Origin of the sequence: Amycolatopsis jiangsuensis (genome assembly GCF_014204865.1) — a bacterium.
GTDB classification, from domain to species: domain Bacteria; phylum Actinomycetota; class Actinomycetes; order Mycobacteriales; family Pseudonocardiaceae; genus Amycolatopsis; species Amycolatopsis jiangsuensis.
Genome location: NZ_JACHMG010000001.1, coordinates 2458993 through 2574335, shown reverse-complemented (window position 1 = coordinate 2574335; position 115343 = coordinate 2458993). Strand labels below are relative to the sequence as shown.

Sequence of the window (115343 nt, the reverse complement as noted above, 5' to 3'; positions counted from 1 at the left end):
TGCCACACCCGTTCGGTGACGAACGGGGTGATCGGCGCGAGTAGCAGGGTCAGCGTGCGGACCGCTTCGTGCAGGGTCGCCAGCGCGGCCGGGTCACCGCGCCAGAACCGGCGGCGGCTGCGCCGGACGTACCAGTTGGACAGGTCGTCGACGAAACCGGCCAGCAGCTTCCCGGCCTCCTGCAGGTCGAACGCCTCCATCGCGGCGTCCGTCCGGCGCACCAGGTCGTGCAGTTCCGACAGCAGCCAGCGGTCCAGCACCGGCCGCTCCCGCGGCGCCGGGTCCGCGGCCGAGGGCATCCAGCCGGCGGTACGGCCGTAGAGCGCCTGGAAGGCCACGGTGTTCCAGTACGTCATCAGGGTTTTGCGGACCGCTTCCTGCAGCGTGGTGTCCCCGACCCGCCGGTTCGCCCACGGCGAGCCCACCGCGGCCATGAACCATCGCACCGCGTCCGCGCCGTGGCGCTCCAGCAGCGGCAGCGGTTCGAGGATGTTGCCGAGGTGCTTGGACATCTTCCGGCCGTCCTCGGCCACGATGTGCCCGAGACAGACCACGTTCTCGTAGGCGGAGCGGTCGAAGACCAGCGTGCCCACCGACATCAGCGTGTAGAACCAGCCGCGCGTCTGGTCGATCGCCTCGCAGATGAACTGCGCGGGGTAGCTGCTCTCGAACAGTTCCTTGTTCCGGTGCGGATAGCCGAACTGCGCGAACGGCATCGAGCCCGAGTCGTACCAGGCGTCGATCACCTCCGGCACCCGGCGGGCCGTTTTCCCGCAGTGACAGGGGAACACGATCTCGTCCAGGTACGGCCGGTGTGGGTCCACATCGGACACGTCACGGCCGGCCAGCTCACTCAGCTCGGCCAACGAGCCCACGCAGGTGAGGTGGTCGTCCGGGCAGCGCCAGATCGGCAGCGGCGTGCCCCAGTACCGCGACCGCGACAGCGCCCAGTCGACGTTGTTGGTCAGCCAGTCGCCGTACCGGCCGTGTTTGATCGTCTCCGGATGCCAGGTCGTGCGCTCGTTCTCTCGCAGCAGCTTGTCGCGGACCGCGGTGGTGCGCACGTACCAGGAAGGCTGCGCGTAGTAGATCAGCGCGGTGTGGCACCGCCAGCAGTGCGGATAGCTGTGCTCGTACGGCTGCTCCCGCAGCAGCAGGCCGCGTTCGCGCAAATCGGTGACGAGCGGGGCGTCGGCCTCCTTGAAGAACATCCCGCCGACCAGCGGCACCCGCGGTTCGAAGGTGCCGTCCGGGCGGACCGGGTTGACCATCGGCAGGCCGTAGGCGCGGCAGCTGGCGAGGTCGTCCGCTCCGAAGGCAGGGGACTGGTGCACGAGGCCGGTGCCGCTCTGGGTGGTGACGTAGCCGGCGAGGATCACGAAATGCGCGTTCGGCACGTCGACCAGCTCGAACGGGCGGCGGTAGGTCCAGCGCTCCAGCTCCGTGCCGCGGAACGACTCGCCGGTGCGCGTCCAGCCCTCGCCCAGCGCCGTCCCGACGAGCTCGTCCGCGACGACCAGCCGCTCGGTCCCGTCGGTGGCCACGACGTAGGTGACGTCCGGGTGCACGGCCACCGCGGTGTTGGAGACGAGCGTCCACGGGGTGGTCGTCCAGACCAGCAGCGCGGCGGTACCGGCGAGCGGCCCCGAGGTCAGCGGGAACCGTACATAGACCGAGGGATCCACGTCGGTTTCGTAGCCTTGGGCCAGTTCGTGGTCCGAAAGCGCGGTCTGGTCCCGCGGGCACCACGGCGCGACGCGGAAGTCTTCGACCAGCAGGCCCTGGTCGAAGATCTGCTTCAGCGACCACCACACCGACTCGATGTACTCCGGGTCCATGGTGCGGTACGCGTCGTCCAGGTCGACCCAGTAACCCATGCGCTCGGTCAGCTCGGCGAACGCGTCGGTGTGCCGGGTGACCGATTCGCGGCACCGCGCGGCGAACTCGGCGATGCCGTACTTCTCGATGTCCGGCTTCCCGGCGAGCCCGAGCTCCTTCTCCACGGCGAGTTCGACCGGCAGGCCGTGGCAGTCCCAGCCGGCCTTGCGGGCCACGTGGTAGCCCTTCATCGTCCGGTGCCGCGGGAAGACGTCCTTGAACACCCGGCTCTCGATGTGGTGCGTGCCCGGCATGCCGTTGGCCGTGGGCGGGCCCTCGTAGAAAATCCAGCCGGGCCGGCCCGCGGTCTGCTCCAGGCTGCGCGCGAACACGTCGTGCGTTCGCCAGAAATCGAGGACCTCGTGGTCTACCGCAGGCAGGTCCACCTGCGCGGGCACCGGCTTGTACATGCGCCCACGATACGGGGGCGGCTCAGCTCTCCTCGCGCGCGGCCAGCCGGGAGTGCTTGCGCCCGTAGAAGAAGTAGATGAGCAGGCCGAGCACCAGCCAGGCGGCGAACCGGATCCAGGTGAGCACGTCCAGGTTCAGCATCAGGTAGAAGCAGGCCAGCGCGGCGATGATCGGCAGCACCGGGGAGAACGGCACGGTGAACGGGCGCTTCAGGTCCGGCCGCCGCTTGCGCAGCACCGGGACCGCCACCGCGACGATGATCATCGCGGACAGCGCGCCGATGCTCACCATGTCCGACAGCGCGTCGATCGGCACGAAGGCGGCGAGCACGGCGATCAGCACGGCGCCGCCGATGGTCATCCGGTGCGGGGTGCCCCAGCGCGGATGCGTGGTGCCGATCGCCTTGGGCAGCAGGCCGTCGCGGCCCATCGCGAAGCCGATCCGGCCGATGGTGACCAGTTCGACCATCATCACCGAGGTCAGCCCGGTGACCGCGCCGAGGGAGATCAGCGCGCCCACCCAGTGCTGGCCGACGCTGTCGAACGCGGCCGCGAGCGGGGCACCGGCGTCGATGTCGGTGAACGGGACCATGCCGGTCAGCACGATCGAAACCGCGACGTAGAGCACCGTGCACAGGGCAAGCGCACCGAGGATGCCCACGCGCAGGTCCTTGCGCGGGTTGATGGTTTCCTCGCCGAGGTTCGCGAGTGCCTCGAACCCGGTGTAGGAGAAGAAGACCACGGCCGCCGCGGCGACCACGCCCGCGAAGCCGTACACCGACTGCTGCATGCCCAGCGCTGCCTGCACCACCGGCTGTTCCAGCACCGCGGTGCCGCCCGAGGGCGGCTGCGAGGGCGGCACGAACGGCGTCAGGTTGGCGCCCTTGATGAAGAACACGCCCACCACGACGATCAGCACGCACACCGCGACCTTCACGATCACCAGCAGGTTCGTCAGCCAGGACGAGTACTTGATGCCCAGGACCGCGACCACGGTGAGCACCGCGATGATGAGCACCGCGCCGAGGTTGACCTTCGCGTCCTCGCCGAACCACTCGGGCGACAGCCCGAGCAGATTGGCCAGGTATCCGGACCAGCCGCGGGAGACCACCGCGGCGCCGAGCGCGAACTCCAGCAGCAGGTCCCAGCCGATGATCCAGGCGAAGACCTCGCCGAGCGTGGCGAAGGCGTAGGTGTAGGCGCTGCCGGCGGTGGGCACGCTGGAGGCCAGCTCCGCGTAGCAGATCGCGGCGAGCGCGGCGACCACGGCGCCGATCACGAAGGACAGCGTGACCGCCGGTCCGGCGTGACTCTTGGCCTCGACCCCGGCGAGGGTGAAGATGCCGGTGCCGATGATGATGCCGACGCCGAAGCCGATCAGATCGCGTCCCTTGAGCCGCCGCTTCAGCTCGCCGGATTCCTGCCGCTGCAGCACCTCGTCCACGTTCACCGTTCTGCGCACGCCCATGGGGGAACGGTAGAAGGTCGCCGGTCCGGGCGCAGATCGGGCGCGGCTCAGTCCGGTGCCAGGCCGTGCTCCTGGGCCAGGATCGCCGCCTGCACGCGGGAGCGCAGGCCGAGCTTGGTCAGCACCCGGGACACGTGGGTCTTGACCGTGGCCTCGCCGATGTGCAGCCGGCTGGCGATCTGCGCGTTCGACAGGCCGGCCCCGAGGCAGCTCAGCACCTCGTGTTCCCGGCCGGTCAGCTCGCCGAGCCCGGCCGGCGCGCTCGCCTGCCGGTCGGTGGACTGCGCGAACGCGGTGATCAGCTTGCGCGTCACCTGCGGTGCCAGCACGCCCTCACCCGCGGCGACCAGCTTGACCGCCTCGATCAGCCGCGGCGCCTCCACCGACTTGAGCAGGAAGCCCGCCGCTCCCGCCCGCAGCGCCGCGTGCACGTACTCGTCGAGGTCGAAGGTGGTGAGCACGAGGACTTCGGCCAGCCCCTCGGCGATGAGCTCGCGGGTGGCGGTGATGCCGTCGGTACCCGGCATCCGCACGTCCATCAGCACCACGTCCGGTTTCAGCGTCCGCGCCTGCCGGATCGCGGCGGCGCCCTCGGCCGCCTCGCCCACCACCTCGATGCCCTCGGCGTTGCCCAGGATCAGCATCAGCCCGGCCCGGATCGCCCCGTGGTCGTCGGCCACCAGCACCTTGACTGTCACGTCCGTCCCTCCACCAGCGGCAGCTCGGCCCGGACCAGCCAGCCCGGGCCGGACGGGCCCGCACTCAGCGTCCCGCCCACGGCGTTCGCCCGCTCCCGCATGGACAGCAGCCCGGTCCCGGTCCCGTCGGCGGCCCCGCCGGGCTGCCCGGCGGCCGGGCGCAGTTCGTTGCCGATCTCGACGGTGAGTATGCCGCCGGCACATCCCAGGTGCACCGTGACCCGGCCGCCGGGCGCGTGCTTGACCGCGTTGGTGAGGGCTTCCTGGGCGATCCGGTAGGCGGTGAGGTCGACCGCCGTGGGCAGGCCGGCGTCCTCGTCCACTGTGGAGTCCACCGTGACCTCCATTCCGGTGGCACGGGCGGATTCCACCAGCCGCCACAGCTCGGCCAGCCGGGCCGGCGCGGTCGTGTCGTAGTCCTCGCCGGTCGTCGACCGCAACAGGCCGATCATCGCGCGCATCTCCTCCAGCGCGTGCACGCTGTTCTCCCGCACCGCGCCCAGCACCGTCCGCGTCATCTTGGGGTCCTCGGCCATCGACAGCGCGGCTTCGGACTGGATCGCGATGGCCGACAGGTGCCCGGCGATCACGTCGTGCAGATCGCGGGCCATGCGGGCCCGTTCGTCGGCCACCGCGGCGCGCCGGTCGAGCTCGGCGATCTTCCCCAGCTGCGTCGCGTTGGCGCGCTCGCTCGCGGCGATGTCGCGGTGCTGGCGCACGTTCGTCGCCCACCACACCGGTACCACGAGGAACAGCAGGATCGCCAGCGCACCGACCACTGAGGTCCGCGCGTCCGGCGGCACGGTCAGCGCGGCGACCAGCACCGCGAGGCAGCCCGCGGCCACGACGCCGATCAGGATCCGGCCGACCCACCGCGACCCGTACAGCGTCGCGGCGTACAGCAGGTCGGTGTACACCACCGCGGCCAGCAGCGACGGGCCCAGCGCCAGGTCGGCGGCGAGTGCGACGGTCCCGAGCAGCAGGCCGCCGGGCACCCAGCGGCGTACCAGCGACAGGCCGCCGAACACCGCCAGCTCGAGGATCCGCAGCCACTGCGCTGCCTGGTCGGGCCCCGGGATCAGCTGGTAGACGCCCGCGGCGTAGAGCGCGATCCCGGCCACGACGACGAACACGGCGATGGCGCCGTCCTGCTGCCGCGGGGACAGCTCCCAGGGCCGTGGCAGCGCCGGCGGGCGGATCGGTCGCAGCGGCACGAGCCCATCGAAACACAGCCGGTGAGCGGGTGCATCCGCCTAACTGATGACCCGCGATCATGCCGTTTGCCGATTCGCCCCCGCTCGGCGGACGCGAGGGTGGAAGCATGAACGACATCGGGAAGTACCTCGCGGACAATCCCGCGACCCTGCTCATCGCCGGTGGTGAAGTGGCCTTCTGGATCTTCATCGTGAGCGGGCTGGTCGCGCGCTACGCGCTGAAGAAGCGGCGGCTCAGCACTGTGCTGCTGGCCGCGGTGCCGGTGGTCGACCTCGTGGTGCTCATCGCCGCGGTGGCCGACCTCGCCCGTGGTGCCACGCCGAACCTGACCCACGGGCTCGCCGCGGTGTACCTCGGCTTCTCCGTGGTGTTCGGTCCGAGCATGGTGAGTTGGGCCGACGTCCGGTTCGCCCGCTGGTTCGCCGGCGGCCCGGCACCCGCGCCGAAGCTCCAGGGCCGCGCGAAGCTGCGGCAGGAGTGGCGTGACTGGGGCAAATGTCTGCTGTCCTGCGCGATCGCCGCCGCGCTGCTGCTCGTCGCGATCTTCCTGATCGACCGTCCCGGCCAGGTCCAGCCGCTGTGGGACTGGCTGCCGCGGCTGGGTGTGGTGACCGGCGTCTGGCTGGTCGTGGGGCCGGTCTGGCAGGAGCTGTTCGGGAGCCGCTCGAAGCCCGGCGCGGACCAGGGAGCGGCGCGGTGAGCGGGACCGCCCGGCGCCGTCCGGCGTGCGGATCGGGAAGTGGCGCGGTGCTCGAGCTGACCGGCGGCCGTGCGGCGCGCGGTGGCCGCGAGGGGGCGCGGTGCTCGAGCTGATCGGCGTGCTGCTCGTGGTCCAGGGCGGTGGCGGGCTGATCAACCGGCTGGCCGGGTCCGCCGGTCCGGGCTGGTTCGTGCAGCTGCGTCTGCTGCCCCCGTCCCTGCACCTCGCGGCGAGCGTGGTGGTGCTCGTGGCGGGGGTGGCGTTGCTGTTCGCGGTACAGGCGGCGAAACGCCGCCGCGGGTCCTCCTGACCCGGCGGGGCCGGTGGGTTTCCGGCGTCAGGAAGGGTCGGATCCGCGCAGCGCCGCCCACCAGAACCCGAACGCGGCGACCAGCACGGTGACCACGAGCCAGCCGGTGAGTCCGCTGCCGTCGACCAGCGCCCAGAACACCCCGACGACCGGGGCGACGGCCAGCGCCGGGAGATCCGCGCGGAACTGACGGCGCAGCGGCACCGGCCGGGACGCGGCCTCGGCGCGTTCCGCGTCCGGCTCGGCCGGGTTGTCGGTCCGCCGGCCACGCGGCTCACTCGGGCGGGCGGCGCCGGCCGGATACAGCACCTCGCCGTCCACGCGGAGTGCCACGTGCCGATCCTGGCGCAGGTCGCCCAGCACTTCGACCTTCGCCGGTGAGGGCAGGCCGATCAGGCTGGGGGAGAAGTACACCGGGATCCACCGCCGGGGTGCGTGGTCGGTCTCCACCCAGGAACGGGTGAGCAGACCGCGCTGCACCTTGACCCGGCGCACCGGCACCGCGGGCCGTGCGGTGGCCCGGGCCGGGCGGAGGAACCGGGTCACCAGCAGGAAACCGGTCACCACCAAGACGGCCAGCGCCGCGACCACGGTGACCGTCGCGTACGTGGAGGCCCGTTCCGCGGTCACCAGCGGGGTGGCCCCGGGAATCACCGCACGCGCCGGATTCGCCGGGTCGTAGCGCACCGGCACCCGGGCGCCGTCCGCCGGGGGAGAGCTGTCGAGTTCGACGGTGGCGGTGACGTCCGCCCTTCCCGGGACCGCGAACCGCACGGTGGCCGAGCCGTCGCTGTAGCCGGTCACGGTGGCCGTGGTCTGCGGTCCGAACCCCTGCAGCGCGGCACGCGCCTGGCCGAACTCGACCAGCTGCAGTGCGAACACCGCGGCGCACGCCAGCAGCACGATCCCGCTCGTGACGAGGATGTGGCGTACCGGCCGCAGCCGCAGGAAATCTCGCACGGAAGACCACCTTAGGTGTCTGAAAAGGAAGGAGCGGCGCGGGCCCGGCCCGCGCCGCTCCTCCGTTCAGCTGCGAACGGTTACTTCAGGAACCCCATCTTGACGTAGTCGTACGGGGTGTTCGCGTAACCCGGGGAACCGAAGTTGCCCAGGGTCTTGCGCACCGCGAAGGCGCCCGGCGACTGGTAGATCGGCAGCTGGTGGCCCAGCGCCCAGATCTCCTTGTCCGCGGCGTTGATGTCCGCGGCCCGCTTCGTGTCGTCCAGCTCCTGCGCGGCGGTGTCGAGCAGCTGGTTGAGCTTGTCGCTGCCGATGTGCCCGTAGTTCTGGTTGATGTTGTTCGGGTCCAGGTAGTAGATGCCCTTGCTGCCGCCGATCGGGAACGAGTTGGACAGCCAGCGGAACAGCGTCACGTCGAAGTTGCCCACGTTGACGTAGTTCTTGAAGAACTCCGTGCTCGGCACCGACTGGATGTCCAGACCCACACCGATCGCCTTGAGCTGGGACAGCAGGATCTGGCTGGTCTGCTGGCTGATCGGGGTATCGGACGGAATCACCAGGCGGATCTTCAGCTGCTTGCCGTCCTTGGCGCGGATCTCGCCGGACTGCTTCCAGCCCAGCTTGTCCAGCGCGGCCTTGGCCGCGTTCGCGTCGAACTTGTACGGGCCGGAGTTGTCCTCGTAGGTCTTGGAGCCCTTGAGGTACAGGTGGTTGCCCAGCGGCGTGGTGTCCTTCTGCATCTGGCCGAGGATCGACTTGGAGATGGTGACCGTGTCGATGCCCTTCATGATCGCCAGCCGCAGGTCCTTGTCGGCGAGGATGGACGATTTGGACCCGTTGAACGTCAGGTGGCTGTAGTCCGGGTTGTTGGACTGGCGGACCACCGCGTTCGAGTCGGCCTGCGCCCGCTTGAACAGGTTGATGTCGTTGTTCAGGTTGTAGAAGTCGATCTGGCCGTTCGCGAACGCGTCCGGCAGCGCCGTGCGGTCGACCACCTTGTAGGTGACGGTGTCCAGCTTCGGCTTCGCGCCCCACCAGGCCGGGTCACGTTCGACGACGACCTGCTTCGCGGTCTGGTCGACGCTCTTGATCTTGAACGGGCCCGCGGTGATCTCCGGCTTCGCCGCCCACGCCTTGTTGAACGTGGCCGCGTCGGAGTTCAGTTCCTTCGGGTACAGCGGCGCGAACAGCGACTTCCACTCGGCGAACTTCGTGCCGAAGGTGACCTTCACGTCCCGGTCGTCGGTGCCCTTTTCGACCTTCGCGATGTCCTCGTACCCGGTGCTGCCCGAGACCAGGTAGTCCGGGTCCTTGCCGTTGAGCACCTTGGCCTGCGCGGCGAAGTCCTCCCAGGTGATCGCCCGCCCGTTGCTCCATTTGGCCTTCGGGTTGATCTTGTACTCGATCACCTGCGGGTCCTGGCTGACGATCTCGGCCGAGGTCAGGTAGTCCTTGTTCATCGCGACCGAGGCGTCGGCGTTCTGCGTGAAGATGTACGGCATGATCGCGCCGTCCATGTACGCGCCGTCGGCCACCGTGCCGTCGACCTGGTTGTAGTTCCAGTTGTCCGGCAGCTGGTCGACCGGCCACTGGAGGTTGCCGCCGTCCTTGAGCTTGTCCAGCGGCTGCTCGTTGATGTCGGCGACCTTGACGCCCTGGGTGCCGGCGTCCTGCAGTCCGCTGTCGCCGCTGCTGCCCCCACCGCACGCGGTGAGCAGGAGCGTCGCAGCGGCAACGGGAGCCACGAGTGCGGCCATTCTCCGTCGCATGGTGCGTACCTTTCTTTCCTTGTGTGCCAACGGATGTGTGGCTACACGACTTCGCGGGTCTTGGCGTAGTGGCAGGCGACGTCGTGGTCGGCCGCGCGGGACTCGCGCGGCGGCTCGACGTCGATGCACTGTTGTTTGTCCTTTTCGGACAGTTGACTGAACACGAAACAGCGGGTGCGGAACCGGCAGCCCGAGGGCGGGTTCGCCGGGCTGGGCAGGTCGCCGGTGAGGATGATCCGGCTGCGCTCGCGTTCCCTGGCCGGGTCCGGGACCGGGATCGCCGAAAGCAACGCCTGGGTGTAGGGGTGCTGCGGCGCCTCGAACACCGTGCGCACGTCGCCGATCTCCACGATCTTGCCCAGGTACATCACCGCCACCCGGTCGGCGATGTGGCGCACCACGGACAGATCGTGCGCGACGAACAGGTAGGACAGGCCGAGTTTGCTCTTCAGCTCGTCCAGCAGGTTGATCACGCCCGCCTGGATCGACACGTCCAGCGCGGACACCGGCTCGTCCAGCACGATCAGCTTCGGTTCCAGGGCGAGCGCGCGGGCAATGCCGATGCGCTGGCGCTGGCCGCCGGAGAACTCCGCCGGATACCGCTCGGCGTGCTCGGCCCGCAGCCCGACCAGCCCCAGCAGCTCCGGCACCCGCTGGGCGATGCGCTCCTTGCCGTAGCCGTGCACCACCATCGGCTCGGCGATCACGTCGCCGATCGGCAGCCGCGGGTCCAGCGCGGCCATCGGGTCCTGGAACACCACCTGCAGGTCCCGCCGGATCGCCTTGCGGTCCTTGCCGGCCAGCTTCGCGACATCCTTGCCCAGCACCGCCACCGAACCGGCCGACGGTGCGGCCAGCTCCAGGATCTCCATCAGCGTGGTCGACTTGCCGCAGCCGGATTCCCCGACCAGGCCCAGGGTTTCGCCCTCGACGATGTCGAAGCTGATCCCGTCGACCGCCTTGACCGCGCCGACCTTGCGCTTGAGCACCGCGCCCTTGGTGACCTCGTAGTGCTTCTGCAGACCCTGCACGTCGAGCACGGTGGTGCGCTGCGCCCGCGGGACGGACGTGGCGGCCGCTTCCTGGACCACCTCGGCGCCGTAGACCTCGGCAGCGCCGGCGTCGGGCCGCGCGAGTTCTTCGGTGCGGATACAGGCTGCGCGATGTGTGGTGTCCACGGCCGCGTCGGGATTGCCCACGGTGATCGTGAACAGCTCCGGCTCGGCCTCGCGGCAGGCGTCGATCGCCAGCGGGCAGCGCGGCGAGAACGGGCAGCCCGAGGGCAGGTCCACCAGCGACGGCGGCTGCCCCTCGATCGGCACCAGCGGCTGCTTCTCCTGCGCGTCCACACGCGGAATCGACCCCAGCAGGCCCAGGGTGTAAGGCATCCGCGGCTGCGCGTAGATCGTCTCCACCGGACCCTGCTCCACCGCGCGCCCGGCGTACATCACCATCAGCCGGTCGGCGAACCCGGCCACCACACCCAGATCGTGCGTGATGATCACGATGCCGGCGCCGGTGACCTCCTGCGCGGTCTTGAGCACCTCCAGCACCTGCGCCTGCACCGTCACGTCCAGCGCGGTGGTCGGCTCGTCGGCGATGATCAGGTCCGGATCGTTGGCGATCGCGATGGCGATCACCGCGCGCTGGCGCATCCCGCCGGAGAACTCGTGCGGGAACGCCTTCGCCCGCTGCGCGGCGTTCGGGATCCCGACCAGATCGAGCAGCTCGACGGCGCGGGAGTTCGCCTCCTGCTTGCTCATCGAGCCCTTGGCGTGCACCAGCAGCGCCTCGGCGATCTGCGCGCCCACGGTGTACACCGGGGTCAGCGCGGACAGCGGATCCTGGAAGACCATGGCGATCTTCTTGCCGCGGATCTTCGACAGGTCCGTGTCGGACTTGCCGATCAACTCGCTGTCCTGGAACCGGATCGACCCGGACACCCGCGCCTGCGGGGGCAGCAGGCCCATCACCGCCAGCGAGGACACCGACTTGCCGGAACCCGATTCGCCGACGATGCCGAGGACTTCGCCGGCCGCGACCTGATAACTCAGCCCGCGCACCGCGTGCACCCGGCCGGACTCCGACGGGAACGACACGTCGAGGTCCGACACTTCCAGAACGGTGCCGGTGGGTTTCCCGGTCTCCGCGCTCAGCTCGAGTGCTGTGCTCATGCCGCCTCCCCGGGAATAACTACGTCGGCGGTGCTCATGCTTCTGCTCCCACGGTTTCCGTCGACGGCGACTTGGTCTTCTCCAGAATGCGTTTGCGTTCCTTGCGCCGCGACCGGCTCGACGCCGGGTCGAGCGCGTCGCGCAGGCCGTCGCCGGCGAAGTTCACCGCGAGCACGGTCAGCACGAGGAAACCGGCCGGAATGTAGAACAGCCACGGGAACGTGCGCACCGAACTGGAGCCGGCGGAGATCAGCGTGCCCAGCGACACGTCCGGCGCCTGCACCCCGAAACCGAAGAAGGACAACGAGGTTTCGGTGATGATCGCGACCCCGACGTTGATCGTCGCGTCGATGATCAACAGCGAGGCCATGTTCGGCACGATGTGCTTGACGATGATCAGCCACGGCGACTGGCCCATGAACTTCGCCGCCTTCACGAACTCGCGTTCGCGCAGGGTCAGCGTCATCCCGCGCACGATCCGCGCGGTGATCATCCACTGGAACAATGCGATCAGCCCGACGAGGACCAGCCAGGTCTTGCCGCGGAAGGCCGGCGACAGGATCGAGATGATCAGGAACGGCGGCAGGATCAGCAGCAGGTCCACGATCCACATGGCGATCCGGTCGGTCCAGCCGCCGAAGTAGCCGGCGGCGGCACCGACGATCGAGGCGACCACGGTGGAGAACAACGCCGCCAGCAAGCCGATCGTGAGCGACTTCTGCAGCCCGCGCATGGTCTGGGCGAACATGTCGCCGCCGATCTGGTTCGTGCCGAACCAGTGCGTGCCGTCCGGCGGCATCAGCGTGGCGGCGGAGTCCAGATCGTCGTAGGTCCACGGCGAATACCAGGTGTAGGTGAAAGCCACCAGGTAGAACAGCAGGATCACCACGAGGCCGAGCACGGCCAGCCGGTTGCGGAAGAACCGCCGCGCGACCAGTTTGCCGCGGCCGGAGGAGGTACTGGTCTTCTCGTTGTCCGCGTCGGCGGCGGTGACGGCCGAATCCGCGAGGTCGGCCTCGTTCAGGGGAGTGGCCATCAGATCCTCACCCTCGGGTCGAGCGCGGCGTACAGCACGTCCGCCAGCCAGCCGGCCAGCAGTACGCAGATCGCGATGAACAGGGTCACGGTGGCGACGATGTTGGTGTCCTGCTTCTGGATCCCGGTCACCAGCCAGTCGCCCATGCCGTACCAGCCGAAGATCCGCTCGGTGAAGATGCCGCCGGTGATCAAGAGCCCGAAACCGAACGCGAACAACGTCGCCATCGGAATCAGCGCGGTCCGCAGGCCGTGCTTGAACAACGCCCGCCGCCGGGTCAGCCCCTTCGCCTGCGCAGTGCGCAGGAAGTCCGAACCCAGCACGTCCAGCATCGCCGAACGCTGGTAGCGGCTGTAGTAGGCGACCTGGGTCAGCACGATCGCCAGGGTCGGCACGATGATGTGCTGCAGCCGATCCAGCACCACGTCCCCGAACCCGCCGTCGACGGTGCCGCTTTCCCCCTGCACGATGAAGAACTGGTACCCGCCGAGCAGGTTGTCGTTCACCGACTGGGCGCCGGCCTTCAGGATCGTCGCGATCACGAACACCGGCGTGGACAGCACCACGAACGAGAACGTCGTGGCCAGGTAGTCGCTGATCTTGTACTGCCGGATCGCGCTCACCACGCCGACCAGCACCCCGATGATGATGCCGATCGTGATGCCCAGCACGAACAGCCGCAGGCTGACCCCCGCCCGGCGGAACAGCTCGTCGGTGATCGGCTGATCGGCGACCGTCCGGCCGAAGTTGCCTTGGAACACCCCGCCCAGCCAGGTGAAGAACCGCTGCGGGATCGGCTGGTCCAGGTACAGCTCCGCGGCCTTCGCGTCGATCGTCGACTGCGGGGCGGGCGGATTGCGGAGCTTGAGCGCGTCCAGCGGACTGAACGCCAGTGATGCCAGGGAAAACGCCGCGAAGGTCGCCACGAGGCACAGGGCCACGTAGTTGACCAGGCGGCGAAGCAGGAATCCGATCACGGGTTCCTCGATTCACCGGGGCCGGAGGATCCACTCCGCGCGACCGGACTCGGGCGCGATTGAGTTGTCGTCGAAAACACGTGCCGGTGCTGCCTTCCGAATGCCGACGCTCGTTGTTCGGCGCAGCTTAAACCCCGTGGCTCCTGCGATCTTCGTTTTCAGGCAACCAAACAGTCACGATTTCCGCAGTCGGCGTGGCAATCACCGACTTTTGGCTGTTGTGCCCGCTACCGCGTCGCGGTCGGTGTCCAGTCGAGCACCGGCGATCAGGGTTCCGGAACGGTTCCGGGTGTTCCGCTGCTCGCCCCCGGAACAGGCGGAACGGCCTGCCCGGGGGTCGCAAGGCCGGCGTGGCCGGCGAATTGCCCCGCCGCCCCGCGCTTATTGTCCGCACGGGCACCTGCCCGGTGCACTCGACAGAGGTATCCGCATCGGATCGGTTCACCCCGGAAACGGCGAAACCCCGCTGCCGCGAATGCGGCAGCGGGGTTTCGCGAATGTTTCGCGCCGGTGACTCAGTCCAGGTAGTCGCGCAGGACCTGAGACCGCGACGGGTGGCGCAGCTTCGACATCGTCTTCGACTCGATCTGCCGGATCCGCTCGCGCGTGACGCCGTAGACCTGGCCGATCTCGTCGAGGGTGCGGGGCTGGCCGTCGGTCAGGCCGAAGCGCAGCCGGACCACGCCCGCCTCGCGCTCGGACAGCGTCTGCAGCACCGACTGGAGCTGGTCCTGCAGCAGCGTGAACGACACCGCGTCCACCGCCACCACGGCTTCGCTGTCCTCGATGAAGTCACCGAGCTGCGAATCGCCCTCGTCGCCGATGGTCTGGTCCAGCGAGATCGGCTCGCGCGCGTACTGCTGGATCTCCAGGACCTTCTCCGGCGAGATGTCCATTTCCTTGGCGAGCTCCTCGGGCGTCGGCTCGCGGCCGAGGTCCTGCAGGAGTTCACGCTGTATGCGGCCGAGCTTGTTGATGACCTCCACCATGTGCACCGGGATGCGGATGGTGCGGGCCTGGTCGGCCATCGCCCGGGTGATCGCCTGGCGGATCCACCAGGTGGCGTAGGTGGAGAACTTGTAGCCCTTGGTGTAGTCGAACTTCTCCACCGCGCGGATCAGGCCCAGGTTGCCCTCCTGGATCAGGTCCAGGAACGCCATGCCGCGGCCGGTGTAGCGCTTGGCCAGCGACACCACGAGCCGCAGGTTCGCCTCCAGCAGGTGGTTCTTGGCCCGCTCCCCGTCCCGCACGATCCACTTGAGGTCGCGGCGCATCTGGGTGACGAGCTTCTCGCCCTCCTCCTCCGCGCCCCGCACGCGCTCGGCGGCGTAGAGCCCGGCCTCGATCCGCTTGGCGAGCTCCACCTCCTCCTCGGCGTTGAGCAGCGCGACCTTGCCGATCTGCTTGAGGTAGGCGCGGACCGAGTCGGCGGACGCGGTGAGCTCGGCGTCCTTGCGCGCCTGGCGCAGCGCCTCGGACTCCTCCTCGTCCCAGACGAAGTCGGGGTTGTCCGAGGAGGACTTGCCCTTGTCCGAGGTGGCACCGCGGCGGCGCGCCGCGGGCGTGCCGTCGGTAGCCTCGTCCTCCTCGTCGTCCGCGTCGTCGTCGGCCTCGGCGTTGACCGTCTCGTCGACCACGTCGACCTCGACCTCTTCGAGATCGGACAGATCCGGGCTCTCCAGCTCGGCCTCGTCGACGTCGCCGGGGCCGTCCGGCTCGCCGTCCTCGCCCTTCGGCTTGGTGGCGGCCTTCTTGGCCGGCGTCTTCTTGGCCGCGGTCTTCTTCGCGCCTGCCGACTTGGTGGCGGTCGTGCGCGGCTCGGTCTTCGCCTCGCCGGTGGCTGCCTCGTCGGCCGGCTCGCCGGCTGCGGTCGCTGTCTTCGTCCCGCTTCGGGTTGCGGTTCTTGCGGCTGCCACTTACGCCCTTTCACAGCGGTCGATCATGACGAACCGAGATGTCACACCTCGGCTGCCTCACATTCGGGGGAACACGCCTCGGCCTGCGGTTTTCCCTCCCGCAGCCGTGGGCCGTGTTCCATTGTAACGACGTCGGCCCGGTGCGTCGCGAAGCGATCACCCTCCGGCCCGCCGGCGGGGCCGGTCCCGCGCCCCGCGGCGGGCCCCCGGATCAGTGCTCGATGCCCTCCGCGGCCGCCGCCGCGGCACCGACGATGCCCGCGTTGTTCTGCAGCGACGCGACGAGCACCGGCGTCCGGATGTCGAGCAGCGGGACCCATTTCTCGGACTTCTTGCTGACCCCGCCGCCGACGATGAACAGGTCCGGCCAGATCAGGTTCTCCAGCACCGACAGGTAGCGGTGCACCCGCTTGGCCCACTGCGGGTACGACAGGCCCTCGTTGTCCTTCACCGAAGCCGCGGCGCGCTTCTCCGCGTCGTGGCCGTCGACTTCGAGGTGGCCGAATTCGGTGTTCGGCACGAGCTTGCCGTCGTGGAAGACGGCGCTGCCGATACCGGTGCCGAAGGTCAGCAGCGCGGTCACGCCGGTGCGCGCGGCCGGATCGCCGAAGCGGATCTCGGCCATGCCCGCCGCGTCCGCGTCGTTGAGCATCGCGACGTCACCGGAGCCGAGGCCGAGCCGGTCGGCGAAGAGCCCGTCGGCGTCCGTGCCGATCCACTTGTGGTCGATGTTGGCGGCGGTGTGCGCCACGCCCTTCTTCACCACCGCGGGAAGGGTGACGCCGACCGGTCCGTCCCAGCCGGCGGTGCGGACGATCTCGGCGACCACGTCCGCGACCGCGTCGGGGGTGGAGGGCTGCGGCGTGTCGATCCGGTGCCGGTCGCCGATCAGCTCCCCCCGTTCCAAATCGACCAGCGCGCCCTTGATCCCGCTGCCGCCGATGTCGATTCCGAAACCTCGGGTCGCCGTCACTGACGTGGTCCCTTCTCGCACGATTCAGAAGTCTGCTGCGGAGACTTTAACCGGATGTGGTGACATGGCGGACGTGGGAGCTGACGAGTTGTTGCTGAAGAGTGTCGCCGAGCAGGTCGCGGCCGACGCCGCGGTACTGGTCCGGTCCGCGTGGGAAGCCCTGCGCGCCGGCGGGGACCTGCGGGTGGACACGAAGTCCGCGGACACCGACGTGGTCACCGCCGCCGACCGCGAGTCCGAGGAGCTGGTGCGGGAGCGGCTGGCGCGGCTGCGTCCCGGCGAGCCGGTGCTCGGCGAGGAAGGCGGTACCGGGGTCGGTACCGGAGCGGGCGGTGCCGGCGAGGACGGTGCGGGGGAGGCGCGCGGTGGCGTCACGTGGGTGGTCGACCCGATCGACGGCACGGTGAACTTCCTGTACGGCCTGCCCGGCTTCGCGGTATCGATCGCCGCGCAGGTGGACGGGGTGTCGGTGGCCGGAGCGGTGGTCGAACCGGTCAGCGGCCGCCGCTGGACGGCCGCGCGCGGCGAGGGCGCCTGGCTCGACGGCCGGCGACTGTCGGTCTCCGCCCCGGGTCGGCTGGACCTCGCGCTCGTCGGCACCGGATTCGCGTACCTGCGCGAGCGCCGGATCCGGCAGGGACAGCTCGTGGCCGGGCTGCTCGGTGAGGTGCGGGACATCCGCCGCCGGGGCGCGGCGTCGCTGGACCTGTGCGCGGTCGGCGCGGGCTGGCTCGACGCGTACTTCGAGCACGGCCTCAACCGCTGGGACTGGGCTGCGGGCGCACTGGTGGCCGAAGAAGCCGGCGCGACGGTGCAGCTTCCGGGCTCGGCCCCGGATCTCGGCGAGGACGCGACGTTCGCCGCGACGCCGCCGATCGCCGCGCAGCTACGCGCACGGCTGGCTGCCGGAGGCGCCGCCGCCGTCTGACCCGGTGACCGTTGTTCCGTCCTGCCCGGGAAGCCCGTGAACGCCCTCTTGAGGGAATCTGATTCCGTGAAGGGGCCTCACGGACTCTGGTCCCGGGCAGGCCGCCGTGGTGCGTGGCGCGGGTGGTCAGCAGGTGACGTCGCGGGCGGCGGCGAGCAGGGTCTGGTCCACGACCGGGGCGCTCGCGTCGGCGGACTGCTCACTGCCGCCGCCTCCGGACGGGTGGGCGTGGGACCAGTCGGTCAGCTGCTTGAGCACGGTGCGGGCCTCGGCGCGGGGCTGGATGTCGGTGAACAGCTTGCCGGTGACGAGGTCGACGCTCGCGTCCTTGCGGTTGTCGAGGACCAGCTCGGCGCACGGCACCACCAGGCTCACCGTGCGGGCGGCGGCCGCGCCGTTCTCGCCGTAGCGGATCTGGCCGCGGCAGCCGGCGTCGCCGTCGGGGTAGGCCGGGTCGTTGCCCGGCTCGGCGGTGCCCGAAAAGCCCAGTTCGCGCAGTGCGGTGGTGGCGATGCCGCCCTGGCCGCGGGTGGTGCTGGCGTTGAGCACCTTCAGCGCGACCTTGTCCGGCGGAACGGGGGCGCGGTCGTCGAGGCCGTTGTGCGGGACCGTGGTGTAGGTCGTCCCGGCCGGTGGTGCGGGGGCGGGTGTGCAGCGCACCGCGTCGTCGATGTCCCCGCGGCCGACCACCGCGTTCACCCAGACGAAGACCGCGCCGAGGGCGAGCACTCCGATGACGATCAGCGCGGGCAGTGGCCGGTGCTTGCGATAGGGCCGCGCAGCCCGGTTGCCCGAGCCGTTCCCGGGCGCCCCCGAGCCGTTCCCCGACGCCACTGCCCCGTCCCTTCCCCAACGCGGAGGTCCCCGTGGCCCCGCTGTAGCCGACGGTGTACTCACCGGAACCGTCGTAGTGCGTGAGCCTAAGCGTTACACCCCGCCCACGGTGGCGCGGGGCACGTTCGTCCCGGCCCCGCACCGGAACCCGCGTCCCCGATCGGGGCGATCGCACCACGCGGGGTTTCCCGGGAGCAAGCCTGCCGGTCGGCCGGGTGACCTCGGCGACGCCGGGGCAACCCGAACGGATGATGTGCGTCTCACCTGCGCATTCCCCCTGCCGGGTGACGTGTGGGGGGCATTGCCCGACTCGGTGTGGACCGCGCCGGACGGTGAGCTACCCTTCCCGGGCTCCGGCCGCGGAAAGCGGGCCTCGCCTGCTGAGACCTCGGTCACTGCGCGCGCCGGGCACAAACCGGGGCGCTGGAACGTTGACCAGCGGCACGACCGGATCCGGGTCCGCCCGGGGCCGGGGTAGACGACAAGCTGATTCGCAGGGGTGAGGGACACCATGGCTACCGACTACGACGCTCCGCGCCGCAGCGAAGCCGACGAGCTGGCCGAAGACTCGTTGGAGGAGCTGAAGGCGCGGCGCAACGAGAACCAGTCCGGCGTCGTCGACGTCGACGAGGACGCGAACGCGGAGAACTTCGAACTGCCCGGCGCGGACCTGTCCGGGCTCTCGGGCGAGGACATGACGGTGAAGGTCGTGCCGAAGCAGGCCGACGAGTTCACCTGCTCCGTGTGCTTCCTGGTGCACCACCGCAGCAGGCTCGCCGAGGAATCCGGCGGCCGGCTGATCTGCCGCGACTGCGCCTGAGCGCCCCCGGACGGGGCGGCTCGAGGGGATCCACGGCCACCGCCGGGGAACGGGATCAGGGGAACCACAGTCGCGGCAGCGGGGGCGCACGCCGCACGAGCTGGGTAAAGAGGGCCGGCCCACCCGGGCCGGCCCTCTTCCGCGTCCGGAGGCCTCGCGGACGCGTGGTCCGGCCGGCCGGCGGAAGGGAAGCCGGTTCAGGCCTCGCCGCGGAGCAGCTTCGCCACTCGTTCGGGTTTGCGGGTGCTGAAGAGCCAGTACGGGGTCGGGTCGGCGGGGTCGGTCAGGCGGATGCGGACCGCCGGGCCCACCCAGCCGCGGTGCAGGACGAAGGCGGCCGGGTCGCCGTCGCGGCCCAGTGCGTGGCGTTTGGCGTCCCCGGTCAGCACCTCGGGCTCGCCGGCGAAGCGCAGGGGCAGGTGGGCGTCACCCACCCACAGCTCCGGTTCCGCGCCGCCGCTCACGCGGACCCGGGAACGGCCCAGCGACAGCAGCAGCGCCGCCATCACCAGCACCGCCACCGGAAGCGGGATCCACACCGGCACCGACGGGTACCCGAGGTGGATCTCGATGCCCAGCAGGACCGCCCCGAGCATCGGCAGGAGCCATCCCCACCACGGCACGTACAGCCGTTCGGAATGCCGGACGGCGCCGGGCACGGCGGTGTTCACGCGATCAGCCACGCGACCAGGGTAGTCTCGCCGCCCGTGTCCAGCGTTCAGGTACTCCTCCAGCGGCTCGACCCGGATGTCCCGCCGCCCGGCTACGCGCGGCCCGGCGACGCCGGGGCCGACCTCGTCACCACCTCGGATATCGTGCTCGGGCCCGGGGAGCGCGGGGTGGTCGGCACCGGGATCGCGATCGCGCTGCCGCCCGGGTACGCCGGGTTCGTGCATCCGCGCTCCGGCCTCGCCGCCCGTGCCGGGCTGTCGGTGGTGAACACGCCCGGCACGATCGATTCGGGGTACCGCGGTGAGATCCGGGTGTGCTTGATCAACCACGATCCGCGGGAGAAGCTCGCCCTCTCGCGCGGCGATCGGATCGCGCAGCTCGTGGTGCAGCGCGTGGAACAGGCGGAGTTCGTCGAGGTCGCCGAGCTCGGCGGCAGCGAACGCGGCGCGGGCGGCTACGGCTCGACCGGCGGGCACGCCACACTGGGGGGACAGACGCCCGGCAGCGGCGGCGACAGCGGGGAAGGAACGGAGCACTAGTGGGGATTTTCGGACGCAGGCGCGGATCCGGCGGCAAGGGCCGGGACCCGGAGGCCGAGCCGGAGGGCACCGGCGCCGCCGCCGACGCTGATGCCGCCGGCGACGCGATCGAACCCGAGGACCAGCTGTCGGAGACCTCCGACGGGCCGTTCGACGCGGCCGAGGCCGAGGACGACGGGATCCCGCGGATCGACCTCGGCTCGGTGAAGGTGCCGGTGCCGGACGGTTCGCAGGTGCAGGTCGAGATGGACCCGGACGCGGGCGGCGTGCGCGCGGTGCACATCGTGACCGAGCACGGCCAGGTCACCGTGAGCGCCTACGCCGCGCCGGGCTCGGGCGGGCTGTGGCGCGAGGTGAGCACGGAGCTCGCCGACCAGCTGCGCGCGGACGGAGCGAAGGTCAACGTCGGCCGCGGTGAGTGGGGCATGGAGCTCTCGGCCATCGTCGGGGACGTCGGGCTCCGGTTCGTCGGCGTCGACGGCCCGCGGTGGATGCTGCGCGGCGTGATCGCCGGACCGCAGTCGTCCGCCGCGCAGGCCCCGGAAGTGCTGCGAGCCATCGTGCGGCGCACTGTGGTCGACCGCGGTAGCTCGCCGATGCCGGTGCGCAGTCCGCTGCCGATCACCCTGCCGGAGGCGGTCGCCCAGCACATCGCCGAACAGCAGAACTGAGCAGCCGGACCAGCCGGCTCGCACCGGAGTCCGTGAAAGCCCCTCGCGGCTTCACGGGCACGGCGTCGTTCAGCGTGCTCGCAGGTAGGCCAGCACCGTCGCGCGGCCCAGGGACTCGCGGTCCGCGCCGAGTGCGGTCAGGGTGGTCTCCGCGCACGCGGCGTGGGGCAGCGCCTCCGCCCACGTGCGGGCGACGGCGGCCGGGTGGACCGGGTCGTCGGTGCACGCGCCGATCCCGGCCGGCACGTTCAGGCCCCGTAAAGCTGCGAGGGTGGGCGCCGCCCGGCCCGCCGCCACGCGGAGTCCGGCCTCCAGTCCGTCGCCGTGGCGCGGCCAGGCCCGGCCCAGCTCCGCGGCGAGCCACGGCGGGCTGCCCGCTTCCGCTTGCGCCAGCGCGGCGGACACGCCGTGCGCGGCCACCAGATCCGCGGTGAACGTCGCGGAGAGCGCGGCGGGTGCTGGGCCGGGTTCGCCGTACCAGGCCGGGAGAGCGGCGAGCAGGCCGGCGCAACGGCCCGGATGCGCCACCGCCCACTCCGCGGCGAGGTGCGCGCCGAAGGAGATCCCGCCGGCCAGCACCGCGCCGTACCGCGCGGAAAGCCGGTCCAGTGCGTCCAGGAAGCCCTCGGCGAGCCCTTCGCCGGGGACCGGGGCCGGGGTGTGCAGTGGCACCCCGAGCGCGGCCAGCGGACCGGCGAAGACCGACCGCACGAACACCTCGTCGGAGCCGGTCCCCGGCAGCAGCACGGCGGCCGGGACGTCGATTGCGGACGTCACGTTGCGATCTTGCCGCAAACCGGTTTCCCTTGCTGGGACCGCAGCTACGCTGGAGACGCACGGGCCGCCGAAGCCGGGGCCCCGGAGCACAGGAGCACACCATGTCCGCCAAGGACGGCGGCTACTTCAGCCGGCTGGTTCGCAAGCTGACCAGCGACGTCGAGGAGCTCGACGCCGACGAGATGTCCGAAAGGTCCGGGGCCGAAGGTGCGCAGCGGGCCTGTGACTGCCGCTCCGGCGAAGAGGTCACGGTGCTCGGCAGGTTGCGCAGTGTGGAGCTGTGCCCGACCGACGGCGCGGCGACGCTGCAGGCGGAGCTGTTCGACGGGACGCAGGGCGTGACGCTAATCTGGCTGGGCAGGCGCCGGATCCCCGGCATCGAGCCCGGGCGCACCGTCAAGGTCCGCGGCCGGATGGCCGAACGGGATGGGCACAAGGTGCTCTACAACCCGTACTACGAACTCCAGAGCCCCGTAGGGTGATCGACACTCGTGACTGAACCCGCCCCCCGCGACGACCGGGACGCGCCCGGATCCGACGAGCCCGGCGAAAGCGAAGAGCCGCAGCGGCAGCCGACGCTGCTGGAGCAGATGGGCGGGCTGTCCGGCCTGTTCTACTCGTCCCTGCCGGTGATCGTGTTCGTGCTCCTGAACGCGTTCTTCGGGCTGACCGTGGCGATCTGGGGCTCGCTCGGCAGCGCGGTGGCGATCACCGTGCTGCGGATCGTGCGCAAGGAGCCGCTGCAGCCGGCCATCTCCGGGTTCTTCGGGGTGGCGATCGCGGCCTTCATCGCGTTCCGCACCGGTTCGGCGAAGGGGTTCTTCCTCTTCGGCATCTGGTCGAGCCTGGTGTACTGCGGGGTCTTCGTGCTGTCCATCGTGGTGCGCTGGCCGCTGGCCGGCGTGGTGTGGAACGCGCTGAACGGCACCGGCAACGCCTGGCGCAAGGACAAGCCGTCGCTGCGCGGGTACGACATCGCCACGCTCGCGCTCGCGCTCGTCTTCGCCGCCCGGTTCGTGGTGCAGCGCTGGCTGTACGACAGCGACTACACCGGCTGGCTCGCCTTCGCCAAAATCGCGATGGGCTACCCGCTGTACGCGCTGGGCCTGCTCGTGGTCGTGTGGGCGGTCCGCCGTTCGGACAAGCGACTGAAGGCGGTCGCCGAAGCGGAACCGAAGCCGGAAACCGACGCCGAGGTCGAGGCACGGCTGCGCCGCAAGTACGCGGAAGCCCCCACCCCGGCCCCCGACGCCTGACCGCGCTTCACCCTGACCTCACTTCAGCAGGGTCCGTGAAGGCCTCCTCGACGGACTCCAGGTCCCTGAAGGAGGCCTTCACGGACTTCCGGCCGGCAGCCGCGAGGGGACTCAGCAGCGCCGAGGGGACTTCAGTAGCCCAGTGCGGACCGGATCTCGGGCTCCACGTCCGAGGTGGCCACGAACAGCAGCTCGTCGCCGGCCTCCAGCGGGTCCTCCGGCTGCGGCACGATGACCCGGTCGCCGCGCAGGATCGTCACCAGTGCGGCGTCGCGTGGCAGCGACAGATCGCTCACCGGGCGGCCCGCCAGCGGCGTCTCCTCGGGCAGGGTGATCTCCACCAGGCTCGCCTGGCTCTGCCGGAACGTCATGAGCCGCACCAGATCGCCGACGCTCACCGCCTCCTCGACCATCGCGGCGAGCATCCGCGGGGTCGACACGGCCACGTCCACGCCCCAGGCGTCGGTGAACAGCCATTCGTTGCCGGGGCTGTTCACCCGCGCCACCACACGGCGCACCGCGAACTCCGTCTTCGCCAGCAGCGACACCACGAGGTTGGCCTTGTCGTCGCCGGTCGCGGCGATCACCACGTCGCAGCGTTCGATGCCGGACTCCTCGAGGATGGACACCTCGCACGCGTCGCCCAGCACCCAGTCCGCCTGCGGGACGGACTCCGGCTCGAAGTGGTCGACCTCCCGCTCGATCAGCATCACCTGGTGGTTGCCGTCGATGAGCTCGGTGGCGATGGACTGCCCGACGGCGCCCGCGCCCGCGATCGCGACCCGCATCAGTCTTCCTCCTCCGGGGCGCGAGCGGCCACGCTCGTCACGTCACCGACCGTGCCCGAACGCGCCGCCACCCAGACGACGTCGTCGGCCTGCACCACGCTCTTGCCGTCGGGCAGCACACCGGTGCCGAACCGCATGATGAACGCCACCCGTGCGCCGATGGCCTGCTGCAGCGCGTTGACGCTGTGCCCGACCCAGCCCTCGTGCAGCGGCAGCTGCAGCAGCGCGACGTTGCCGGAGGGGTCCCGCCACGCCGAGGCCACGCCGTCGGGCAGCAGGGTGCGCAGGAACCGGTCGGTGGTCCACGGCACGGTGGCCACGGTCGGGATGCCGAGGCGCTCGTACACCGCGGCCCGCTTGTGGTCGTAGATCCGCGCGACCACCTGCTCGATGCCGAAGTTCTCACGGGCGACCCTGGCGGAGATGATGTTGGAGTTGTCCCCGCTGGACACCGCGGCGAAGGCGCCCGCCCGTTCGATGCCGGCCTCCACGAGCACCTGGCGGTCGAAGCCGACGCCGACCACCTGCTGGCCGTGGAAGTCGCTGCCCAGCCTGCGGAACGCCTGCTGGCTCTTGTCGATGACGGCCACCTCGTGGCCGAGCCGCTCCAGCGCCGCGGCCAGGGACGCGCCCACGCGGCCGCATCCCATGATCACCACGTGCACGTACAGCCTCCTCGCGAGGTATGGATGGCCCGTTGCCGGGTACCCTCTGACACCAGCGCCGAACCTACCTTGCCCCGCCCCGGTCAGCTCCACCGTCCTCCCCTCCACCGCACTCGGCGCTGCAGCCGTGCCCGGCTGTAGATTCGTGCAGGTGTCGAAGTTCCCGACCGTGCTGAAGCGGCTGGTCCTCGGGCGTCCGTTCCGCAGCGACCGGCTGGCCCACACCCTGTTGCCGAAGCGCATCGCGCTGCCGATCTTCGCCTCCGACGCGCTGTCCAGCGTGGCCTACGCGCCGGAGGAGATCTTCCTGACCCTGAGCTTCGCCGGCCTGTCCGCGTACGCGTTCGCGCCGTGGATCGGGGTCGCTGTCGCCCTGGTGATGCTGACGGTCGTCGCCTCCTACCGGCAGAACGTGCACGCGTACCCGAGCGGCGGCGGCGACTACGAGGTCGCCGGCACCAACCTCGGCGGCAGATTCGGCCTCACCGTGGCCAGTGCGCTGCTCGTGGACTACGTGCTGACCGTGGCGGTGTCCACCTCGTCCGGGGTGGCCAACATCGGCTCTGCCATTCCGTGGGTGGCCGAGCACAAGGTGATCACCGCGATCGTCATCGTCGCCGTGCTGAGCGCGCTGAACCTGCGCGGGGTGCGCGAATCGGGCAAAGCGTTCGCGATTCCCACCTACGGCTTCATCCTCGGCATCCTGGTGATGGTCGGCTGGGGTCTGGTCGAGGCCGCCACCGGTACCGAGATGCGGGCCGAAAGCGCGGACTTTCAGCTGCACTCCGAGGGCAGCTGGACCGGGATCGCGTTCGTCTTCCTGATCCTGCGGTCGTTCTCCTCCGGCGCGGCGGCGCTGACCGGGGTCGAGGCGATCAGCAACGGCGTCCCGGCCTTCCGCAAGCCGAAGTCGAAGAACGCGGCGACCACCCTGCTGATGATGGGCGTGCTCGCAGTCACCATGCTGGTGGGCATCATCACCCTCGCGGTGATCACCAAGGTGAACTTCGCGGACAAACCGGCCGAGCAGCTGCAAGGCGCGCCGCCGGGGTATCAGCAGAAGACGATCGTGGCGCAGATCGCGCACGCGGTGTTCGCCGACTTCCCGCCGGCGTTCTACTACATCTCCTTCTCCACCGGCATCATCCTGCTGCTGGCCGCGAACACCGCGTTCAACGGGTTCCCGGTGCTCGGCTCGATCCTCGCCCAGGACCGGTACCTGCCGCGGCAGCTGCACACCCGCGGCGACCGGCTGGCCTTCTCCAACGGCATCCTGTTCCTGGCGATCTTCGCGCTGGTGCTGATCATCGCGTTCGACGCAGAGGTCACCCGGCTGATCCAGCTCTACATCGTGGGCGTGTTCGTGTCCTTCACGATCAGCCAGGCCGGCATGGTCCGGCACTGGAACCGGTTGCTGCGCAAGGAAACCGATGGGTCTGCGCGACGGCGGATGCGGCGCTCGCAGACGGTGAACGCGATCGGGCTGACCATGACCGGCACCGTGCTGGTGATCGTGCTGATCACCAAGTTCCTGCTCGGCGCGTGGATCGCGATCGCGGCGATGGTGGCGATCTTCGTGCTGATGACCGCGATCCGCAAGCACTACGACCGGGTGGCCGAGGAGCTCAAGGAGCTCGACGAGACGCCGACCGTGCTGCCCTCGCGCAACCACGCCATCGTGCTGGTGTCCAAACTGCACCGTCCGACGCTGCGGGCGCTGGCCTACGCCAAGGCGATGCGCCCGGACGTGCTCGAGGCGGTCACGGTGAACGTGGACGACGCGGACACCCGCAGGCTGACCCAGCAATGGGAGGCGCACAAGTTCCGCGTGCCGCTCAAGGTCGTCGAATCGCCGTACCGGGAGATCACGAAACCGGTGCTGGACTACGTGAAGCGGGTGCGGGGCGACAACCCGCGCAACGTGGTCACCGTGTTCATCCCGGAATACGTGGTCGGACGCTGGTGGGAACAGGTGCTGCACAACCAGAGTGCCTTGCGGCTCAAGGGAAGGCTGCTGTTTCAGCCCGGGGTGATGGTGACCAGCGTGCCGTGGCAGCTGGAGTCCTCGCAGCGTGCCCTCGCCCGTGCGCGGCGGGCCCGCACCCGTCCCGCGGCCGGTGACGTGCGGCGTGGGGTCGGGTTCACCGGTCCCCGCCCGCCCGCTCCCGGCCCGAAATCCGCCGAATCGACCAAGGAAACCGCCGAATGACCGAGAACTGGCTGGGCCGCACCCTCGAACTGGAGATCGGCCCGGTGGCGCACGGCGGGCACTGTGTGTCCCGAGTGGACGGTCGCGTGGTGTTCGTCCGGCACGGCCTGCCCGGCGAACGCGTGCGCGCCGAGGTGACCGAGGACAAGGGCGGTGCGTTCTGCCGTGCCGACGCGGTCGAAATCCTGGCCGCCTCCGGGCACCGGGTCACGCCGCCGTGCCCGCTGGCCGCGCCGGGCGGCTGCGGCGGTTGCGACTGGCAGCACGCCGATCCGGCGTACCAGCGCGCGCTGAAGGCGGACGTGGTGGCCGAGCAGCTGCAGCGGCTGGCCGGGATCGAGCGGGAGGTGGTCGTGGAGCCGCTGGACGGCGACCCGCTCGGCTGGCGCACCCGCGTGCGGCTGGTGGCCGGCCGCGACGGCCGCGCCGGACTGCGCGCGCATCACAGCCACCGCGTGATCCCGCTGGACGACTGCCCGATCACCGTGCCCGGCGCGCTGGAGCAGCCGCTGTCGAAGCGGTGGAAGCCGGGTACCGAGCTGGAGGTCACCAGTGACGGCGAAGGCCAGGTGCACCTGCGCGAGCAGGCCACGGTGCACGGCCGTACCCGCGGCAAGCAGCTTTCCGGTGGCCTGGCCGTGCAGCACGCCGCGGACCGTGAATGGCGGCTCGACGCGCACGGTTTCTGGCAGGGGCACCCGCTCGCCGCGGACACGTTCGCGCAGCTGGTCGCGGAATGGGCTGCGGCCCCGCGTGGCGGGGTTGCCTGGGACCTGTACGCCGGGGTCGGCCTGTTCGCCTCGGTGCTGGCCGAGCAGGTCGGCCCGGAAGGCAGCGTGTACGCGGTGGAATCGGGCCGGCGCGCGGTGTCCGACGGCGAGCGCAACCTCGCCGATCTGCCGCAGGTGCGGTGGCATGCCGGACGGGTGGAGCACGCACTCGCCGACGCGCCGAAGCCGGTGGACGTGGTCGTGCTCGACCCGCCGCGCAAGGGTGCCGGCCGCGCGGTCGCCGACGCGATCGCCGCCGGCGAGCCGGACCGGATCGTCTACGTGGCCTGCGATCCCGCGGCGCTGGCGCGGGATCTCGGGTACTTCGCCGGGCACGGTTACGCGCTGACCGATCTGCGTGCGTTCGATGCGTTCCCGATGACGCATCACGTGGAGTGTGTGGCGCTGCTGCAGTAGCCCGGGGTCAGCGGGCGAGCGCGGCGGCGATCTTCGGCACGCACTCCTGCAGTCCGTAGGGCACGCTCAGCGCGGTCGGGAACGCGAGGGCGATCGCCGTCGCCATGTCGAGCGGGACGTACGCGCCGCGCTGCACCGCCGGGATCCGCTGGAACAACGGCTCCGCCTCCAGCCGTTCACGGCTGCCCTGCGTGGCGTAGGTCAGCACGAGCACGTCGGCGTCGAGCAGGTCCAGCCGTTCCGGGCTGATCTGCGAACGGCCGGGGATCGAGGTCTGCGGCAGTGAGGTCACCTTCGGCGACAGCACGAGCCCCAGCTGCGCGAGGAACAGCGCGGACGCGTCCTGCGCGCTGCTGATCGTGGTGACCGTGCCGTCGGCGACCACCGGGCCGATGGTGAACGTGCGTCCGGCGAACCCGGGGTTGGCCCGTTTCGCTTCGGCGATCCGGTTCTGCACCTCGGTGACGAGCCGTTCGGCGTCCGCGCCGTGCCCGAGCGCGGCCCCGATCCGGCGGGTGGTGACCTGCCAGGTGTCCTTGTTGTAGCCGGCCGCGGGCGAGATCGTGGGCGCGAGCGCGCTCAGCGTGGCGTAGTCGCGGGCCAGGCCCGGGCGATCGGTGCCGAGGATGAGGTCCGGACGGGCGGCGGCGATGCGCTCGAACGGGAGTTCCGCGCCGGAAAACAGTCCGGGCAGCCGGTTTCCGGCGCGGGCCTTGAGCCACGGCGAGAGCCCGCCCGGCAGGAAGGTGCTCAGGTCCGGCGTCAGCAGCGGCGTCACGCCGAGCGCGACGGCCGCGTCCGTGTCGCGGTACTGGCCTACCGAAACCACCCGCTCGGGACGGTGCGGGACGGTCGCGGTGCCCTGCGCCCCACGGACGTCGACGGGAAATCCCGGACCGGCTGTGCCCTCGGAGCCGCCGGAGTCGCCGGAGTGGCGGCTGCAGGCGGCGAGGGCGGCGGTGGCGGACAACGCGGTCGCCGCACGCAGGAAGCCCCGCCGCCCGACCCTGCCCGCGCGGGGCGGCAGCTCCGGACGAACGGCGAACCCGGCCACCTTCCCCGCTCGCCCTGCCGAGCCGGCAGCGGGAGAGGGCAGGACCCAACCGGTGGCGGAGTGTTCCCGAGCCGGGTCGGTGGGGTGCTGTGGGACCGGGTTACCGGCCCGCTGCCGGGCCGGGTCGGTGGAGTGCTGTGGGACCGGGTCACTGGCCCGCTGCCGGACCGGGCCGGCGGGACGGTGCCGGACTGGCTCGGCGGGGCGCAGCCGGACAGGCTCGGCCTCGGGGGATCTCCACGCAGGGGGCATGCGCGGATATTAGGTAAGGGTTGCCTGACTGGCAATGGCCCGGTATCCGGCCGCTGCTGGTCGGTGCTCACCGGCATCCCTCGCCGCCTCACGCCATCCCTCGCCGCTCATCGCCACCTCTCGCGATTCATCGCCACTCCTCGGTATTCATCGGCATTCATCGGCATTCATCGGCACAGCCGTGCCGGACGCCCCGCTTCATGCCGCTCCACTCCACACCGCCGCAGTGATCGTGGTCACATCTTGTCCGGACGAGAACCCGGCGACGTCCCCTCCGCGACTGTCCGGTCGGGTACGACGCGCCCGATGGCTGCCGGATCGTCGGCGAAACCGGTGGCGCGCAAGCTGATTCCCGTCACCGCCGCGGTGGCGGGGGTCCGGTCGAGGAGGGTGGGGAATGTCCCTGCGAAAAGTGGTGACGACAGCCGGTGCGGCGGTCGCGGTCCTCGGGCTCACCGCGCCGGCCGAGGCGGCGCCCACGCCGCCGACGTGGACGCCGTGCACGCAGCTCGCGCCGTCGTGGTCGAAGAACGCGGGCACGAGCGCCGAATGCACCACGGTGACCGTGCCGGTCGACTACGCCCGCCCGGACGGGCGGACGATGGAGATCGCCGTGGACCGGATCCCGGCGTCCGATCCGGCGCACCGGCGCGGGGTGCTGGTGCTGAACCCGGGTGGGCCGGGCGGCACCGGGATGGCGATGCCCGAGCAGATCCGCACCAGCCGGCTGGCCGCGTTGGCCGAGCACTACGACCTGATCGGCTTCGATCCGCGGGGTACCGGCTACAGCGCCCAGATCGGCTGCCAGGCCAGCGGTGGACCGCAGCCGCGGCCCGGACAGTCCGAAAAGGACCAGGCGCTGACCGGTATCCGCTGGAAGGCGGAGACCTTCGGCAGCTGCGTGGAGAAGGATCCGGAGTTCGCGCGCAGTCTCGGCGCGGTCACCGTCGCGCGCGACGTCGACGCGATCCGGCAGGCGCTGGGGGAGGAGAAGATCGACTACTTCGGCGTTTCCTGGGGTACCGCGCTGGGAGCGGCCTACCGGAGCCTCTTCGACGACCACGTCGGCCGGATGGCGCTCGATTCGGCGCTGCCCGCGGAGCTGGACCTCGACCGGTTCGAAGCGGCGGAGACGAAGGCGCACGACGAGAACGTGCACCGGTTCGCCGGCTGGATGGCCGAACGCGACGACGTACTGCACCTGGGCACGACCGCGGACCAGGTGTTCGCCACCGTGCTGGCCCTCCGCGACGAACTCGAAGCGCACCCGCGCCCGATCGAGGAGGGCGGGCAGCCGGCCACGCTGAACGGAACGTGGGTGAGCAACCAGGCCGGGAGCCTGTCACCGCAGTGGGGCTACGCGGCTTCGGCGCTCGCCGCCGTGCGGGCGGGCAAGAACCCGCCGCCCGACCCGCACGGCACGCAGCCGGCCGGCTTCGGCTGGGACGAAGAGCGTCCGTACGTGCTCAACCGGTTCGTGCAGCATGCGATCAACTGCGCCGACTCGACCGGAACCCGTGACCTGGAAGCGATGTGGCAGGACTTCAGCGTGCTGCGGCAGCGTTATCCGGTGTCCGCCGCGTCCGAGCCGATCTACGCCGGCAGCTGTGTGCAGTGGCCGGCACCCGGGAAGAACGTCGGCTACCGGCCGGGCCGCAGCCAACTCCAGCTCATCGCGCACCGCTACGAATCCGTGACGCCCTACCAAGGAACCTCGGAAATGCAGCGGCGCATCGGGGGTTCGGTGCTGACCGTGCAGAACGACGTGCACGCGTCGGTGGCCACGCTCGCCTGCGCGAGCGAGGTGACTCGGTTCTTCGAGACCGGGGAACCGGCCACCGGCAGCTGCGACGGTCCGCCGATTCCGGAACCGCAGCCGGTGCCGTGACCCGCCGTAAACCGCCGCGGCCCGGTACCAGCCGGTACCGGGCCGCAGTGGTGGGAAGCCTCAGCCGCGGTCCTCCTTGAGCATGTCGGCGCACTTCTCGCCGATCGCCATGGTGGTGATGCACGGGTTCACCGTGACCAGGAACGGCATCACCGATGCGTCGGCCACCCGCAGGCCCTCGACGCCGCGGACCCGCAGCCGCGCGTCGAGCACCGCGTCCGGGTCGCCGTCCGCGCCCATTCGCGCGGTGGACGCCGGGTGGTACACGGTGTTGTGCGTTTTGCGGATGTAGTCGGCTATCTCGTCGTCGGTCACGCAGTCGCGACCCGGTGCCAGCTCGACGCCGGCCCATTCGTCGAGCGCGGGCTGCTCGGCGATCGTGCGGGCCAGCTTCACACCGTGGGTCATCACGCGCATGTCGTGCTCGTCGGAGAAGTACCGCGGATCCACGCGGGGTTTGTCGCGGAAGTCCCGGGTGCGCAGCCGGACCGTGCCGCGCGACCGGCTGCGGGTGACGTTCGGGGTCAGGCAGAAGCCGTTCTCCGTGGTCGGGTAGCCGTAGCGCACGGTGTTGAGGTCGAACGGCACCGAACCGTAGTGGAACATCAGGTCCGGCCGGTCAAGGCCGTCCTCGGTGGTGGTGAAGATGCCGATCTCCCACCACTGCGTGGATTCGGTGACCATCGGCTGCAGCGCGTCCCACATGACCAGGCCCTCGGGGTGGTCCTCCAGGTTCGCGCCGACGCCGGGGGAGTCCACCAGCACGTCCACGCCGACCTCGCGCAGGTGCCCTGCCGGGCCGATCCCCGAGAGCATCAGCAGCTTCGGCGTGTCGATCGCGCCGGAGCTGACCACGACCTCGCGTCGCGCGGTGAGCCGCTCGCTGTGGATCAGGTCCGGGGCCAGCACCTCGACGCCGGTGCAGCGGCGGCCGTCGAACAGCAGCCGCTTGGCCCGCGCACCGGTGCGGACCTCCAGGTTCGGCCGCTTGCCCTCGATCGGGTGCAGGTAGGACACCGAGGCAGAGGACCGGGTGCCGTCCTCACGGGCGTTGATCTGGAACCAGTTCGCGCCGTGGGTCACGGTGGAGCCGGAGTTGAACTCGGTGGTCGGGATACCCGCCTGCTCGCACGCCGACAGCAGCGCCACGCCGGTCGGATCGTGCGGCGGCACGGACCGGATCGTCACCGGCCCGGAACGACCGTGGTGCTCGCCGGGCCCGTCATTGGTCTCCAGCCGCGTGTACAGCGGGAAGACGTCGGCCGCGGACCAGCCGGACAGGCCCATCGCGGCCCATTCGTCGAGGTCCTCCGCCGGGGCCCAGAACGCGATGCACGAGTTGTGCGAGGAACATCCGCCGAGCACCTTGGCCCGTGCGTGGCGCAGGTAGGAGTTGCCCGATTCCTGGGGCTCCACGAGGTAGTCCCAGTCGAACCCGGATTCCAGCAGCTCCATCCAGCGGGTCAGCGCCAGTACCTCCGGGGCCCCGGCGTCCGACGGACCGGCCTCCAGGAGACAGACCGTCACGTCCGGGTCCTCCGACAGCCGCGCGGCCACCACCGACCCCGCCGTGCCGCCACCGACGACCACGTAGTCGAACTCGCTCACCGGGAAACCTCCTCTTCGGACACGGGGGCGGCGTGGTCGGCCAGCACCCCGATCTTGTGCCGTTGCACGAACCAGTAGTAGGCGAAGCCGCCGGCGGCGAACACGCCGACGAACAGCACCGAGATCCACCGCAGGTACCAGTGGAACGGCGGGGACGCGTTGTAGATCTCGTTGCGCGGCCAGGCCAGGTTGATCGTCATCGCGCCGCCCCACAGGATCGCGAGCACGTTCACCGGCAGGCCCCAGCGCCCGAGCGAGAAGCGGCCGGCCGGGGCGTCCTTGCGCGGCCAGCCGCCACGCAGCCTGCGCACCAGCATCGGCACGGTCACCAGCAGGTAGGACAGGTAGATCAGGATGATCGCCAGGCTGGTCACCGCGGAGAAGATCTGCGTGGAGTTGATATTGAGCAGCAGCAGCGCGATCGCGAGCACGCCGATCACCACCGCAGGCAGCACCGGGGTGCCGGTCTTCTTGTTGACCCGCGCCAGTTTCGAGCCGCCGGGCAGCGCGTTGTCCCGCGCCATCGCGAACGCGATCCGGATCGCCGCGGTGTGCACGGCCAGCACGCACACCGTGATCGCGATGAACACCACGAACAGGAACACCCGCCCGATCGCCGGGCCGAGCGCGTCGGTGAGCACGAACTGCAGCCCCACCGTGCCCAGTTCGGGGGCGTTGAGGTCGCCGACGGCCATCAGCGCGAAGAGGATGATCAGCCCGCCCAGCACGAACGAGGCGACCAGCGCACGCAGGATCGCCTTCGGCGCGTTGCGGTGCGGGTTCACCGATTCCTCGCCGAGGGACGCCGCGGTGTCGAAGCCGTACATCACGTACGACGAGGCGATGCCCGCGATCAGGAACGCGCCGAGGTAGCCGGCCGAATGACCGGCGCCGGTGCCGTTGGTCTCGGTCACCACGCCCGGCCCGCGGACGAAGTGGAAGACCAGGAACACCACCAGCAGCACCGCGAACAACAGCTCGATGAACACCCCGGCGCTGTTGATCCGCGCCATCAGCTTGACGCCGAACGCGTTGACCAGCGTGGTGAACACGATCAGGATCCCGGCCAGCAGCACGCCGTTGGCCGCGTCACTGGTCCCGGTGCCGTCGCCGATGAACTGGAAGAACGAGGTGATCTGCGGCAGCGTGCGCTGATACGCCAGCGCGGTCGCGGAGATCGACACGATGGAGGCGAGCAGCATCATCCAGCCGGCCATCCAGGCCAGGTGCGGATTGCTGAGCTTCTTCGCCCAGTTGTAGACCGAACCGGCGACCGGGTACTGCGCGGCCAGCTCGGCGAAGCACAGCGCCACCATGAGCTGGCCGCCGAAGACCATCGGCCAGGACCACCAGTAGGCCGGCCCGCCCTCGGACAGGCCGAGGTAGGACAGCTGGAACACCCCGGTCAGCACCGAGATGTAGCTGATCCCGGCGGCGAAGGTGTGGAAGCTGCCCAGGGTCCGCTTCAGCTGGTTGGTGTAGCCGAACTCGCTCAGTTCGCGATCGCCGGTGTCGCTCAACGGCGTCCTTCCGTCCGGTGGGGATGGGGGTGGGGGAATCCGGGGTCAGCCGGCGAACCAGTGCTGGGGACCGGGGCGCAGGTTCTGGTGGATGTGCTTGACCTCGGTGTACTCGGCGAGGCCGGTGGGACCGAGCTCGCGGCCGAAGCCGGACTGCTTGTAGCCGCCCCATTCGGCCTGTGGCAGGTACGGGTGGAAGTCGTTGATCCACACCGTGCCGTGGCGCAGCCGGTTCGCCACGCGCTGGGCACGGGCCGCGTCGGAGGTGAAGATTCCGCCGGCGAGCCCGTAGTGGGTGTCGTTGGCGATGCGGACCGCGTCGTCCTCGTCGGTGAAGGTCTCCACGGTGAGCACCGGCCCGAACGACTCCTCGACGACCGCGGTGCTGCCCTGGCGCACCTCGTCGAGGATCGTGGGCAGGTAGTAGAAACCGTCGGCCAGCGCGGGGTCGTCGGGCCGCTTGCCGCCGGTGCGCAGCACCGCGCCCTCTTCCAGCGCGGTGGCCACGTACCGTTCCACCTTTTCCCGGTGCGCGGCGGAGATCAGCGGCCCGGTCTCGGCCCGCTCGTCGAACGGCCCGCCGAGGCGGATCCGTTCCGCGCGGCGCACCAGCTCGGCCACGAACTCGTCGTGCCACTCGCGCTGCACGATCAGCCGCGCGCCGGCCGAACACACCTGGCCGGAGTGCAGGAACACCGCGGTCAGCGCGTAGTCCACCGCGGTCTCGAAGTCGGCGTCGGCGAAGACCACGTTCGGGTTCTTGCCGCCCAGTTCGAGTGCGACCTTCTTGACCGTCGCGGCCGCGTTGGCGGCGATCAGCCGTCCCGTGACGAGCCCGCCGGTGAAGGACACGAGGTCCACGTCGGGATGTTCCGACAGCGGGGCACCGGCCTCCGGTCCGGCGCCCAGCACCAGGTTGCCGACGCCGCCGGGCAGCCCGGCCTCGGTCAGCAGCTTCAGGAACAGGATCGCGGTGTGCGGGGTGAGCTCGCTCGGCTTGAGCACGAACGTGTTGCCCGCGGCCAGTGCCGGCGCGATCTTCCAGACCGTCTGCAGCAGCGGGTAGTTCCACGGCGTGATGAGCCCGCACACCCCGACCGGCTCGTGCACGATCCGGCTGAACGAGTCCGGGCTGCCGGTGTCCACCACGCGGCCGGCCTCGTTGCCCGCAAGCTTGCCGAAATACCGCAGGCAGGCAGCGATGTCGGCCATGTCGTAGCGGCTCTCCACCAGCCGCTTGCCGGTGTCCAGTGACTCGGCTCTGGCGAAGATCTCGGCGTCGCGGTCGAGCAGGGCGGCCGCGCGCAGCAGCAGGTCACCGCGTTCGGCGGCCGCGGTGCCCGGCCACGGGCCGGTGTCGAACGCGCGGCGCGCGGCGGCGATCGCGGCCTCAGTGTCCTCGCGGGTCGCTTCGGCCACCTCGGCGACCAGGGTGCCGTCGGCAGGGCAGCGGATCTCGCGTCGCCCGCCCGCGCGCGCGTCCACCCATTCGCCGTCGATGTACAAGTCCGCCATGGGGTCCTCTCGGGCTCGGGGTCGGTGCGGATTATCGCGGCTACCCGGGGTGAGGCGCGACTTGGCCGATCAGGCTCACATTCGCCCGGTCGTGTCCTTGCGCGGAGGGCTGCGGCTGTGACGCGCGCCGCGGGCACCGGGGGGCCGGTGGCGGCCGTCCGTAGACTGGCCGGAACCGGCGGAGGAAACGGACAGCGGGAACGGGCGAGGTGGAGCTGACGATGCTGGACTCGGTGCACGGACCGGCGGACCTGAAGCGCATGAGCGTCGAGGACCTCGGCGAGCTGGCGGCCGAGATCAGGGACTTCCTCGTCGACAAGGTGCGCCGCTCCGGCGGGCACCTCGGGCCGAACCTGGGGGTCGTGGAGCTGACCCTGGCCCTGCACCGGGTCTTCGATTCGCCGCGCGACGCGATCGTCTGGGATGTCGGGCACCAGGCGTACGTGCACAAGATCGTCACCGGCCGGCACAGCGCGTTCGACCGGCTGCGCCAGCAGGGCGGGCCGACCGGCTACCCGAGCCGCGGCGAGAGCGAGCACGATCTGGTCGAGAACAGCCACGCGTCCACCGCGCTGTCCTATGTGGACGGGCTGGCGAAGGCGTTCGACCTGTCCGGCGGGCCGCGCCGGCACGCGATCGCGGTGGTCGGCGACGGGGCGCTCACCGGCGGGATGTGCTGGGAGGCGCTCAACAACATCGCGGCCAACCGGGACCGTCCGGTGGTGATCGTGGTCAACGACAACGGCCGGTCGTATTCGCCGACCATCGGCGGGATGGCCGACCACCTGGCCGCGCTCCGGCTGCAGCCGGGCTACGAGCGGCTGCTCGACGGCGGCCGCGAGATCCTGCGCAGCACACCGGTCGTGGGCAAGCCGATCTACGCCGCGCTGCACGCCGCGAAGGCCGGGATCAAGGACGCGCTCAGCCCGCAGGTGATGTTCTCCGACCTGGGCATGAAGTACCTCGGCCCGGTCGACGGCCACGACCTGGTGGCGCTGGAGAAGGCGTTCCAGAGCGCGCGGGCGTTCGGCGGCGCGGTGATCGTGCACGTGGTCACCGAGAAGGGCCACGGCTACGCGCCCGCGGTGAACCACCAGGCCGACCAGATGCACCAGACCGATCCGATCGATCCGGAGACCGGCCTGCCCCCGGTGAAGGGGCCGAGCTGGACCGGGGTGTTCGGCGACGAGCTGGCGAAGATCGGCGCGGACCGCGAGGACGTCGTCGCGGTCACCGCGGCGATGCTGCGCTCGACCGGGCTGGAGAAGTTCGCCGACCGGTTCCCGGACCGCTGGTTCGACGTCGGCATCGCCGAACAGCACGCGGTGACCTCCGCGGCCGGCCTGGCGATGGGCGGCTACCACCCGGTCGTCGCGGTGTACTCGACGTTCCTCAACCGCGCGTTCGACCAGGTCCTGATGGACGTGGCCCTGCACCGCCAGCCGGTCACGCTGGTGCTGGACCGCGCGGGCATCACCGGTCCGGACGGCCCGAGCCACCACGGAATCTGGGACCTTTCGCTGCTCGGGATGGTTCCCGGGATGCGGGTGGCCGCCCCACGGGACCCGGGCACGCTGCGCGAGGAGCTGCGGGAGGCGGTCGCGGTCTCCGACGGCCCGACCGCACTGCGGTTCTCCAAGGGGACCGTCGGCCCGGACGTCCCGGCCGTGGAGCGGCTGGGCACGGTCGACGTGCTGCGCCGGCCGAAGACGTCGCCGGACGTGCTGCTGGTGGCCGTGGGCGCGTTCGCGAAGCTCGCCCTGACCGCCGCGGACCGGCTGGCCGACCAGGGCATCGGGGTCACCGTGGCCGATCCGCGCTGGGTGGTGCCGGTGCCCGCGGAGCTGGTCGCGCTGGCCGAACAGCACAAGCTCGTGGTGACCGTCGAGGACAGCGGCCGGCACGGCGGTTTCGGCTCCGCACTGGCCGCGGTCCTGCGCGACGCCGAATGCGACGTGCCGCTGCGCGATCTCGCGGTGCCGCAGGCTTTCCACGAGCACGGCTCACGCAACGAGGTCCTGGACCGGGTCGGCCTGACCGCCCAGGACATCGCCCGCCGGATCACCGAATGGGCGGCCGGTCGCCTCGGCGCCGACGTCACCGCGACCGCGGGGGAGAAGCCCCGCGCCTGACCCGGTTTCGGCTCAGGCTGCTGGCTCACGCCTCCGGCTCCCGCCTCGCAGTTCGCGGGGGAAGTCCGTGAAGGCCTCCTTGGCGACATCAGTCTTGTTTACCTACTGTGGTTGTCATCGGTGGCAACGACGAGGTTAGTGCAGGTCAGGGCGGGCGGCGGCCGGTGTTGGACTCGTATGGTCGGTTGTCGAAGGTGCCGGAGACGGGTGAGCTGGAGAAGATCGACACTCAGTGGGCGGACAACCGCACGGTGATCAAACGGGTGGGAGCCTGTCTGGGTGTGGAGTTGAAGGGCGGGCTCTCGGCGTGGAAGCGGGGGGTGCGTCGGCCGGGGTGGGGAGCGGCTGTTGGAGCGGGTGGAGTCGGGTGAGTCGGACGGGATGGTGGTCTGGCATACCGATCGCCTGTTCCGGCAGCCGCGCGATCTGGAACGTTGATCGAGCTTGTTGAGCGCGGGTTCAAGGTGTATTCCGCGCATGGTGAGCGGGACTTGGCCGACCCGGACGACCGGTTCATTCTGCGGATCGAAGTGGCGCACGCGGCGCACAACCGGTCCACCTGCACCGCGACACGTGCGATCGGCTCTCCATGCCGTGGCGTGGTCATCGGCGACCACCCCGCGTCTCCCTCCGCAGGTCCACCGTGAGCGCCCGCGTGAGCGTGTAGGAGGTGAACAGGGCAGGCAGACCCAACGCGGCGACCCGCACCGGCCACGGCGCACCCGGGTAGGTCAACGCCAGCCATTGCACCCCGGTCAGGATTGCCGCCCCGGCCACCACCCGGCCGGTCAGCGACAGCAACCGGGCACCCGCACGAGCCGCATCCGCCGCACGTCGGGCCCGCCGTGCCGACGCACGCCAGATCCACACCACCACCCCGAGCGCCGCGAGCAACTGAGTCGGAGACAGGTTCATGCCCGGCCCCCGTCCCGCCGCCCAGACCACACCAGATACGCGGCGCGTCGGTCGGCCTCTGCCGGCGCACCTCACACCCCGACCGTGGCGAACCCGGCCGTACGGAACTCCAGCTCCAGACACGCGTCCCGCACACCACACCCCGCGCAGATCCGCGCGGCGACTTCACGGTCAGTGGCCTCGTCTCCGGCCCACTCCGGTTCTTCCGGCCCGGCCGTGAGCCACATGCACGCCCCGTCACGGGTGACCAGCTCAGACAGCACGCCGGTAGGCACGACCTCCATATCGTCGAGCCGATGGGCGCTCTGTTCGGCAGAGAACTCGTCCTCGTACTCGTTCATGCCTGCCCCCTCTCGCCGGGGGCGGGCAGCAGCCGCGCCACCGCATGGGCGGGCACGACCAGCCGGGAGTGACGGCGCACGGCAGGCAGCGTGCCTACCCGGATCAACCGGCACACCTCGGACTTACTGACACCGAGAATCCATGCGACTTCCTGGATCGAAAAAACGCCGGTCGAAACGGCGTGTGAATTGTGTTCAGACATGATGTGTTGTTCCTTTACTTTGGGTTCCGGCCCGCTGTTGCGAACCGATGACCCAAGTAAGCCGTGGAACAACAAAGACAACTATTCCCGCACCGGAATACCGCTATGCCGCCGCGAGAATGTCCCCGGCTCCGGCCGGGAAAACCGCGCGTGCCATATTCGGAGAAAGAATATTTTCGACGACATATTCTCGCCGATGATGTCGATCACCGTGATCCCGTTGCCGGTTCGATACCCGCGCCCGGCCCACCTGTATCGAATGGCGACCATACGACACCTACTAAGAAATCACAGAGGGGAAATATGAACGGCGCAGAAACCAGAACGAACACTATGTCGCACCTCGCGCGCGTCACGTCCGCCGGTGCTCCGGTAGAGCACTGGGTATCAGACACCGCCATGGTCGCCGGAATATTGTCGGGCTGGTTCGAGGGACTGTGTGGAACTAATTTCGCAGCAGCGGCAATGTGCTCTGAACCCGGGGGCTCCTGCTGGCCGTGCCGGAAGGTGCGTACCGCGCTGTACACCCTATCCACCATGGAACAACGCATGGCGACACCCTCGCGTGAGTAGTCCTGCGGACCGTGGTGGGTAGGTTCCCTCGGCTGTACTGGCAGGTGTGGAATCACCTGGTCAACGTCCCGTACCCTGTGACGGACTGATCACGGGGAGGGATCGCACATGGGTTTCACGACGATAGTGGACGCGCTGAGAGCGGCGGGCAGATCCGCTGGTGAGAAGGTAGGCGGCCTGCACGGCGCGGACTGTGCGGAGCCGGTGGGACGGGTGCCGGGGGCGGTGCCGGGAGGGAGCGCGGCGGCTGCTGCTGGGCGGTGCCGGGAGGCTTTGGCGGCCACGTTCACCGAGTGGTGTGCCGAAGCGCAGCGTTTCGCCGAGCACCTGGGTGTCGCTGCCGACCGGTATCAGCAGGGCGACCACGCGGCGGCCGGGGTGTTCCCGTCTGCGACGCCCGGGATGCGGGGGCCGCGCTGATGGTGTCGCTGGCCGATCTCCGGGCCTGGAATCCCGGCGAGCTGAGCGAGATCTGCTCCGTCCTGCAAGCCCGGACACAGATCCTGGTCCATGAGGGTGACGACTATGGCAAAACCCTGCCGGTCGAAGGGTGGAGCGGACCGGCTGCCGACGACGCGGCCGCGCAGCACCGATCGCTGATGCACGGGCTGGACACCATCGCGGCCGGGGCTGCGGTTCTGGGCAAGACCATTGGGCAAGCCTCCGACGCGATCACCGGTGTTCAGCACGCCCTGACCAATGCCGAAGAAGTAGCTCGCAAATACGGGTTCCAGATCACCGACAGCGGTGGTGTTGTCGATACCTTCGCAGGCAAACAGGTGCCGCCCGACCTGCACCCGGAAGACCGGGCACGGACACGTACTCAACTCGTGGACGAGGTCGCGCAGATCCTGCGCACCGCCACCGACATCGACACCGACCTAGCCTCCGTGCTGGACCGGGCGGCAGCGGGCCAATTCGGCACGGGTGACGAATCCACCGTCACCGCCGCCGCAGCGGATGGGATGAATGACCCCGGTCTGACCCTCCCGGAGCCACCACCGAACGCGACCCCGGCACAAAAAGCTGCGTGGTGGGCCACGCTCTCCGACGCGGGACGGAACATCCTCATCCGTGACCGGCCAGGCTCGATCGGTGCCATGGACGGACTACCCGCCACCGACCGCGACCGCGCGAACCGAATCGTGTTCGGCCGGGACTATCAAGACTTGCAACATCAGCGAGATGATATCCGGCATCGGCTGGACGGGATGAAACGTAGCGACCCGCAGCAGCAGGAAGAATATCAAGCTCTGGAAGAACAACTGGATACGCTGAACGGCAAGATTGCCGGAATGGATCAGGTCAAAACCCGGCTGGACCAAGCACTGCCCGGCCAGCCGCCCGCGTACCTGCTCGGTATCAACCCCGCGAACTCCGGGCAAGCCATCGTCGCCATCGGCAACCCCGACACTGCCGCCAACGTCGCCACCTACGTTCCTGGCACCACCGCCGGACTTAACGACGGCATGGCCACCGATATCGGTCGATCGGATTCGATGATGGCGATGGCGGGAAAAATGGGTTCGCCCTCGACTTCAGTGATCACTTGGGTAGGATATGAGGCGCCACAGAGTATCATTCCAGACGCCATCAGCACAAGTTATGCAGACAAGGCAGAACCCTCGCTCCGCAATTTTCAAGACGGCCTCGGGGCTGCACACCACGGGGCAATGAACAGCACGGTCATCGGTCACAGCTATGGCACTACCGTCGTCGGACAGACCGCGCGTGACCTCGGCCTACCCGCCAACAATGTCGTCATGGTCGCCAGCCCCGGCGTCGGCGTAGACCACGCCAACCAATTGCACCTCGATGGCACGCCACAAGACCAGGTTGGCCAGCACATCTACTCCACTAAGTCGCCCACCGATCCCGTTCCTATAATCAGCAATTTTGACGGCCCAGATATCGGCCTAGATCACGTTGATCCCCTTGGCCCCGACCCCACCACTGCATGGTTTGGCGGGCAGCAGTTCCAGTCCGACGCCGGTAACCCCCTCACCTCTCATAGTGACTACTGGCTTCCGCGTTCGGAATCGCTGAAATCGATGGGCAGCATTATTGCCGGACGGCAGCCATGACAAATTCTGGTCGAGTAAAGGCCTACCTGTCGAGCCTGAAGTGCGTTTTGGCGCTTCTTGTCTTGTCGCTATTTACCTTGACTTCCTGTGGAGGCGGGGAAACGATGGAATCTTCACTCTCTTTTGATCAAGCCCGAACGGCCGCATTAAATGAGGTGCATGCTGCCGTTGCGGCAGTCTTCCCTGCCGGATACAAGCTGGCGGATGACTTTGTCCCACAGCTTCCCTGCACTGATGTCAGCGACCGGCCAACTGGCCAGGTTCACGCGAGTGTCAGCTTCTGGGTAGATAGCATCGATCGCACGCGCAATAACGCCTACTTCGATGCACTTGCCCGATGGTGGACTGACAACGGGTGGAAGCTGGAAGTAGACGACCGACCTAAAGATCTTTTCATGAACGCCAGACGAGATGACTACTTGATGGGCATGCAAGCCACGCCGGAAGGTCGATTAAACATCGGAGTTGACTCCCCATGTGCATGGCCCGACGGAACGCCCGAGTCCAAGTCTTAATGCCTTGTCGAAGTGCGTGCCTTAATGGCTGCACTTCGCAGCGTCATGCACCAGTTCTACGTAGCCAACCGCGCGAACGGGAAACGCTTGTCAAGCTACCCACTGACCGCCGGTGGACACAGTCGGCCACGGCCGAGTCCTGACGATGCTCCAGAACGGCGGCGACGGCCAGGACATTATCTCCTGTGGCCCGGGCAGCGCCGACTACATCGCCGCAACCCTGGACACTGCAGTGCGTGGACCGCACGACTGACAGTCGCAACCAGCGACGATTAACCGCGAGGTCGGATGATGTGGGCATTGGTCCGGGCAACGTGCTATTCAACCGCCCGGACCAATGCCCACATCACAAGTAGGTAAACAATCAGGTAGTCGCCTTCAAGGATTCCAGTTCCCTGAAGGAGGCCTTCACGGACCGCGGTGGTCCGAAGTGGCAGCGGGGTCGGGTCCCAGTGCGAGGTCCAGCAGGTCGCCGAGCTGGTCGAGCTGGGCGATGCTCAGGTGCCGCAGGGACGTCTGCAGCACGGCGTCCACGGCGGCCTGGCCCTCGGCGCGCAGGCGGGCGCCCTTCTCGGTGAGCCGGTGCTTCACCGCCCGGCCCGGCCCCGGCACGCGCTCGATCAGCCCGTTGGCGGCCATCCTCGTGGCCAGCGAGCCGAAGGACTGGTCGGTCTGGAAGGTCAGCACCGCCAGGTCGTGCAGTGAGGCGTCCGGGTTCAGCGCGAGGTGGCGCAGCGTGTCCCACTGCACCAGGGAGAGCCCCAGTGGCGCCAGTGCCCGGTTCGCCGCGCGGTGATGGCGGTGCTGCAACCGCTTGACGGCAAGGCCGACGTCCGCTGGTCGATGGCTCATGCGCGGAAGTCTAACGGTACACAGCCATGTTGCTTAGATAAGGTTCCTTGTATAAGGTTGCTTAGGTAACCAGACGGATGGAGCACCCATGAGCACTCCCGAACCGGGCGGCCACCGGCCCGCCCGCAGCGAAACGCACACCCTCCGGTCCGCGACCGTCGGCCCGGTCGAGATGCGGGTCGAGATGCGCTTTGAGGACCACGACCGCACCCGGTCGTTCCTGCTGCTGCACGGTGGTGGCGGCGTGGCGACGATGTCCGGTTTCGCCGGGCTTCTCGCCGAGCGCACCCGCTCCCGGGTGCTGCTGCCGACGCACCCCGGCTTCGGCGGCACGCCGAAGGCCGCCGGTCTGACCGGGGTGCCCGAACTCGCCAAGGCCTACGTCGAGCTGCTGGACCAGCTCGATCTCACGGACGTCACCGTGCTCGGCAACTCCTTCGGCGGCTGGCTGGCCGCCGAGATCGCCCTGCGGCACAGTCCCCGGGTCAGCGAGGTGGTGATCGTCGACGGGATCGGCATCGCCGTCGAGGGCCATCCGATGACCGACGTCCGGGGCCTCTCGCCGGCCGAGATCCAGGCGCATTCCTGGCACGATCCGGCCAAGGCGCCCGCCCCGCCGGCCGCCGGCGGCACCGGCCCGAGCCCCGACGTACAGGCCTTGATCGGCTACGCGGGCCCGGCGATGACCGATCCGACGCTGGCCGGCCGGCTCGGCGGAATCGACCTGCCGGTCCACGTGGTCTGGGGCGAGAGCGACGGCATCGTCGGTCCCGGATACGGCAAGGCCTACGCCGCCGCGATCCCCACGTCCACGTTCACCCTGCTGCCGCGCACCGGCCACCTGCCGCAGCTGGAGTCACCCGGGGAACTGCTCGGCGTCCTGCTCGAAGCCGGTCGCTGATTCCGGCGCAGCCTCAGGCCAGGTGGGTGGCGGCGAACATCTTCAGGACCGCGGGCAGGACGACCACGGAAGGTCCGGGTGTGCGCACCGCCTCGGCCAGGTCCGCCCGCACCGTGGGCAGGGACGAGCGCCGGGCCGGTATCCCGAACGACTCCGCGAGTGCCACGAAGTCCGGCCGGGCCAGTTCGGTGCCGGTGGTCCGGCCGAACGCGCCGGTCAGGTACTCGCGGAGGATGCCGTAGCCGCCGTCGTCGATCAGCAGCCACGTCACGTCCAGGTCGTGCTGGACGGTGGTGGCCAGCTCGGCCAGCCCGTACATCGCCCCACCGTCGCCGGAGACGGCCACCGCGCGCACCCCGGCGGCTGCCGCGCCGAGTGCACCGGGCAGGCCGTAGCCGAGCCCGCCCGCGCCCTGTGCGGTGTGCATCGGCGCGCCGTCGGGATTCCATGCCGACCATGCCCAGTAGGCCGCGATGGTCATGTCCCAGAACGTCTGCGTGCCCGTCGGGAGGGCGGCGCGGACGTCCTCGATGAGCTTCCGTTCGGCCGCGAGGTCCTGGCTGTCCAATCTGGACTCGACGCGGGAGAGCAGCTGCCGCACCGCGTTCTCGGCCCGGCCGTCCGCGGTGCGCGCGGGCACGCGCAGTGCCTCGAGGAACCGCCGGACGTCGGCGTGGATCCCGAGCGCCGGGTAGTTCGACTCGAGCTTTCCCAGGTCGGCTTCGACCTGCACGATCCGCCCGCGCGGGGCGAACTCCCGGTAGTTGCTCGACAGCTCGCCCAGCCCGGAGCCGAGGACCAGCAGGACGTCCGCGTCGGCCAGTAACTGCGTCGTGTGCCAGTCCTCCATCCAGGACTGGGCGGAAAGTTCGTGCTCCCAAGGGAAAACGCCCTTGCCGCCGAAGGTGGACACGACCGGCGCGCGCAGGGTTTCCGCGAGCCCGCGCAGGGCGTCGTGCGCGCCGGCCCGCAGCGCGCCACCACCGGCGAGGATGACCGGATTCTCCGCGCCGGCCAACAGTTTCGCCGCCTCGGCGACCAGCTCCGGCAACGGTTGCGGCGGAGCCGGAGCCGCGGACACGTCGGTCAGCGGCGGCAGCTGCGCCGGTGCGAGCAGCACGTCCTGCGGGATCTCCACCCACGCCGGGCCGTACGGCGCGGTCGCCGCGCTCGTCCAGGCTTCGCGCAGCGCGGACGGGAGCTGGCTCACCGAACGGACGACGTGGGTGGACTTGACCACGTCGCGGAAGCTCGCCTGCTGGTCCGGCAGCTCGTGCAGGTAGCCGTGCCGTCCGCCGCCGAGCCCGGCGACCGGGATCTGGCTGGAGATGCCGAGAACCGGGACCGACGCCGCCCGCGACTCCTGTAGCGCGGCCAACGTGAGCAGCGCGCCCGGTCCGGTGGACACGATCATCGGCGTGACCGGGACGGGACCGTGCGGGTCCGCGGCCAGCCGCGCGCGGGCGTGTCCGTCTGCCGCGAAGGCGAGGTTGTTCTCGACGCGGGAGCTGATCACGCGCAGGCTGTCCGTCCGGCGGAGCGCTTCGAACAACCCCAGTGCGTGCTGCCCGGGCAGTCCGAACACAGTGTCGGCGCCGAGCGCGCGCAGGGTTTCGACGACCACGTCGCCACCGATGCGGGTCATGCGGGCTTCCCCAGGGTCAGCAGGCTCACCAAGTCGTAGGCGACGTGGGACGCGGCGATCGCGGTGATCTCCGCGTGGTCGTACGCCGGGGCCAGCTCGACCACGTCCGCACCGACGAGGTTGAGGTCGCGCAGTCCGCGAAGGATCTCCAGCAGTTCACGGCTCGTCATGCCGCCCGCTTCAGGCGTACCGGTACCAGGGGCGTGCGCGGGGTCGAGCACGTCGATGTCCACGGAGACGTACAGCGGGCGGTCGCCAATGCGCTGCCGCAACGCGTCCACCGTCTCGTCGATACCGCGGCGAAGCACGTCGCCAGACGTGACGATGCCGAAGCCGAGCCGGCGGTCCTCCTCGAGGTCACGCTTGCCGTACAGCGGGCCGCGCGTGCCGACGTGCGACAGTGCGCTGGTGTCGAGGATGCCTTCCTCCGACGCTCGGCGGAACGGCGTCCCGTGCGTGTACGGCTCGCCGAAGTAGGTGTCCCAGGTGTCGAGGTGCGCGTCGAAGTGCAGCAGTGCCACCGGACCGTGCTTCTTCGCCGCCGCGCGCAGCAACGGCAACGCGATGGTGTGGTCCCCGCCGACAGTCACCAGCCGGGTTCCGTGAGTGGTGAGCGCTTCGGCCTCCTGCTGCAGCTGTTCGATCGCCTCGCCGATGGCGAACGGTTTGACGGCGATGTCCCCGGCGTCCACCACCTGTCGTTCGGCGAACGGCGACACGTCCAGCTCCGGGTGGTACGGCCGCAGCAGCCGGCTCGCTTCCCGCACCGCGGCCGGGCCGAACCGCGCTCCGGGGCGATAGGACACTCCGGAGTCGAACGGCACCCCGACCACGGCGACGTCGGCGCGCGGCACCTCGTCGATCCGCGGCAGCCGGGCGAACGTCGCGAAGCCGGCGAATCGCGGTACGCGCGACGAGTCGAGCGGGCCGACCGGGGGCAGATCACTCACCTGTGCAACTCCTGTTTCGTTGAGCTTACTTCGGTCTCGGCCGAGCCACGCAGCCGTTGCGTCCACACGGAGAGGACGCTGTCCGGCGTACGCGGCGTCGCGAGACTCACCGCGACGTACACGACCAGACTCACACCGAGACCCCAATAGATCGGACTGTTGGCAGCGACCCCGTCGACAATCATGAAGGCGATCACGGATGCCGTCCCCGCCACCATCGACGCGTACGCGCCCTGGCTGGTACCGCGCTTCCAGAACAACGCTCCGAGGATGGTGACGAGCAGACCGCCGACGAGGATGTCGTACGCGATGGTGAGCGCGTTGACGACGTCGTCCACCATCATCGCGATCCCGATCGCCACGACGCCGAGCACGAGCGTCGTGACGCGGTTACGCAGCACTTCGCCGCTCTTCAGGCCCACCTTGCGCAGGAGGTCCGAAGTCGTCGTCGTGGCGCACGCGATCAGCGCACCGCTGGAGGTCGACATGAGCGCGGACAACGCGGCGGCGAGCACGAGCCCGCGGACTCCGGTGGGCAGCAGGCGTTCGGCGATGGTGGCGAACGCGTCCTGCGCACTGCCCAAATCCGGGTAGAGCACCTTCGCGGCGGTGCCGATCAGTGCACCGGCGACACCGTAGACGAGGCAGTAGACGCCGGAGATGATGCCGCCGCCGGTGGCGATCCGCGGCGTGCGCGCGGTGAACACGCGCTGCCAGATGTCCTGCCCGATCAGCAGTCCGAAGGTGTAGATCAGGAAGTAGGTCAGGATGGTCTCGCCGCCGATCGAGCTGAACTCGAAGTACGAGGCGTCGAGCTTGTCCGCCATCCCGCCGAACCCGCCCGCCGACACCACCGCCACCGGGAGCAGCACGAACAGGATGCCCACCGTCTTGACCACGAACTGGGCGATGTCGGTCAGCGTGATCGACCACATCCCGCCGAGCACCGAGTACAGCACCACGATCGATCCGCCGATCGCGATGCCGGCCCAGTTCGGGATCGCGAACAGCACCTTGAAGATCGAGGCGAACGCGAGCGTGGAGGTGACCGTGAGCATCAGCGTGTAGCCCCACATCACTACCCCGGACACCGCACTGGCGCGGCCGCCGTAGCGCAGGTCGAGCATTTCGCCGACGGTGTACACACGCAGCTTCACCAGCCGGCGCGCGAACACCGCGTGCAGCACCAGGATCCCCGCGCCGATGGCGATCACCAGCCAGGCGCCGGAAACGCCGTAGGTGTAGCCGAGCTTGACGCCGCCCACCGTGGAGGCGCCGCCCAGCACGACCGCGGACATCGTGCCGGAGTACATGAACCAGCCGAGCCGCCGTCCGGCGACCAGGTAGTCGGACTTCGTCCTCGCCAGCCGCAGGCCGATCCAGCCGACGCCGAGCATGCCTGCGATGTACAGCGCGATCACCGCGTAGTCGCCGCCCACGGGTCCTCCTCGGGTGCCGGGTCCTGCCGGACACCGTAGAGTCCCGCGGCCGGTCGGTGGCATGGGACGATCTGTCCCGGAACGAGCGCGAGGCAGGATGTGATGACCCGGAACCCCGATCCGCTGCCCGCGGGGGTGACCGTGCCGTTGCGGGCCGTGGCGAACGACCCGGAACTGGCACTCGACGTCGTGCCCGAGACGGTCCCGCCCGGTGCGCTGGACCGGCCGGTGCGGTGGGCGCACGTGAGCGAGCTGGCCGATCCCGCGCCGTACCTGCTGGGTGCGGAACTGCTGCTGACCGCAGGGGTGAACCTGCCTGCCGACGTGGGCCCCTACGTGCGGCGGCTGCGCGAGGCCGGGGTGGCCGCGCTCGGATTCGGCCTCACCCCGACCGTTTCGGACACGTTGCCGCGATCCCTGCGCGAAGCCTGTGCCCGGTACGGGCTGCCGCTGCTCGTGGTGCCGTCGGCGACGCCGTTCCTGGCGATCAACCGCGCGGTCGCGGTGGCACTGGCCGAAGCGGGCAGGCACGAGGAGCGGCGCCTGGCCGACGCGCGCGAGGCACTGACCCGCGCGGCCGGCGGCGGGCTGGGTGAGCTGGTGACCGTGCTCGCCGGAAAGCTGCACGGCTGGGTCGCGATGGTCGGAGCCGGGGACGCACTCGTCGCAGCCTGTGAAGCACCGCAGCCGTTGCCACCGCAGGTGCGGGAGCTGCTGGCCACCCTGCGTACGGGCAGCGGAATCCGTACCGCGACCACCGAGCTGTCCGACGGCACGCACGTGGCCGCGCAGCCGGTGTACCCGCAGGCGAGCGCGGCGCACCTGGTGGTGCTCGGCCGGCCCGGCCGGCTGGGTCGTGGCGACCGCTCGATCCTCGACGCCGGCGCGGCACTGCTCGGGCTCGTCGGGCGCGCCGGATCGGACACCGCCGGACTGGGCGCCGCGGCCACCGCGCTGCTGCTCGGTCGGCCCGCCGGCGCCGCGCTGGCCGAGGTGACCGGAACCGGACGGGCCCGGCTGATCGCCGGCGTCGCCTACCGGAAGGGGCCGGACGCGCTCGCCGGCCGTCCGGACTGGCTCCGCGCCCGCCTCGACACCCCGCTCGTGCAGGTGCTGCCGGGACCGCGGTTCCTGGCCGTCGCGGGCACCGTCCCCGGCGGACTCGACGAGCTTCGCGGGCACGGCTGGCTGGCGGTGGCCGGGCCGCCGGTGCCCGCGGGCGAGCTGCCTGCTTCCGCGGCCACCACCGAACTCCTGCTGGCCCGTGCCCGCGCGCTCGGCCGGGCCGTGACCGCCGATGCCGGAATCGACGGTTTCGATGAGCTGGTGCCGCCGGACACCGGCAGCGCATTCGCGGCCCGGCTGCTGGCGCCGTTGCGGGAGCTCGACGAGACACACGACCGTGCACTGCTGCCGACCTTGCGCAGCTGGCTCGCGAACCACGGCGGCTGGGACCGCACGGCCGCCGAACTCGGCGTGCACCGCAACAGCGTGCGGCACCGGATCGGCCAGATCCAGCGGACGCTCGGCGTGGACCTGGCCGACCCGGAAACGCGGATGCGGCTGTGGTTCGCGTTGCGCTGGGCCTGACCGGCGAGTGTCCACTCAGGTCTCTCAGGCGCTCTCAGGAAACTGTGGGATTGTGGTCTGGTGCGAGTTCTGGTAGTCGAAGACGAAGAGCCACTGGCCGACGCGATCGCCCGTGGGCTGCGCCGGGAGGGCATGGCGGTGGACGTCGCGCTCACCGGGGACGACGGGCACGAGAAGTCGTCGGTCACCCGGTACGACGTGATCCTGCTCGATCGCGACCTGCCCGGGATGTCCGGTGACGACCTGTGCCGCGAGGTCGTCGCCTCGGGTGAGCTGACCCGGGTGCTCATGCTGACCGCGAGCAGTTCGGTGTCCGACCGGGTCGACGGGCTGTCGCTGGGCGCGGACGACTACCTCGCCAAGCCGTTCGCCTTCCCCGAACTGGTGGCCCGCGTGCGTGCGCTGGGCAGGCGCGCCACCCCCGCCGCGCCGCCGCTGCTCACCGCGGGCGACGTCGAGCTGGACCCGGCCAAGCGCACGGTGCGCCGCTCCAGCGGGCCGATCGAGCTGACCCGCAAGGAGTTCGGCGTGCTCGAGGTGCTGCTGTCCGCCGCCGGATCCGTGGTCAGCAGCGAGGAACTGCTGGAGCGGGTCTGGGACGAGAACGCCGATCCGTTCACCACGACGGTGCGGGTGACCGTGATGACCCTGCGCAAGAAGCTCGGCGAGCCCGGCATCATCGAGACCGTGGTCGGTTCGGGCTACCGGGTGCCGGTGGACGCCGCCGAGTGAACCCGCCCGGCGCCCGGAGCCTGCGGGCCCGGGTCACCGTGCTCGCGACGGTGCTGGTCGCCGCGGCCGGGCTGCTGCTGCTGTGGCTGGCGTGGACGCTGGTCGGCGACGCGGTCGACGCGGTGCCGCACATGCCGCCGGGCACCATCGTGCGGGTCGACGGCGTCGACGTGGACGCGTCCACGCTCGCCCAGCACCTTCGCGAGCACGCGGTGAACCGGGTGCTGCTGTTCGGTTCGCTGGCGTTCTGCTTCGTGGTGGCCGCGGCGGCGATCCTGGCCTGGACGTTCACCTCGCGGGTGCTGCTGCCGCTGCGCGAGATCACCGGCACCGCCCGGCGGCTCTCGGTGGAGTCGCTGGGGGAGCGGATCGGCGAGATCCGTTCCCGCGACGAGCTGGCCGAGCTGGCCCGCACCTTCGACGACATGCTCGACCGGCTGCAGGCCGCGTTCGACGCGCAGCGGCATTTCGTCGCCAACGCCAGCCACGAGCTGCGCACCCCGCTGTCGGTGATCCGGACGGAGCTGGACGTCACGCTGTCCGACGACCAGGCGGACGTGGCCGAGTTCCGCCGGATGGCCGGCGTGGTGCGGGACGCGACGGAGCGGGCCGGTCAGCTGGTGAACTCCCTGCTGCTGCTCGCCCGGACCGACGGGGCCGGCCTCGTGATCCGCGAACCGGTGGACCTGGCGACGGTCGTGGAGCGTGCCTGGGCCGCCGTGCGCGCGGAGGCGGAGCAGCGCGGCCTGCGCGTGGCGTTCGGCACGCCGTCCGCGGGCACGATCGGCGACCCGGCCCTGCTCGAGCGCATCGCCGGCAATCTGGTGGAGAACGCGGTGCGGCACAACGTCGACGGCGGCTGGATCGAGGTCGCCACCGAAGCCGGTGCGCAGTGGTCCACCCTGCGTGTGCGGTCCTCGGGTGGCCTGCTCGATCCGGCGGCGGTCCCGGAGCTGTTCGAGCCGTTCCGCCGTGCCGGCGTGGCCCGCACCGCCCGCTCCGGCGCCGGCCTTGGCCTGTCCATCGTGCGCGCCGCCGTCCAGGCCCACGGCGGGAGCATCGCGGCGGAACCCGTGGTGGGCGGCGGACTGGCGATCACCATCCGGCTTCCGGCCGCGGTGCCGTAGCGCTGTAGCGCAATGGTGCTACAGTGGATTCCATGGGGCACACAATCGGCCAGCGTGAGCTACGCAATGACAATGCGGACGTCATGCGGCGGGTGGCCGCGGGGGAGAGCTTCACCGTGACCCGCAACGGGACGCCGGTTGCCGACCTGGTGCCTCATCAGCCGCCGCCCGCACCGCCCCGGCGGACGGCCGCCGAGGTCCAGGCGATCTTCCGGCGGCTGCCGCCGATGGACAGTGCCGCGTGGCGCCGTGAGCGCGAAGCGGAGGACGAGATATTCGGTCCGGATGACCTGGGAGAGCCCGGGGGCCGGCGGTGACCGTTTCCGCGCGGGTGCTGCTCGACACCTCGGTGGTGATCGACCTCGAGCGGCTCGACCTGACGCCGTTCGCGGACGCGGTGCCCGCGGTGAGCACGGTGACCGTTGCCGAACTCGGTTATGGCCTCGATGTCGACGATCCGATCGAGCGAGCTGCCCGGACCGAGCGCTACTACGCCGTGCTGGAGCAGTTCGAGGTGCTGCCGTTCTGCACCGGGGCGGCCAAAATGTACGGCACGATGGCCGCGGTGGTCCGGCGCTACGGCCGCGACCCGCGCCCGCGCCGGATGGATCTGCAGATCGCGGCCACCGCGGTGGCTTACGAACTGCCGTTTCTGACCCGCAACCCCAAGGACTTCGCCGGCCTGGAGCGGCTGCTGACCGTGCACGAGCTCTGACTTCCCGGCCGTGCGGTGTCACGATCGGCGGATGGGACTGCGACCCCGGCGGTGGCTCGCCCCGGTGCTGGTGCTCGCGCTCGGCGCGGGGGCCGGGCCGGCCTTCCTGGTGGTGAGCGCGATCCGGGTGCCCGCGCCGCCGGGGGACCGCACCCCGGTGCCGCTGGCCGGGCATCGGGGTGCGCCGCTGTGCAGGTGTACCTCGAGGACGACCGGGCGATGCGCCGGAGCGCGCGGGACCTGACCGGGGATCCGCAGGCCGGCGGGTGTTCGTGCAGACCGAAGCCGAGGCCTGGAAGCGGTTCAGAGAGCTGGTCAAGGACGGTCCGGACCTGGTGGAGCTCAGCCGGCCGGACCGGATTCCCGCTTCGGTCACCGTGCTTCCGATGCCACGCACGGACGTGAAGGCCTACTCCGACCAGCTGCCGCTTCCGGCCTGCCCACCCGCAGGGGAGTACTGAGGGGCGGCCTCCCCACACGGAGGAGACCGCCCCGGCAGATCAGGCCGGCGGAACCGAGGCGACGCCGGGTGCGAGGAACCGCCTGCCGGTCACCCGCTCCGACACTCCCGCCCGGTCCAGGTACGGCGTGATGCCGCCGAGCCAGAACGGCCAGCCGGCACCGAGGATCAGGCACAGGTCGATGTCCTGGGCTTCTGCGACCACACCCTCGTCCAGCATGATCCGGATCTCCTGGGCGATCGCGTCCAGCGCGCGGTCACGCACCTGCTCGGCAGTGGAGGGCCGCTCGCCCTGCGTCCACAGCTGCGCGACCTCCGGGTCGACCGACGCCGTGCCCTTCTCGTCCCAGGTCCACACCCCGCGCTTGCCCGCCTTGACGAACTTCGCCAGGTTCTCGCTCACGGTGAAACGGTCCGGGAACGAGCCGTGCAGGGTCTCGCCCACGTGCAAAGCGATCGCCGGACCGACGAGCTGCATCAGGTTCAGCGGCGACATCGGCAGCCCGAGCGGCTCCAGCGCGGAGTCGGCCACCTCGAACGGCGTGCCCTCGTCCACCGCGACCAGCACTTCGCCGAGGAAGCGCAGCAGCAGCCGGTTGACCACGAACGCGGTCGCGTCCTTCACCAGCACACTCGACTTCTTCAGCTGCTTGCCGACCGCGAAGGCGGTGGCGAGCGCGGCGTCGTCGGTCTTCTCGCCGCGTACGATCTCCAGCAGCGGCAGCACCGCGACCGGGTTGAAGAAGTGGAACCCGACGACCCGTTCCGGGTGCGCCAGCTTCGAGGCCATCGCGCTGATCGACAACGACGAGGTGTTCGTCGCCAGGATCGCCTCGGGCGACACGTGCTGCTCCAGCTCCGCGAACACCTGCTGCTTCACGCCCAGCTCTTCGAACACCGCCTCGATCACGAAGTCCGCGTCGGCGAACGCGGCCTTGTCCAGCGATCCGGTGACCAGCGCCTTGAGCCGGTTCGCGCCGTCCGGCGAGAGCCGCTTCTTCGTCAGCAGCTTGTCGATCTCGTCGTGGACGTAGGCCACGCCCTTGTCGATCCGCTCCTGGTCGACGTCGGTGAGCACCACCGGGACCTTCAGCCGGCGCACGAACAGCAGCGCCAGCTGGCTGGCCATCAGGCCCGCGCCGACGATGCCGACCTTGTTCACCGTGCGCGCCAAAGACTTGTCCGGTGCTCCGGCCGGACGCTTGGCCCGCTTGTTGACCAGGCCGAACGAGTACAGCCCGGCCCGCAGCACGTCCGACATGAGCAGCTCGGCCAGCCCGTCGGTCTCCGCCGCGTAGCCCCGGTCGAGATCGTTGTGCCGCGCCAGCTCCAGCAGCTCCACGGCCTTGGTGGCGCCGGGCGAGGCGCCGTGGGTGCGACCGTCCACGATGGACTTCGCGCGGGCGAGCGCCGCATCCCACTCCGCACCGCGGTCGATCTCGCGGCGCGGCGGTGTGACCTCGCCGTTGATCACCTTCGCGGCCCACAACAGGGACTGCTCGAGGTAGTCCGCGGACCCCAGCACCTCGTCCACGATGCCCAGCTCGGCCGCCTTCTTGACGGTGAGCATCTTGTTCTGTGCCAACGCGTTCTCGATGATCACGGTGACCGCAGCGTCCGGGCCGATCAGGTTCGGCAGCAGTTGCGTGCCGCCCCAGCCCGGGAACAGGCCCAGGAAGACCTCCGGGAACGCGATCGCCGCGGTGTTCTCCGACAGCGTGCGGTAGTGGCACGACAGCGCCAGTTCCAGGCCGCCGCCCATCACCGCGCCGTTGACGAACCCGAAGGTGGGGATCTCCGCGTCGGTGAGCCGGCGGAACACATCGTGTCCGGTCTGCGCGATTTCGCGGGCCAGCTTCGGATCCGCCACCGCCTCGACACCGGACAGGTCCGCGCCGACCGCGAAGATGAACGGTTTGCCGGTGACCGCGACCGCGGCCGGCTGCGCGGCGAACGCCTCGTCGAGCGCGGCGTTCAGCGACGCCAGGCCCTGCGGGCCGAAGGTGTTCGGCCGGGTGTGGTCGTGGCCGTTGTCCAGCGTGACCAGTGCGATCGGCTTGTCGAGGCCGGGCACCTTCACCAGCCGCGTGACCGCCTTGGTGACGACCTCGTCCGGGAACGCGGCCTTCGCCTCTTCCGCGGTGAAAGTCATGCCTTCGCCCCCTCGTAGGCCGGGTTCTCCCACAGCACGGAGCCGCCCATGCCGATCCCGATGCACATGGTGGTGAGGCCGTAGCGCACGTCCGGGCGCTCGGCGAACTGGCGGGCCAGCTGGGTCATCAGCCGCACCCCGGACGAGGCCAGCGGATGCCCGCAGGCGATCGCGCCGCCCCACTGGTTGACCCGCGGATCGTCGTCGGCGATGCCGAAGTGGTCGAGGAACGCGAGCACCTGCACCGCGAACGCCTCGTTGATCTCGAACAGGCCGATGTCGTCGATCGACAACCCGGTGCGCCGGAACAGCTTCTCCGTGGCCGGCACCGGGCCGATGCCCATCACCTCGGGCTCGACCCCGGCGAAGGAGTAGCCGACCAGCCGCATCGCGACCGGCAGCCCCAGCTCGCGCGCGGTGTCCTCGTCGGCGAGGATCGACGCGGTGGCGCCGTCGTTGAGTCCGGCCGCGTTGCCCGCGGTGATCCGGCCGTGCGGGCGGAACGGCGTCTTGAGCGACGCCAGCTGCTCGACGGTGGTGCCCGGCCGCGGCGGTTCGTCCTCGGTCGCCAGCCCCCAGCCCTGCCCGTTCGTGCCGCGGGTCGCCACCGGCACCAGATCCGGGCCGATCCTGCCGGTCTTCACCGCCTCGGCGAAGCGCTCCTGGCTGCGCGCGGCGTAGGCGTCGGTGCGCTCCTTGGTGATCTCCGGGAACCGGTCGTGCAGGTTCTCCGCGGTCTGGCCCATCACCAGCGCGGACGGATCGACCAGCTGGTCCGCGACGATCCGCGGGTTGGGGTCCACGCCCTCGCCCATCGGATGCCGTCCCATGTGCTCGACCCCGCCGGCGATGGCGATGTCGTAGGCACCGAAGCCGATACCGCTCGCGGTGGTGGTGACCGCGGTCATCGCCCCCGCGCACATCCGGTCGAGCGCGAACCCGGGCACCGACTTGGGCAGCCCGGACAGCAGCGCCGCGGTGCGCCCGATGGTCAGGCCCTGGTCGCCGATCTGCGTGGTGGCCGCGATGGCCACCTCGTCGACCCGCTCCGGCGGCAGCCCGGGATGCCGCCGCAGCAGCTCGCGGATGGTGTTGACGACGAGGTCGTCCGCGCGGGTGCCGGCGTAGATGCCCTTGTCACCCGCCTTGCCGAAGGGAGTGCGCACCCCTTCGACGAACACGACGTTCCGCACGCCCCGCGCATCCGGTGCGAGGGGCGGCGTACCTGGTGCGGCCACGAATGCTCCTGAAGTAGACAGAAATCCTGGCCGCAGCGTAGCCCTTGTTACTTACGGGTAACCAGGGGAGTGGCCCGGTCGAGTGGGACAGCGCACACTCCCGAGGGTCGCCTCGTGACTGGCAGCGCCGATGAGAACCGGCGTCGCCACGCGCAGGCGTGCTGCTCAGGAAGCGGTGCTCAGCAGTGCCTTGGTCAGCGCGTCGGTGGTCAGCTCGATCTGCCACGGCCGGGCGCCGCCGGTGCGCAGCGCCTCGGCCACCGCATCCTCCGACAGCTCGGACGGCGGCCGCCAGCAGGTGCGGCGGAGGAGGTCGGGCAGCAGCAGGTTCTCCACCGGCAGCCCGCGTTCCTCCGCGATCGCGGCGAGCGCGGTGCGGGCCGCGGACAGCCGGGCGGCCGCATCCGGGTCCTTGTCGGCCCAGCGGTTCACCGGCGGCGGGCCGTCGGAATGCTGGGCGGGCGTGGGCAGTTCACTGGCCGGCAGCGCCTTCGCCGCCTGCAGGTGCCGCAGCCAGCTCGCGCTGTACTTGCGCTGCACACGGCCGCTGAAGACCGGCAGGGCCTGCAGCTCCTCGACGGTCTTCGGATCGGCCGTCACGGCGTTGACGATCGCGCTGTCGGGCAGGATGCGGCTGGGCGCGCGGTCGCGTTTGCGGGCGAGCTCGTCGCGGGCCTGCCACAGCTCCCGCACGGCGGCGAGGCCACGCGGGCTGCGGATCTTGTGCACCCCCGAGGTCCGGCGCCACGGCTCGGCGCGCGGCGGGTGCGGCGGGGCGGTGCGGACGGCCTCGAACTCCTGGCGTGCCCAGTCCAGCTTGCCCTGCTCGGCCAGCTCGGCCTCGAGCTTCGCGCGCAGTTCGTTGAGCAGTTCGACGTCGAGGGCCGCATAGTTGAGCCAGTCGACCGGCAGCGGGCGCTTCGACCAGTCCGCGGCGCTGTGCCCCTTCTCGAGGGTGTAGCCGAGCAGCCGCTCCACGAGCGTGCCCAGCGCGACGCGTTCGTAGCCGGCCAGCCTGCCGGCCAGTTCGGTGTCGAACAGCGACCGCGGGTGCAGGTCGAGTTCGGCCAGGCACGGCAGGTCCTGGGAGGCGGCGTGCAGCACCCACTCGGTGTCGTTCAGGACCTCGCGCAGCGGGGCGAGGTGGCCTTCGAGCGCGATGGGGTCGACCAGCACCGTGCCGGAACCCGCTCGGCGCAACTGGACGAGGTAGGCCTTCGGCCAGTAGCGGTAGCCGGACGCCCGTTCGGTGTCCACCGCGACCGCGCCGGTGCCGGCCGCGAGCCGCGCGCACGCGTCGGCGAGCGCGGCGGCGTCGGTGACCACCGGCGGAGTGCCCTCGGCCGGTTCACGCAGGAGCACCGGCGGGGTGGACGCCTCGGTGGTCGGCTCTCCGGACCGGGCTCCATCCGCCTGTGCAGTTCCCATGGTTGTCGACCCTACGGGACGGGCGGGCCGCGCCTGGCCCGCCCGTCCCGCAGGGACGCGGTCCGTCCTCGTCAGCGGATCACGCCGGCACGCATCGCCAGCGCGACCATCTGGGCCCGGTCACCCGTGCCGAGCTTGCGCCCGATCCGGGAGAGGTGGGATTTGACGGTGAGCGCGGAGAGGGAAAGTTCCTCCCCGATCTCCTTGTTCGACTGCCCGTCGGCGACGAGCTGCAGTACCTCGACCTCGCGGGCGGACAGCTCGCGGGGCGTGTTGTCGGTCCCCGCGACCCGGGTCCCGGTCGCCAGGACCGGAGCCACGCTCGGATCGGCGTACACGCCGCCCTCGAGCACCCGGCGGACGCCGTCGGTGACGACGACCGGCGAGGCCGATTTGAGCAGGTACGCCTGTGCGCCCGCCTGGAACGCCGAACGCACCGCGTACGGATCGTCGGAGGATGCGAGGACCACCACTCGCGGCCAGCCGTGGCTGCGCAGCTCGGTGACGAGCTCGATTCCGCTGCCGTCCGGCAGTCCGAGATCGAGAATGGCCAGGTCACACGGGCCGGTGGCCTGTGCTCGTGCCCTCGCCTCGGCCACCGTGGCGGCCTCGTGGACGGTGCCCGCACCCATTTGTGCGAGTCGTGCTGAGATTGCCTCCCTCAACAGCGGGTGGTCATCGACCACCAACACGGAAAAAAGCTCTTCCCGCGGGTGCGGAACCATGCTCGCCGGCAAAGCACCGGCTGGCGTGGATCGGACGGCCTGAGATAAGCCGACGGTAGCCACGTCACTACCTCCCTGGAGTCGGTCGTGCCCCCCGACCGGCACCGGGACCTTCGGCCGTTCAGCCGCGCCAGCTTTAGACCGAAAGTGGTGTCGTCCCAGGCACTGTAGCCGCCCGAACGCCGTTGCGGGGGGATCGAACGGGTATCTATCCGGATCTGATCGTCACCCAGCGCGGTCGATATAACACGTTCGGACTAATGGTTGGCCAGTTGCTAACGGTTCCGCGACGGGGTGCGATGCACCTCAGTTACCGCGGTTCAAACGGGCGTGCAGCGGCCCGTGCAAGTGCCGGTGCTTTCGCGTGCGGCGGACCGCGGCGGGTGCCGGCTCCCGGAAATGCGCCCCGGCCGGGGCAAGATCATCTTTTTTCACGTTTTCGGCCGGACGGTGCCGCGCGGCGCCGCGGTCCGCTGCCGCCCGCCGGCGCCCGCCGGACCGCCCGCGAGGCGGTGACCTGGGGTTTACTGGCTGTGATCAGTGGCGCTTCACGAACGTGCGAGTCCGGCCGGCGGACGGGGTCCGTCCATCCGGGACAGACGTGAACGGCTTTCGGATCTACTCGCGGAAGGGGTCCGGAGGCCGTCCGGCGCAGCCCCGGTGCGGCCGCTCAGGCGCCGCCGCGGGCGTGCAAGGGCACTCCGGGGGCAGCCCATCCGGGTGAATTTCGGAAATCTAGGAGCTCTGGCGCTGCTCGAACAGCGCGACACCGGCCGGCGGCAGGCCAACCACACTCGCCATGACCTGGCAGAACGCGAACCCGTGCGGCCGCAGCGCACCGTCGGAGGGGGTCCAGGACGCGCGCAGCTCGAGGTCGTCGGTTCGGGTGGGGCCGCTGATGTCGCCGAACCGCGCCGACGAGGTTTCGGTGACCGTGCCGCCGAGCGCCTTCGAGGTGGCTCCGGACGCCTCGAGCGCGTCGGTGAGCCAGGACCAGCCGACCGCGGGCAGGAACGGGTCGGTGGCGAGCTCGCGGTCGAGCTCGGCCCGGACGTACATGACCAGGCGCAGCACGCCGTCCCAGCCTTCCTGGCCTTCGGGGTCGTGCAGCAGGACCAGCCGCCCGGAGGCCAGTACGTCGGCCGGTCCGGACACGTCGCAGCTCAGCGCATACGACCACGGCGCCAGCCGCTGCGGCGCCCGCATCGGCTCCAGCCGGATCTCCGGACGAGGCCGGACGGACTGCAACGCCGCGACGGCTTCGCGGAACAGCTCGGGCACAGGCGTCATCGCGGTCACGCTCCGACTTTAGGGCGGCGACGCCCCGTTGCGGTCGCAGGCGCGCCGAGCGACCACGCCTTGCCGCACCGGGACCCCGCCGGCCGGACGCGCCGACGAACCAGGCCACTCGTTCGTCGGCGTGTCGCCTTGCCCGCTCCTGGTGGATGCGCTCATTCCGGAGGCCTGGGGTTGGTGCGGTGCGCTGCGGTCAGGTGCGGAAGTGGAGCACGGTGCTGTGCCGGTGACGGCGGATCGTCCCGCGGCTCCGGCCCGCATCCGTACCCGCCCACAACCGCGTATGCCCGCCCACACCCACGGACGCCAGCTCACACCCGCACCCGCGTACACCCGCGCACGCCAGCCCGCGCACGCGCACCCGCGTACACCCGCGCGTACCGCCGAAGCAGGGGCGTCCGGCTCGCGTGGGAGCATGGGTTTCGTGCCTGAGGTTTCGTCTGTTCCCGCTCGTTCCGCGGTCGTTCCCGCTCGTCGTGCGCTTCCCGGGGCGCCTTTTCTCGTCGCCGCGCGGGGGGAGCGGCCGGGGCGGGTGCCGGTGTGGTTCATGCGCCAGGCCGGCCGTTCGCTGCCCGAGTACCGCGCGCTGCGCGAGGGCGTGCCGATGCTCGATGCCTGCTTCGACCCCGAAATGCTCGCCGAGATCACCCTCCAGCCGGTCCGCAGGCACCACGTCGACGCCGCGGTCCTGTTCAGCGACATCGTGGTCCCGCTGAAGGCGGCGGGTGTCGAGATCGACATCGTGCCCGGTACCGGGCCGGTGGTGGACCGGCCGGTGCGCGACGCGGCCGCGGTGCGTGCCCTGCCCGCGCTCGAGCCGGAGCAGGTCGCGAAGGTCGCCGAAGGTGTCGGGCTGCTCGTCGACCGGCTCGGCGAGACGCCGCTGATCGGGTTCGCCGGTGCGCCGTTCACCCTGGCCAGTTACCTCATCGAGGGCGGGCCCAGCCGCAACCACGAGCACACCAAGGCCCTCATGCACTCCGAGCCGCGGCTGTGGCACGACCTCGCCGGCAGGCTCGCCGACGTCGCCGTGACCTTCCTCCGCGCCCAGCTCGACGCGGGGGCCGACGCGATCCAGCTGTTCGACTCGTGGGCGGGCGCGCTGTCCGAGCGCGACTACCGCGAGTTCGTCCTGCCGCATTCCACGCGAGTCCTCGAGGCGGTCGCCGCCTACCGCGTGCCCCGGTTCCACTTCGGCGTCGGCACCGGCGAGCTGCTCGTCGCGATGCGCGACGCGTGTGCGGACGTCGTCGGCGTCGACTGGCGCGTACCGCTGGACGAGGCCGTGCGCCGGCTCGGCGGCGAAGCGGTCGTGCAGGGCAACCTCGATCCGGCGCTGCTGCACGCGTCCTGGCCGGTGCTGGAAGCAGAGGTGCGCCGCATCGTCGAGGAGGGCCGCGCGGCGCGCGGGCACATCTTCAACCTCGGCCACGGCGTGCTGCCCGGCGTGGACCCGGACGTACTGACTCGGGTTGTCGAGCTGGTGCACTCGCTGTGAAGCGGGTAGCCGTCGTCGGGGGTGGTATCTCCGGCGTGGCCACAGCTTACCGGTTGCGCCGGCTGCTCGGTGACGCCGTCGAGATCACGGTTTTCGAGAGCACGCCCGCAGTGGGCGGCAAGCTGCGCACGGCGGAGGTCGGCGGCGTCCGTTACGACGTCGGCGCGGAAGCCTTTCTCGCCCGGCGCCCCGAGGTCACCGCGCTGGTCGCCGAGGTCGGTCTCGAAGACCGCCTCGTGCACCCGACGAAGGCGCGCGCCAAAATTCACGCCGGCGGGTCCGTGCAAGGCCTTCCGCCGGGCACTGTCATGGGCGTGCCCGCGTCGGCCGAGGCTCTGGCAGGCGTGCTGTCCGAGGACGGCCGCCGGGCTGTGGAGCAGGAGCGTGCGCTGGGTCCGGTTCAGCTCGGCGAAGGTGACCTGCCGCTGGGTCCGTTGCTGCGAAGCCGCTTCGGCGACGAACTGGTCGACCGGCTCGTCGATCCGCTGCTGGGTGGTGTGTACGCCGGTGGAGCCGACGGTCTCGGCCTGCGTGCGACGATGCCCGGTCTCGCCGAGGCTGTCGCGCGCGGCGCTGCTTCGCTCACCGAAGCAGCCGCGTCGCTCCTGCCGAAGAACCCGAGCGCAGCGCCGGTGTTCGGCACGCTGACCGGAGGCCTGAACCTCCTCGTGCAGCGGCTGCTCGATCTGTCGGCCGCGAAGCTGCGTACGTCGGCGACAGTGCGTGCGCTCGCCCGTACGCCGTCGGGCTGGCGTCTCGACTTCGGTGCCGCCGCGGCTGCGCACGCGCCCGTCGATAGTCCGGCCGAAGTAGACGCTGTAGTGCTCGCCGTTCCCGCGCCCGGGGCGCGGAAGCTGCTCGACGGCGTGGTTCCTGTCGCGTCCACGGCGTTCGGCGAAGTCGAATTGGCGTCCATGGCGGTCGTGGCGCTCGCGTTGCCACCTGATGCCGCGCTGCCGGAAGCTTCGGGCATCCTCATCGGCGCGGGGGAGCGAGACGCAGACGGTGTGCCGTACGCGGCGAAGGCGTTCACCTTCTCTTCGAATAAGTGGGCGCACTACGGCGCGGAGAAGCCCGTCCTGGTCCGCGGCTCTGTCGGCCGCTTCGGCGAGCCCGGCGCGTTGAGCGGTGACGACGCTTCGCTCGTCGCCGCCGTACGCGACGATCTCGCGCGGCTCACCGGCGTCACCGCGGATCCGATCGACACTCTCGTCACAAGGTGGGGCGGCGGCCTCCCGCAGTACGGCACCGGGCACATCGAGCGTGTGGAGCGCATCGAGGACGCGGTGGCCGCCGTGCCGCGGCTGGCCGTCGCCGGCGCCACCCTGCACGGGGTGGGCCTGCCCGCCTGCGTGGCCACTGCGGACGCAGCGGCACGGCGGATCGCCGGGCAGCTCACAGTGTGACGGAGGCGCTTGGCGCATCCGGCGCGTGCAGTGCCAGGATGGGTGTATGGCGCGGCTGAACTACAACGAGCTGAACGACACGATCCGCTACACCACCTGGTCGGTCTTCCGGATCGAGCCGGGGCGGCTCGGCGAGGACCGCGGGGCCGCGGGGCGTGAGACCGCGGAGTACCTCGACGGGCTCGAAGCCAAGGGCGTGACCGTGCGCGGCGTGTACGACCTGTCCGCGCTGCGCGCCGACGCCGACTTCATGATCTGGTGGCACGCCGAGGAGATCGAGCAGATCCAGGCCGCCTACACCGGCTTCCGCGGGACGCCGCTGGGGCGCGCCGCGACACCGGTGTGGAGCCAGACCGCGGTGCACCGGCCCGCCGAGTTCAACAAGAGCCACGTGCCGGCGTTCATCGCCGGCGAGGAACCGCACAAGTACATCTGCGTCTACCCGTTCGTGCGGTCCTACGACTGGTACCTGCTGCCCGACGACGAACGCCGCAAGATGCTGGCCGACCACGGCAAGGAAGCCAGGGACTACCCCGACGTGCGGGCCAACACCGTGGCCTCGTTCGCCCTCGGTGACTACGAGTGGATCCTCGCCTTCGAGGCCGACGAGCTGCACCGCATCGTCGACCTGATGCGCCACCTGCGGGGCACTGAGGCGCGGCGGCACGTGCGGGTGGAGATCCCGTTCTACACCGGCACCCGGGTGCCGCCGGCCGAGCTCGTCGCGGCCCTGCCGTAACCGCCGTGCAGGACGCGTTGGCCGGGGTGTGGCGGACGCTCACCGGCGAAGAACTGCCCCCGGTTTCGCTGACCGGCGACGATTCGGTGCTGCCCGGACCGTTTCGGGTGCCCACCGCGGCCACCGCGAGTATCGCCGCGGCCACGCTCGCCGCGGGGGAGATGCTGCGGGTGCGGGGCATCGAACCGGGCACTGTCTCGGCCGACGCCCGGCACGCTGCCGCGGCGTTCGGCAGTGAGCGGCTGCTGCGGATCGACGGCCACCCGGCCCCGAGCGCGTGGGGCCCGCTCTCGGGCGACTACCGCGCGGCCGACGGCTGGATCAAGCTGCACTGCAACTATCGGCGCCACGAGGCGGCGGTTTGCTGGGCGCTCGGTGTGCCCGCGGTGCGGGAAGCCGTGGCGAAGACCGTCGCCGGGAAAACCGTCGCCGAAGTCGAGTCCGCGGTGGTGACCGCGGGCGGAGCGGCCGCGCTGATGCGTTCCCGTGCGGACTGGCTCGCGCATCCGCAGGGCCAGGCCGTCGCGGAGCTGCCGCTGGTGCGGCTGGACCGGATCGGGGACGCGCCGCCGCGCACGCTGTTCGATTCCGGCCGGCCGCTCGGTGGGGTACGCGTACTGGAGCTGACCCACGTGCTCGCCGGCCCGGTCGCCGGCCGGGTGCTGGCCGCGCACGGGGCCAACGTGCTGCACGTCGGTGCCGCGCACCTGCCGCGGATCCCCGTGCTCACCATGGACACCGGCCAGGGCAAGCGGTCCGCCTTCGTCGCGCTCGACACCGAAGGCGGCCGGGCGAGGCTGAAGAAGCTCATCGCCCGCGCGGACGTGCTGGTGCAGTCCTTCCGGCCGGGTGCGCTCGCGCGCCTCGGATTCGGCCCCGAGCAGCTGGCGGAGCTGCGGCCCGGGCTGGTCGTCGCCGACCTGTCCGCGTACGGCTGGACCGGCCCGTGGGCCCGTCGCCGCGGGTTCGACAGCCTGGTGCAGATGTCGTCCGGCATCGCCGAGGAGAACGCGGCCGACGCTCCGGCGCCGTTGCCCGTCCAAGCCCTCGACCACGCGACCGGCTGGCTGACCGCGGCCGCGGTGATGACCGCGCTGCGCCGCACCGTGACCGAGGGCGGAACCTGGCGGGCACGGCTTTCGCTGGCCGGTACGGGTGCTTGGCTGGACTCCCTGGGCCGCAGTGCCGCCACGTCGTCCGAAGCGGACTTCGCGGACCTGCTGGAGGACGCAGATCTGCTGGAGGACGTCGACAGCGACTTCGGCCGGATGACCAGGGTGCGGATGGCCGGTGAACTGCCCGGCGCCCCACCGCGCTGGGATCACGCCACGCACCGGCCGGGCGCGGACACCGCGGTGTGGTCTCCGGTCGGCGCAGCACCCGGCCGCGAGGTGGCTCCGGCAACGCAGCCCGGCTGAGCAGCCGGAGCATGACGGCAGCGCGTTCCGGCTGGGCGGTGGCTCGTGGCGGCAGCGCACTGCGGTTGGGTAGTGGGGCCGCGACTGCAGCGCAGCCCGGCTGAGCGGCCGGCCAAACCGCGTCCGCTGCGCTGCCCCTGCCCGACGCGACGTTCGCCGGGCCGGGGCCGCCGCGCCGTGGGTCAACTGTGCCGCGTGTCAGCAGCGCCGTGGGTCAGCAGCGCCGTGGGTCAGCCGTCGGACTCCGGTGCGAGTTTCAGCGAGATCGAGTTGATGCAGTAGCGCTGGTCGGTCGGGGTGGCGTAGCCCTCACCTTCGAAGACGTGCCCGAGGTGGCTGTGGCACGAAGCGCACAGCACCTCGATCCGCCGCATGCCCAGGGCGCGGTCCTCGCGCAGCAGCACCGCGTCCGAGTCCGCCGGGTCGTAGAACGACGGCCAGCCGCAGTGGCTCTCGAACTTGGTGTCACTGCGGAACAGTTCCGCGCCGCAGGCCCGGCAGGAGTAGACGCCGGTGGTCTTCGTGTCGGTGTACTCGCCGGTGAACGGCCGTTCGGTTCCGGCCTGGCGGAGGACCGCGTACTCCTCCGGATTCAGCTGCTCGCGCCATTCCTGCTCGGACTTCACCACGCGCGGAGTGGTGCCGACCACGGGTTTCATACCTTTCACGCCTTCCACGTTACCTCGACAGGAACGCGATGGTGTGGGTCGCGATGTCCCAGGCGGTGACCAGCAGCCCGAGCACGAGAAGCACCACGAACAGCACCGAGACCCAGTACCGCAGCCCGCCGGTGCGGGTGCTCGACTCGGCGAAGTCGGCCACCTGGTCGAGACAGGCCTCGACGGTGAACGTCGGCCCGGTCCGCTCCATCCGGTCGAGGTGGGCGGCGAACGCGCGGACCTCCGGATCCGCCGGGTCGAGCCCGATCAGATCGTCGTGGAAGCGCGGGTTCCAGCCCGGCGGCACAGCAGCGCTCTCGGCCATGGCTCCACGGTAAGCCCTGCCGGCGGGTTAGCCCACCGGGTTGCGTGCGGTGTCTCACCGGGCGGGCCGATCGTCACTGGTTCGACGTGCCGCCGGAGTCGAGCCTGGTGTCGCTGTCGATCAGCATCTGGCCGCCGGAGGAGATGACGCGGTAGCCGCGGCGCGTTCCGTCGATCGTCAGGTTCATGGTGATCGAGCCGTCCGCGTTGGCGCCGCCGCTGTCGGCTCGTGCGTCCTCGTACTTGCCGATCGGGTGCGCGGCCCAGTACTGCTGGAACGCGGCCTGGTCGCCGTACACCCCCTGCGCCGCGGGGGTGAGACGCGACCAGTTCGCTCCCGGATCGGCGAAGAAACCGTCGGTGATGAAGGTGCCCGCCGCGCTGTAGTCGGAGATCTTGCCGTCCGGTGGGGTCTGGCCCAGCGGACCGGTCGGGACGTCGGGACTGCTGCTCGGCGCGTTTCCGCTCGGCTGCCCTGCGCTCGACGGCGGGGGCTGCGCGACCTGGTCGGAGCCGGACTGGCCGGAGCCGCTGCTGTTGGTCAGTACCAGGAACACGATCACCGCCACCACGACGACCGCCGCGGCGCCGCCGGCGAGCAGCGCCGTCCGGCGGGTTCGCCCGGACTTCGAGGATCCGCCGGCGCCGCGGTAGTCCGGCGCGGCCGCGCTGGGCGCGGGGCGCTGGGCGGGCTGCTGAACGGCGGGTTGCGGACGCGGGGGAGTGGCGGGCGGGGCGGACGGCGAGCGCATCGGCGTGAACGCCGCGGTGGGTGTGCGCGGAGGGTTTGACGGGGCCTTCTGCGCCGGGATGGGTGCCGAGGACGGCGCCGGCGGCGCCGCGGCCACGCGCTGCCATGGCGGACGCGAACCGGAGCCGGTGCCCTGCCCGCCGGCGATCAGCGGCGGCGCCATCGGCTCGCCGGTGGCCAGCTTGGCCAGCCGCTCGCGGGCTTCGGCCATGCTCGGGCGCTCGCCGGGCTCCGTGCGCAGCAGGCTCATCAGCAGTGCGGTGGCCGGCCCGGCCTGGGTGGGTGGGTTGACCTGGCCGTTGGCCGCGGCGTAGAGCAGCGCGAGCTGGTTGGTGGTTTCTACGGTAAGCCGTTGGAGCCACTCAGCCCACCAGCGGCGCACTACCGTCTCGGTAGACCATCCTCTGCCTTGGCCGTCCACGGCCAAGGCAGAGGACGCAGGCCAACTAAGAGCGTGTCTCACTTGGTTGTTGGTTGAGGTGTGGGCATGATCATGAGCTGTGATGGACGAGTTGTCGCGACGGCTGGTGCCCGACGAGTTGTGGGCGCTGGTCGAACCGTTGATCCCGCCGGGAAAGACGCGCCCGCAGGGTGGCGGCATGTCACGAGTGGGCGACCGGGCGGTGTTCACCGCGATCGTGTTCGTGCTGACCAGCGGCTGCGCCTGGCGACATCTGCCGCCCAGCTTCGGGGTCACCGTGCCGACAGCGCATCGGCGGTTCACCGAGTGGACCAAGGTCGGCCTGTGGCGCGATGTGCACCGGGCGGTGCTGGACGAACTTGGCGGCAAGGGCATGATCGACTGGTCGCGTGCGGTCCTGGACGGAGCATCCGTCAGGGCCAAAAGGGGGGCGGTCTGACCGGTCGGAGCCCGGTCGATCGCGGCAAGCCCGGCTCGAAGATCCATGTGCTGTCCGACCGGGCCGGACTTCCGTTAACCGTTGGGATCTCCGCGGCCAACACTCACGACAGTCACGCGCTCAGACCCTTGGTCAACGCGCTGCCGCCGATCCGGTCTCGCCGCGGACCGCGCCGCCGGAAACCGGCCAAGCTCCACGCCGACAAGGCCTACGACATCCCAGCCCTGCGCGACTGGCTTCGCCGGCGCGGGATCATCCCGCGCATCGCCCGCAAGGGCATCGAATCCACCGAGAAACTCGGAAGACACCGGTGGGTGATCGAACGGTCCATCGCCTGGCTGACCAGCTACCGGCGCCTGACCATCCGCTACGAACGCAAACCCAGCCACTACCTCGCCTTCCTCACCCTCGCCGCCACCATCACCTGTTACAAGAAACTCGCCAAATGAGACACGCTCTAAATCGATCAATACCTACACGCACAAGTCCGGGGTCCGGTACTCCGCGCCACCGGAGATGGAAAGGATTCCATAGTTGCATCCCGAGCCCACCCATGTGGGCCAAACGTTCCCGTAAATATGGTGGTAACTCATTTGCTCGTAAGGGCCGTTGAATCGGGTTCCGGTCGGGTTCACCCACGCCACGCGTGCGAGAAACGGGCTTCCGGCCCACTTCTCGTAGGTGACGTTGATCTGACCCTGCTGATTGATGGGCGACACGTACAGACAGAGGCTGCCGTTTTCGAGCTCGAGGCAGGCTGGGCCGGCTTTTGTTGAGTTCTTGCCGGTTGAGTCGGCGGAAGCTGGAGAAGTTGAGTTCAGCGTACAGGTGACTAAGATAACTGTAAAAGTGAGAAATCTTGCTATTAAAGGCAGCTTCACGAACCCTCCTCGATTAGTTTTCCACTCTGGCATTTACCGTTAAGGACCTAAAAAATCAATGCTCCATTGGAGTGCTGGGCCTGGTCCGGTAAGCGCGACGTCGGCTTGTGTTGGATATGTGGTGTCGCGAAATGGCGCACGAAATTATCGATCGAGTGGCTAACTTGCTGTGCACTGGGCCGTTTACCGCAATTTCGGACGAAGGCCGTCTGCGGTGCTGTGGTAACCGAAGCCGACAGGCGACGTGTGCAGGCTGTCGAATCCTGACAGCTCGTCTCAGTGTCCGGGAGTCTACGAGTGACCGCTGCGGGTGTCGCCGGAGATCTTGAGGTTGCCGTCGCTGGAATCGAGCACGCGGAGGGTCTTGATCTCGTCGGCTATGTCCTTGAAGTGAAGGATGATCTGGATGTCGACCGAGCCGTCGTCGTTGTTGGCACGCTTGTAGGCGTTGGCTCCGCCGTAGCCGCTCAACGGGTGCTGTGACCAGAAAGCCTGGAAGGTTTCCTGGTTTCCGTAGACGGCCTGCGCGTCGGGCGCCAGCATGGCCCAAGCGCCGACGGGGTCGCTGTTTACTTTGCCGTAGAACGCGATCACCTGTTTACCGGCGGGTTGCCATTCGACCTCGCCGTTCGAGGCCACGTTGGGAGTCGAGCTGGTGGTCATCGGACTGGATTTCGGGGCGCTGCCAGTGAAGCTGGGCGCACTGGGTGCCGACTGAGTAGCCTGATCGTTGTTCGAGCCTCCGTCGGAGCCGCCGGAGTTGGTCAGTACCAGGAACACGATCACCGCCACCACGACGACCGCCGCGGCGCCGCCGGCGAGCAGCGCCGTCCGGCGGGTTCGCCCGGACTTCGAGGATCCGCCGGCGCCGCGGTAGTCCGGCGCGGCCGCGCTGGGCGCGGGGCGCTGGGCGGGCTGCTGAACGGCGGGTTGCGGACGCGGGGGAGTGGCGGGCGGGGCGGACGGCGAGCGCATCGGCGTGAACGCCGCGGTGGGTGTGCGCGGAGGGTTTGACGGGGCCTTCTGCGCCGGGATGGGTGCCGAGGACGGCGCCGGCGGCGCCGCGGCCACGCGCTGCCATGGCGGACGCGAACCGGAGCCGGTGCCCTGCCCGCCGGCGATCAGCGGCGGCGCCATCGGCTCGCCGGTGGCCAGCTTGGCCAGCCGCTCGCGGGCTTCGGCCATGCTCGGGCGCTCGCCGGGCTCCGTGCGCAGCAGGCTCATCAGCAGTGCGGTGGCCGGCCCGGCCTGGGTGGGCGGGTTGACCTGGCCGTTGGCCGCGGCGTAGAGCAGCGCGAGCTGGTTGGTGGTGTTGCCGTACGGCGTCTGGCCCTCGATCGCCTGGTACAGCGTGGCGCCCAGGGCGAACACGTCGGAGCTGGGCACCGGGTCGGCCCCGCGGGCCAGTTCGGGCGCGAGATAGGCCGGGGTGCCGCCGATCAGGCCGGTCTGGGTGAGCGTCATGTCGCCGGCCGCGCGGGAGATGCCGAAGTCGGTGATCTTCGCGGTGCCGGTCTCGTCGATGAGGATGTTGCCGGGTTTGACGTCCCGGTGCACGATCCCGGCCCGGTGCGCGGCGACCAGTGCGGCGGCGACCTGCTCGCCGATCCGCGCGACCTGGCCCACCGGAAGCGGGCCGCGCTCGGCCAGCACCGCGGACAGGCTGGGCCCGTTGAGGTACTCCATCACCAGGCACGGGTCGCCGCTGTGCTCGGCGATGTCGAACACCACGATGGCGTTCGGGTGCTGGAAGCGGGCGGCGTTCTTCGCCTCGCGCATGGCGCGCTGGCGCATGTTGTCGCGCTCGGCCTCGGACACGCCCGGCTGCGGCAGGATCTGCTTGATCGCCACGGATCGTTCCAGGCGCACGTCGACCGCGCGCCACACCACGCCCATGGCACCGCTACCAATGTGCTCGACGAGGCGATAGTGCCCCGCGATCAGCTGCCCGGTGTCGATGGCGACCGCTCCTGACGAAATCCCGATGATTCGTGGTCGTGCTCAGCGCGGATACCCCTCGCGCACGCGAACGAGTGTAGCGGTCGGGAGTACCCGGCCGCCGTCAGCCAGCCGGTGCCGGCGACCTCGCGGGTTCCTCCGGCGCGGCAGCCGGGGTGCGGCGCCGCAGCACGCGCAGCAACCCGGCCACGCCGGCCGCCGCGAAGACCGCGTAACTGGCCAGAAGCGCGGGCGGCGTGTCGCCGGTGAGAGCGTCGGCGAAGACGACGACCGCGATCGTGCCGGGCACGCTGCCGAGCGCCGTGCCGGCCAGGAACGGCAGCAGTTTCACCGACGACACACCGCACAGGTAGCTCAGCGGTGCGAACGGCACCACCGGGATCAGCCGCAGCGAGGTGACCGCCAGCGTGCCGCCGCCGGACAGCCGTTCGTTGACGATCCGGACCGGCGCGCGGTGCAGGTGGCGGGTGACCAGGTCCCGGCCGAGCACCCGCGCCAGCCCGAACGAGAGCCCCGCCGCGATCGTGGTCGCGACGAGCGCGATGACCACCCCGGCGAAGCTGCCCACCAGCAGCCCGGCGGCGAGGTTGAACACCGTCCGCGGGATCGGCGCGACGGCGAGCAGCGAGTACGCGACCAGCAGTACCACCGGCGTGGCCGGCCCGGTCGCTACGGCCCACTGCCGCAGCTGGGCGGGACCGGGAATCGGCAGCCACACCGCGGCCGCCGCGAGCACGGCGAGCACAGCGAGCGCGAGGAGGAGCTTGGTTCTGCCGGACACCCCGCAACGGTAGGGCACCCGGCCCCGGCCTCGCCGCGGCGGCCCGGTTCTCGCGACCGGGAGGCCGTTCGCGGCTAACGTGGGCGCATGCCCAAGCACGGTGATCCGGTGGAGTACCAGGCAGGGGAGCGCACCGTGCGGGTGTCCAACCCGGACAAGGTGTACTTCCCCGGCCCGGGTGTCACGAAGCGGGAAGTGGTGGAGTACTACCTCGCCGTGGCCACGCCGTTGCTGCGTGCGATCGGCGAGCGGCCGACCACACTGAAACGCTACGTCGACGGCGTCACCGGGGACTGGTTCTACGCCAAGCGCGTGCCCAAAGGTGCCCCGGACTGGCTCGAGACGGCACGGATCACCTTTCCTTCCGGCCGGACCGCGGACGAGGTCTGCCCGACCGAGCCCGCGGTGTTCGCCTGGGCGGCCAATCTCGGCACGTTCGACTTCCACCCGTGGCCGGTGCGCCGTCCCGAGCTCGACCGCCCGGACGAACTGCGCGTGGACGTCGATCCGCCGGAACGCGCCGGCTTCGGCGACGCGGTCGAGGTGGCCGGGGTGGTGCGCGAGGTGCTCGCCGATGCCGGGCTCACCGGGTACCCGAAGACCTCCGGCGGCCGTGGCGTGCACGTGCTCGTGCGGATCCGCCCGGAGTGGGATTTCGTCGCGGTGCGGCACGCGGTGATCGCGCTCGGCCGGGAGGTCGAGCGGCGGATCCCGGACAAGGCGACGGTGTCCTGGTGGAAGGAGGAGCGCGGCGGCCGGGTGTTCCTCGACTACAACCAGGCCGCCCGGGACCGTACGGTCGCTTCGTCCTGGTCGGTGCGCGGTACACCGCGCGCCACCGTCTCCACGCCGTTGACCTGGGACCTGCTCGGGCAGGTGCATCCGGACGACTTCGACGTGCGCACGGTGCCCGGGTTCCTGGCCGAGCACGGCGACCTGCACGAGCCGATGGACGCCACCGCGTTCGGGCTCGAGACGCTGCTGGAGTGGTACGAGCGCGACGACCGCGACCTCGGCGGGGCCGAACTGCCGTACCCGCCGGACTATCCGAAGATGCCCGGCGAACCGAAACGGGTGCAGCCGAGCAAGGCGCGGTCCGACCCGCAGTGACCGTCCGATCGCGGCCGGTGGTCACGTTCGGTGATCAAGTTCGCTCGGCTCGGGATTTTTTTCGCTCTGGGTTTAGCCTGCTCAGTGCTCGTTCGCGTGGAGCGGGCACGGTCCGTGCCGGATCCGGGGTGTAACGCTCCGGCGTCACGGTGCGACTTATCCGCGCCGGTGGGCGGACCGGCGGGAGGGAGACCCGGTGGACGACCTGATCGCGTTCCTCGCGGCGCGGGTGGGTCAGCGCCAGGCGCTGATCATGCAGACGGTGCGCAAGCAGCAGGCCGGTGACCAGCTCACCCGTGGCGAGGCGAAGGTCTCGGTGGAACAGCGCATCCGGGCGCTCGGCGACGGTGAGCTGGACGTGGTGAACCAGATGATCAACGAGATCGAGGCGACCCGGCGGATCATGCTCGCGCACCGCACCACGGTGTCCGAGAAGGTGCCGGGTTTCCCGCTCTACGGCAGCGAGTACTGGTGCGAGACCTGTCACGTCCCTGCTGACGAGGCCGGGTCCAACTGGTGTCTGACGCTGCGGCTGCTCGCCCTGCCCTACAACGGGCACGGGGACTACAGCGAACGCTGGCGCCCCTGAGTCACGCGGCCGGCGCCGGGAATCCCGGTTCCGGCCGCCGTGTTGACCCTGGCGTGGACGTTCCGATTTCCGTGCTCGACCGCTCGCCGGTACGGCGGGGGCGAGGGGCCGCACAGGCCGTGCGGGACACGGTGGCGTTCGCCCGGGACATCGAAGCACTCGGCTACCACCGGTTCTGGGTTTCCGAGCACCACGGGGTGCCCGGTGTGGCCGGGTCGGCGCCGGCGGTGCTCGCCGCCGCGATCGCGTCCGCCACGACGCGGATCCGGGTCGGCACCGGCGGGGTGATGCTGCCCAACCACCGCCCGCTGGTGATCGCCGAGCAGTTCGGTGTCCTGGCGGCCCTGCATCCCGGCCGGGTCGATCTGGGGCTGGGCCGTTCGGTCGGCTTCATCGAAGGCGTGCGCCGCGCGCTCGGGCAGGGCAAGGACGCGGCCGACGGGTTCGCGGGCCAGGTGGAGGAGCTGCTCTCGTTCTTCCGCGGGGACCACGCCTACCCGGGGGTGCACGCGATCCCGGCCGAGGGGCAGTCCGTTCCGGTGTTCCTGCTCGCCACCGGCGCGGGCGCCGACCTCGCCGCCGGCCTCGGCCTGCCTCTGGTGATCGCCCCGGCACACGGCGAGCGCGCGATGATCGACGCGATTTCCCGCTACCGCGAACGGTTCCGTTCGGCCACCGCGGACCCGCACGTCGTCGTGTCGACCGCGGTCGCCGTCGCGGACACGGCGGAACGGGCTCGCAGGTTACTGGTGCCGGAGGCCTGGTCCACTGTGTACTCCCGCAGCCACGGGGTGTTCCCGCCGCTCTCCCCGGCCGCGGAAGTCCTGGCGCTGCCGATGACCGGCCGTGAGCGCACGCGGCTGGAGCAGGTGCTCGCCGGGCAGATCAGCGGCACCCCGGACGAGGTCGCCGACCGGCTGGGCGCACTGGTCGAGCAGACCGGCGCGGACGAGCTGCTGATCAGCACCAGTACCTACGATCCGGCCGAGCGGGTGGGCTCGTTCGCCGCGCTGGCCGACCTCGCCGGGTTGCCGGTACCCGACACCATTGTGACCTGAGCCATATTTACTAGTTTCGTAGGTAAACAGTGAACCTGGCCGGGTGGTCCGGCGTCCTGGAGACATGCGCAAAGGGATCTTGCTCGTGCTGGCGGCGGTCGTGGCTGTGACGGTCACCGTGGTGATCGCGACCGGTTCCGGCGGGGACGACGTGGTTTCACACTGCGACTCGGTCGCGGCGGCCGAGCCGGACGCACGGGGGCGAGAGGCGATCGAGAAGGCCCGTGCCGCGCTACTGGCCACCGGGGCGGGCCCCGTGCTGGGCATGAGCGTGGTGGATCTGGACGACTGCGCCGAGGTCCTGTCGTGGAAGGAGCACGCGGCCACGCCCTCGGCGTCGGTCGTGAAACTGCTGATCGCGCTGGACCGGCTGGACCGCTCCGGCGTGCCGGGCGGGGCCGGTGCCGAACAGCTGGAACGCATGCTGGCCGCCAGTGACGACGCCGTGGCCAGCCGGATGTGGAGCGAGGGCGGCGGCCCGGCCATCGTGCGTCGGCAGGCCGCGGCACTGGGCCTGGCCGACACCCGGCCACCGGAGGACCCGGGCCAGTGGGGCGACACCCGGATCTCGCCGGCCGACGTGACGACCGTCTACCGCTACCTCGCCAGCGAACTGGACAGCGACGAGCGGGTGTTCCTGACCGAAGCCCTCGGCGGCATCTCCGAGCACGCCGCGGACGGGTTCGGCCAGTTCTTCGGCGTCGCCGCCGAGGAGGTGCACCCGCTGCTGGCGAAACAGGGCTGGGGAAGCTCCGCCGGCCGCCGGGTCCTGAACACCACCGGCGTCGTCCGCGACGGCCACCTGTTCGCCGTGGCGCTGCTGACCACCTGGCCGAAGTCGATCGGCTGGGACGATGCCAAGGCGGCGCTCACCCAGGCCGCGAAGGCCGCACTGGCCTCGACAACGAAGCCGTCGCCGGTGCCGACCTGGGCAGCACACTGACCGCGTCTCATCCGAGCGCGGAGGCGATCTCCCGCGCCACTGCGGCGGGAGGCTTTCCTTCCGTGTGCAGCACAGTGCCGCAGGTGCGGAGCCACGGCAGTGCCGCGGCGTAGGCGCCGAGGTGGTCCAGTCGCCACTGCCGGGCGCCCGGCTCGGCGTGGTCGGTCTCGATCCGGCGCCGCAGTTCGGCTTCCTCCGCGTGCAGCACGAAATGCCGCACTTCGAGACCGCGTCCGGCCAAGCCGGCGAAGATTTCCCCGGCGTAGGTCTCGACGAGCAAGGTCTGCGGGAGCACGAGCGGGCCGCCGGTGTGGTCGTGGATCCGCGCCGCGGTCTCCACCACCAGCGGTCGCCACAGGGGAATGTCCTGGAAGTCCGCGACCGGTTCGGGGAACGGGACTCGCAGCAGGTAGCCGACGAACTCGGGGTCGAAGACGCGGGCACCGAGCAGTGCGGACAGCTCGCGTGCCGTGCTGGTCTTGCCGGCGCCGAAGGTGCCGTTGAGCCAGACGATCACCCGAGGACCACGGGCAGCTTCGCGGTCAGCGCGCCGAGTGCGGTGGCTTCCTCCGGTGACGGCGCACGTCGTCCGGTGGCCACCAGCAGTGCTGCGCGGTCGTCCAGGGCCGGGGGCAGCGGGAAGCCGAGGACGTCCTCCACCATGGCGCGGGAGGCGGCAAGGGTGTCCGCCGGTGGTCCGTCCACTCCGGACAGCTGCGCCACCAGATCCAGGTGGTGCAGCGTGGACTCGAGAACGTAAGTGGTGAGGTAGGCGTCGACGGTCAGCACCTCGTCGCGGGTTTCCACGCGGGTGTCCGGGTCGGCGGCCGACGCTGCCCGGCCTGCGGCCACGGTCAGGTCGTCGAAATGGTGGAGGAGCCAGGCAGTGGTGCCGTAGGCGGCCGCGCTGCGGCGGACGAACGCGGATTCCGCGTCGGTGCCGTCCGGTGCCTCCCCGCTTCGCTGCCAGTAGCTCTGCGCGGTCAGGGTCGGCGGCGCGCCGGTGGTGGAGGCGAGTGTGATCAGGATGTCCTGGGCGTCGATGATGAGATGCACGACCAGGTCCTGCACGAGCCAGCCGGCGCAGCCCGACGGGGTGACCCACTGCCCGCCTTCCAGCGTGTGCACGGCTTCTCGCAGGGCGTTCCAGGCGCGGGGGAAGAGGTCCACGTCCGCACTCTAACGAGCGGGTCCGGGCCGGGCACGTGCTTTACCGCGGCAGCCGCAGCTGCAACTCGGTCAGCAACCGTTGCGCCGGATCAGTCAGGACGATGCCGGACACCTCGCTGGCGCGCCGTACGCGGTATCGCACTGTGTTCGGGTGGATGTTCAGCTCTCGTGCGGCCGCGCGGACGTCGCCGAAGGCGTCGAGGTACGCGAGCACCGCGGGCACGAGGATGCCGCCGTGGTCGGCGTCGTGTGCCAGCAGCTCGGCCAGCCTCGGGTCTCGGATGCGCGGCTGGTCCGCGAGGTACGCCAGGACCTCTGACAGCAACACGTCGGCGCGTACGTCGGCGAGAGACGCCACGTTGCCTGTCCAATGCCCGCGCGTCATCGCCACCAGTACGCGGTCTGCGTCGCCGCGCGAAGCAGCTGCGTCGGACAGCCGTGGTACGACGCCGCCTATCGCCGCGCGTACGGGCGCGTCGAGGTGCTTTCGCGCCGCTGCGACGATTTCCTTCGCCAAAGCGAGCACGGCAGCGTCCGAGTGTTCCGGAAGGTCCGGCAGCAGCGCGTACACGCGACCGCCGAGCACGCTGACCAAGGCGCTGCGCCGGTACGCAGCAGTGTGCACGGCGATCAAATGCACCAGCTCCGCTCGCCGCAACAGCCGGTTCGACGCGGCGGACGGCTGCTGCGGGGTGAGCGTGAACGCCAGCACCTGCGCGGGCCGCGCCGGATCGGCACCGATGTCGTCGGCCACCGACTCCGCGTCGACCCGGCCGTCGAGCAGCCCGGCCAGCAGGTCTTCGCGCAGCCGCAGCTGTGGGTCGGGAAGCGTCCGCGCGCGGATCAGCTGGGGCGCGAGCGTGCGGCTGGCGCCGAGCAGCGCGACCTCGGCCTGCTCGGTCAGCGGCTGTGCGCCTTCCTGCACCCATATCGTGCCGAGCGGTTGCGAACCGGCGTGAATGCCGGCAGCGATCCGCCGTCGGATCCCGAGCTCCGGCCGTTCGTCCACGCGCACGATTCCCTCACCCGCGCGCAGCCGCTGGTACACGCCCCACTCGCGAAGCATCGCCAGGTATCGCTCCGGCCCTTCGCGGCCGAGAATCGACAGCCGTCGCAGCTCGTCCACTTCGTCGCCCGCGCGCGAGTACGCCAGCACGCGGCTCGCGGTGTCCTCGATGCTGACCAAGCCGCCAGTGAGGGTGGCAACCGTTTGCGCCAGCGCGAACAGATCGCCGAGCACCTCACCGGTCTCCGCTTCGCCACCCGCGCGCGCCGCGTCGACCACCCCGCGAGCCAGCGCCTCCACCTGTTCCCAGCGCGCTTCCGCGCCCACTGTCAGCAGCGCGACGCCTGCGTCGGCAGCAACCTCGATGCCGCCTTCGCCCTTCACCGCCACTGCAGCTGCCCCGCCGCGGCCGGCCGCGCGGATCGCCGCGGCCGCGGACCGGCCACGCGCGCCGATCACCAGCACGAGGTCACCAGGATGCGTTTCGGGTGGGTCTTCGGGGTCGAGGATGACCACGTCCTGCACCGGGACGCCGAGACCGCGCGGCGCGACGAGCACCCGGACGAGTGGTTCGCCGAGCGTCGCGAGGACATGCCGAAGCGAAGTGCCGGCGAAGGGATCGGGGCCACTCACCAGGTACTCCGATCGGACAAACTCATACGGGCGATTCTAGCCGATCAGACAAACTCTCCGGCCGTGCGCGGAGTTACCGTTCGGCTATCCGAGCCAGCTGTTTTTCGAGCCAGCAGTGTTCGAGCCGGCTGGTCGAGCCAGCTACTGACAACGAGGGAGCCGCCGTGGACGCCGTGACCCAGACCCCCGCCCCGAAGAACGAGCCGGTGTACACGTACGCACCGGGCAGCGCCGAGCGCGCCGAGCTGGAGGGCGCGTTGAAGAAGCTGGGTCAGGCCGGACCGGTCGACCTGACTGTGACCGTCGGCGGCGAGCAGCGTGCCGGCGGCGGCGAGAAGATCGACGTTGTCCAGCCGCACAAGCACAGTCACGTTCTCGGCACCATCCAGAGCGCTTCGCAGCAGGACGCGTCCGATGCGATCGCTGCCGCTGCGAAGGCGGCGCCGGAGTGGCGCGGGCTGTCCTACGACGACCGTGCCGCCATCCTGCTGCGCGCGGCCGATCTGCTGACCGGGCCGTGGCGCGCGACCATCAACGCGGCCACCATGCTCGGCCAGTCGAAGACGGCGACCCAGGCCGAGATCGACTCCGCCTGCGAACTCGCCGACTTCTGGCGGTTCAACGTCGAGTACGGCCGCCGCGTGCTGGCCGAGCAGCCGATGAGCTCGTCCGGCGTGTGGAACCGCATGGAGCACCGTCCGCTCGAAGGCTTCGTCTACGCGGTCACGCCGTTCAACTTCACCGCCATCTCCGGCAACCTGCCCACCGCGCCGGCACTGATGGGCAACACCGTCCTGTGGAAGCCCTCGCCCACGCAGAGCTTCGCCGCGCACCTGACGATGCGGCTGCTCGAAGAGGCCGGCCTGCCGCCGGGCGTGATCAACCTGCTGCCCGGCGACGGCAAAGCGGTGTCCGAAGTCGCGCTGAAGCACCGTGACCTCGCCGGCATCCACTTCACCGGCTCGACGCCCACGTTCCAGCACCTGTGGAGCACTGTCGGCGCGAACATCTCCGGCTACCGCGGCTACCCGCGCATCGTGGGGGAGACGGGCGGCAAGGACTTCGTGGTGGCGCACCCGTCGGCCGACCTCGACGTCCTGCGCACCGCGCTCGTCCGCGGCGCTTTCGAGTACCAGGGTCAGAAGTGCTCCGCCGCTTCGCGTGCGTACGTGCCGCGCAGCCTGTGGGAGCAGCTGAAGGACGGTCTCGTGCGCGAAACCGAGGCGATCAGCTACGGCGACGTGACCGACTTCAGCCACTTCGGCGGTGCGGTCATCGACCGGCGCGCGTTCGAAAAGCACGCTTCGCTGTTCGAGCGGGTCAAGGGTGACTCCGAAGTGGAGATCCTGACCGGCGGCACGGCCGACGACAGCGTGGGCTACTTCGTGCAGCCGACCGTCCTCGTGTCGACCAATCCGAAGCACGAAATCTTCAGCACCGAGTACTTCGGGCCGATTCTGTCTGTGTACGTCTACGAGGACTCCGACTTCGACGGCATCCTGAAGGTCATCGACGAGACCGCTGCGTACGCGCTGACCGGTGCTGTGATCGCGAACGACCGCACGGCTGTCGCGAAGGCGTCCGAGGCGCTGCGGTTCGCCGCGGGCAACTTCTACGTCAACGACAAGCCGACCGGCGCCGTCGTCGGGCAGCAGCCGTTCGGCGGGGCCCGCGCTTCCGGCACCAACGACAAGGCCGGCTCGATCTTCAACCTGCTTCGCTGGACGAGCCCGCGCTCGATCAAGGAGACCTTCGTGCCGCCGACGACCGTGCGCTACCCGCACCAGGGCTGAGGGAGATCGCCATGCTGCGTGCCCCGTTGCTCGCCGCCGCCCGTTCGCGGCGGATGCGAGCGTTGATCGAAGCAGTGCCCGCCACCCGGTCCGTGGTGCGCCGGTTCGTTTCCGGCGCTGCCACCGCCGACGCCGTGCGCGTCGCCCGCGAACTGGCCGCGGACGGACGCAGGATCACCATCGACCACCTCGGCGAGGACACCACCGACGCCGGCCAGGCGGCGGCGACCGTGCAGGCCTACGAGCAGCTGCTGTCCGCGCTGGCGGAACAGGGCCTCGCGGAAGGCGCGGACGTGTCGGTGAAGCTGTCGGCCGTTGGGCAGTTCCTGGCCGGCGACGGCGAGGACGTCGCACTGGAGAACGCGCGGAAGATCTGCGCAGCGGCCGAGGCCGTGGGCGCGACGGTCACCCTCGACATGGAGGACCACACCACCACGGACTCGACGCTCGGCATCCTGCGGAAGCTGCGCGGCGAGTACCCCTGGGTGGGCGCGGTGCTGCAGGCCTACCTGCGGCGCACCGAGCAGGACTGCCGCGAGCTGTCCGGCCCTGGCTCACGCGTGCGGCTGTGCAAGGGTGCCTACGCCGAACCGGAAACCGCGGCGTTCCAGGAGAAGTCCGAAGTGGACAAGTCCTATGTGCGCTGTCTGCGGGTGCTGATGGCCGGGCAGGGCTATCCGATGGTGGCCTCGCACGATCCGCGGATGATCGCGATCGCGCAGCAGCTGGCCGCCGACGCCGGGCGCACCGCGTCCGACCACGAGTTCCAAATGCTCTACGGCATCCGCCCGCAGGAACAGCAGCGGATCGCCGGGTCGGGCGCCACCATGCGGGTGTACGTGCCGTGTGGCGACGAGTGGTACGGCTACTTCATGCGGCGGCTGGCCGAACGCCCGGCGAACCTGGCGTTCTTCCTGCGCGGGCTCGCCACCCGGTCCTGACGTGCGTGCAGGCCTCCGTCCGCGGACGGAGGCCTGCACGCACGTTCCCCGATTCGCCTGTGGTCGCGGGTCAGCTCTGTGGCGTCTGGTCGGCCTGCTCGGACTCCACGGCCTTGCGGACCTCGTCCATGTCGACCTCGCGGGCCTGGCGGATCACGTCCTCCAGCGCCGCCTCCGGCAGCGCGCCGGGCTGGGCGAAGATCAGCGTCTTGTCGCGGATCACGGCCAGCGTCGGGATCGAGCGGATGTCGAACGCGGCGGCGAGCTGCTGCTGCGCCTCGGTGTCGACCTTGGAGAACACGATGTCCTCGTGCTTTTCCGACGCCTTCTCGTAGACCGGCGCGAACTGCTTGCACGGCCCGCACCAACTGGCCCAGAAGTCGATCAGCACGAACTCGTTGTCGGTCACGGTCCGGTCGAAGTTGTCCGCGGTCAGTTCCAGTGTGCTCATGGTCTGTCCAACGAACCGGACCGAGCGGGAATTCCCCGGCCGCGGGTAGCGTCTGCTCCCGCAGCCGAGGTTGAGGAGGAACCATGACGGACGGCGGCATCCTGGGCCGGATCGACGACCTGATCGCCCAAGAGCACGACCTGCGTGCCCGCTCGGTGGGCGTCGGGCTCTCGGGAACGGACAAGGACCGGCTGGCCAGGCTCGAACAGGAACTCGACCAGTGCTGGGACCTGCTGCGCCAGCGCCGCGCACGCAGCGAGTTCGCGGAAAACCCGGACGAGGCGCAAGCCCGCCCGGTCGGCGAGGTCGAGGGCTACCGCCAGTAGCAGCTCACGCGCGACCGGTCCCGGCTCCGGGCGGATCCGGTGTGTCGCTTGGACGGGGGAACCCGCGCGGGTGGGTTGGACCGCCGGGGCGAGCTGGCGGGTTGGTGCCGGATGCGGCGCGGGCGGCTGGTGCCGCGATGCGGCGCGGGCGGATTCCCGGACCCACGCCTTCGGCGAGGAGGGTTCCGGTCGCGGTACGGCTCATGCGTGCGCTGCCGTTGTCGCCCCGGTGCAGCCCGCCCAAGCCCTTGATGAGCGCCCTCGTCCTTCCATCCCATGGCCCAGCCGTCCGTGCCCCATGGCCCAGCACCGGCCGGCTGACGGGGTGGCTCAGGCGGGGCAGAGGGTGCCGCTCTCCGGGACCTTTCCGTCGATCAGGAAGCTCTGCACCGCGGTGGTCACGCAGGTGGACGGGCCCACCGCGCCGTGGCCGGCGCCCTGCCAGGTGACGGTGACCGCGCTGGGCATCTGGTCGGCCGCGCGGGTCGTGCCGAGCTGAGGGGTCACCGGGTCGGCCGCGGTGGCCGCGACCAGGATCGGCGGGGCGCCGGGCGCGCCCGCGGCGGGCAGCGGTTCGCGCCGCACCGGCCAGGCGCCGCACCACGCGAGTTCCTGGGCGACGGCGGCGCCGAACTGCGGGTACTTGCCGCGCAAGCCCGCCTCGGTCCGGTCGATCTGGTCGGCGGGCAGCCGGGTGGACGAGTCGTTGCAGCGGGTCGCGATGGTGCTGCTGATCCGCGACGCGCGGTCGCGGGTGTCGATCAGCACCGGATCGGTGAACGTCGCCAGCGCCGTCAGGTCGCCGTCCCGCGCCGCGGTCAGCGCATCGGCCAGCGCCGGCCAGCGGGTGCGGTCGGCGAGGCCCAGATAGACCGCGTAGGTGGCGATTCCCGCGCTCATGGCGACGCCGCCCGGGGTGGTGGCCGGTGCCGTACGCAGCCGGTCGGTCACCGTCTTCAATGCGGCTTTCGCGTCGCCCAGCGCGCATCCGCGGGCGGCGCAGTCGGCGGCGAACGCGTCGAAAGCGGCCTGCGCGCCACCGGCGACCGCGTCGAGCACCGCCCCGCGGTCGGCGCCCGGATCGGGCAGGCCGTCCAGCACCATCCGGCCCACCTGCCCGGGATAGCGCACGGCGTACTCCGACAGCACTTTCGACCCGTCTCCCCGGCCGAGTGCGTTGAGCCGGTCCGATCCGAGTGCCCGCCGCAGCTGCTCGAGATCCCCGGCGGTGCGCCAGCTGTCCAGCGCGGTCTGCGCGGTGTCCAGGTCGATCGCGCACTGCTGACCGACCCGGCGGGCGGCGTCGAGCACACTGCCCAGCCCGCCCTGGGCCGGATCGGCGCCGAGCAGCGCGGGCCGCACCTCCTCCGGCGCGCACTGCACCCCGCCGGACAGCCCGGTGCCCCGCCGGTCCACGCCGATCAGCGAGAACTTCTCCAGGAACGCGGGAGGCAGCTGGGCGGCCAGCCGCGCGGCGTGCACCGAACCCGGTTCCCCACCGACGTCGTTCACCACGACCAGCGGGATCGGCCCGGTGCCCACCTTCAGCAGGTAGACGCGCGCCAGCAGGCGCTGGGCGTCCTCGGGGGCATCCAGCGGAACGGTCATCCGTGCACAACCGAATTGCAGTGACGCGGGTACGCCGGGGGTGCCGATCCGCTCGCGGGTGTCCTCGCCGCAGTCGGCCCAGCGCAGGGAAGACCCCTGCGGTGGCGTGAGCGCGGGCAGCGGCACCGGAGCGGCGTTCGACGGCGACGCCGGGGCCGTGCGCCCGTCGTTGTCGATCACGGCCGGGCGCACCGACGGCCCGGTCGTGCACCCGGCCAGCGCGAGGACTGTCAGCGTCGCCGCGACCAGCCGGGCACGCAGGCGGAGGCGGCGGGCGAAACGGCGGTGCACGGGCAGGTCCTCACGTCGAATCCGGGGCGAACTCGCCGATGAGCTTGACACGGCGGGTGTGGGGAGGCAGTGAGCGGGTCCGCAGGACCCGGTTGCGGCCGGACCGGCCTTACGGGGTCTTCGCCGGTGGCTGCTCGAACTTGTGCGTGGCGGCGCGGGGCGCGTGGTCGGTGACGCGGGTGAGCAGGTCCTTGAGGGTGCTGAGTTCGGCGGGGCTGAGCTCGGCGGCGAGGTCGGTGTCGAGCGCGGAGACCCGCGCGTCCGCGCGCTCGAACAGGTCGCGGCCGTACCCGGTGAGCGTGAGCTCGATCAGGGTGCGGTGCATCGGATGCGGTGTGCGCTGGATGAGGCCGCGAGCTTCGAGCCGGCCCACGGTGCTGTTCATCGTCTGCCGCGTGACCTGGCACTGCCGCGCCAGCTCGGCGGAGCTGATGCCCTCGTGTTCGCTGACGATGGTCAGCGCGGCCTGCTGTGCCGGCGTGATGCCGTAGTCGCGCAGCACCTGCTCCTTCGCTTGCTGCGTGGCCTGTTCCGCGCGCTTGAGGTAGGCGAGCAGGCCGACAGTGATAAGCCAGCATGCTGTCACATTCCGAGCATCGGCGGCGCGGCAGCACGGCAGGTGCTGGAGGCGGCGGTCGCCGCGGCCGAGGCCGCCGGACAGCCCTCCGCGATCGCGGTCGTGGATGCGAGCGGGCACCTGTGCGCGTTCGCCCGGCTCGACGGTGCGGCCCTGCAGGCAGGCCAGATCGCCCAGGACAAGGCCTACACAGCTGCCGGGTTCGGGATGCCCAGCGGCCAGTGGCACGAGTTCCTGCAGCAGGACGCGCCGCTCGCGACCGGCGCGCCGACCGGATCGACCGGTTCGTGCCGTTCGGTGGCGGGCTGCCGCTCACCGTCGAGGGGCAGGTGGTCGGCGGCATCGGGGTGTCCGGCGGGCACTGGAGCGGCGACGACAAGATCGCGCAGGCTGCCGCCGCGGTGCTCGAAGCGGCCAGCTGACCGGGCGCGGCGGCCCGCCGCTCCTGCCGCGTTCGGCCAGGGAAAAAGCGTCCGGTCAGCGGGTCCGCACGACCTCGCCGCGGAACACTGCGTCCAGGTCGTAGCGGGCCGGCTCGTCGAGCTGGGCGTACCCGCACGAGGACGGTTCACGGTCCGGGCGCCAGCGGCCGAACTGCGCGGTGTGCCGGAACCGCGACGGATAGCCGCCTTCGGTGTGCTCGTAGGACACTTCCGCCACTCGCTCCAGGCGCAACGGCACCCACGGCTGTTCCTTCGACCGCCAGCGCGTGATTCCGCCCGGGATCCGCTGGCCTTCGCGCACCGCGTCGCCGAGCCACGGGTGGCCCTCGCCGCCGGTGATCAACGGCGCCAGTTCGGTGGCCAGTTCCCGCCGCCGGGCCGCCGGGAACGAGCCGACGACGCCGACGTGGTGCAGGAGCCCTTCGTCGTCGTACAGGCCGAGCAGCAACGATCCGACCGCCTCCCCCGGCGCGGAGTCGACGTGCCACCGCAGCCCGGCCAGCACGCAGTCCGCGGTGCGGGAATGCTTGTACTTGACCAGAATCCGCTTACCCGGTGCGTAGGGCTCGTCCAGGGGCTTGCCGATCACCCCGTCGAGGCCGGCGCCTTCGAACAGCTCGAACCAGTGCCGTGCGGTGGCCGGATCGGTCGTGGCCGGGGTCAGTGCTACGCCGGACAGCTGCGTCAGCCGTGCCCTGCGCGCCGAGGTCGGCTCGTCCACAAAGGACTCGTCACCGAGTGCGAGCAGGTCGAAGGCGACGAACTGTGCGGGCGACTCCCGGGCGAGCAACCGGACCCGGCTCTCGGCCGGGTGGATGCGCTCGGTGAGCGCGTCGAAGTCGAGCTTCCCGCCGCGGGCGACCACGAGTTCGCCGTCCAGCACGATCCGCTCCGGCAGGCTCGCCAGCAGCTCCGTCGCGACCTCGGGGAAGTACCGGTTGAGCGGCTTCTCCGCGCGCGACTGCAGACTGATCTCCTCGCCGTCACGGAAAACGAGGCAGCGGAACCCGTCCCACTTGGGCTCGAACAGCAGCCCGCCGGAGCCGGGAATGGCTTTCGCCGGCTTCGCGAGCATGGGCTTGAGCGGTGCCGCCAAGGGAAGGGCCATCCCGGCATTCTGGGCGAAACCCGCGGTCAGCGCACGCGCGCCGCACCCGCCGTGTCGAGTTCCAGGCGCACCGCGGTGGGCAGCGTGTCGACCCCCAGCGATTCACGAGCCCGGGTCAGCACGTGGCCTTCGAGGTCCTCCCACACCCGCCGCACCTCGGTGCCCTCGCCGAGCCACAACGTGATGCGCAGGGCCGGTTCGGCGTCCGTGCCGACCGAGCGGACGCGGGCGCGGGTGACGCCCTCGACCTGTTCCGCGTCGGTCCGGACGGCGCCGGCGAGCGCGCCGGAGGTCACCGTCAGTTCGGCACCCGGCGTCTCGTCCAGACGCAGGTCCGGATGCCGTTCCGGACGCAGGGAGCGCAGCAGCCACCACAGCCCGAGCACCAGCAGCAGCACCCCGAGCACGATCGCGCCGATCCGCGCGTACAGCACGTGCCCGTGCAGCCAGTCCATCGCGATCGGATCGAGTACGGGACGGTGCCCGCGGAACCGGCCCAGCCAGCCCATGCCGACCACCAGCGCGGCCGCCCCGGCGAGCACCGCGACCGCGCCCACCAGGCAGGTCAGCGTGCGCTCGGCGCCATACGATCGGCCCTGGGCACGGCGGGCGGCGGCAACGCTGCTCACTGGCGCACCTCGCGGGCGTCCGGCGCGGCGGAGCGGGACAATTGCCTCGCATGCTTGTTCATCGACGGTCCTTCGGTGAATCGACGACCACGGTCACCTTCGGCCGGCGGGCCAGCGGAAGGTCGTCCAGCACGGCCGCGACCGTTTCCAGCAGCCGCGGCCGCAGCTGTTCCTCGTTCTCCATCCGGCTCGTCGCGCGCACCCGCACGCGACGGGCGCTGGCCGTGACGGACGCGCCGCGCACGTTGTCCTGCGCGCGCACCGCGAGCCCGACCATCCGCGCGAGCGCTCGCGGTGACGTGCTCACGCTGACGCCTTCGGCCGGTTCGGTCAGCCGCACCTTCCGGTCGCCCGCGCCGAACGCCAGCAGCATCACCACGATTCCGGCGACCACCGCGATTCCGGCGGTGATCCGTACCGCGGTACTCGTCCAGTCCAGTGTGGACAGCTCGGTCCGCCACAGCGGCCACGGCACCAGCAGCGGACCGCGGCCGGGTTGCCACCAGCGCCAGCCGACCTCGAGCGCGAGCAGCGCACCGCCGGCGGCCACTGCCAGAGCGAGAACAGTGGACAGCAGCCGGACGAAAACCCGCATCACTGCACCCTCGGCGCGACGTCCGGGAGCAGCGCGGACACCGTCACCGCCAGCGTGCGCACGTGGTAGGAGGTGAGCCGCTCGACCTCCTCGACGACCTTCGCCCGCACGTCGCCGGTCACCGTCCGCACCGGCGCCGGGTATCGCAGCGCGAGGTCCAGCGCGAGGTCGACGTCGTTGTCCGAACCGGCCACCTTCGCGGTGGCGCCCGTCTGTCCGGTGTGGACCCCGGCGACGCGGCGTTCACTCGCCACGATGCCGGGCACCTGGTCCGCGGCGTGCTGGGCGACCTTGCGCACCACGGCGTGCGCGATGCTCAGCGAACCACGCTCGGCCGGTTCGGCCAGGTCACTGCGGGGCCGGTCGACCTGCGCCACCGGGCTCACTTGTCGCGGCCCTTGCCGAACATGTCCCCGAGGTCCAGTTCGCCGTCGAGGACCCGGCCGACCACGAGCCCGATGATGCCGACCGCGAGCGTCACCAGGAACGCGGTGAACCCCTGGGTGGCGGCGAGGCCGAGAATCAGCCCGGCGAGGATCCCGGTCTGCGTTGCGTTCAACGTGTGTCCTTCCGTGTACTGGTGTCGGGGATGCTGGCGTCGGGAGTGCTGGCTCATTCCACCCTGGCGGAGTCCGGCTCGTCGTCCTCTCCGGGCAGGTGGACGTCGTTCACCGCGAGGTTCACCTCGATCACTTCGAGCGAGGTGATCTCCTCTACCGCGGTGATCACGTTACGGCGTACGGCGCGTGCGAGGTCCGCGATCCGCGCCCCGTATTCGACCACGAGGTCCAGGTCGATCGCCGTCTGCTTCTCGCCGACCTCGACCGAGACCCCGGCGGTGGAGGTGGTGCCCGAACCGGGGACCCGTTCCCGCAGCGCGCCGAACGCCCGGGACACACCGCCGCCGAGGGCGTGCACGCCGGCGACTTCGCGGGCGGCCAGCCCGGCCACCTTCTGCACGACGAGCGGCGAGATCGTGGTGCGGCCCGCCGCGCCCGCCGCATCCTTGTCGCCCAGCGGCCCGGTGGACCCGCTGCGCGGGCGATCGGGCGGATGCGGGGTCGGCTGGGCCATGGTCGTCGCTCCCTCGTGTGCCTGCGGGGTTCCAGTGTCGCCGGGCCACGCCTCCGGCGCTGCGGACGTACCCGTTCCTACGATGTCCCGACCGGGCGAAAGGTCACGCGAGCTCACCCGAAAGGGTTAACGTGTGGGGTCAGCCGGGATGCACGTCGACCACGTGCACGTCGGCCACCGGCGGCCGGGCGCCCAGCTGCCGGTCCAGTTCCGCGGTGATCCGCTCCCGCAGGGCGTCCGCCGCTTCGGTGGCGGCCACGCCGTAGCGGACCGTGGCCAGCACCTGCAGCCGTCCCTCGGCCAGCGCCACCGCCGAGACCCACAGCCCGGGCATGGCAGCCGCCTCCGCGTCCGCGACGGTGCGGGCGAGCAGCAGAAACGCGGATTCGGACAGCGAGAGCGACCCTCCGTCGAAGGGCAGCCGCAGGGGTTCGGCGGACCGCGCGTTCTCGATCGAGCTCAGCACGCGTTCGACGAGCCCGGGAGGAGTGGGCACCCTGCGGCGTCCGGCGGCCCGTACCGCCGCCCAGCGCGGATCGTGTTCCGGGTCCGTCATGGCCGCTCCCTCAACTGGCCGAGAAGCGCCACCCTGGCCCTGCGCAGCCGGGAACGCAAGGCCGGGACCCCGACCTCGAGGATGTCCGCCACCTCCTCGTAGCTCAGCCCCTCGAGCTCACGCAGGACGAGGGGGACCCGCTGGGACACCTCCAGCCGGGCGATGGCGCGCAGTACCGCGTCCACCTGCTCGGCATCCACCACCCGGTGCTCCGGCGTGGTGCCGGTGACCTGGCCGGCCGCCTCGTGCAGCGGCACGGTCGGCGGCCGGCGGCGAAGCTGGGCGAGCGCACCGTTGGTGACCACCCGGTAGAGCCACGTGGACACCCGGGACTCCTGGCGGAACGAGGGCAGCGAACGCCAGGCGGACAGCCAGGCCTCCTGCACGACGTCTTCCGCCTCGGGCGGGCTCGCGGTGATCCGCAGCGCGACCCGGTACATCATCGGCGTGTGCCGCCGGACCAGCGTGTCGAACGCGGCGTGGTCGCCCGCGGCGGCGTCCTCGACGAGTTTGCGGTCGGCGAGTGCCGTTTCGGCGCTGGTCATCAACCGTCGCCCCGGCGGTAGCGCAGCAGCGTGTACCCGTCCTCGACGAGGATCGAGGCGAGTTCCAGCCGCTGCGGCGGAACCACCGGCGGCCCGGTCGCGATGCGTCCCGCACCCCCTCCGGTGAGTACCGGCGCGACGGTCAGGCACAGCTGGTCGACGAGCCCGGCGGCGGCGAGCGCGCCGAACAGCCGTGGCCCGCCTTCGCAGTCGACGCGCCGCAGGCCGCGTTCGGCGAGCAGGGCCAGCGCCTGCGCGAGATCCACGTCTTCGTCACCGGCGACGAGTACTTCGGCGCCGGCCAGGGCCGTGGTGTCCGCAAGGGCGGTGGTGATCACGATCGGCGGCACGCGGGTGTCGGTGAACAACGGCGCGGCCGGGTCGAGCCTGCCGCTGCGGGTGACCACCGCGATCGGCGGCACCGGGGCGCGGCCGAGGCGTTCCCTGCGGGCGGTGCGCGCCGGGTTCGTCCTGGCGCCGCGGTAGTTCTCCGCGATCGCCGTACCGGCGCCGACCAGTACCACGTCGGCGAGGTCGCGGGCGAGCAGGAACACCCGCCGGTCCGGTGGGCTCGACAGTCCGGCGGACAGCTCGTCCACGGCCACCGCGCCGTCCGCCGAGGTCACGAAGTTCACTTGGACGAACGGCTGCGCGCGGCCGTCCGGATAGCCGTAGATCCGCTCCAGGTCCGCGTCGGACAGTTCGGGGTTTTCCCCGTCCCCGCCCGGTGATGGTGGCCACACGCTCCGCACGGCTGCCATCCCAGCATGGTCGCGTGGCGGCCTCGACCGGGGGATATGCCAGTCCGGCCGCGACGCGGTGCCCGGCGGCGCCGCGGCCCGCCGGGGCTAGGCTCTGCGACCATGCCCGCAGCTGCCCTGACCGACCGGTTTCCCGAGCTCGGGGCCGACGAGCTGATCGCCTCCCTGGTGCCGCCGCCGCGGTTCGGCGAGGCCCGGTTCGCGACCTACCTGCCCCATCCGGACGAGCCCAGCCAGGCCGCCGCGGTGGCGGCGTGTTCGGCGTTCGCCGCGCGGATCGGCGCAGGCCCGGCGAAGAAATCCCGGCTGCGGTCGCTGTTCGGCGGCGGTGCGCCCGCGCCGTCCGGGCCGATGGGGCTCTACCTCGACGGCGGGTTCGGGGTCGGCAAGACCCACCTGCTCGCCTCGACTTGGCACGAGGCGCCAGGGCCCAAGGCGTACGGCACCTTCGTGGAGCTGACCCACCTGGTCGGCGCGCTGGGTTTCGGCGAGGCGGTGCGGCGGCTTTCCGAACACCGGCTGCTGGCGATCGACGAGTTCGAGCTGGACGACCCCGGCGACACCACGCTGGTCAGCCGGCTGCTGCAGGAGCTGACCGACGCCGGCGTGCACGTGGCCGCGACGTCGAACACGCTGCCGGACAAGCTCGGTGAGGGCCGGTTCGCCGCGGAGGACTTCCTGCGCGAGATCCAGGCGCTGTCCCGGCGGTTCTCGGTGGTCCGCGTGGACGGCCCGGACTACCGTCACCGCGGCCTGCCCGACGCCCCGCCGCCGGTGAGCGACGAGGAGCTGGCGGCTTCCGCGGCCGCGCACGAAGGATCCACTGTGGACGAATTCGGCGCGCTGGCCGACCACCTGGCACGGCTGCACCCGTCGCGCTACGGGAAGCTGCTGGACGGCGTGCGCCGCGTGCACCTGGCGCACGTGCGGCCGGCGCCGGACCAGACAGTGGGGCTGCGGCTGGTCGCGTTCGCCGACCGGCTGTACGACCGCGCCATCCCGGTCGTGGTGTCCGGCGTGCCGCTGCCCGAGCTGTTCGGCGAGGAGATGGTGAACGGCGGCTACCGCAAGAAGTACCTCCGCGCGGTCAGCCGGTTGACGGCGTTGGCACGGGACGCGGTGTCCGAACCGCCCCCATCCCGGTGACCACGAACGTCGCGAAGCAGCCCCCGCCCGCCACATCGGTGAGGTAGTGGTAGCCGGCGCCGACCAAGCCGACCGTCGCGCAGCCCAGCAGCACCACCGCCGCCAGCGCGGCGCCCACCTTCGGCCGGGCGAGCAGCACCAGCAGCACGAGCACACTGACCAGGCTGACGGTGTGGCCGCTCGGATACGCGAGCCCACCGTCCTTCCAGCGGCCGAACAGCGGTTTGAGTACCCACGTGTTGAGCGACACGGCGAGCACCGGCCCGGCCACGGCGAGCAGCGCGTCCCCGCGCCGGCGCAGGTACAGGCAGCTTCCGGCGATCAGCGCGATGGCGGGGACCAGCACGTACGGCTCGGTGGGCAGCAGAAGGACGTCGAGCAGCGTTTCACTCAGCCTGCCGGTCACCTCGGTGGCCCACATGTCCAGCGCGCCCGGCCCGCGTTGCGCGACCAGCAGGCCGAGCACGAGCGTGCCGAGCGCGAAGAGTGCGGCGACGAGGGCGAGCGCCCGCCTGGCGGTCACGCCCCCGACTTTACGGCCTTTACGGCGCCGCCGCGGTCGTCGGTGAAGCCCTTCAGGACTGGATGACGCGCGCGATGGCGTCGAGGCCGCGGTCCAGCTCGGCCCGGGTGATCACCAGCGGCGGTGCGATCCGCAGCGTGTGGTCGTGGGTTTCCTTGCACAGCACGCCCATCCCGGCCAGCGCCTCGGACGCGGCGCGGCCGGACGGCCCGCCCGGCGCGAGGTCGATACCTGCCCACAGGCCGCGGCCCCGGACCTCGGACAGGCCGCTGCCGATCATCGCGCGCAGGCGTTCGTGCAGGTGTGCCCCGAGTTCGGTGGACCGCTGCTGGAACTCGCCGGTGCGCAGCAGCCGGAGCACGGCCCGGCCGACCGCGCACGCCAGCGGGTTGCCGCCGAAGGTCGACCCGTGTTCGCCCGGCTTCAGCAGGCCCAGCACCTCGCGGCTGCCGACCACCGCGGACACCGGCAGGATACCTCCGCCGAGGGCCTTGCCGAGCGTGTAGACGTCCGCGCGCACGCCTTCGTGGTCCAGCGCCAGCACGGTGCCGGTGCGGCCCAGCCCGGACTGGATCTCGTCGGCGATCAGCAGCACGCCCTGGTCGTCACACACCCGGCGCACCTCGGCGAAGTAGCCGGCCGGCGGCACGATCACGCCCGCCTCGCCCTGGATCGGCTCGAGCAGCACGGCCGCGGTGCGCGGCGTGATGGCGGCCCGCAGTGCTCCCGCGTCGCCGTAGGGCACCGTGACGAACCCCGGGGTGAACGGCCCGAAGTCGGCGCGCGCGGTCTCGTCGGTGGAGAAGGAGACGATGGTGGTGGTCCGGCCGTGGAAGTTCGACCCCGCGACCACGATCTCCGCGGTGCCGTCCGGAACGCCCTTGACCCGGTGCGCCCACTTGCGCGCCAGCTTCACCGCGGACTCCACCGCCTCGGCGCCGGAGTTCATCGGCAGCACCATCTCGGTGCCGGTCAGCTCGGCCAGCTCGCGGCAGAACAGGCCGAACTGGTCGTGGTGGAACGCGCGCGAGGTGAGCGTGACCCGGCCCAGCTGCTCCACCGCGGCGGCGATCAGGTCCGGATGGCGGTGGCCGAAGTTCAGTGCCGAGTAGCCGGCCAGGAAGTCGAGGTAGGACTTGCCGTCGACGTCGGTGACCGTGGCGCCCTGTGCCTGCGCGATGACGACCGGCAGCGGGTGGTAGTTGTGCGCGCTCCAGTGGTCGTCGAGCGCGAGGTAGCCGTCGGTGGAAGCGGGAAGGCCGGTACCGGCGAACGTCGTCATACGTTCAGGCTAGATCCCGTGAGCGGCCAGATCAGCCGGGAAACGTTGCTTGGGATCGTTGTTCGTTGCGCAGTCGGCGAGAATTCCGGCGATTCGCTGCACACTCCGCCGGCGGTTATCGTCCCGGCATGGCGAAGAAGAACGGGAACCGGGTACGCGAGGCACTCCGTGCGGGGGACGAACTGCCGGACCCGGGTTCTTCGCCGGTGGGTCCGGACAAGAAGGACAAGGGCACGAAGCGGCTCGCGTCCGCCGGGGAACGCCTTGCCGCGCTGCAGGAAGCGCTGTACGCGGAGGGTTCCGGGGGTGGGCGGCGCAGCGTGCTGCTCGTGCTGCAGGGCATGGACACCTCCGGCAAGGGCGGCACCGTCGGGCACGTGCTCGGCCTGGTCAACCCGATGGGCGTGCAGTACACCGGGTTCAAGAAGCCCACCCCCGCGGAACTCCGGCACGACTTCCTGTGGCGGATCCGCCGACGGCTGCCGACACCGGGTCATCTCGGGGTGTTCGACCGCTCGCACTACGAGGACATCCTGGTGCCGCGGGTGTCCGGGCAGCTGAGTGCGGCCGGACGGCGCCGCCGCTACACCGAGATCAACGCCTTCGAGCGTGAGCTGACCGCGAACGGCACCGAGCTCGTGAAGGTGTTCCTGCACATCTCCTCGCAGGAGCAGCTGCGGCGGCTGACCGCACGGCTGGACCGGCCGGAGAAACGCTGGAAGTTCGACCCGTCCGACGTGGCGGCGCGGCGGCAGTGACCGGCCTACGAGCAGGCGTACGCCGATCTGCTGAAGCGGACGTCGACAGCGCACGCGCCGTGGTACGTCGTGCCCGCCGACCGCAAGTGGTACCGGAACTGGGCCGTCGCCGAACTGCTCGCCGAGACGCTCGCCGAGATGGACCCGCGGTTTCCCGAACCCGCCTATGACGTCGCCGAACAGCGCGCAGCGTTGAGGAGTGTTGGCGCGAGCCGCTGATCGTCTGAAAGAGTGCCAGCCGTGACCGATTCCGCTCTTGATGACGTTCCCTTCCTCCGCCGCCAGGCCCGTACCCAGCGCTTCACCCTCGGTGCGCCCAAGCAGTTCCGGGTCGCTCCGGACGGCTCCCGGGTGCTGTTCCTGCGCAGTGCTTCGGGCACTGATCCGCGGCACAGTCTGTGGTCGCTCGAACTCGACAGCGGCCAGGAGACGATGCTGGTCGACGCGGCCGAGCTGCTGCCCGGCGACGAGGACCTGCCGCCGGAGGAGCGGGCGCGGCGCGAGCGGGCCAGGGAAACCGGCGGTGGGGTGGTCGCCTTCGACGTGGACGACGCGTTCACCGTCGTCACCTTCACGTTGTCGGGCAAGCTCTACACCCTCGACCCGGGCACCGGCGCCACCCGGATGCTCGTGGACGGCTCCGTCGTCGACCCGCGGCCGAACCCGTCCGGCACGCACGTCGCGTACGTGCGCGACCGGCGCCTGCGGGTGATCGAGCTGGCGACCGGCGAGGACCGGGCGCTGGTCGAGGAAAGCGGCGACGATGTCGCGTGGGGGCTCGCCGAGTTCATCGCCGCCGAGGAGATGGACCGCACGCGGGGGTACTGGTGGTCGCCGGACGGGCGGAGCCTGCTCGTCGAGCGGTCCGACCGCGGGCCGGTGCCCCGCTGGACGATCGGGGACCCGGCGAACCCGCAGCAGCCGGCGAACGTGGTGGCCTACCCGTCGGCGGGCTCGCCGAACGCCGAGGTGTCGCTCGCCGTGCTCGGTCTCGACGGCAGCCGGGTCGCGGTGGCCCGCCCGGAGGGAGAACACCGCGGCTGGGAGTACCTCGTCACCGTGCACTGGTCGGCCGGCGGCCCTCCGCTGCTGGCGGTGCAGCCACGGGACCAGAAGAAGCTGACGGTGCTGGCGGTGGACCCGGCCGACGGCTCGGTGCGCGAGGTGCACACCGAAACCGACGAACAGTGGGTGGAGATCGTCCAGGGCGTGCCCGCGTGGACCACGGACGGAAAGCTGGTCGTGGAGAGCGCCGCGGACGGCGACCACCGGCTCGTCGTCAACGGCAAGCCGGTGACGCCGCCGGGCACGCAGCTGCGTGCGGTGCTCCACGTGGGCGACGAGATCCTTTTCACCGCCTCGGAATCCGACCCGACCCAGGTGCACGTCTACCGGACCGAGGGCGGCGGCGTCCGCCGGCTGTCCACTGAGGACGGTGTGCACATCGGAGCGGGCAGCGCGGAGCTGACCGTGCTGACCGCGTGGAGCCTCGCCTACAGCGGGCCACGGGTGAGCGTGCTGCGTGACGGCGAACCGGTGGCAGCCATCGGGTCGTCCACTGTGGACCCGGAGATCGTGCCGAACCTGACGTGGCTCACGCTCGGCGAACGTGGCCTGCGTGCGGCGCTGCTGCTGCCGCGCGGGTACGAGCCGGGCGAAGGCAAGCTGCCGGTGCTGCTCGATCCGTACGGCGGCCCGCACGCGCAGCGGGTTCTCCAGAGCCGCAACGCCTTCCTCACCCCGCAGTGGCTGGCCGACCAGGGTTTCGCGGTGCTGGTCGCCGACGGGCGTGGATCGCCGGGACGGGGACCGGCGTGGGAGAAGGAAATCGCCGGGAAGCTCGCCGACGTGACGCTGGCCGACCAGGTCGACGCGCTGCACGCGGCCGCCGAGGCGCATCCGGAGCTGGATCTGGAGCGGGTCGCGATCCGCGGCTGGTCCTACGGCGGGTATCTGTCCGCGCTCGCGGTGCTCCGCCGTCCGGACGTGTTCCACGCCGCGGTCGCCGGCGCGCCGGTCACCGACTGGTCGCTCTACGACACCCACTACACCGAGCGTTATCTGGGCACGCCGCAGGACGAACCCGAGAGCTACCGGCACAATTCGCTCATCGCCGGCGCCGGATCGTTGTCCCGCGCGCTGATGATCGTGCACGGGCTGGCCGACGACAACGTGTTCCCCGCGCATTCGCTGCGGCTGTCCTCGGCGCTGCTGGCCGCCGGCCGCGGGCACGTGTTCCTGCCGCTGGCCGGCGCCACCCACATGAGCCCGCAGGCCGAGGAAGTCGCGGAAAACCTGATGCGTACCCAGATCGGCTGGATCCTGCGCGAGCTGTCCGGCGACCGGAAGGAGCAGCAGCCATGACGAACCGCTGGGGCCTCACCATCCCGCTGACGGGAGTGCCGCTGACCGAGCACCGCGCACTGGTCGAGCAGCTGCCGGACCTCGGTTACACCGACGTGTGGAGCGCGGAAACCGCGGGCACCGACGCGTTCACGCCGCTCGTCCTGGCCTCGCAGTGGGCACCGCAGCTGCGGCTGGGCACCGCGATCGTGCCGGTCTACACGCGGGGTCCGGGACTGCTCGCGATGAGCGCGTCCACGCTCGCCGAGCTCGCGCCAGGGCGGTTCGTGCTGGGCATCGGCGCGTCGTCGCCGGTGATCGTGGAAAGCTGGAACTCCGCGGAGTTCGCCGAACCGTTCAAGCGGTCGCGGGACGCCCTGCGGTTCCTGCGTTCGGCACTGGCCGGGGAGAAGGTGACCGAGTCCTACGACACGTTCTCGGTCTCGAAGTTCCGCCTCGAGCGCGCCGCCGATCCCGCGCCGTCGATCATGCTGGCCGCACTGCGCCCGGGCATGCTGCGGCTGGCCGCGAAGGAGGCGGACGGGGCGATCACCAACTGGCTGGCCGCCGCGGACGTGCCGAAGGTGCGGGAGGTCGTGGGCCCGGACGTGGAGCTGGCCGCGCGGATCTTCGTGTGCCCGACCGAGGACGTCGCGGCCGCGCGGGCACTGGGACGGATGCTGATCTCGTCGTACCTGACCGTGCCGGTGTACGCGGCCTTCCACGAATGGCTCGGCCGCGGCGAGCAGCTCCGGCCGATGCACGAGGCGTGGGCCGCGGGTGAGCGCAAGAAGGCGAACGAGGTGATCCCGGACGAGGTCGTGGACGCGCTGGTCGTGCACGGCAGCGTGGACTCCTGCCGTGAGCAGGTTCAGTCCTATGTGGACAATGGGCTGACCACGCCGGTGCTCGCGGTCCTGCCCACCGGCGGCGACGTGTTCGACCAGGTGCGGGGGCTCGCCCCGCGGCGGTGACGGGTTTTCGGCAGACGGCCCGGGGCGCTTGCCCCGGGCCGTTTCGCGTGCGCGCCGGGGGGACTGCCGGTGGCGTTCGGGTGAAGCCGGGTCTCCCGAATGGCCGACGCGTGGTGCCGCGCTCGCCCAGCATGCTGAACACCGGCCGGGGCACCCGCGCGCGGGCTGGCGATGGGTGTCCGTAGTGTTGCGTAGCGTGAGGAAAGGTTACCCTAAGAAAGGCGGCTCCATGGAGGGTGAGTCCTCGGCCTGGCTGGCCGGCGGCCCGGGCGGCGCGGACCGGCTCGCGCGGCTGATCCCGGTGGCCCTGCGTGCCCTGGCGTCCGGCGTGGCGGAACGAGGTGGCCCGATCCCGTCCGGCGGCCCGGCCGCGGTGGCGGCTCTGGCAACACTGGCCGCGGCGGGCGACCCCGGTGCCGCAGGGGACGACCCACCTGGCCCACGCCTCGGGGGCGCCGTGGATGCCGGTTCCGGGGAGGATGCGCCGCCCGGCCCGGGCTCCGGGATCGCTGGGCAACCCGGTGCGGACTCCGGCCCGGCGGAGCGAGCTGCGGGAAGCGCCGGCCACCCTCGGCCCGTCGACAAGCGCGGCTCCGTAGCGGGATTCGGCCGGGAGAATGGCACGCTCGTGCCCGGCGGCGCGCGCGGCCGGCAGTCCGGGCGCGACGCCACGGACCGGGCGGATCCGGCCGTCGAGTGCGAGTTCGCCGGGGCTCCGGTGGCCCCGGACGGCTCCGGTGCGGCGATGCCGGCTTCCGGGCTGCCATCCCCGCGCCCCGAAAGCTCCGCGCCGGCGACCGGCGCCGGGCTGCCGTTGCGAGGGGTCGGCGCCGAGCGGGCGCTCGAAGAGCTGAGCACCCTGCTTGCCGCGGGCGCGGCCGATCCCGCCGATCCGGCCTGCGCCGCGCACCTGCACTGTCCGCCGCTCGCCGTGGCGGTCGCCGCGGACGTGGTGGCGTCCGCGCTCAACCCGTCGGTGGATTCGTGGGACCAGGCACCCGTCGCGGGCGAGCTGGAGCGGCAGTTCACCGCCGGGATCGCCCGGCTGTGTTACCCCTCGGCCGAGCGTCCGGACGCGGTCGTCACCTCCGGGGGTACCGAGTCGAACCTGCTCGGCCTCCTGCTGGCCCGGGAGCGTTCCGGCACCGCGATCCGTCCCGTGTGCGGCGAGAACTCCCACCACAGCGTCGCCCGCGCGGCCTGGCTGCTGGGGCTTCCCGCGCCGGTCGTGGTGGCGTGCGCGGACGACCGGATGCTGCCCGCGGCGCTGGCCGACGCGCTGACCGCGCTCGACGGACCGGCGGTGGTCGTCGCGACCGCGGGGACGACCAACACCGGACGGATCGACCCGCTGCCGGAGATCGCCGAGATCTGCCGCCGCGCCGGGGCTCGGCTGCACGTCGACGCGGCCTACGGAGGCCTGGCCTTGTGCAGTCCCGCTCTGTCCGGCCGGGTCGCCGGACTGGAGCTGGCCGATTCGGTCGCCCTCGACCTGCACAAATTCGGCTGGCAGCCGGTCGCCGCGGGATTGTTCGCCACGCGTGAAGCGGCCGATCTCGGCGCGCTCACCGTGCGCGCCGAGTACCTCAACGCCGACGACGACACCGAAGCCGGCCTGCCCGATGTGCTCGGGCGTTCGCTGCGCACGTCCCGCCGACCGGACGCGTTCCGGATGGCGGTCACGGTACGCGCGCTCGGCGTACGGGGGCTCGGCGCGCTCGTGGAACACTGCTGTGCCACCGCTTCCGCCGTCCACGAACTGGTGACCGGCCACCCGGCGCTGCGCTCATGGGGCCCGCCGGAACTGTCCACAGTGGTCTTCCGTCCGCGGGAAGCGGACGAGCTGCCCGGGCCCGCCGGAGACGAGCTGGTCGCGCGGGTGCGCCGGACGCTGCTGGAGGAGGGCACCGCGGTGATCGGCCGCGGACTGCTGCCCACCGGACCGGACGGCAGCCCGCAGCGGTGGCTGAAGCTCACCCTCCTGCACCCGCACGCGACCGTCGCCGAGTACCGCCCGATCCTCGACGCGGTGGCCGCGGCCGCGGCGAATTCCGTGGCAGTGCGGGAAAGCCCGGTCGCCTCGTGAGGCGTTTCGACCTCGCCGGGGTCGGGATCGGGCCGTTCAACCTTTCACTGGCCGCGCTGGCCGATCCGCTCGACCTCGACGTGGTGCTGTTCGATGCGCGCCCGGAGTTCCGCTGGCACCCGGGCATGCTCGTCGACGGCGCGACCCTGCAGGTGCCGTTCCTCGCCGACCTGGTCTCCCTCGTCGATCCGACCAGCCGCCATTCGTTCCTCAACTACCTGCGCGAACGCGGCCGCCTGCTGCCCTTCTACTTCGCCGAGCGGTTTCACCTGCCCCGCGCGGAGTACGACGACTACGGACGCTGGGCGGTCGCCCGGCTCCCGTCGTGCCGGTTCGGCCACGAGGTCACCGGATTGCGCTGGATGCCGGACGAGGAGGCGTTCGAACTCACCGTCGACGGCGCGGAACCGGTACTCGCCACGGCGGTCGTGCTCGGCGTCGGCACTTCGCCGAGCGTGCCGGAACCGTTGCGGGACTTGCTCTCCGACCCGGACGTACCGGTGCTGCACTCCGCGGACTACCTGGCCCGCCGCGCTGAACTGCTGGCCGCGGAGCGGGTGACCGTCGTCGGTTCCGGGCAGTCCGGTGCCGAGGTCTTCCTGGACCTGCTGCGTACCCGGTCCACTGTGGACGGACTGCGTTGGCTGGCGCGGACCCCGGCGTTCGCGCCGATGGAGTACTCGAAGCTCGGCCTGGAGCAGTTCTCCCCGGACTACACGGCGTTCTTCCACCGGCTGCCCGGTTCCGTGCGAGACGACCTGCTGCCCTCGCAGTGGCAGCTCTACCGCGGGATCGACACCGGGACCATCGCCGAGATCCACGACGAGCTGTACCGTCGGAGCGTCGGCGGCGGCTGGCCGGGAGCTGTGCTCACCCCGGGAGTCGAAGTGGTCGCCGCGGCCGCCGATCCCGAGGGCATCACGCTGGACTTGCGGCATGTACAGCAAGGACGGACCGGCACCCACCGGACGTCCGCGGTGGTCGCCGCCACGGGGTACGCCGAAACACCGGTCGCGCCACTGCTCGACGGGCTGGGCGAAACCGTGTGCCGGGACGCGCGGGGCCGGCTCGTGATCGGCGCCGACTACCGCGTTCAGCTGGCCGAGCCGGTGCGCGGATCGCTGTACGTGCAGAACGCCGAGCGTCACACCCACGGCCCCGGCGCGCCGGATCTCGGGCTCGGTGCCTGGCGTGCTGCCTCGATCCTCAACTCCGTGTGCGGAAAACCGGTGTACGACCTGCCGGAGCGCACCGCCTTCACCACATTCGGCCTGGACGAAACGGAGAACCAGTGAGCGACAGCTTGACCGACACCGCCGCCTGGCGGGCCGCGGGTTCACTAGTCACGCACAAAATGCTCGGCGAGTTGTCCTACGAGGCCATGCTGGTCCCGCAGCCGGCGGAGCCGGCCGGCGCCGGGCACCGCCGGTGGCTGCTGGAGCTGCCCGGCGGGATCTCGTACCGCTTCCAGGCGCGCCGGGGCGCGTTCGAATCCTGGACCGTGCTGCCGGGCAGCGCGGTCCGCGTCGACGGCGGGGCCGAGACGCCCGCGGACGATCCGCGCACGCTCGTGGCCGACGCTCGCGAGACGCTGGGCCTCACCGGACTCCGGCTGGCCGACGTGCTCGCCGAGTTGACCGCCACGGTCACCAACGAGGCGACCCGGTTGCGCCACGCGCCGACCGCCGCCCAGCTGTCCACCATGGAGTACAACCTCGCGGACGGGTACCTCACGGGGCATCCCCGGCTCGTGCTGAACAAGGGCCGAGTCGGTTTCTCCGCCCGGGACCGTGCGCGCTACGCGCCCGAGTCAGGCGTGGACGTCCGGCTGCGCTGGTACGCCGTGCATCGCGACCTCGCCGAGTTCCGCAGCGTCGCCGGGCTGGACGCGGAAACGTTGTTGCGCGAAGAACTGGACGACTCGACGTGGGAGGAGTTCGCCGCGCGCACTGCCACGCTCGGTGCTCCGGGCGAGTACGTGTGGGTTCCGGTGCACCCGTGGCAGGCCGACGAGATCGTCGGCACGCTGTACGCGGCCGAGCTGGCCACCGGTCAGATGGCCGAGTTGGGGGAGAGTTCCGACGTCTATCGTCCACATCAGACGGTGCGAACGCTGGCCAACCGCTCGCGCCCGGATCGCCGCGACGTGAAGACCGCGGTTTCGGTCCGCAACACCCTCGTCTACCGGGGGCTGAACTCGGCCGCCACGCTCGCCGGCCCGTCGGTCACCGAGTGGTTGCGCCGGATCGACGCCGCGGATCCGCTGCTGTCCGGGAAGTACCGGTTCGAGCTGCTCGGCGAGGTGGCCAGCGTCTCGGTGCGGCACCCGCTGTTCGGCGCGCTGGACGAACTGCCCTACCGGTTCCACGAAACGCTGGGCGCGCTGTGGCGGGAACCGCTCGCGGCGCGGCTCGGCGAGAGCGAGCAGGCGATCTCGTTCGCCGCTCTGCCGTATCGCGATGCCGACGGCAACTCCGTGCTGACCGGGCTCATCACCCGCTCCGGGGACGGCGCGCAGGCGTGGCTTTCGCGGCTGTTCGACCTGTTGCTCACGCCGCTGCTGCACTGGCTTCTCCGTTACGGCGTGGGGTTCTGCCCGCACGGGCAGAACCTCGTCCTCGTCGTCGACGCCGACGGGCGTCCGCTGCGGGTCGCGATCAAGGACTTCGCCCAGGGCGTCGACCTGCTGGACGAGGACCTGCCCGCGTACGCCGACCTCCCGCCGGAGGCGGCGGCGGACATGCTGCGCTGGCCGGCGCACCTGCTCGCGCAGTCGCTGTTCAGCTCGGTCTTCTCCGGGCAGCTGCGGTTCTGGGCCGAACTGCTGCTGGACGACCTGGGCCTGGCCCGCGCCGATTTCTGGGCGCTGGTGCGCACTGTCGTCGGCCGCTACCGCGAAGAGAACCCGGACGTGGCGGCGCGATTCGACGCGTGCCGCCTGCTCGCGCCGGACGTCGAACGCGTCACGCTCAACCGCGAGCACTTCGCGGGCCAGGGCTTCGACAAGGTGGAACGCGACGACGAGTTCGACGTCCGCTGGGGCCGGGTGCCGAACCCGTTGCACGCGCCCGATCCGGAGGGCGCCTGGTGACGCTGTTCGATCGTCCCGTCGGGGCGCGGTCGCTCGCGGAGCGTGCGGTCGCCGGCAGCGCGGCCGCCGAAGTGCTGCGTCGTGTCCTCGCCGAGGAGGACACCCGGCTGCTCCTGCTCGTGCCCGACCCGCACGCACGGTTCGCCGCGGTGGAGCTGGCGGCACCGTTCGCCGCCGAGGTCGTGGACACCGGTTACGGGCTGTGCGGCTACGTGTTCGCCTGGACGCCCGGGCGGGACCCGCTACCGGACGGCGGGCCGGTGCGCCGGTATCTCGGCGGATTCGGCGACCTGCCGATCCGGGTCGACGCGGCCACGGCGTTCCCGCTCGGCGAGCGGACCTGGGCGGTGGTGGGCGACGCGGAGTTCCCGTCCGGGGAACCGGCCGGGCTCGCTCCGCGCACCGTGCTGCGGAGGCAGCTGGCGGAGCTGGAGGAACGTGGCCTCGTGCCGTCGATCGGGATCGAGCACGAGGTCGTTTTCCGTGCTGCGGACGGGAGACCGTTGACCGGGCACGGGGTGGACTACGCGGTCGGCGGTACCGAAGCGCTCGCGCCGCTGCTCGCGGACCTGCGTTCGGCGTCGGCCGGGCTCGGCGTCGAATCGGCTCGTGCGGAATGCCACCCCGGGCAGTACGAGGTGGTCCTGCGGCACCGGGACGCACTCGCCGCGTGCGACGACGCCCTGCTGCTGCAGCTGCTGACCCGCCGGGTCACGGCCCGGCACGGCGTGACGGCGGACTATCTCGCCGCGCCGGAGCCCGGTCAGGGCAGTTCCTGTCACGTGCACCTGTCCCTGTCCACTTCGGACGACCCGGAGGCGCTGGGGGCATTCCTGGCCGGAGTACTGCGCGACGCGCGGGCTCTCACCGCGGTGTGGGCACCGACGTGGAACAGCTACGTCCGGCTGCGCACCGCGCCGTTCTCCCCGCGTGAGCTGCGGTGGGGCCGGGACGACCGCACGTGCGCGGTCCGGCTTTGCGGCACGCCGTCCTCGCCCCGGTTGGAATTCCGTTTCGCGGGTGCAGATGCGCAGCCGCACCTGGTGGTAGCCGCACTGCTCGCCGCCGGTGCCGCGGGACTGGCCGACGAGCTGTCGCCACCCGAAGCGGGCGAGCCGGTCGGGGAGCTGGCCGCGTCCCCGTGGGAAGCCTTGGCGCTGCTCGAGGAGGGCCGTGCCGCCGCGTTACTGGGCGAAGACGTCGCGGCGCAGCAGGCGGCGTTGCTGCGTGAAGAACTCGACGCGGGCCTCGGCGCCGTGACCGATCTGCAACGTCGTCGGGGCGCTCTGCGTTCCTGAACGCGCATCCGGGCTTGCGTTCGACCGCCGGGATGCGCAGGCTCGTCGCGTGAGCGAACACGAGTACGACCTCATCGTCATCGGTTCGGGCCCGGGTGGGCAGAAGGCCGCCATCGCGGCCGCGAAGCTGGGGAAGAAAGTGGCGGTCGTCGACCGGCACGACATGGTGGGCGGGGTGTGCGTCAACACCGGCACGATCCCGTCCAAGACCCTGCGCGAAGCGGTGCTCTACCTGACCGGGATGAACCAGCGGGAACTGTACGGCGCCAGTTACCGGGTCAAACAGGACATCACCATCGCCGATCTGATGGCCCGCACCCAGCACGTGATCGGCCGGGAGGTGCAGGTGGTGCGCGCCCAGCTGCTGCGCAACCACGTGGACCTGCTGCCGGGCACCGGATCGTTCGCCGATCCGCACACCGTCGTGGTGGACGGACGGCATCGCGGCGACCGGCGCTCGGTCACCGCCGATCACATCGTCATCGCCACCGGCACCCGCCCGGCGCGGCCGGACCACGTCGACTTCGACGCGGCCCGCGTGCTCGACTCGGACGAGGTGCTGGCGCTGGAGGAGATCCCGTCGTCGCTGGTGGTGGTCGGCGCCGGCGTGATCGGCATCGAGTACGCGTCGATGTTCGCCGCGCTCGGTTCGCGGGTCACCGTGGTGGAGCAGCGGGACCAGATGCTCGGCTTCTGCGATCCGGAGATCGTGGAATCGCTGAAGTTCCAGCTGCGGGACCTCGGCGTCACGTTCCGTTTCGGCGAGAAGGTGTCGAACGTGGCGGTGTCCGACGACGCCACGGTGACCACCCTGGTCAGCGGCAAGCGGATCCCGGCGGACGCGGTGATGTACTCGGCGGGCCGCCAGGGCATGACCGGCGAACTGGAGCTGGAGAACGCGGGCCTCGCCGCCGATCCCCGCGGCCGCCTGGAGGTCGACGAGTACTACCGCACCGCGGTGCCGCACATCTACGCGGTCGGCGATGTGATCGGGTTCCCCGCGCTCGCCGCGACGTCGATGGACCAGGGCCGGCTGGCCGCGTACCACGCGTTCGGCGAACCGGCCAACGGGTTGGGGGCGCTGCAGCCGATCGGCATCTACACCATCCCGGAGATCTCCTACGTCGGTGCCACCGAAGCCGAGCTGACCTCGTCGTCGGTGCCCTACGAGGTGGGCATCTCGCGATACCGGGAGCTGGCCCGCGGGCAGATCAGCGGGGACAGCTACGGAATGCTCAAGCTGCTGGTGTCCACCACGGACCGGAAGCTGCTGGGGGTGCACGTGTTCGGCACCGGTGCGACCGACCTCGTGCACATCGGCCAGGCGGTGATGGGCTGCGGCGGCACGGTGGACTACCTGGTCGACGCCGTCTTCAACTACCCCACCCTGTCCGAGGCGTACAAAGTCGCCGCGCTCGACGCAACGAACAAGATCCGCGCGCTCGAACACTTCTCCGGCTGAGGCCGGTGGTTGGTGCTTGGCTGGGGTTGGTGGCTGCTGCCCGGTCCCGGCTGCGGTGCGTGGCTGGTGTCTGGTTGGGGTCGGTGGCTGGGGCTCGGCCTAGGCTGGGACCCGCGCTCGCTGCTGGTCCGGGCTGGGACCCGCGCTCGCTGCCGGTCGGGGCTGGGGCCTGTGCCCGCTGCTCGGCCTCGGCCCAGGTCCGTGGCTGCTGCCCGGTTCGGGTCGAGGTCTGTGCCTGCTGCCGGTCCGGGCTGAGATCCGTGGCTGCTGCCCGGTTCCGGCTGAGGCCTGCACCCGCGACCTGTCCCGGCTGGAGCCCGTGCCCGCGACCGGCCCCGGCTGAGGCCCGCGCCGCGACCGGCCCCGGCTGAGGCCCGCGCCGCGACCGGCCCCGGCTGGAGCCCGCGCCGCGACCGGCCCCGGCTGAGGCCCGCGCCGCGACCGGCCCCCGCTGGGGTCCCTGCCTGCGACCGGCCTCGGCTGAAACCCGTGCCCGCAGCCCAGCCCAGCTGCGGACCCGTGCCCCCTACCGATCCCGTCCAACCCCGGCCCGGCGAATCCGGCAGCCCCGGCGACTCCTTCCGGCCCCAGTGGACTCGCCGAGGCCAGAAGGCCCTACCAGGCGGTGAAGTCCAGCACCAGGCGGCCACGTACCCCGCCTTCGGCCAGCCGCCGGTGTGCCTCGGCGGCCTGGCCCGCGGGCAGCACGTCGGCCACCCGCAGCGTCAGCTCGCCCGCCTCGACCTGCTCCCGGAGGCGGAGCAGCCGGTCATGGTCGGTGGCCACCTCGTTGACCCAGACCGGATGCACCCGGATCCCGCGGCCGGCCGGCCCCGCCCAGCCGCGGATGACGGCGATGCCACCCGAATCCCGGATCGCCGGGACGACCAGTTCGTGCAGCATCGCCCCGTCGAGCACGCCGTCCACCCCATCGGGTGCCAGGGCACGGAACCGGTCGGCGACGTCGTCCCCTCGCGCCACCACCTCGTCCGCGCCCAGCCCAGCCACCAGCTGCGTGTCAGCCGGCCCGGCATCGGCCAGCACTCGCAGCCCGTCGCTCATGGCCAGCTGCACCGCGTATCCGCCGAATGCCCCGGCCGCTCCGGTGACCGCGACCGTGCCCCCGGCGGGCACAGACAGCAGATCCAGCGCCAGACGGGCGGTGAGGGCGTTCATCAGCAACGTCGAGGCAGCCGGGAAGTCCGCCGTCGACGGCCTCGGCACCACCGAGTCCGCGGGCACCACGATCGACTCGGCGTAGGCGCCGCCACGGGGACCGTAGGGCCGGACGATCGCGATCACCGCGTCGCCCGGCCGGAGCGTGGTGCCGGTGCCCGGGCCGATCGCATCGACCACGCCCGCGGCGTCCATCCCCGGCACGTACGGCCCCGAGCGGCCTTCGAACCGCGCTTTCAGGGCGCCGGACCGAAACAGCGTGTCGGTGGGGTTGACCGATGCGGCGTGCACCCGGATGCGCACTTCTCCCTTGCCCGGCACCGGTTCCGGCAGCTCGAACACCCGCAGCACTTCCGGACCGCCGAACTCGGTCAGGCCGATCGCCCGCACCGCTCTCACCTCCTCGTACGAAGATCATCGGACCGAGTATCACGGTACTACCGATACGTTCATTCGAACAGGTGTTTGACTCACGCCTAGAACATGTGTTCGAATGTTCGGGTGCGATGGGAGCAGTTGCGTGCGGGGGAGGGAGAGCCGGTCCTTCCCGGGCTCGGCGCGTTCGGTGAGGCAGTGCGGTCGGTGCGCGCGCCGGAGTTCGGCGGGATCACGTTCCACGAGGTCCGCGCCCGGTCGGTGCTGAACCGGGTGCCGGACGCGTCGATGGTGCCGTTCCGGTGGTCGGTCAACCCGTACCGCGGCTGTTCGCACGCGTGCACCTACTGTCTCGAGGGCGACACGCCGGTGCTGATGGCCGACGGCCGGACGAGGCCGATCGCCGAGCTGCGCGAGGGGGACCGGATCCTCGGCACGCGGGGCCACGGGGTGGCGCGCCGGCTGGTGCCCACCGAGGTGCTGGCGCAGTGGAGCACGGTTCGGGAGGCCTACCGGGTCACGCTCGAGGACGGTACCCGGCTCGTCGCCGGCCCGGACCACCGGTTCCTCAGCGCGCGCGGCTGGAAGTACGTCACCGGCAGCAGGCTCGGCACCGCTCAGCGGCCGCATCTGGAGCCGGGGGTGGAGCTGGTCGGCGCCGGCCGGTTCGCGCGCACGCCGGACGACACACTCGGCTACCGGGCCGGGTACCTGTGCGGGATGTTGCGCTCCGGCGGGTTCGCCGCGGAGCCGGACGCGGCCGCGCGAGCGCTGGGGTACCTGCCGGACTTCGGATCGTCGGTGGGGTTCATGCGGATCCCGCGGGCGCCGGACGCGCACTGGGCGCGGGGATTCCTGGCCGGGCTTTTCGATCTGTCCGGCGGGTACCGGCGCGGCACGCTGACGCTGGCCCACGAAGAGACCGAGGTGGTGGACACGCTGTTCGCCGCGCTCGACCGGTTCTCCTTCGCCTACGACACGGTCGGCCACCGCCGGCACCCCGGCCGCCGGCAGGCGCGGCTCACCGGCGGGACCGGCGAGGTGCTGCGCTTTGTGCACCTGACCGATCCGGCGGTGGAGTGGAAGCGGTCGCTGGAGGGCACTGTCATCGGTTCGGTGCGCCGTCGCGTCGCCGCTGTCGAGCCGATGGGACTGGAGCTGCCGCTGTACGACATCACCACCGGCACCGGTGATTTCGTGGCCGACGGCGTGGTCTCGCACAACTGCTTCGCCCGCAACACCCACACCTATCTCGACTTCGACGCCGGGCGGGATTTCGACACCCAGGTCGTGGTCAAGGTGAACGCGCCGGAGGTGCTGACCGCCCAGCTGAAGCATCCCGGCTGGCGCCGGGAACCCGTGGCGATGGGCACGAACACCGACCCGTACCAGCGGGCCGAGGGCCGGTACCGGCTGATGCCCGGCATCGTGCGTGCGCTGGCCGGTTCCGGCACCCCGCTGTCGATCCTGACCAAGGGCACCGTGCTGAGCCGCGACCTGCCGTTGCTGGGCTCGGCGGGGGAGGACGTCCCCGTGCGGCTGGCGGTGTCGCTGGCCGTGCTCGACCGCGAGCTGCAGCGCAGGCTGGAGCCGGGCACGCCGAGTCCCCGAGCGCGGCTCGACCTGGTGTGCAAAGCCGCGGCGGCGGGGCTGCCGTGCTCGGTGATGGTCGCGCCGGTGCTGCCGTACCTGACCGATTCGGCCGAAGCCCTCGACGCGCTGTTCGCCGAACTCGCCGAGGCCGGAGCGACCAGCGCGACGGTGTTGCCGCTGCACCTGCGCCCGGGCGCGCGGGAGTGGTTCGCGTCCTGGCTGGCCCGCACCTATCCGGCGTTGGTGCCGAAATACCGGCGCCTGTACGCCCGGGGTAGCTATGTCGACCCCGGGTACCGCGAACGCCTGGCCGCCCGGGCAGGCCCCCTGCTGCGCCGCCACGGCCTGGCACCCCGCACCGCGCACGAACACCGCGAACCGGAACCGGAAACACCCGAACCACACAAGCCCGCCCAACTACGGCTGCTCTGACCGCGCAGCCGACCGGCCCCCGCGGAAGCCCACCGCGGGCGGTCGTGCAGTGGAGAGTTCATCGTGGGTGGCCGAGTCCCGTGGAGAGTCCGTCGTGGGTGGGCCGTTTCGGTGGAGAGTCCACTGTGGGCGGCCGTTCCGGTGGAGAGTTCGTCGCGGGTTGCCGAGTCCGGTGGAAAGCTCATCGCGGGTGGCCATCGTGGGTGCCCGTTTCGGCGGGAAGTCCTTGGCGGGTGGTTGTTCCGGCGGAAATTCCACCGCGGGCGGCCATTGCGGTGGAGAGTCCGTCGTGGGTGGCAGTTTCGGTGGGAGGCCCGTCGCGGGTGGCAGAGTCCGGCGGAAAGTCCATTGCAAGCGCTCATTCCGGCGAAAATCCACCGCTGGACGTCGAGCCTCGGCTGTACGCACAGCCGGAACTCGCGGCTGCCTTCCGGCGGCCGGGCCCTCGCTCTTCCGGCCCGGGCAGTCGTCAGGGCTCGGTCGGCTCGGGGCACCTGATCCGGCTGGCCAAGCTCGGGATGCGTACGTCTGCCTTTGAGGATTGCTGCGGGTGGCCGGCTTCGCCGGGACGCGTTTCGGTGCGGGCAGCTGTTTTTCGGCGGCCGCGCTCTCACTGATCAGTCCGGGTCGACCGCCCCGGGTCGGTCGGTCGCGGGGCAATCGACCCGCCTGGCCAGTCCCGCCAATGCGCAGCTCACTCCGACGTTGCGCTCGCACTCCGACGACGACCGCAGACAGCCAGCTGCACCGTGCGCTGGCTTCCGAGCTGCCGCCTGGCCGGGCGCGGGGCACTGCACATTCAAGAAATCTCCGGAAGCGTTGCCGGGGCGTCAGCATGCACGCCTCAGGGCGACCTGCGTGGTGACGTCCGGGTCGGTGCGTGGCTCGGGAGACCCCGGTGCTGTCACGGGTGTTTGTCGGAAGCGTCGAGCAAGGTGCGAAGTGTTCGTTGCAGGGCAGCGCGTTCGGCTTGGTCGAGGGGGGCCAGCAGCTCGTCCTCGATCTCGGCGCTCGAGGAGCGCAGCTCGGCAGCGACCCGTTTGCCGTCGGCGGCGAGTTCCAGGACCCGGCGGCGCCGGTCGGCGGGGTCCACCGTGCGGGTCAGCAGGCCCTGCCCGACCGAGGTCTCGATGATCGGCACGGCGTTGCGCGGATCGATCCCGACCAGCTCGGCCAGCCGCTGCTGGCCGAGCGGCCCGATCTCGTCCAGCGCCAGCAGGAGCTTGAACTGACTGGAGGTCAGCTCGAGCCGGGCAAGCATGCCGGTCCACCGGTGCAGGACGAGTTTCCCGGCCCCGGCGAGCAGCCACGAGACGGTCCCCTGGAATTCGAGAGCGCCGGGGTTGCTCGGTCCGGCCGCGCGGTCGTCGGCGTCCGTTTCCGCGTTCACGGTGACCAGCCTAGCGGGACCCCGGTTCAGCATGGTAAACATGAGTCATGTCTCAACATGAGTCATGACTAATTGGCCGATTTCAGGAGATGGACGATGAAGGCAGTGCGCTTCGATCACTACGGCGACGTCGACGTGCTTGACGTGCGCGAGGTCGACGATCCGGTGGCCGCGGCCGGGCAGGTGGTGGTCCGGGTCCGGGCGGCCGCGGTCAACCCCGGGGACGGGTACGTGCGGGAGGGTCTCGCCGAAGAAGCGTGGGCGCTGCGGGCGCGGTTGTCCGGGCGGGATTCGGACGTGCCGCAGTGGTCCATGACGTTCCCGGTCGGTCAGGGGATGGAGCTGGCCGGGGAAATCGCCGCCGTCGGCGACGGTGTCGAGGGATGGCACCTCGGCGACCACGTGCTCGGCGGGTCCGCGTCGCGCACGAGCCACGCCGAACTCGCCGCGGTGCCTGCCGATCACCTCGTGGCGAAGCCCGCGGCGTTGAGCTGGGAGGTCGCCGGCTCGATGTTCGTCGCGCCGATGGCCGCGCTCGCCAGCATCGAAGCCGTGTCCCCCGGCCCCGGCGAAACGGTCGTGGTTTCCGGCGCCGCCGGCGCGGTCGGGCTCGTGGCGGTCCAGCTCGCCCGCCGCAGCGGCGCTGCCGTCATCGGCCTGACCCGCGAGACCAATCACGCCTGGATGCGCGAGCACGGCGTCACCCCCGTCACCTACGGGGACGGCCAGGCGGCCAGGATCCGTTCGGCGGCAGGCAACCGGATCGACGCGTTCATCGACACCTACGGCGCCGGCTACGTCGACCTCGCGCACGAATTGGGCGTCCCCGCGCAACGCATCAACACCGTCGTCGACTTCCAGGCCGGGCTCGACGGCCGCGCCGGCATCGCGGGCACCAACGACGCCGGTGGAGCGGCCGGTCTCCAGCGCCTGACCGACCTCGTCGCCGCGGGCGAGCTGGACATCCCGGTCGCCGCCACCTACCCGCTCACCGACGTCCGAGAAGCCTGCCGGCGCCTCGCCGAACGGCGAACCCGGGGAAAGATCGTCCTGCTCCCTTGACCCTGGCACTGGCCCTGGCCGTCGAGCAGCCGAAATACCGGCACGCAGGACGCCCGGAGTACCTGAAGCACCGGAAACGACCGAAGCAACCCGGCGCAACCGAAGCAACCCGGCGCACCTGTACGACCGGAGCAACCGAAACGACCGGTTACCGGGAGCAACAGAGCAATCGGCTCAGCGGAAATACCCGGGCTAGCGACGGCAACCGCGATAGCGCTGCCGACCGGCACGACCGGCCCGGTGGCACCGCCTGGTGTGACCGGCCCGGTCGTACGGCCCGGTGTGACTGGCCCGGTGGGTGTCGGTTGGTATGACCGGGCCAGTGCTGTCGGTGGGTGTGACCGGCCCGGTGGCACCGGCCGGCGCGACCGGCCCGGTGGCACCGACCAACGCGGCTCGCCCGGGTCGTGCCGGTGTGGCCGGCCCGGTGGCACCCGCCGGCGCGACCGGCCCGGTGGTGCCGGTTGGTGTAACCGCCCGGTGGTGCGGATTGACGCGACTGGCCCGGTGGCACCGACCAACGCGGCTCGCCCGGGTCGTGCCGGTGTGGCCGGCCCGGTGGCACCGACCAACAACGTGACCGGCCCGGTACCGCCGACCGACGCGACTGGCCCGCTGGCAGCGACCAGCGTGACCGGCCCGGTGGCACCGAGCCGCACGACCGGGCCGGTGGCACCGGCCCGCACGACCGGTCCGATACCACCGGCCGGCGCGACTGGCCCGCTGGCAGCGACCAGCATGACCGGCCCGGTGCTGCCGACCGGTGCGCGGCCCGCCGGGAGTCAAACCTGGTGGCGGGGCCCGGGGGTGGGTTCGTTAGCCTCTGTGTTCGGCGAAAACCGTGTTCGGCGAATCCCGCCGACGACCCCGTGGGCTTAAGGAGAGCAGTCGCAGTGCTCCGCACTCATGAAGCCGGCACCCTGCGTGCCGGGCAGGCCGGTCAGACCGTCACCCTCACCGGCTGGGTGGCTCGGCGGCGCGATCACGGCGGGGTCATCTTCATCGATCTCCGGGACGCCAGCGGCGTTGCCCAGGTCGTGTTCCGCGAGGGCGAGATGGCCGAGCGCGCGCACGCGCTGCGGTCCGAGTTCTGCGTGCGGGTCACCGGCGAGGTCGCGCAGCGGCCCGAGGGCAACGCCAACCCCGAGATCCCCACCGGCGACATCGAGGTGCTCGCCACCGACCTGGAAGTGCTGTCGGAGGCCGCGCCGCTGCCGTTTCCGATCGACGACCGGGTCGACGTCGGCGAGGAGGTCCGGCTCCGCCACCGCTACCTCGACCTGCGCCGCAGCGGGCCGGCGGCGGCGATCCGGCTGCGCAGCGAGGTCAGCCGCGCGGCCCGCGACGTGCTGTACGACCAGGGCTTCGTCGAGGTCGAGACGCCGACGCTGACCCGTTCCACCCCCGAAGGCGCGCGCGACTTCCTCGTCCCGGCCCGGCTCAAGCCCGGTTCCTGGTACGCGCTGCCGCAGTCGCCGCAGCTGTTCAAGCAGCTGCTCATGGTCGGCGGCCTGGAACGCTACTTCCAAATCGCCCGCTGCTACCGCGACGAGGACTTCCGCGCCGACCGGCAGCCGGAGTTCACCCAGCTCGACATCGAGATGAGCTTCGTCGAGCAGGACGACGTGATCGCGGTCGGCGAGGCCGTCGCCAAGGCGCTGTGGCGGCTGATCGGGCACGAGATCGCCACCCCGATCCCGCGGATCACCTACCGCGAGTCGATGGCGAAGTACGGTTCGGACAAGCCGGATCTGCGCTTCGACCTCGAGATCACCGAGATGACGGAGTTCTTCTCCGACACCCCGTTCCGCGTCTTCCAGGCGCCTTACGTCGGCGCGGTCGTGATGGCAGGCGGCGCGGATCAGCCGCGGCGGCAGCTCGACGCGTGGCAGGAGTGGGCCAAGCAGCGCGGGGCCCGGGGCCTGGCCTACGTCCTGGTCGGCGAGGACGGCACGCTCGGCGGCCCGGTCGCGAAGAACCTGTCCGAGACCGAGCGTGCGAACGTCGCCGCCGCGGCCGGCGCGAAGCCGGGCGACTGCATCTTCTTCGCCGCCGGCAAGACGTCCGCCGCGCAGCCGCTGCTCGGCGCCGCGCGCGACGAGATCGGACGGCGGCTCGGCCTGATCGACGAGGACGCCTGGTCGTTCGTCTGGGTCGTGGACGCGCCGCTGTTCGCGCCGGTCGAGGACATCGGTGACGACGTGGCGGTCGGCTCCGGCAAGTGGACCGCGGTGCACCACGCGTTCACCTCGCCCACCCCGGAGTGGATCGACACGTTCGAGCAGGACCCCGGCAACGCGCTCGCCTACGCCTACGACCTCGTCTGCAACGGCAACGAAATCGGCGGCGGCTCGATCCGTATCCACCGCGAGGACGTGCAGAAGCGCGTCTTCGCGGTGATGGGTCTCGGCGAGGAGGAGGCGCAGGAGAAGTTCGGCTTCCTGCTCGACGCCTTCCAGTTCGGCGCCCCGCCGCACGGCGGTATCGCTCTGGGCTGGGACCGTATCGTGATGCTGCTGGCGCGCGCGGAATCACTGCGTGACGTGATCGCGTTCCCGAAGACCGGGGGTGGCTACGACCCGCTCACCGCCGCGCCCGCGCCGATCACCGCCCTGCAGCGCAAGGAGGCCGGGATCGACGCGAAACCGGCGGCGCCGGCGAAGTAGTGCTGCACTTGCGGGCGGTGTGCCCACCGGAGCGCACCGCCGAAGCGGTGGACTTGCTGCGGGAACATCCCGGCACCGCGCACCTGATCGTGCACCGGGGTGTGGCCGTGACACCGGAGGGCGACCTGGTCGAGGCCGACGTGGCGCGCGAGGCCGCCGACGAGATCGTCGACGCGCTGTGCGGCCTCGGTCTCGACCATTCCGGCGGGATCACCATGGAAGCGCTGGACACGGCGCTGTCCGACGCGGCCGACGCCGCGGAGGAATCCGCGCCGGGTGAGGCGGCGGACGCCGTGGTGTGGCAGGAACTGCTCGGCCGGACGGGGGAGGAATCCCGCTGGAACGCGACGTTCCAGGCTTTCCTCGTGATCGCCTGTCTGCTCGCCGCGGTCGGGGTGCTCACCGATTCCCCGGTCACCGTGGTCGGCGCGATGGTGGTGGGCCCGGAGTTCGGCCCGCTCGCCGCGATCGCGATGGGCCTCGTGCTGCGCCGGTGGGATCTGGTGCGCCGGGCCGGGCTCGCCCTGGTCGCCGGGTTCCCGGTGGCGATGGCGTGCACCCTGGCCGGGGTGCTGCTCGGCACTGCGGCCGGGATCTTCGAACCGGACGTGATCGTGCGCAACCACGAGGTCGACTTCGTCTACCAGGTCGGCCCGGCGTCGTTCGTGGTGGCACTGCTCGCGGGTGCGGCCGGGATGCTCGCGATGACCTCGGCGAAATCGGCCGCGCTGGTGGGCGTGTTCATCTCGGTGACCACTGTGCCCGCGGCCGGATACGTCGTGGTCGCGGCGGTCGCCGGGCGCTGGGACCGGGCCGGGTTCTCGCTGCTCCAGCTGCTGGTGAACCTGGCGGGGATCGTGCTCGCGGCGGCCATTGTGCTGATCCTTCGCCGGCGCAAGCAACGTTCCGGCGTCCTGTTACGTCCGCTTTCGCGAGGGTGAAGAAGGACGCGGTGCCTCGCGTTCTCCTGCCCGCGAGCTGGTGGTCATGGTCGCGCAGTCACGAGTAGGGTCGGTGCCAATGAAAGTCGACACCTCTTCCGCCGGGGACGCCGGAGTGCGGGCGGGAGCCGGGGAGTCCGCCGTCGCCGCGGCGGTCGCGGCGGGTGAGGCGGTGCTTTCCCGCCGGTTCGGGAGCGCGATCACGCTCGTGCATCCGGAAGACCTCGAAGGCAGCGGGCCCGCCACGGTGGTGCGTGCCCGCGTGGTGTCGTCGTCCTTCGCGTTGCCGCGCACGCTCGTGGTCAAGCACTATCCGGATCCGCCGGTACCGGGCCGGGGCGACCGGTTCGCCCAGGAGGCGGTCAGCTATCAGCTGTTCACCGCGCTCGCGCCGGACGAGCGGATGTGCCCGGAACTGCTCGCCCACGACGGCCGCGACCGGGTGCTGGTGATCGAGGACCTGGGTCGCGCGCCGACCTTGCAGGACAAGCTCGCCGCGCGTGACTCCCGAGCCGCCGAACGTGCCCTGCTGTCCTGGGCACGCTCGCTCGGCCGGCTGCACGCCAGCACGGCCAGCCGCGAGGCCGACTTCAACGCGCTGCTGCGCCGGCTCGGCGGGCCCGGCCGGATCGAGGAGTCCGACCTCGCGGCACAGGCCGCGGAGGTCCCGCCGATGCTGGCGGGCCTGCTGGGGGTCTCGGTGCCCGAAGCCGTGCTCGAGCGCGTCGCCACGGCGGTGAGCCAGGCGCGGTCGGCGGCGTTCCGCGCGTTCAGCCCGGTGGAGCTGAGTCCGGACAACAATCTGGTCACCGGATCCGGGGTGCGGTTTCTCGACTTCGAACGCGGCCGGGTCCGCACCGCGCTGGTCGACGCGGCGTACCTGCGGCTGCCGTTCGCCTTCTGCTCCGACGCGCTGGCCCTGCCCGCCGGGATGAGCGAGGCGATGATCGCGGCGTGGCGCGCCGAGGTGGTCTCGGTGTGGCCGTCCTTCGCCGACGACGCCGAGCTGGCCGAGCTGCTGACCGTCAGTGAGCTGCTGCTGGTCTGGCAGATCACCCGCGTGACGCTGCCGCGGCTCGACCTGCGCCGCCACGCGGCCCCGGTGAGCCGGGAAGCCGCACTGGTGACGTGGTGGCGGAACCTGGCCAAGCACGCCGGCTACGCACGCCACACCGACGTCGCCGAGCACGCCACCCGGGTGGCCGCCGCGCTGGGCGCCCGCCTGGGCCCGCACGCCGACCTGGCTTTCTACCCCGCGTTCCGGTAACTGTCGGTACTCCGCGTCACCGCGGTGGCCGCCGTTCCTACCACGGTCGATGAGGGGCCCCTCGTGGCCGAGGTTGGTGGGGTCCACTTGAGGGAATCGGCGGCTCCCGGGTCCGTGAAAGGGGGCTTCACGGACGTAACGGTCGTCTCGCGGTGAGAGGAACCGGAAGTTCCCGGCCCCGTCCATACCGCGTTACCTGGCCATCACCGGGGGTGAGTCTCGGTGTCCGATGGTCTGGGGGTGACCGTGATCAGCGTCGGACTCACCCCCGCCCCTGCTCCCGAGCCCTCGTCCGACATCAGCGACCAGCCTTCG

Annotated in this window: 103 protein-coding genes and 2 pseudogenes (1 of these 105 running past the window's edge); 49 read left to right on the top strand and 56 right to left on the bottom strand. The window is 71.1% G+C overall.

The window, feature by feature from the left end; genetic code table 11:
* The 4 genes in view from ileS to BJY18_RS11220 are tightly spaced (at most 47 nt apart) and all read right to left on the bottom strand, a layout consistent with a single transcriptional unit that may run on beyond the window.
* A protein-coding gene (gene ileS / locus BJY18_RS11235; RefSeq protein WP_184779921.1) for an isoleucine--tRNA ligase crosses the window boundary here: on the bottom strand, window positions 1-2288 show its 5' portion. 823 nt of this gene lie to the left of the window's left edge; only the first 2288 of its 3111 coding nucleotides appear in the window; its start codon is at window positions 2286-2288; its stop codon lies beyond the left edge, outside the window.
* A 22-nt stretch (window positions 2289-2310) separates the two neighbouring features.
* On the bottom strand, window positions 2311-3756 hold the full coding sequence (locus BJY18_RS11230; protein WP_184779920.1) for an APC family permease: 1446 nt from the start codon (window positions 3754-3756) through the stop codon (window positions 2311-2313).
* Window positions 3757-3803: 47 nt separating this feature from the next.
* The gene (locus BJY18_RS11225) at window positions 3804-4454 is read right to left on the bottom strand and encodes a response regulator (RefSeq protein ID WP_184779919.1); all 651 of its coding nucleotides are present in this window, start codon (window positions 4452-4454) and stop codon (window positions 3804-3806) included.
* Window positions 4451-5668 (bottom strand): sensor histidine kinase, encoded by a 1218-nt coding sequence (locus tag BJY18_RS11220; RefSeq protein ID WP_312873816.1) that lies wholly within the window; start codon window positions 5666-5668, stop codon window positions 4451-4453. The genes BJY18_RS11225 and BJY18_RS11220 overlap by 4 nt, the downstream gene beginning before the upstream one ends.
* Window positions 5669-5775: 107 nt before the next feature.
* Between BJY18_RS11220 and BJY18_RS11215 the strand changes: the two genes are divergently transcribed.
* Window positions 5776-6369: a hypothetical protein gene (locus tag BJY18_RS11215; protein WP_184779918.1), complete on the top strand. Its 594-nt coding sequence runs from the start codon at window positions 5776-5778 to the stop codon at window positions 6367-6369.
* Window positions 6370-6469: 100 nt separating this feature from the next.
* Window positions 6470-6679, top strand: coding sequence for a hypothetical protein (locus BJY18_RS11210; RefSeq protein WP_184779917.1), 210 nt, complete (start codon window positions 6470-6472; stop codon window positions 6677-6679).
* A 27-nt stretch (window positions 6680-6706) separates the two neighbouring features.
* Here the strand turns inward: BJY18_RS11210 and BJY18_RS11205 are convergent, their stop codons facing one another.
* The 7 genes from BJY18_RS11205 to ppgK all read right to left on the bottom strand — a co-directional run bounded on the left by BJY18_RS11205 (window position 6707) and on the right by ppgK (window position 16484).
* Window positions 6707-7639, bottom strand: a complete 933-nt coding sequence (locus BJY18_RS11205) for a DUF3592 domain-containing protein (protein ID WP_184779916.1) — start codon at window positions 7637-7639, stop codon at window positions 6707-6709.
* A gap of 80 nt (window positions 7640-7719) precedes the next feature.
* Window positions 7720-9408, bottom strand: a complete 1689-nt coding sequence (locus BJY18_RS11200; RefSeq protein ID WP_184779915.1) for an ABC transporter family substrate-binding protein — start codon at window positions 9406-9408, stop codon at window positions 7720-7722.
* Between the two features lie 41 nt (window positions 9409-9449).
* Entirely contained in the window at window positions 9450-11582 is a 2133-nt protein-coding gene (locus BJY18_RS11195) for an ABC transporter ATP-binding protein (RefSeq protein WP_184779914.1), read from the bottom strand.
* Window positions 11583-11616: 34 nt separating this feature from the next.
* On the bottom strand, window positions 11617-12618 hold the full coding sequence (locus tag BJY18_RS11190) for an ABC transporter permease (protein ID WP_184779913.1): 1002 nt from the start codon (window positions 12616-12618) through the stop codon (window positions 11617-11619).
* Window positions 12618-13595: an ABC transporter permease gene (locus BJY18_RS11185; RefSeq protein ID WP_184779912.1), complete on the bottom strand. Its 978-nt coding sequence runs from the start codon at window positions 13593-13595 to the stop codon at window positions 12618-12620. Before BJY18_RS11185 ends, BJY18_RS11190 begins: the two co-directional genes overlap by 1 nt.
* Before the next feature lie 515 nt (window positions 13596-14110).
* Window positions 14111-15511, bottom strand: a complete 1401-nt coding sequence (locus BJY18_RS11180) for an RNA polymerase sigma factor (RefSeq protein WP_184779911.1) — start codon at window positions 15509-15511, stop codon at window positions 14111-14113.
* Between the two features lie 211 nt (window positions 15512-15722).
* Window positions 15723-16484 (bottom strand): polyphosphate--glucose phosphotransferase, encoded by a 762-nt coding sequence (gene ppgK, locus BJY18_RS11175; protein ID WP_184779910.1) that lies wholly within the window; start codon window positions 16482-16484, stop codon window positions 15723-15725.
* A 64-nt stretch (window positions 16485-16548) separates the two neighbouring features.
* Here ppgK and BJY18_RS11170 point away from each other — a divergent pair, with 64 nt between their 5' ends.
* Window positions 16549-17412 (top strand): inositol monophosphatase family protein, encoded by an 864-nt coding sequence (locus BJY18_RS11170; RefSeq protein ID WP_184779909.1) that lies wholly within the window; start codon window positions 16549-16551, stop codon window positions 17410-17412.
* A gap of 126 nt (window positions 17413-17538) precedes the next feature.
* Here BJY18_RS11170 and cei read toward each other — a convergent pair whose 3' ends face one another.
* Window positions 17539-18246: an envelope integrity protein Cei gene (gene cei, locus BJY18_RS11165; protein WP_184779908.1), complete on the bottom strand. Its 708-nt coding sequence runs from the start codon at window positions 18244-18246 to the stop codon at window positions 17539-17541.
* 511 nt (window positions 18247-18757) lie between these two features.
* Here cei and BJY18_RS11160 point away from each other — a divergent pair.
* The gene (locus BJY18_RS11160; protein WP_091617885.1) at window positions 18758-19066 is read left to right on the top strand and encodes a DUF4193 domain-containing protein; all 309 of its coding nucleotides are present in this window, start codon (window positions 18758-18760) and stop codon (window positions 19064-19066) included.
* A 197-nt stretch (window positions 19067-19263) separates the two neighbouring features.
* Here the strand turns inward: BJY18_RS11160 and BJY18_RS11155 are convergent, their stop codons facing one another.
* Window positions 19264-19749, bottom strand: coding sequence for a DUF3093 domain-containing protein (locus tag BJY18_RS11155; RefSeq protein ID WP_312873815.1), 486 nt, complete (start codon window positions 19747-19749; stop codon window positions 19264-19266).
* Between the two features lie 24 nt (window positions 19750-19773).
* On the opposite strand from BJY18_RS11155, the gene dut reads away from it, so the two are divergent.
* The gene (gene dut, locus BJY18_RS11150) at window positions 19774-20277 is read left to right on the top strand and encodes a dUTP diphosphatase (RefSeq protein WP_184779907.1); all 504 of its coding nucleotides are present in this window, start codon (window positions 19774-19776) and stop codon (window positions 20275-20277) included.
* Entirely contained in the window at window positions 20277-20948 is a 672-nt protein-coding gene (locus tag BJY18_RS11145; RefSeq protein WP_184779906.1) for a DUF3710 domain-containing protein, read from the top strand. Before dut ends, BJY18_RS11145 begins: the two co-directional genes overlap by 1 nt.
* Before the next feature lie 69 nt (window positions 20949-21017).
* Here the strand turns inward: BJY18_RS11145 and BJY18_RS11140 are convergent, their stop codons facing one another.
* Window positions 21018-21725 carry an alpha/beta fold hydrolase gene (locus BJY18_RS11140; protein ID WP_312873814.1) on the bottom strand — a complete coding sequence of 236 codons (708 nt, stop codon included), beginning with the start codon at window positions 21723-21725 and terminating at the stop codon, window positions 21018-21020.
* A gap of 101 nt (window positions 21726-21826) precedes the next feature.
* Between BJY18_RS11140 and BJY18_RS11135 the strand changes: the two genes are divergently transcribed.
* Both BJY18_RS11135 and BJY18_RS11130 read left to right on the top strand, forming a co-directional pair.
* Window positions 21827-22207 (top strand): OB-fold nucleic acid binding domain-containing protein, encoded by a 381-nt coding sequence (locus BJY18_RS11135; protein WP_184779905.1) that lies wholly within the window; start codon window positions 21827-21829, stop codon window positions 22205-22207.
* Between the two features lie 9 nt (window positions 22208-22216).
* Entirely contained in the window at window positions 22217-22981 is a 765-nt protein-coding gene (locus tag BJY18_RS11130) for a DUF3159 domain-containing protein (protein WP_376774653.1), read from the top strand.
* A gap of 131 nt (window positions 22982-23112) precedes the next feature.
* On the opposite strand, the gene BJY18_RS11125 is transcribed toward BJY18_RS11130, so the two are convergent.
* On the bottom strand, window positions 23113-23769 hold the full coding sequence (locus BJY18_RS11125) for a potassium channel family protein (RefSeq protein ID WP_184779904.1): 657 nt from the start codon (window positions 23767-23769) through the stop codon (window positions 23113-23115).
* Window positions 23769-24434 carry a potassium channel family protein gene (locus tag BJY18_RS11120; RefSeq protein WP_184779903.1) on the bottom strand — a complete coding sequence of 222 codons (666 nt, stop codon included), beginning with the start codon at window positions 24432-24434 and terminating at the stop codon, window positions 23769-23771. Before BJY18_RS11120 ends, BJY18_RS11125 begins: the two co-directional genes overlap by 1 nt.
* A 151-nt stretch (window positions 24435-24585) precedes the next feature.
* Between BJY18_RS11120 and BJY18_RS11115 the strand changes: the two genes are divergently transcribed.
* Window positions 24586-26643, top strand: a complete 2058-nt coding sequence (locus BJY18_RS11115; protein ID WP_184779902.1) for an APC family permease — start codon at window positions 24586-24588, stop codon at window positions 26641-26643.
* Window positions 26640-27830, top strand: coding sequence for a class I SAM-dependent RNA methyltransferase (locus BJY18_RS11110; RefSeq protein WP_184779901.1), 1191 nt, complete (start codon window positions 26640-26642; stop codon window positions 27828-27830). The genes BJY18_RS11115 and BJY18_RS11110 overlap by 4 nt, the downstream gene beginning before the upstream one ends.
* Window positions 27831-27837: 7 nt before the next feature.
* Here BJY18_RS11110 and BJY18_RS11105 read toward each other — a convergent pair whose 3' ends face one another.
* Complete coding sequence (locus BJY18_RS11105; RefSeq protein WP_184779900.1) at window positions 27838-28884, bottom strand: ABC transporter substrate-binding protein; 1047 nt, start codon at window positions 28882-28884, stop codon at window positions 27838-27840.
* 649 nt (window positions 28885-29533) lie between these two features.
* On the opposite strand from BJY18_RS11105, the gene BJY18_RS11100 reads away from it, so the two are divergent.
* Complete coding sequence (locus BJY18_RS11100; protein WP_184779899.1) at window positions 29534-31024, top strand: alpha/beta fold hydrolase; 1491 nt, start codon at window positions 29534-29536, stop codon at window positions 31022-31024.
* A gap of 60 nt (window positions 31025-31084) precedes the next feature.
* On the opposite strand, the gene BJY18_RS11095 is transcribed toward BJY18_RS11100, so the two are convergent.
* From BJY18_RS11095 to BJY18_RS11085, 3 genes are read right to left on the bottom strand one after another with little or no spacing between them, the layout of a single operon-like run.
* Complete coding sequence (locus tag BJY18_RS11095; RefSeq protein ID WP_184779898.1) at window positions 31085-32632, bottom strand: GMC family oxidoreductase; 1548 nt, start codon at window positions 32630-32632, stop codon at window positions 31085-31087.
* Window positions 32629-34152, bottom strand: coding sequence for an APC family permease (locus BJY18_RS11090; RefSeq protein ID WP_184779897.1), 1524 nt, complete (start codon window positions 34150-34152; stop codon window positions 32629-32631). Before BJY18_RS11090 ends, BJY18_RS11095 begins: the two co-directional genes overlap by 4 nt.
* 45 nt (window positions 34153-34197) lie before the next feature.
* The gene (locus BJY18_RS11085; protein ID WP_184779896.1) at window positions 34198-35667 is read right to left on the bottom strand and encodes an aldehyde dehydrogenase family protein; all 1470 of its coding nucleotides are present in this window, start codon (window positions 35665-35667) and stop codon (window positions 34198-34200) included.
* A gap of 215 nt (window positions 35668-35882) precedes the next feature.
* On the opposite strand from BJY18_RS11085, the gene dxs reads away from it, so the two are divergent.
* Complete coding sequence (dxs, locus tag BJY18_RS11080) at window positions 35883-37799, top strand: 1-deoxy-D-xylulose-5-phosphate synthase (protein WP_184784549.1); 1917 nt, start codon at window positions 35883-35885, stop codon at window positions 37797-37799.
* Between the two features lie 603 nt (window positions 37800-38402).
* On the opposite strand, the gene BJY18_RS11075 is transcribed toward dxs, so the two are convergent.
* The 3 genes from BJY18_RS11075 to BJY18_RS11065 all read right to left on the bottom strand — a co-directional run bounded on the left by BJY18_RS11075 (window position 38403) and on the right by BJY18_RS11065 (window position 39258).
* On the bottom strand, window positions 38403-38714 hold the full coding sequence (locus BJY18_RS11075) for a hypothetical protein (protein ID WP_184779895.1): 312 nt from the start codon (window positions 38712-38714) through the stop codon (window positions 38403-38405).
* 71 nt (window positions 38715-38785) lie between these two features.
* Window positions 38786-39055, bottom strand: coding sequence for a WhiB family transcriptional regulator (locus BJY18_RS11070; protein WP_184779894.1), 270 nt, complete (start codon window positions 39053-39055; stop codon window positions 38786-38788).
* On the bottom strand, window positions 39052-39258 hold the full coding sequence (locus tag BJY18_RS11065) for a helix-turn-helix domain-containing protein (RefSeq protein WP_184779893.1): 207 nt from the start codon (window positions 39256-39258) through the stop codon (window positions 39052-39054). Before BJY18_RS11065 ends, BJY18_RS11070 begins: the two co-directional genes overlap by 4 nt.
* Before the next feature lie 992 nt (window positions 39259-40250).
* Between BJY18_RS11065 and BJY18_RS11060 the strand changes: the two genes are divergently transcribed.
* Together BJY18_RS11060 and BJY18_RS11055 are read left to right on the top strand one after the other, a co-directional pair.
* The gene (locus tag BJY18_RS11060; RefSeq protein WP_184779892.1) at window positions 40251-41915 is read left to right on the top strand and encodes an alpha/beta hydrolase; all 1665 of its coding nucleotides are present in this window, start codon (window positions 40251-40253) and stop codon (window positions 41913-41915) included.
* Window positions 41916-42019: 104 nt separating this feature from the next.
* A complete protein-coding gene (locus tag BJY18_RS11055; RefSeq protein ID WP_184779891.1) occupies window positions 42020-42430 on the top strand; it encodes a hypothetical protein in 411 nt (136 codons plus the stop codon).
* Window positions 42431-42838: 408 nt separating this feature from the next.
* Here BJY18_RS11055 and BJY18_RS11050 read toward each other — a convergent pair whose 3' ends face one another.
* Entirely contained in the window at window positions 42839-43282 is a 444-nt protein-coding gene (locus BJY18_RS11050; protein WP_184779890.1) for a MarR family winged helix-turn-helix transcriptional regulator, read from the bottom strand.
* 88 nt (window positions 43283-43370) lie between these two features.
* On the opposite strand from BJY18_RS11050, the gene BJY18_RS11045 reads away from it, so the two are divergent.
* Window positions 43371-44183 (top strand): alpha/beta fold hydrolase, encoded by an 813-nt coding sequence (locus tag BJY18_RS11045; protein ID WP_184779889.1) that lies wholly within the window; start codon window positions 43371-43373, stop codon window positions 44181-44183.
* Between the two features lie 13 nt (window positions 44184-44196).
* Here BJY18_RS11045 and BJY18_RS11040 read toward each other — a convergent pair whose 3' ends face one another.
* The 3 genes from BJY18_RS11040 to BJY18_RS11030 are packed head-to-tail and all read right to left on the bottom strand — an operon-like array spanning window position 44197 to window position 48217.
* Window positions 44197-45828 carry a thiamine pyrophosphate-binding protein gene (locus tag BJY18_RS11040; RefSeq protein ID WP_184779888.1) on the bottom strand — a complete coding sequence of 544 codons (1632 nt, stop codon included), beginning with the start codon at window positions 45826-45828 and terminating at the stop codon, window positions 44197-44199.
* Window positions 45825-46769, bottom strand: coding sequence for an agmatinase (gene speB / locus BJY18_RS11035; RefSeq protein ID WP_221459037.1), 945 nt, complete (start codon window positions 46767-46769; stop codon window positions 45825-45827). Before speB ends, BJY18_RS11040 begins: the two co-directional genes overlap by 4 nt.
* 5 nt (window positions 46770-46774) lie before the next feature.
* Window positions 46775-48217 (bottom strand): sodium:solute symporter family protein, encoded by a 1443-nt coding sequence (locus BJY18_RS11030; RefSeq protein ID WP_184779886.1) that lies wholly within the window; start codon window positions 48215-48217, stop codon window positions 46775-46777.
* 102 nt (window positions 48218-48319) lie between these two features.
* Here BJY18_RS11030 and BJY18_RS11025 point away from each other — a divergent pair, with 102 nt between their 5' ends.
* Genes BJY18_RS11025 through BJY18_RS10995 form a run of 7 tightly spaced genes read left to right on the top strand, consistent with a single transcriptional unit; the run spans window position 48320 to window position 52842 of the window.
* The gene (locus BJY18_RS11025; RefSeq protein WP_184779885.1) at window positions 48320-49807 is read left to right on the top strand and encodes a PucR family transcriptional regulator; all 1488 of its coding nucleotides are present in this window, start codon (window positions 48320-48322) and stop codon (window positions 49805-49807) included.
* A 60-nt stretch (window positions 49808-49867) separates the two neighbouring features.
* A complete protein-coding gene (locus BJY18_RS11020) occupies window positions 49868-50539 on the top strand; it encodes a response regulator transcription factor (protein WP_184779884.1) in 672 nt (223 codons plus the stop codon).
* The gene (locus tag BJY18_RS11015; RefSeq protein WP_184779883.1) at window positions 50536-51666 is read left to right on the top strand and encodes a sensor histidine kinase; all 1131 of its coding nucleotides are present in this window, start codon (window positions 50536-50538) and stop codon (window positions 51664-51666) included. Before BJY18_RS11020 ends, BJY18_RS11015 begins: the two co-directional genes overlap by 4 nt.
* A 32-nt stretch (window positions 51667-51698) precedes the next feature.
* The gene (locus BJY18_RS11010) at window positions 51699-51983 is read left to right on the top strand and encodes a type II toxin-antitoxin system Phd/YefM family antitoxin (protein ID WP_184779882.1); all 285 of its coding nucleotides are present in this window, start codon (window positions 51699-51701) and stop codon (window positions 51981-51983) included.
* Window positions 51980-52381, top strand: coding sequence for a type II toxin-antitoxin system VapC family toxin (locus BJY18_RS11005; RefSeq protein WP_184779881.1), 402 nt, complete (start codon window positions 51980-51982; stop codon window positions 52379-52381). Before BJY18_RS11010 ends, BJY18_RS11005 begins: the two co-directional genes overlap by 4 nt.
* Window positions 52382-52412: 31 nt before the next feature.
* Window positions 52413-52625 (top strand): hypothetical protein, encoded by a 213-nt coding sequence (locus BJY18_RS11000; RefSeq protein WP_184779880.1) that lies wholly within the window; start codon window positions 52413-52415, stop codon window positions 52623-52625.
* Window positions 52626-52647: 22 nt separating this feature from the next.
* Window positions 52648-52842, top strand: a complete 195-nt coding sequence (locus BJY18_RS10995; protein ID WP_184779879.1) for a radical SAM protein — start codon at window positions 52648-52650, stop codon at window positions 52840-52842.
* A gap of 39 nt (window positions 52843-52881) precedes the next feature.
* Here the strand turns inward: BJY18_RS10995 and BJY18_RS10990 are convergent, their stop codons facing one another.
* From BJY18_RS10990 to BJY18_RS10970, 5 genes are all read right to left on the bottom strand, one after another.
* Window positions 52882-54993 (bottom strand): 3-hydroxyacyl-CoA dehydrogenase NAD-binding domain-containing protein, encoded by a 2112-nt coding sequence (locus BJY18_RS10990; RefSeq protein ID WP_184779878.1) that lies wholly within the window; start codon window positions 54991-54993, stop codon window positions 52882-52884.
* A complete protein-coding gene (locus tag BJY18_RS10985) occupies window positions 54990-56186 on the bottom strand; it encodes a thiolase family protein (RefSeq protein WP_184784548.1) in 1197 nt (398 codons plus the stop codon). The genes BJY18_RS10990 and BJY18_RS10985 overlap by 4 nt, the downstream gene beginning before the upstream one ends.
* Before the next feature lie 210 nt (window positions 56187-56396).
* Complete coding sequence (locus BJY18_RS10980; protein ID WP_184779877.1) at window positions 56397-57659, bottom strand: ribonuclease D; 1263 nt, start codon at window positions 57657-57659, stop codon at window positions 56397-56399.
* 71 nt (window positions 57660-57730) lie between these two features.
* Complete coding sequence (locus BJY18_RS10975; RefSeq protein WP_098509311.1) at window positions 57731-58447, bottom strand: response regulator transcription factor; 717 nt, start codon at window positions 58445-58447, stop codon at window positions 57731-57733.
* A 672-nt stretch (window positions 58448-59119) separates the two neighbouring features.
* Window positions 59120-59683: a DUF3000 domain-containing protein gene (locus BJY18_RS10970; protein ID WP_184779876.1), complete on the bottom strand. Its 564-nt coding sequence runs from the start codon at window positions 59681-59683 to the stop codon at window positions 59120-59122.
* Window positions 59684-60095: 412 nt separating this feature from the next.
* On the opposite strand from BJY18_RS10970, the gene hemE reads away from it, so the two are divergent.
* The 4 genes from hemE to BJY18_RS10950 are packed head-to-tail and all read left to right on the top strand — an operon-like array spanning window position 60096 to window position 64741.
* Window positions 60096-61178: a uroporphyrinogen decarboxylase gene (gene hemE / locus BJY18_RS36795; RefSeq protein ID WP_184779875.1), complete on the top strand. Its 1083-nt coding sequence runs from the start codon at window positions 60096-60098 to the stop codon at window positions 61176-61178.
* A complete protein-coding gene (hemG, locus tag BJY18_RS10960; RefSeq protein ID WP_184779874.1) occupies window positions 61175-62584 on the top strand; it encodes a protoporphyrinogen oxidase in 1410 nt (469 codons plus the stop codon). Before hemE ends, hemG begins: the two co-directional genes overlap by 4 nt.
* A gap of 46 nt (window positions 62585-62630) precedes the next feature.
* On the top strand, window positions 62631-63323 hold the full coding sequence (hemQ, locus tag BJY18_RS10955; RefSeq protein ID WP_184779873.1) for a hydrogen peroxide-dependent heme synthase: 693 nt from the start codon (window positions 62631-62633) through the stop codon (window positions 63321-63323).
* A 5-nt stretch (window positions 63324-63328) separates the two neighbouring features.
* Complete coding sequence (locus BJY18_RS10950) at window positions 63329-64741, top strand: CoA transferase (RefSeq protein WP_184779872.1); 1413 nt, start codon at window positions 63329-63331, stop codon at window positions 64739-64741.
* Window positions 64742-64971: 230 nt separating this feature from the next.
* Here BJY18_RS10950 and msrB read toward each other — a convergent pair whose 3' ends face one another.
* The 3 genes from msrB to BJY18_RS10935 all read right to left on the bottom strand — a co-directional run bounded on the left by msrB (window position 64972) and on the right by BJY18_RS10935 (window position 66857).
* Window positions 64972-65400: a peptide-methionine (R)-S-oxide reductase MsrB gene (msrB, locus tag BJY18_RS10945; RefSeq protein ID WP_184784547.1), complete on the bottom strand. Its 429-nt coding sequence runs from the start codon at window positions 65398-65400 to the stop codon at window positions 64972-64974.
* Between the two features lie 19 nt (window positions 65401-65419).
* Window positions 65420-65725: a hypothetical protein gene (locus BJY18_RS10940; RefSeq protein WP_184779871.1), complete on the bottom strand. Its 306-nt coding sequence runs from the start codon at window positions 65723-65725 to the stop codon at window positions 65420-65422.
* Between the two features lie 73 nt (window positions 65726-65798).
* Entirely contained in the window at window positions 65799-66857 is a 1059-nt protein-coding gene (locus BJY18_RS10935) for a serine/threonine-protein kinase (protein WP_184779870.1), read from the bottom strand.
* Window positions 66858-66978: 121 nt separating this feature from the next.
* Here BJY18_RS10935 and BJY18_RS10930 point away from each other — a divergent pair.
* A protein-coding gene (locus tag BJY18_RS10930; protein WP_184779869.1) for an IS5 family transposase occupies window positions 66979-67784 on the top strand; the annotation gives its coding sequence in 2 pieces (ribosomal slippage) (window positions 66979-67318 and window positions 67318-67784; 807 coding nt in all).
* Window positions 67785-68507: 723 nt separating this feature from the next.
* On the opposite strand, the gene BJY18_RS10925 is transcribed toward BJY18_RS10930, so the two are convergent.
* Both BJY18_RS10925 and BJY18_RS10920 read right to left on the bottom strand, forming a co-directional pair.
* Entirely contained in the window at window positions 68508-70160 is a 1653-nt protein-coding gene (locus tag BJY18_RS10925; RefSeq protein WP_184784546.1) for a serine/threonine-protein kinase, read from the bottom strand.
* A 118-nt stretch (window positions 70161-70278) separates the two neighbouring features.
* Window positions 70279-70956 carry a TVP38/TMEM64 family protein gene (locus BJY18_RS10920; RefSeq protein ID WP_184779868.1) on the bottom strand — a complete coding sequence of 226 codons (678 nt, stop codon included), beginning with the start codon at window positions 70954-70956 and terminating at the stop codon, window positions 70279-70281.
* Between the two features lie 87 nt (window positions 70957-71043).
* On the opposite strand from BJY18_RS10920, the gene BJY18_RS10915 reads away from it, so the two are divergent.
* The 4 genes from BJY18_RS10915 to BJY18_RS10900 all read left to right on the top strand — a co-directional run bounded on the left by BJY18_RS10915 (window position 71044) and on the right by BJY18_RS10900 (window position 74656).
* Window positions 71044-72066 carry a DNA polymerase domain-containing protein gene (locus tag BJY18_RS10915; RefSeq protein WP_184779867.1) on the top strand — a complete coding sequence of 341 codons (1023 nt, stop codon included), beginning with the start codon at window positions 71044-71046 and terminating at the stop codon, window positions 72064-72066.
* Window positions 72067-72262: 196 nt separating this feature from the next.
* Entirely contained in the window at window positions 72263-72655 is a 393-nt protein-coding gene (locus BJY18_RS10910; protein WP_184779866.1) for a DUF6221 family protein, read from the top strand.
* Between the two features lie 53 nt (window positions 72656-72708).
* On the top strand, window positions 72709-73713 hold the full coding sequence (locus BJY18_RS10905; RefSeq protein ID WP_312873813.1) for an MsnO8 family LLM class oxidoreductase: 1005 nt from the start codon (window positions 72709-72711) through the stop codon (window positions 73711-73713).
* Window positions 73714-73777: 64 nt separating this feature from the next.
* Window positions 73778-74656, top strand: a complete 879-nt coding sequence (locus BJY18_RS10900; RefSeq protein WP_184779865.1) for a serine hydrolase family protein — start codon at window positions 73778-73780, stop codon at window positions 74654-74656.
* Window positions 74657-74663: 7 nt separating this feature from the next.
* On the opposite strand, the gene BJY18_RS10895 is transcribed toward BJY18_RS10900, so the two are convergent.
* The 3 genes from BJY18_RS10895 to BJY18_RS10885 are packed head-to-tail and all read right to left on the bottom strand — an operon-like array spanning window position 74664 to window position 77465.
* Window positions 74664-75173 (bottom strand): P-loop nucleotide/nucleoside kinase family protein, encoded by a 510-nt coding sequence (locus BJY18_RS10895; RefSeq protein WP_184779864.1) that lies wholly within the window; start codon window positions 75171-75173, stop codon window positions 74664-74666.
* The gene (locus tag BJY18_RS10890; RefSeq protein WP_184779863.1) at window positions 75170-75826 is read right to left on the bottom strand and encodes a maleylpyruvate isomerase N-terminal domain-containing protein; all 657 of its coding nucleotides are present in this window, start codon (window positions 75824-75826) and stop codon (window positions 75170-75172) included. Before BJY18_RS10890 ends, BJY18_RS10895 begins: the two co-directional genes overlap by 4 nt.
* Before the next feature lie 40 nt (window positions 75827-75866).
* Window positions 75867-77465 (bottom strand): PucR family transcriptional regulator, encoded by a 1599-nt coding sequence (locus tag BJY18_RS10885; protein WP_184779862.1) that lies wholly within the window; start codon window positions 77463-77465, stop codon window positions 75867-75869.
* Between the two features lie 164 nt (window positions 77466-77629).
* On the opposite strand from BJY18_RS10885, the gene pruA reads away from it, so the two are divergent.
* Window positions 77630-79258 (top strand): L-glutamate gamma-semialdehyde dehydrogenase, encoded by a 1629-nt coding sequence (gene pruA, locus BJY18_RS10880; RefSeq protein WP_184779861.1) that lies wholly within the window; start codon window positions 77630-77632, stop codon window positions 79256-79258.
* Between the two features lie 11 nt (window positions 79259-79269).
* Window positions 79270-80199 (top strand): proline dehydrogenase family protein, encoded by a 930-nt coding sequence (locus tag BJY18_RS10875; RefSeq protein ID WP_184779860.1) that lies wholly within the window; start codon window positions 79270-79272, stop codon window positions 80197-80199.
* A gap of 70 nt (window positions 80200-80269) precedes the next feature.
* Here BJY18_RS10875 and trxA read toward each other — a convergent pair whose 3' ends face one another.
* Window positions 80270-80650, bottom strand: a complete 381-nt coding sequence (gene trxA, locus BJY18_RS10870) for a thioredoxin (RefSeq protein ID WP_184779859.1) — start codon at window positions 80648-80650, stop codon at window positions 80270-80272.
* Window positions 80651-80733: 83 nt separating this feature from the next.
* Here trxA and BJY18_RS10865 point away from each other — a divergent pair, with 83 nt between their 5' ends.
* Window positions 80734-80976 carry a DUF2630 family protein gene (locus BJY18_RS10865; RefSeq protein ID WP_184779858.1) on the top strand — a complete coding sequence of 81 codons (243 nt, stop codon included), beginning with the start codon at window positions 80734-80736 and terminating at the stop codon, window positions 80974-80976.
* A gap of 330 nt (window positions 80977-81306) precedes the next feature.
* On the opposite strand, the gene BJY18_RS10860 is transcribed toward BJY18_RS10865, so the two are convergent.
* Window positions 81307-82875, bottom strand: coding sequence for an alpha/beta fold hydrolase (locus BJY18_RS10860; protein WP_184779857.1), 1569 nt, complete (start codon window positions 82873-82875; stop codon window positions 81307-81309).
* Window positions 82876-82984: 109 nt separating this feature from the next.
* Window positions 82985-83461 carry a MarR family winged helix-turn-helix transcriptional regulator gene (locus BJY18_RS10855; protein WP_312873812.1) on the bottom strand — a complete coding sequence of 159 codons (477 nt, stop codon included), beginning with the start codon at window positions 83459-83461 and terminating at the stop codon, window positions 82985-82987.
* 33 nt (window positions 83462-83494) lie between these two features.
* Between BJY18_RS10855 and BJY18_RS38000 the strand changes: the two are divergent.
* A pseudogene (locus BJY18_RS38000) lies at window positions 83495-83874 on the top strand (GlcG/HbpS family heme-binding protein).
* 55 nt (window positions 83875-83929) lie between these two features.
* Here BJY18_RS38000 and BJY18_RS10845 read toward each other — a convergent pair.
* The 9 genes from BJY18_RS10845 to BJY18_RS10805 all read right to left on the bottom strand — a co-directional run bounded on the left by BJY18_RS10845 (window position 83930) and on the right by BJY18_RS10805 (window position 89163).
* The gene (locus BJY18_RS10845; protein ID WP_184779856.1) at window positions 83930-85003 is read right to left on the bottom strand and encodes an ATP-dependent DNA ligase; all 1074 of its coding nucleotides are present in this window, start codon (window positions 85001-85003) and stop codon (window positions 83930-83932) included.
* 26 nt (window positions 85004-85029) lie between these two features.
* Window positions 85030-85632 (bottom strand): alkaline shock response membrane anchor protein AmaP, encoded by a 603-nt coding sequence (locus tag BJY18_RS10840; RefSeq protein ID WP_184779855.1) that lies wholly within the window; start codon window positions 85630-85632, stop codon window positions 85030-85032.
* A gap of 58 nt (window positions 85633-85690) precedes the next feature.
* Window positions 85691-86227 (bottom strand): DUF6286 domain-containing protein, encoded by a 537-nt coding sequence (locus BJY18_RS10835; RefSeq protein ID WP_184779854.1) that lies wholly within the window; start codon window positions 86225-86227, stop codon window positions 85691-85693.
* The gene (locus BJY18_RS10830; protein ID WP_184779853.1) at window positions 86227-86604 is read right to left on the bottom strand and encodes an Asp23/Gls24 family envelope stress response protein; all 378 of its coding nucleotides are present in this window, start codon (window positions 86602-86604) and stop codon (window positions 86227-86229) included. The genes BJY18_RS10835 and BJY18_RS10830 overlap by 1 nt, the downstream gene beginning before the upstream one ends.
* Window positions 86605-86609: 5 nt before the next feature.
* Window positions 86610-86786: a hypothetical protein gene (locus tag BJY18_RS10825; RefSeq protein ID WP_184779852.1), complete on the bottom strand. Its 177-nt coding sequence runs from the start codon at window positions 86784-86786 to the stop codon at window positions 86610-86612.
* A gap of 53 nt (window positions 86787-86839) precedes the next feature.
* On the bottom strand, window positions 86840-87301 hold the full coding sequence (locus BJY18_RS10820; RefSeq protein WP_184779851.1) for an Asp23/Gls24 family envelope stress response protein: 462 nt from the start codon (window positions 87299-87301) through the stop codon (window positions 86840-86842).
* Between the two features lie 139 nt (window positions 87302-87440).
* On the bottom strand, window positions 87441-87857 hold the full coding sequence (locus BJY18_RS10815) for a hypothetical protein (protein ID WP_184779850.1): 417 nt from the start codon (window positions 87855-87857) through the stop codon (window positions 87441-87443).
* Complete coding sequence (locus tag BJY18_RS10810; RefSeq protein WP_184779849.1) at window positions 87854-88402, bottom strand: RNA polymerase sigma factor; 549 nt, start codon at window positions 88400-88402, stop codon at window positions 87854-87856. The genes BJY18_RS10815 and BJY18_RS10810 overlap by 4 nt, the downstream gene beginning before the upstream one ends.
* Window positions 88402-89163: a pyrimidine reductase family protein gene (locus tag BJY18_RS10805; RefSeq protein WP_184779848.1), complete on the bottom strand. Its 762-nt coding sequence runs from the start codon at window positions 89161-89163 to the stop codon at window positions 88402-88404. The genes BJY18_RS10810 and BJY18_RS10805 overlap by 1 nt, the downstream gene beginning before the upstream one ends.
* Before the next feature lie 102 nt (window positions 89164-89265).
* Here BJY18_RS10805 and zapE point away from each other — a divergent pair, with 102 nt between their 5' ends.
* Entirely contained in the window at window positions 89266-90309 is a 1044-nt protein-coding gene (zapE, locus tag BJY18_RS10800) for a cell division protein ZapE (RefSeq protein WP_184779847.1), read from the top strand.
* Here the strand turns inward: zapE and BJY18_RS10795 are convergent.
* Together BJY18_RS10795 and rocD are read right to left on the bottom strand one after the other, a co-directional pair.
* The gene (locus BJY18_RS10795; RefSeq protein WP_312873811.1) at window positions 90251-90832 is read right to left on the bottom strand and encodes a phosphatase PAP2 family protein; all 582 of its coding nucleotides are present in this window, start codon (window positions 90830-90832) and stop codon (window positions 90251-90253) included. The two genes, zapE and BJY18_RS10795, sit on opposite strands and share 59 nt — an antisense overlap.
* Window positions 90833-90884: 52 nt before the next feature.
* The gene (gene rocD / locus BJY18_RS10790; RefSeq protein ID WP_184779846.1) at window positions 90885-92114 is read right to left on the bottom strand and encodes an ornithine--oxo-acid transaminase; all 1230 of its coding nucleotides are present in this window, start codon (window positions 92112-92114) and stop codon (window positions 90885-90887) included.
* A 128-nt stretch (window positions 92115-92242) separates the two neighbouring features.
* On the opposite strand from rocD, the pseudogene BJY18_RS10785 reads away from it, so the two are divergent.
* The 8 genes and pseudogenes from BJY18_RS10785 (at window position 92243) to sthA (ending at window position 104126) form a co-directional block, all read left to right on the top strand.
* Window positions 92243-93091 (top strand): annotated as a pseudogene (locus BJY18_RS10785) (PPK2 family polyphosphate kinase).
* A 12-nt stretch (window positions 93092-93103) separates the two neighbouring features.
* Window positions 93104-95236, top strand: a complete 2133-nt coding sequence (locus BJY18_RS10780) for a S9 family peptidase (RefSeq protein ID WP_446680342.1) — start codon at window positions 93104-93106, stop codon at window positions 95234-95236.
* Window positions 95233-96189, top strand: a complete 957-nt coding sequence (locus BJY18_RS10775) for an LLM class F420-dependent oxidoreductase (protein WP_184779844.1) — start codon at window positions 95233-95235, stop codon at window positions 96187-96189. The genes BJY18_RS10780 and BJY18_RS10775 overlap by 4 nt, the downstream gene beginning before the upstream one ends.
* A gap of 718 nt (window positions 96190-96907) precedes the next feature.
* The gene (locus tag BJY18_RS10770; protein ID WP_376774758.1) at window positions 96908-98275 is read left to right on the top strand and encodes a pyridoxal phosphate-dependent decarboxylase family protein; all 1368 of its coding nucleotides are present in this window, start codon (window positions 96908-96910) and stop codon (window positions 98273-98275) included.
* Window positions 98272-99570 (top strand): lysine N(6)-hydroxylase/L-ornithine N(5)-oxygenase family protein, encoded by a 1299-nt coding sequence (locus BJY18_RS10765; RefSeq protein ID WP_184779843.1) that lies wholly within the window; start codon window positions 98272-98274, stop codon window positions 99568-99570. The genes BJY18_RS10770 and BJY18_RS10765 overlap by 4 nt, the downstream gene beginning before the upstream one ends.
* Before the next feature lie 59 nt (window positions 99571-99629).
* On the top strand, window positions 99630-101366 hold the full coding sequence (locus BJY18_RS10760) for an IucA/IucC family protein (RefSeq protein WP_184784542.1): 1737 nt from the start codon (window positions 99630-99632) through the stop codon (window positions 101364-101366).
* Entirely contained in the window at window positions 101363-102664 is a 1302-nt protein-coding gene (locus tag BJY18_RS10755) for a type I glutamate--ammonia ligase (protein WP_184779842.1), read from the top strand. The genes BJY18_RS10760 and BJY18_RS10755 overlap by 4 nt, the downstream gene beginning before the upstream one ends.
* A gap of 49 nt (window positions 102665-102713) precedes the next feature.
* The gene (gene sthA, locus BJY18_RS10750; RefSeq protein ID WP_184779841.1) at window positions 102714-104126 is read left to right on the top strand and encodes a Si-specific NAD(P)(+) transhydrogenase; all 1413 of its coding nucleotides are present in this window, start codon (window positions 102714-102716) and stop codon (window positions 104124-104126) included.
* A gap of 615 nt (window positions 104127-104741) precedes the next feature.
* Here sthA and BJY18_RS10745 read toward each other — a convergent pair.
* Window positions 104742-105692 (bottom strand): NADP-dependent oxidoreductase, encoded by a 951-nt coding sequence (locus BJY18_RS10745; protein WP_184779840.1) that lies wholly within the window; start codon window positions 105690-105692, stop codon window positions 104742-104744.
* Window positions 105693-105803: 111 nt separating this feature from the next.
* On the opposite strand from BJY18_RS10745, the gene BJY18_RS10740 reads away from it, so the two are divergent.
* Window positions 105804-107702, top strand: coding sequence for an intein-containing Rv2578c family radical SAM protein (locus tag BJY18_RS10740; protein ID WP_184779839.1), 1899 nt, complete (start codon window positions 105804-105806; stop codon window positions 107700-107702).
* Window positions 107703-108606: 904 nt separating this feature from the next.
* Here BJY18_RS10740 and BJY18_RS10735 read toward each other — a convergent pair.
* On the bottom strand, window positions 108607-109092 hold the full coding sequence (locus tag BJY18_RS10735; protein ID WP_184779838.1) for a MarR family winged helix-turn-helix transcriptional regulator: 486 nt from the start codon (window positions 109090-109092) through the stop codon (window positions 108607-108609).
* Between the two features lie 96 nt (window positions 109093-109188).
* Between BJY18_RS10735 and BJY18_RS10730 the strand changes: the two genes are divergently transcribed.
* The 4 genes from BJY18_RS10730 to BJY18_RS10715 all read left to right on the top strand — a co-directional run bounded on the left by BJY18_RS10730 (window position 109189) and on the right by BJY18_RS10715 (window position 115028).
* On the top strand, window positions 109189-110154 hold the full coding sequence (locus BJY18_RS10730) for an NADP-dependent oxidoreductase (RefSeq protein ID WP_184779837.1): 966 nt from the start codon (window positions 109189-109191) through the stop codon (window positions 110152-110154).
* An 893-nt stretch (window positions 110155-111047) separates the two neighbouring features.
* On the top strand, window positions 111048-112820 hold the full coding sequence (gene aspS / locus BJY18_RS10725; RefSeq protein ID WP_184779836.1) for an aspartate--tRNA ligase: 1773 nt from the start codon (window positions 111048-111050) through the stop codon (window positions 112818-112820).
* Window positions 112820-113761: a DUF389 domain-containing protein gene (locus BJY18_RS10720; protein WP_184779835.1), complete on the top strand. Its 942-nt coding sequence runs from the start codon at window positions 112820-112822 to the stop codon at window positions 113759-113761. The genes aspS and BJY18_RS10720 overlap by 1 nt, the downstream gene beginning before the upstream one ends.
* 79 nt (window positions 113762-113840) lie before the next feature.
* Complete coding sequence (locus tag BJY18_RS10715) at window positions 113841-115028, top strand: phosphotransferase (protein ID WP_184779834.1); 1188 nt, start codon at window positions 113841-113843, stop codon at window positions 115026-115028.
* Window positions 115029-115343 lie beyond the last annotated feature (315 nt).

What these genes read in the sequence shown, in the direction of transcription:
- BJY18_RS11230 (WP_184779920.1), bottom strand. Translation starts at nt 3,756, where the DNA reads ATGGGCGTGCGCAGAACGGTGAACGTGGACGAGGTGCTGCAGCGGCAG.
- BJY18_RS11215 (WP_184779918.1), top strand. Translation starts at nt 5,776, where the DNA reads ATGAACGACATCGGGAAGTACCTCGCGGACAATCCCGCGACCCTGCTC.
- BJY18_RS11200 (WP_184779915.1), bottom strand. Translation starts at nt 9,408, where the DNA reads ATGCGACGGAGAATGGCCGCACTCGTGGCTCCCGTTGCCGCTGCGACG.
- BJY18_RS11195 (WP_184779914.1), bottom strand. Translation starts at nt 11,582, where the DNA reads ATGAGCACAGCACTCGAGCTGAGCGCGGAGACCGGGAAACCCACCGGC.
- BJY18_RS11190 (WP_184779913.1), bottom strand. Translation starts at nt 12,618, where the DNA reads ATGGCCACTCCCCTGAACGAGGCCGACCTCGCGGATTCGGCCGTCACC.
- BJY18_RS11170 (WP_184779909.1), top strand. Translation starts at nt 16,549, where the DNA reads ATGGCGGACGTGGGAGCTGACGAGTTGTTGCTGAAGAGTGTCGCCGAG.
- BJY18_RS11160 (WP_091617885.1), top strand. Translation starts at nt 18,758, where the DNA reads ATGGCTACCGACTACGACGCTCCGCGCCGCAGCGAAGCCGACGAGCTG.
- BJY18_RS11135 (WP_184779905.1), top strand. Translation starts at nt 21,827, where the DNA reads ATGTCCGCCAAGGACGGCGGCTACTTCAGCCGGCTGGTTCGCAAGCTG.
- BJY18_RS11125 (WP_184779904.1), bottom strand. Translation starts at nt 23,769, where the DNA reads ATGCGGGTCGCGATCGCGGGCGCGGGCGCCGTCGGGCAGTCCATCGCC.
- BJY18_RS11110 (WP_184779901.1), top strand. Translation starts at nt 26,640, where the DNA reads ATGACCGAGAACTGGCTGGGCCGCACCCTCGAACTGGAGATCGGCCCG.
- BJY18_RS11100 (WP_184779899.1), top strand. Translation starts at nt 29,534, where the DNA reads ATGTCCCTGCGAAAAGTGGTGACGACAGCCGGTGCGGCGGTCGCGGTC.
- BJY18_RS11085 (WP_184779896.1), bottom strand. Translation starts at nt 35,667, where the DNA reads ATGGCGGACTTGTACATCGACGGCGAATGGGTGGACGCGCGCGCGGGC.
- BJY18_RS11075 (WP_184779895.1), bottom strand. Translation starts at nt 38,714, where the DNA reads ATGAACCTGTCTCCGACTCAGTTGCTCGCGGCGCTCGGGGTGGTGGTG.
- BJY18_RS11070 (WP_184779894.1), bottom strand. Translation starts at nt 39,055, where the DNA reads ATGAACGAGTACGAGGACGAGTTCTCTGCCGAACAGAGCGCCCATCGG.
- BJY18_RS11065 (WP_184779893.1), bottom strand. Translation starts at nt 39,258, where the DNA reads ATGTCTGAACACAATTCACACGCCGTTTCGACCGGCGTTTTTTCGATC.
- BJY18_RS11060 (WP_184779892.1), top strand. Translation starts at nt 40,251, where the DNA reads ATGGTGTCGCTGGCCGATCTCCGGGCCTGGAATCCCGGCGAGCTGAGC.
- BJY18_RS11055 (WP_184779891.1), top strand. Translation starts at nt 42,020, where the DNA reads ATGGAATCTTCACTCTCTTTTGATCAAGCCCGAACGGCCGCATTAAAT.
- BJY18_RS11050 (WP_184779890.1), bottom strand. Translation starts at nt 43,282, where the DNA reads ATGAGCCATCGACCAGCGGACGTCGGCCTTGCCGTCAAGCGGTTGCAG.
- BJY18_RS11045 (WP_184779889.1), top strand. Translation starts at nt 43,371, where the DNA reads ATGAGCACTCCCGAACCGGGCGGCCACCGGCCCGCCCGCAGCGAAACG.
- BJY18_RS11040 (WP_184779888.1), bottom strand. Translation starts at nt 45,828, where the DNA reads ATGACCCGCATCGGTGGCGACGTGGTCGTCGAAACCCTGCGCGCGCTC.
- BJY18_RS11025 (WP_184779885.1), top strand. Translation starts at nt 48,320, where the DNA reads ATGACCCGGAACCCCGATCCGCTGCCCGCGGGGGTGACCGTGCCGTTG.
- BJY18_RS11010 (WP_184779882.1), top strand. Translation starts at nt 51,699, where the DNA reads ATGGGGCACACAATCGGCCAGCGTGAGCTACGCAATGACAATGCGGAC.
- BJY18_RS11000 (WP_184779880.1), top strand. Translation starts at nt 52,413, where the DNA reads ATGGGACTGCGACCCCGGCGGTGGCTCGCCCCGGTGCTGGTGCTCGCG.
- BJY18_RS10990 (WP_184779878.1), bottom strand. Translation starts at nt 54,993, where the DNA reads ATGACTTTCACCGCGGAAGAGGCGAAGGCCGCGTTCCCGGACGAGGTC.
- BJY18_RS10980 (WP_184779877.1), bottom strand. Translation starts at nt 57,659, where the DNA reads ATGGGAACTGCACAGGCGGATGGAGCCCGGTCCGGAGAGCCGACCACC.
- hemE (WP_184779875.1), top strand. Translation starts at nt 60,096, where the DNA reads ATGGGTTTCGTGCCTGAGGTTTCGTCTGTTCCCGCTCGTTCCGCGGTC.
- hemQ (WP_184779873.1), top strand. Translation starts at nt 62,631, where the DNA reads ATGGCGCGGCTGAACTACAACGAGCTGAACGACACGATCCGCTACACC.
- msrB (WP_184784547.1), bottom strand. Translation starts at nt 65,400, where the DNA reads ATGAAACCCGTGGTCGGCACCACTCCGCGCGTGGTGAAGTCCGAGCAG.
- BJY18_RS10940 (WP_184779871.1), bottom strand. Translation starts at nt 65,725, where the DNA reads ATGGCCGAGAGCGCTGCTGTGCCGCCGGGCTGGAACCCGCGCTTCCAC.
- BJY18_RS10915 (WP_184779867.1), top strand. Translation starts at nt 71,044, where the DNA reads ATGCCCAAGCACGGTGATCCGGTGGAGTACCAGGCAGGGGAGCGCACC.
- BJY18_RS10900 (WP_184779865.1), top strand. Translation starts at nt 73,778, where the DNA reads ATGCGCAAAGGGATCTTGCTCGTGCTGGCGGCGGTCGTGGCTGTGACG.
- BJY18_RS10875 (WP_184779860.1), top strand. Translation starts at nt 79,270, where the DNA reads ATGCTGCGTGCCCCGTTGCTCGCCGCCGCCCGTTCGCGGCGGATGCGA.
- trxA (WP_184779859.1), bottom strand. Translation starts at nt 80,650, where the DNA reads ATGAGCACACTGGAACTGACCGCGGACAACTTCGACCGGACCGTGACC.
- BJY18_RS10865 (WP_184779858.1), top strand. Translation starts at nt 80,734, where the DNA reads ATGACGGACGGCGGCATCCTGGGCCGGATCGACGACCTGATCGCCCAA.
- BJY18_RS10845 (WP_184779856.1), bottom strand. Translation starts at nt 85,003, where the DNA reads ATGGCCCTTCCCTTGGCGGCACCGCTCAAGCCCATGCTCGCGAAGCCG.
- BJY18_RS10835 (WP_184779854.1), bottom strand. Translation starts at nt 86,227, where the DNA reads ATGCGGGTTTTCGTCCGGCTGCTGTCCACTGTTCTCGCTCTGGCAGTG.
- BJY18_RS10820 (WP_184779851.1), bottom strand. Translation starts at nt 87,301, where the DNA reads ATGGCCCAGCCGACCCCGCATCCGCCCGATCGCCCGCGCAGCGGGTCC.
- BJY18_RS10815 (WP_184779850.1), bottom strand. Translation starts at nt 87,857, where the DNA reads ATGACGGACCCGGAACACGATCCGCGCTGGGCGGCGGTACGGGCCGCC.
- BJY18_RS10810 (WP_184779849.1), bottom strand. Translation starts at nt 88,402, where the DNA reads ATGACCAGCGCCGAAACGGCACTCGCCGACCGCAAACTCGTCGAGGAC.
- BJY18_RS10805 (WP_184779848.1), bottom strand. Translation starts at nt 89,163, where the DNA reads ATGGCAGCCGTGCGGAGCGTGTGGCCACCATCACCGGGCGGGGACGGG.
- zapE (WP_184779847.1), top strand. Translation starts at nt 89,266, where the DNA reads ATGCCCGCAGCTGCCCTGACCGACCGGTTTCCCGAGCTCGGGGCCGAC.
- rocD (WP_184779846.1), bottom strand. Translation starts at nt 92,114, where the DNA reads ATGACGACGTTCGCCGGTACCGGCCTTCCCGCTTCCACCGACGGCTAC.
- BJY18_RS10775 (WP_184779844.1), top strand. Translation starts at nt 95,233, where the DNA reads ATGACGAACCGCTGGGGCCTCACCATCCCGCTGACGGGAGTGCCGCTG.
- BJY18_RS10760 (WP_184784542.1), top strand. Translation starts at nt 99,630, where the DNA reads ATGCTCGGCGAGTTGTCCTACGAGGCCATGCTGGTCCCGCAGCCGGCG.
- BJY18_RS10730 (WP_184779837.1), top strand. Translation starts at nt 109,189, where the DNA reads ATGAAGGCAGTGCGCTTCGATCACTACGGCGACGTCGACGTGCTTGAC.
- BJY18_RS10715 (WP_184779834.1), top strand. Translation starts at nt 113,841, where the DNA reads ATGAAAGTCGACACCTCTTCCGCCGGGGACGCCGGAGTGCGGGCGGGA.